The 115,343-nt window shown below is 44.1% G+C and carries 111 protein-coding genes, 3 tRNA genes and 3 pseudogenes (2 of these 117 running past the window's edge); 50 read left to right on the plus strand and 67 right to left on the minus strand.

What is annotated here, in order from left to right; genetic code table 11:
• Positions 1-1,008, plus strand: partial view of a DNA helicase RecQ gene (gene recQ, locus QUE24_RS06185; protein WP_286305741.1) — the final stretch only. The gene continues 1,119 nt to the left of window position 1, outside the view; 1,008 of the gene's 2,127 nt are visible here — the last part of the coding sequence; the start codon falls outside the window, past its left edge; it ends in the stop codon at positions 1,006-1,008.
• Between the two features lie 18 nt (positions 1,009-1,026).
• Here recQ and QUE24_RS06190 read toward each other — a convergent pair whose 3' ends face one another.
• On the minus strand, positions 1,027-1,203 hold the full coding sequence (locus QUE24_RS06190) for a DUF6435 family protein (protein ID WP_286305742.1): 177 nt from the start codon (positions 1,201-1,203) through the stop codon (positions 1,027-1,029).
• Between the two features lie 57 nt (positions 1,204-1,260).
• Positions 1,261-2,039 (minus strand): annotated as a pseudogene (locus tag QUE24_RS06195) (exodeoxyribonuclease III).
• A 133-nt stretch (positions 2,040-2,172) separates the two neighbouring features.
• Here QUE24_RS06195 and rpsT point away from each other — a divergent pair.
• On the plus strand, positions 2,173-2,433 hold the full coding sequence (gene rpsT, locus QUE24_RS06200) for a 30S ribosomal protein S20 (RefSeq protein ID WP_091712336.1): 261 nt from the start codon (positions 2,173-2,175) through the stop codon (positions 2,431-2,433).
• Positions 2,434-2,508: 75 nt separating this feature from the next.
• On the opposite strand, the gene proB is transcribed toward rpsT, so the two are convergent.
• The 4 genes from proB to rplU all read right to left on the minus strand — a co-directional run bounded on the left by proB (position 2,509) and on the right by rplU (position 5,423).
• Positions 2,509-3,639: a glutamate 5-kinase gene (gene proB, locus QUE24_RS06205; RefSeq protein WP_286305743.1), complete on the minus strand. Its 1,131-nt coding sequence runs from the start codon at positions 3,637-3,639 to the stop codon at positions 2,509-2,511.
• A 6-nt stretch (positions 3,640-3,645) separates the two neighbouring features.
• The gene (cgtA, locus tag QUE24_RS06210) at positions 3,646-4,710 is read right to left on the minus strand and encodes an Obg family GTPase CgtA (protein WP_286305744.1); all 1,065 of its coding nucleotides are present in this window, start codon (positions 4,708-4,710) and stop codon (positions 3,646-3,648) included.
• Positions 4,711-4,830: 120 nt separating this feature from the next.
• Entirely contained in the window at positions 4,831-5,088 is a 258-nt protein-coding gene (gene rpmA, locus QUE24_RS06215; protein WP_007144453.1) for a 50S ribosomal protein L27, read from the minus strand.
• A 23-nt stretch (positions 5,089-5,111) separates the two neighbouring features.
• Entirely contained in the window at positions 5,112-5,423 is a 312-nt protein-coding gene (rplU, locus tag QUE24_RS06220; RefSeq protein WP_007144452.1) for a 50S ribosomal protein L21, read from the minus strand.
• A gap of 168 nt (positions 5,424-5,591) precedes the next feature.
• Here rplU and ispB point away from each other — a divergent pair, with 168 nt between their 5' ends.
• The 9 genes from ispB to QUE24_RS06265 all read left to right on the plus strand — a co-directional run bounded on the left by ispB (position 5,592) and on the right by QUE24_RS06265 (position 12,356).
• Positions 5,592-6,560, plus strand: coding sequence for an octaprenyl diphosphate synthase (ispB, locus tag QUE24_RS06225; RefSeq protein ID WP_286305745.1), 969 nt, complete (start codon positions 5,592-5,594; stop codon positions 6,558-6,560).
• 80 nt (positions 6,561-6,640) lie between these two features.
• On the plus strand, positions 6,641-7,000 hold the full coding sequence (locus tag QUE24_RS06230; protein ID WP_286305746.1) for a response regulator: 360 nt from the start codon (positions 6,641-6,643) through the stop codon (positions 6,998-7,000).
• A gap of 17 nt (positions 7,001-7,017) precedes the next feature.
• A complete protein-coding gene (locus QUE24_RS06235) occupies positions 7,018-7,725 on the plus strand; it encodes an HD-GYP domain-containing protein (RefSeq protein WP_286305747.1) in 708 nt (235 codons plus the stop codon).
• Positions 7,726-7,776: 51 nt separating this feature from the next.
• A complete protein-coding gene (locus QUE24_RS06240) occupies positions 7,777-8,079 on the plus strand; it encodes a (2Fe-2S) ferredoxin domain-containing protein (RefSeq protein ID WP_286306078.1) in 303 nt (100 codons plus the stop codon).
• Positions 8,076-8,981, plus strand: a complete 906-nt coding sequence (gene hpnD / locus QUE24_RS06245) for a presqualene diphosphate synthase HpnD (protein ID WP_286305748.1) — start codon at positions 8,076-8,078, stop codon at positions 8,979-8,981. The genes QUE24_RS06240 and hpnD overlap by 4 nt, the downstream gene beginning before the upstream one ends.
• Positions 8,920-10,194, plus strand: a complete 1,275-nt coding sequence (gene hpnE / locus QUE24_RS06250; RefSeq protein WP_286305749.1) for a hydroxysqualene dehydroxylase HpnE — start codon at positions 8,920-8,922, stop codon at positions 10,192-10,194. Before hpnD ends, hpnE begins: the two co-directional genes overlap by 62 nt.
• A 57-nt stretch (positions 10,195-10,251) precedes the next feature.
• Positions 10,252-10,611, plus strand: a complete 360-nt coding sequence (locus QUE24_RS06255; protein ID WP_286305750.1) for a hypothetical protein — start codon at positions 10,252-10,254, stop codon at positions 10,609-10,611.
• Between the two features lie 6 nt (positions 10,612-10,617).
• On the plus strand, positions 10,618-11,325 hold the full coding sequence (locus tag QUE24_RS06260) for an SDR family NAD(P)-dependent oxidoreductase (RefSeq protein WP_286305751.1): 708 nt from the start codon (positions 10,618-10,620) through the stop codon (positions 11,323-11,325).
• 113 nt (positions 11,326-11,438) lie between these two features.
• Positions 11,439-12,356, plus strand: coding sequence for a GGDEF domain-containing protein (locus QUE24_RS06265; RefSeq protein WP_286305752.1), 918 nt, complete (start codon positions 11,439-11,441; stop codon positions 12,354-12,356).
• Between the two features lie 15 nt (positions 12,357-12,371).
• On the opposite strand, the gene rluB is transcribed toward QUE24_RS06265, so the two are convergent.
• From rluB to QUE24_RS06325, 12 genes are all read right to left on the minus strand, one after another.
• Positions 12,372-13,271, minus strand: a complete 900-nt coding sequence (gene rluB / locus QUE24_RS06270) for a 23S rRNA pseudouridine(2605) synthase RluB (protein ID WP_286305753.1) — start codon at positions 13,269-13,271, stop codon at positions 12,372-12,374.
• Between the two features lie 20 nt (positions 13,272-13,291).
• On the minus strand, positions 13,292-14,509 hold the full coding sequence (locus QUE24_RS06275) for a tryptophan--tRNA ligase (protein WP_286305754.1): 1,218 nt from the start codon (positions 14,507-14,509) through the stop codon (positions 13,292-13,294).
• Positions 14,510-14,540: 31 nt separating this feature from the next.
• Entirely contained in the window at positions 14,541-15,218 is a 678-nt protein-coding gene (locus QUE24_RS06280; RefSeq protein WP_286305755.1) for a site-2 protease family protein, read from the minus strand.
• Entirely contained in the window at positions 15,211-16,482 is a 1,272-nt protein-coding gene (gene serS, locus QUE24_RS06285; RefSeq protein ID WP_286305756.1) for a serine--tRNA ligase, read from the minus strand. The genes QUE24_RS06280 and serS overlap by 8 nt, the downstream gene beginning before the upstream one ends.
• Before the next feature lie 4 nt (positions 16,483-16,486).
• A complete protein-coding gene (locus QUE24_RS06290; RefSeq protein WP_286305757.1) occupies positions 16,487-16,789 on the minus strand; it encodes a DUF190 domain-containing protein in 303 nt (100 codons plus the stop codon).
• Positions 16,786-17,160: a fluoride efflux transporter CrcB gene (gene crcB / locus QUE24_RS06295; RefSeq protein WP_286305758.1), complete on the minus strand. Its 375-nt coding sequence runs from the start codon at positions 17,158-17,160 to the stop codon at positions 16,786-16,788. The genes QUE24_RS06290 and crcB overlap by 4 nt, the downstream gene beginning before the upstream one ends.
• Positions 17,161-17,305: 145 nt before the next feature.
• Positions 17,306-18,349 carry a class II fructose-bisphosphate aldolase gene (gene fba, locus QUE24_RS06300; RefSeq protein WP_286305759.1) on the minus strand — a complete coding sequence of 348 codons (1,044 nt, stop codon included), beginning with the start codon at positions 18,347-18,349 and terminating at the stop codon, positions 17,306-17,308.
• Positions 18,350-18,387: 38 nt separating this feature from the next.
• Positions 18,388-19,842 (minus strand): pyruvate kinase, encoded by a 1,455-nt coding sequence (pyk, locus tag QUE24_RS06305; RefSeq protein ID WP_286305760.1) that lies wholly within the window; start codon positions 19,840-19,842, stop codon positions 18,388-18,390.
• An 11-nt stretch (positions 19,843-19,853) separates the two neighbouring features.
• Entirely contained in the window at positions 19,854-21,041 is a 1,188-nt protein-coding gene (locus tag QUE24_RS06310) for a phosphoglycerate kinase (RefSeq protein ID WP_286305761.1), read from the minus strand.
• Between the two features lie 131 nt (positions 21,042-21,172).
• The gene (gene gap / locus QUE24_RS06315; protein ID WP_286305762.1) at positions 21,173-22,171 is read right to left on the minus strand and encodes a type I glyceraldehyde-3-phosphate dehydrogenase; all 999 of its coding nucleotides are present in this window, start codon (positions 22,169-22,171) and stop codon (positions 21,173-21,175) included.
• A gap of 152 nt (positions 22,172-22,323) precedes the next feature.
• On the minus strand, positions 22,324-24,312 hold the full coding sequence (gene tkt, locus QUE24_RS06320; RefSeq protein ID WP_286305763.1) for a transketolase: 1,989 nt from the start codon (positions 24,310-24,312) through the stop codon (positions 22,324-22,326).
• Between the two features lie 25 nt (positions 24,313-24,337).
• The gene (locus QUE24_RS06325) at positions 24,338-24,892 is read right to left on the minus strand and encodes a thioredoxin family protein (protein ID WP_286305764.1); all 555 of its coding nucleotides are present in this window, start codon (positions 24,890-24,892) and stop codon (positions 24,338-24,340) included.
• Positions 24,893-25,349: 457 nt separating this feature from the next.
• Between QUE24_RS06325 and mrcB the strand changes: the two genes are divergently transcribed.
• Together mrcB and QUE24_RS06335 are read left to right on the plus strand one after the other, a co-directional pair.
• Positions 25,350-27,611: a penicillin-binding protein 1B gene (mrcB, locus tag QUE24_RS06330; protein ID WP_286305765.1), complete on the plus strand. Its 2,262-nt coding sequence runs from the start codon at positions 25,350-25,352 to the stop codon at positions 27,609-27,611.
• Positions 27,612-27,620: 9 nt separating this feature from the next.
• Positions 27,621-28,175 (plus strand): hypothetical protein, encoded by a 555-nt coding sequence (locus tag QUE24_RS06335; RefSeq protein ID WP_286305766.1) that lies wholly within the window; start codon positions 27,621-27,623, stop codon positions 28,173-28,175.
• Here the strand turns inward: QUE24_RS06335 and QUE24_RS06340 are convergent.
• The 9 genes from QUE24_RS06340 to QUE24_RS06380 form a co-directional block, all read right to left on the minus strand.
• Complete coding sequence (locus QUE24_RS06340; protein WP_286305767.1) at positions 28,172-31,666, minus strand: transporter substrate-binding domain-containing protein; 3,495 nt, start codon at positions 31,664-31,666, stop codon at positions 28,172-28,174. The genes QUE24_RS06335 and QUE24_RS06340 overlap by 4 nt on opposite strands.
• Before the next feature lie 38 nt (positions 31,667-31,704).
• Positions 31,705-32,754 carry an HD domain-containing phosphohydrolase gene (locus QUE24_RS06345; protein ID WP_286305768.1) on the minus strand — a complete coding sequence of 350 codons (1,050 nt, stop codon included), beginning with the start codon at positions 32,752-32,754 and terminating at the stop codon, positions 31,705-31,707.
• Positions 32,755-32,892: 138 nt separating this feature from the next.
• The gene (gene dapB, locus QUE24_RS06350; protein ID WP_286305769.1) at positions 32,893-33,699 is read right to left on the minus strand and encodes a 4-hydroxy-tetrahydrodipicolinate reductase; all 807 of its coding nucleotides are present in this window, start codon (positions 33,697-33,699) and stop codon (positions 32,893-32,895) included.
• A 44-nt stretch (positions 33,700-33,743) separates the two neighbouring features.
• Positions 33,744-34,856 (minus strand): molecular chaperone DnaJ, encoded by a 1,113-nt coding sequence (dnaJ, locus tag QUE24_RS06355; protein ID WP_286305770.1) that lies wholly within the window; start codon positions 34,854-34,856, stop codon positions 33,744-33,746.
• Positions 34,857-34,946: 90 nt separating this feature from the next.
• Positions 34,947-36,869, minus strand: a complete 1,923-nt coding sequence (gene dnaK / locus QUE24_RS06360; protein ID WP_286305771.1) for a molecular chaperone DnaK — start codon at positions 36,867-36,869, stop codon at positions 34,947-34,949.
• A gap of 98 nt (positions 36,870-36,967) precedes the next feature.
• The gene (grpE, locus tag QUE24_RS06365; RefSeq protein WP_286305772.1) at positions 36,968-37,507 is read right to left on the minus strand and encodes a nucleotide exchange factor GrpE; all 540 of its coding nucleotides are present in this window, start codon (positions 37,505-37,507) and stop codon (positions 36,968-36,970) included.
• 804 nt (positions 37,508-38,311) lie between these two features.
• Positions 38,312-39,049, minus strand: coding sequence for a DNA polymerase III subunit epsilon (gene dnaQ / locus QUE24_RS06370; RefSeq protein WP_286305773.1), 738 nt, complete (start codon positions 39,047-39,049; stop codon positions 38,312-38,314).
• Positions 39,050-39,058: 9 nt separating this feature from the next.
• Positions 39,059-39,502, minus strand: coding sequence for a ribonuclease HI (gene rnhA / locus QUE24_RS06375; RefSeq protein WP_286305774.1), 444 nt, complete (start codon positions 39,500-39,502; stop codon positions 39,059-39,061).
• Positions 39,489-40,220, minus strand: a complete 732-nt coding sequence (locus QUE24_RS06380; protein ID WP_286305775.1) for a class I SAM-dependent methyltransferase — start codon at positions 40,218-40,220, stop codon at positions 39,489-39,491. Before QUE24_RS06380 ends, rnhA begins: the two co-directional genes overlap by 14 nt.
• Positions 40,221-40,245: 25 nt before the next feature.
• Between QUE24_RS06380 and gloB the strand changes: the two genes are divergently transcribed.
• Positions 40,246-41,016: a hydroxyacylglutathione hydrolase gene (gene gloB / locus QUE24_RS06385; protein WP_286305776.1), complete on the plus strand. Its 771-nt coding sequence runs from the start codon at positions 40,246-40,248 to the stop codon at positions 41,014-41,016.
• Here gloB and QUE24_RS06390 read toward each other — a convergent pair.
• The 5 genes and pseudogenes from QUE24_RS06390 to QUE24_RS06415 form a co-directional block, all read right to left on the minus strand.
• Positions 41,013-41,837, minus strand: a complete 825-nt coding sequence (locus QUE24_RS06390) for a mechanosensitive ion channel family protein (protein WP_286305777.1) — start codon at positions 41,835-41,837, stop codon at positions 41,013-41,015. The genes gloB and QUE24_RS06390 overlap by 4 nt on opposite strands.
• 1 nt (position 41,838) lies before the next feature.
• Positions 41,839-42,861 carry a quinone-dependent dihydroorotate dehydrogenase gene (locus QUE24_RS06395; RefSeq protein WP_286305778.1) on the minus strand — a complete coding sequence of 341 codons (1,023 nt, stop codon included), beginning with the start codon at positions 42,859-42,861 and terminating at the stop codon, positions 41,839-41,841.
• A pseudogene (locus QUE24_RS06400) lies at positions 42,862-43,661 on the minus strand (DUF2797 domain-containing protein). It abuts the gene before it with no gap.
• 107 nt (positions 43,662-43,768) lie between these two features.
• Positions 43,769-44,623 (minus strand): mechanosensitive ion channel family protein, encoded by an 855-nt coding sequence (locus QUE24_RS06410; protein WP_286305780.1) that lies wholly within the window; start codon positions 44,621-44,623, stop codon positions 43,769-43,771.
• A gap of 18 nt (positions 44,624-44,641) precedes the next feature.
• Complete coding sequence (locus QUE24_RS06415; protein ID WP_286305781.1) at positions 44,642-45,439, minus strand: DUF432 domain-containing protein; 798 nt, start codon at positions 45,437-45,439, stop codon at positions 44,642-44,644.
• A 104-nt stretch (positions 45,440-45,543) separates the two neighbouring features.
• Between QUE24_RS06415 and QUE24_RS06420 the strand changes: the two genes are divergently transcribed.
• The 5 genes from QUE24_RS06420 to QUE24_RS06440 all read left to right on the plus strand — a co-directional run bounded on the left by QUE24_RS06420 (position 45,544) and on the right by QUE24_RS06440 (position 52,104).
• Positions 45,544-45,783 (plus strand): outer membrane protein assembly factor BamD, encoded by a 240-nt coding sequence (locus tag QUE24_RS06420; protein ID WP_286305782.1) that lies wholly within the window; start codon positions 45,544-45,546, stop codon positions 45,781-45,783.
• Positions 45,780-47,099 (plus strand): lytic transglycosylase, encoded by a 1,320-nt coding sequence (locus QUE24_RS06425; protein WP_286305783.1) that lies wholly within the window; start codon positions 45,780-45,782, stop codon positions 47,097-47,099. Before QUE24_RS06420 ends, QUE24_RS06425 begins: the two co-directional genes overlap by 4 nt.
• A gap of 6 nt (positions 47,100-47,105) precedes the next feature.
• Complete coding sequence (trmL, locus tag QUE24_RS06430; RefSeq protein WP_286305784.1) at positions 47,106-47,576, plus strand: tRNA (uridine(34)/cytosine(34)/5-carboxymethylaminomethyluridine(34)-2'-O)-methyltransferase TrmL; 471 nt, start codon at positions 47,106-47,108, stop codon at positions 47,574-47,576.
• A 308-nt stretch (positions 47,577-47,884) separates the two neighbouring features.
• Positions 47,885-49,567: an ABC transporter substrate-binding protein gene (locus tag QUE24_RS06435; protein ID WP_286305785.1), complete on the plus strand. Its 1,683-nt coding sequence runs from the start codon at positions 47,885-47,887 to the stop codon at positions 49,565-49,567.
• 119 nt (positions 49,568-49,686) lie between these two features.
• Entirely contained in the window at positions 49,687-52,104 is a 2,418-nt protein-coding gene (locus tag QUE24_RS06440; protein WP_286305786.1) for a sensor domain-containing protein, read from the plus strand.
• Here the strand turns inward: QUE24_RS06440 and QUE24_RS06445 are convergent.
• Genes QUE24_RS06445 through QUE24_RS06455 form a run of 3 tightly spaced genes read right to left on the minus strand, consistent with a single transcriptional unit; the run spans position 52,101 to position 53,941 of the window.
• The gene (locus QUE24_RS06445; RefSeq protein WP_286305787.1) at positions 52,101-53,048 is read right to left on the minus strand and encodes a YncE family protein; all 948 of its coding nucleotides are present in this window, start codon (positions 53,046-53,048) and stop codon (positions 52,101-52,103) included. The two genes, QUE24_RS06440 and QUE24_RS06445, sit on opposite strands and share 4 nt — an antisense overlap.
• Positions 53,049-53,570 carry an SRPBCC family protein gene (locus tag QUE24_RS06450; protein ID WP_286305788.1) on the minus strand — a complete coding sequence of 174 codons (522 nt, stop codon included), beginning with the start codon at positions 53,568-53,570 and terminating at the stop codon, positions 53,049-53,051. It abuts the gene before it with no gap.
• Positions 53,571-53,617: 47 nt separating this feature from the next.
• Positions 53,618-53,941, minus strand: a complete 324-nt coding sequence (locus QUE24_RS06455) for a hypothetical protein (protein ID WP_286305789.1) — start codon at positions 53,939-53,941, stop codon at positions 53,618-53,620.
• Positions 53,942-54,138: 197 nt separating this feature from the next.
• Here QUE24_RS06455 and QUE24_RS06460 point away from each other — a divergent pair, with 197 nt between their 5' ends.
• From QUE24_RS06460 to QUE24_RS06525, 14 genes are all read left to right on the plus strand, one after another.
• Positions 54,139-55,125, plus strand: a complete 987-nt coding sequence (locus tag QUE24_RS06460; RefSeq protein ID WP_286305790.1) for a sensor histidine kinase — start codon at positions 54,139-54,141, stop codon at positions 55,123-55,125.
• A 9-nt stretch (positions 55,126-55,134) separates the two neighbouring features.
• Positions 55,135-55,779, plus strand: coding sequence for a response regulator transcription factor (locus tag QUE24_RS06465; RefSeq protein ID WP_286305791.1), 645 nt, complete (start codon positions 55,135-55,137; stop codon positions 55,777-55,779).
• Positions 55,780-56,054: 275 nt separating this feature from the next.
• On the plus strand, positions 56,055-57,236 hold the full coding sequence (locus QUE24_RS06470; RefSeq protein WP_286305792.1) for an outer membrane protein assembly factor BamB family protein: 1,182 nt from the start codon (positions 56,055-56,057) through the stop codon (positions 57,234-57,236).
• A 41-nt stretch (positions 57,237-57,277) separates the two neighbouring features.
• Complete coding sequence (locus QUE24_RS06475; RefSeq protein ID WP_286305793.1) at positions 57,278-57,937, plus strand: outer membrane protein assembly factor BamB family protein; 660 nt, start codon at positions 57,278-57,280, stop codon at positions 57,935-57,937.
• Between the two features lie 93 nt (positions 57,938-58,030).
• The gene (gene moxJ / locus QUE24_RS06480; RefSeq protein ID WP_286305794.1) at positions 58,031-58,879 is read left to right on the plus strand and encodes a methanol oxidation system protein MoxJ; all 849 of its coding nucleotides are present in this window, start codon (positions 58,031-58,033) and stop codon (positions 58,877-58,879) included.
• Between the two features lie 45 nt (positions 58,880-58,924).
• Complete coding sequence (gene moxG / locus QUE24_RS06485) at positions 58,925-59,509, plus strand: cytochrome c(L), periplasmic (protein WP_286305795.1); 585 nt, start codon at positions 58,925-58,927, stop codon at positions 59,507-59,509.
• Positions 59,510-59,581: 72 nt separating this feature from the next.
• Positions 59,582-59,854 (plus strand): methanol dehydrogenase, encoded by a 273-nt coding sequence (locus QUE24_RS06490; protein WP_286305796.1) that lies wholly within the window; start codon positions 59,582-59,584, stop codon positions 59,852-59,854.
• A 68-nt stretch (positions 59,855-59,922) separates the two neighbouring features.
• The gene (locus QUE24_RS06495; RefSeq protein WP_286305797.1) at positions 59,923-60,957 is read left to right on the plus strand and encodes an AAA family ATPase; all 1,035 of its coding nucleotides are present in this window, start codon (positions 59,923-59,925) and stop codon (positions 60,955-60,957) included.
• Positions 60,954-61,760, plus strand: a complete 807-nt coding sequence (locus QUE24_RS06500; protein WP_286305798.1) for a DUF58 domain-containing protein — start codon at positions 60,954-60,956, stop codon at positions 61,758-61,760. The genes QUE24_RS06495 and QUE24_RS06500 overlap by 4 nt, the downstream gene beginning before the upstream one ends.
• 8 nt (positions 61,761-61,768) lie before the next feature.
• Positions 61,769-62,710 carry a hypothetical protein gene (locus QUE24_RS06505; protein WP_286305799.1) on the plus strand — a complete coding sequence of 314 codons (942 nt, stop codon included), beginning with the start codon at positions 61,769-61,771 and terminating at the stop codon, positions 62,708-62,710.
• Positions 62,707-63,687, plus strand: coding sequence for a vWA domain-containing protein (locus QUE24_RS06510; RefSeq protein ID WP_286305800.1), 981 nt, complete (start codon positions 62,707-62,709; stop codon positions 63,685-63,687). The genes QUE24_RS06505 and QUE24_RS06510 overlap by 4 nt, the downstream gene beginning before the upstream one ends.
• Positions 63,684-64,253 (plus strand): MxaK protein, encoded by a 570-nt coding sequence (locus QUE24_RS06515; RefSeq protein ID WP_286305801.1) that lies wholly within the window; start codon positions 63,684-63,686, stop codon positions 64,251-64,253. Before QUE24_RS06510 ends, QUE24_RS06515 begins: the two co-directional genes overlap by 4 nt.
• A 9-nt stretch (positions 64,254-64,262) precedes the next feature.
• Positions 64,263-64,436, plus strand: a complete 174-nt coding sequence (locus tag QUE24_RS06520) for a hypothetical protein (protein ID WP_286305802.1) — start codon at positions 64,263-64,265, stop codon at positions 64,434-64,436.
• A gap of 11 nt (positions 64,437-64,447) precedes the next feature.
• A complete protein-coding gene (locus tag QUE24_RS06525; protein ID WP_286305803.1) occupies positions 64,448-65,218 on the plus strand; it encodes a VWA domain-containing protein in 771 nt (256 codons plus the stop codon).
• A 338-nt stretch (positions 65,219-65,556) separates the two neighbouring features.
• On the opposite strand, the gene QUE24_RS06530 is transcribed toward QUE24_RS06525, so the two are convergent.
• From QUE24_RS06530 to QUE24_RS06575, 10 genes are all read right to left on the minus strand, one after another.
• Positions 65,557-65,633, minus strand: a tRNA-Met gene (locus QUE24_RS06530).
• Between the two features lie 58 nt (positions 65,634-65,691).
• Positions 65,692-66,741, minus strand: coding sequence for a phospholipase A (locus QUE24_RS06535; RefSeq protein WP_286305804.1), 1,050 nt, complete (start codon positions 66,739-66,741; stop codon positions 65,692-65,694).
• A gap of 51 nt (positions 66,742-66,792) precedes the next feature.
• On the minus strand, positions 66,793-67,884 hold the full coding sequence (ychF, locus tag QUE24_RS06540) for a redox-regulated ATPase YchF (protein WP_286305805.1): 1,092 nt from the start codon (positions 67,882-67,884) through the stop codon (positions 66,793-66,795).
• An 8-nt stretch (positions 67,885-67,892) separates the two neighbouring features.
• Positions 67,893-68,465 (minus strand): aminoacyl-tRNA hydrolase, encoded by a 573-nt coding sequence (gene pth / locus QUE24_RS06545; RefSeq protein WP_286305806.1) that lies wholly within the window; start codon positions 68,463-68,465, stop codon positions 67,893-67,895.
• 7 nt (positions 68,466-68,472) lie between these two features.
• Complete coding sequence (locus QUE24_RS06550; protein WP_286305807.1) at positions 68,473-69,144, minus strand: 50S ribosomal protein L25/general stress protein Ctc; 672 nt, start codon at positions 69,142-69,144, stop codon at positions 68,473-68,475.
• Positions 69,145-69,251: 107 nt separating this feature from the next.
• The gene (locus QUE24_RS06555; protein ID WP_286306080.1) at positions 69,252-70,187 is read right to left on the minus strand and encodes a ribose-phosphate diphosphokinase; all 936 of its coding nucleotides are present in this window, start codon (positions 70,185-70,187) and stop codon (positions 69,252-69,254) included.
• Positions 70,188-70,277: 90 nt separating this feature from the next.
• Positions 70,278-70,352: transfer RNA gene (locus tag QUE24_RS06560), tRNA-Gln, on the minus strand.
• A 41-nt stretch (positions 70,353-70,393) separates the two neighbouring features.
• The gene (ispE, locus tag QUE24_RS06565) at positions 70,394-71,233 is read right to left on the minus strand and encodes a 4-(cytidine 5'-diphospho)-2-C-methyl-D-erythritol kinase (protein ID WP_286305808.1); all 840 of its coding nucleotides are present in this window, start codon (positions 71,231-71,233) and stop codon (positions 70,394-70,396) included.
• Entirely contained in the window at positions 71,230-71,829 is a 600-nt protein-coding gene (gene lolB / locus QUE24_RS06570) for a lipoprotein insertase outer membrane protein LolB (protein WP_286305809.1), read from the minus strand. The genes ispE and lolB overlap by 4 nt, the downstream gene beginning before the upstream one ends.
• Positions 71,826-73,703: a tetratricopeptide repeat protein gene (locus tag QUE24_RS06575; protein WP_286305810.1), complete on the minus strand. Its 1,878-nt coding sequence runs from the start codon at positions 73,701-73,703 to the stop codon at positions 71,826-71,828. Before QUE24_RS06575 ends, lolB begins: the two co-directional genes overlap by 4 nt.
• Positions 73,704-73,725: 22 nt before the next feature.
• On the opposite strand from QUE24_RS06575, the gene hemA reads away from it, so the two are divergent.
• Together hemA and prfA are read left to right on the plus strand one after the other, a co-directional pair.
• Positions 73,726-74,985: a glutamyl-tRNA reductase gene (gene hemA / locus QUE24_RS06580; protein WP_286305811.1), complete on the plus strand. Its 1,260-nt coding sequence runs from the start codon at positions 73,726-73,728 to the stop codon at positions 74,983-74,985.
• On the plus strand, positions 74,982-76,070 hold the full coding sequence (prfA, locus tag QUE24_RS06585) for a peptide chain release factor 1 (RefSeq protein WP_286305812.1): 1,089 nt from the start codon (positions 74,982-74,984) through the stop codon (positions 76,068-76,070). The genes hemA and prfA overlap by 4 nt, the downstream gene beginning before the upstream one ends.
• Here the strand turns inward: prfA and hemF are convergent.
• From hemF to purD, 3 genes are all read right to left on the minus strand, one after another.
• Complete coding sequence (gene hemF, locus QUE24_RS06590) at positions 76,067-76,975, minus strand: oxygen-dependent coproporphyrinogen oxidase (protein ID WP_286305813.1); 909 nt, start codon at positions 76,973-76,975, stop codon at positions 76,067-76,069. The genes prfA and hemF overlap by 4 nt on opposite strands.
• The gene (tsaC, locus tag QUE24_RS06595) at positions 76,972-77,523 is read right to left on the minus strand and encodes an L-threonylcarbamoyladenylate synthase type 1 TsaC (RefSeq protein ID WP_286305814.1); all 552 of its coding nucleotides are present in this window, start codon (positions 77,521-77,523) and stop codon (positions 76,972-76,974) included. Before tsaC ends, hemF begins: the two co-directional genes overlap by 4 nt.
• Positions 77,524-77,624: 101 nt before the next feature.
• Complete coding sequence (gene purD, locus QUE24_RS06600) at positions 77,625-78,911, minus strand: phosphoribosylamine--glycine ligase (protein WP_286305815.1); 1,287 nt, start codon at positions 78,909-78,911, stop codon at positions 77,625-77,627.
• 223 nt (positions 78,912-79,134) lie between these two features.
• Between purD and hemN the strand changes: the two genes are divergently transcribed.
• The 4 genes from hemN to QUE24_RS06620 all read left to right on the plus strand — a co-directional run bounded on the left by hemN (position 79,135) and on the right by QUE24_RS06620 (position 83,962).
• Positions 79,135-80,514 carry an oxygen-independent coproporphyrinogen III oxidase gene (hemN, locus tag QUE24_RS06605; RefSeq protein ID WP_286305816.1) on the plus strand — a complete coding sequence of 460 codons (1,380 nt, stop codon included), beginning with the start codon at positions 79,135-79,137 and terminating at the stop codon, positions 80,512-80,514.
• 5 nt (positions 80,515-80,519) lie between these two features.
• Positions 80,520-82,253 carry a chloride channel protein gene (locus QUE24_RS06610; RefSeq protein ID WP_286305817.1) on the plus strand — a complete coding sequence of 578 codons (1,734 nt, stop codon included), beginning with the start codon at positions 80,520-80,522 and terminating at the stop codon, positions 82,251-82,253.
• A gap of 52 nt (positions 82,254-82,305) precedes the next feature.
• Positions 82,306-82,393, plus strand: a tRNA-Leu gene (locus QUE24_RS06615).
• Positions 82,394-82,546: 153 nt separating this feature from the next.
• Positions 82,547-83,962 (plus strand): hypothetical protein, encoded by a 1,416-nt coding sequence (locus QUE24_RS06620; RefSeq protein WP_286305818.1) that lies wholly within the window; start codon positions 82,547-82,549, stop codon positions 83,960-83,962.
• Between the two features lie 132 nt (positions 83,963-84,094).
• On the opposite strand, the gene QUE24_RS06625 is transcribed toward QUE24_RS06620, so the two are convergent.
• Positions 84,095-84,865, minus strand: a complete 771-nt coding sequence (locus QUE24_RS06625) for an outer membrane protein (protein WP_286305819.1) — start codon at positions 84,863-84,865, stop codon at positions 84,095-84,097.
• Positions 84,866-85,117: 252 nt separating this feature from the next.
• On the opposite strand from QUE24_RS06625, the gene QUE24_RS06630 reads away from it, so the two are divergent.
• Together QUE24_RS06630 and QUE24_RS06635 are read left to right on the plus strand one after the other, a co-directional pair.
• On the plus strand, positions 85,118-85,879 hold the full coding sequence (locus QUE24_RS06630; protein ID WP_286305820.1) for a protein adenylyltransferase SelO family protein: 762 nt from the start codon (positions 85,118-85,120) through the stop codon (positions 85,877-85,879).
• Positions 85,876-86,871, plus strand: a complete 996-nt coding sequence (locus QUE24_RS06635; protein WP_286305821.1) for a protein adenylyltransferase SelO family protein — start codon at positions 85,876-85,878, stop codon at positions 86,869-86,871. Before QUE24_RS06630 ends, QUE24_RS06635 begins: the two co-directional genes overlap by 4 nt.
• Positions 86,872-86,980: 109 nt before the next feature.
• On the opposite strand, the gene QUE24_RS06640 is transcribed toward QUE24_RS06635, so the two are convergent.
• The 18 genes from QUE24_RS06640 to QUE24_RS06725 form a co-directional block, all read right to left on the minus strand.
• Positions 86,981-88,072, minus strand: a complete 1,092-nt coding sequence (locus tag QUE24_RS06640) for an HNH endonuclease (RefSeq protein WP_286305822.1) — start codon at positions 88,070-88,072, stop codon at positions 86,981-86,983.
• Positions 88,073-88,078: 6 nt separating this feature from the next.
• Entirely contained in the window at positions 88,079-88,519 is a 441-nt protein-coding gene (locus QUE24_RS06645; protein ID WP_286305823.1) for a hypothetical protein, read from the minus strand.
• Positions 88,520-88,576: 57 nt separating this feature from the next.
• The gene (locus tag QUE24_RS06650; RefSeq protein WP_286305824.1) at positions 88,577-89,659 is read right to left on the minus strand and encodes a restriction system-associated AAA family ATPase; all 1,083 of its coding nucleotides are present in this window, start codon (positions 89,657-89,659) and stop codon (positions 88,577-88,579) included.
• Positions 89,557-89,907 carry a hypothetical protein gene (locus QUE24_RS06655; RefSeq protein ID WP_286305825.1) on the minus strand — a complete coding sequence of 117 codons (351 nt, stop codon included), beginning with the start codon at positions 89,905-89,907 and terminating at the stop codon, positions 89,557-89,559. Before QUE24_RS06655 ends, QUE24_RS06650 begins: the two co-directional genes overlap by 103 nt.
• On the minus strand, positions 89,904-90,485 hold the full coding sequence (locus QUE24_RS06660; protein ID WP_286305826.1) for a restriction endonuclease subunit S: 582 nt from the start codon (positions 90,483-90,485) through the stop codon (positions 89,904-89,906). The genes QUE24_RS06655 and QUE24_RS06660 overlap by 4 nt, the downstream gene beginning before the upstream one ends.
• A 238-nt stretch (positions 90,486-90,723) precedes the next feature.
• Entirely contained in the window at positions 90,724-91,431 is a 708-nt protein-coding gene (locus tag QUE24_RS06665) for a restriction endonuclease subunit S (protein ID WP_286305827.1), read from the minus strand.
• Positions 91,428-92,939: an HsdM family class I SAM-dependent methyltransferase gene (locus QUE24_RS06670; protein WP_286305828.1), complete on the minus strand. Its 1,512-nt coding sequence runs from the start codon at positions 92,937-92,939 to the stop codon at positions 91,428-91,430. Before QUE24_RS06670 ends, QUE24_RS06665 begins: the two co-directional genes overlap by 4 nt.
• Positions 92,882-93,145: a type I restriction-modification system subunit M N-terminal domain-containing protein gene (locus QUE24_RS06675; RefSeq protein ID WP_286305829.1), complete on the minus strand. Its 264-nt coding sequence runs from the start codon at positions 93,143-93,145 to the stop codon at positions 92,882-92,884. Before QUE24_RS06675 ends, QUE24_RS06670 begins: the two co-directional genes overlap by 58 nt.
• A 10-nt stretch (positions 93,146-93,155) precedes the next feature.
• A complete protein-coding gene (locus QUE24_RS06680; protein WP_286305830.1) occupies positions 93,156-94,169 on the minus strand; it encodes a virulence RhuM family protein/type II toxin-antitoxin system death-on-curing family toxin in 1,014 nt (337 codons plus the stop codon).
• A gap of 16 nt (positions 94,170-94,185) precedes the next feature.
• A complete protein-coding gene (locus QUE24_RS06685; RefSeq protein WP_286305831.1) occupies positions 94,186-96,573 on the minus strand; it encodes a type I restriction endonuclease subunit R in 2,388 nt (795 codons plus the stop codon).
• Between the two features lie 76 nt (positions 96,574-96,649).
• Entirely contained in the window at positions 96,650-96,985 is a 336-nt protein-coding gene (locus QUE24_RS06690; protein WP_286305832.1) for a type I restriction endonuclease, read from the minus strand.
• 190 nt (positions 96,986-97,175) lie between these two features.
• Entirely contained in the window at positions 97,176-98,078 is a 903-nt protein-coding gene (locus tag QUE24_RS06695; protein ID WP_286305833.1) for a DUF5655 domain-containing protein, read from the minus strand.
• Positions 98,079-98,239: 161 nt separating this feature from the next.
• Complete coding sequence (locus QUE24_RS06700) at positions 98,240-98,500, minus strand: hypothetical protein (protein WP_286305834.1); 261 nt, start codon at positions 98,498-98,500, stop codon at positions 98,240-98,242.
• A 174-nt stretch (positions 98,501-98,674) separates the two neighbouring features.
• Positions 98,675-99,837 (minus strand): IS3 family transposase gene (locus QUE24_RS06705; RefSeq protein ID WP_286304156.1). Its coding sequence is split into 2 segments (ribosomal slippage): positions 98,675-99,582 and positions 99,582-99,837, totalling 1,164 coding nucleotides; the frame shifts between segments, so codons are not numbered across the junction.
• A 48-nt stretch (positions 99,838-99,885) separates the two neighbouring features.
• Positions 99,886-100,065 (minus strand): hypothetical protein, encoded by a 180-nt coding sequence (locus QUE24_RS06710; protein WP_286305835.1) that lies wholly within the window; start codon positions 100,063-100,065, stop codon positions 99,886-99,888.
• Between the two features lie 527 nt (positions 100,066-100,592).
• On the minus strand, positions 100,593-101,102 hold the full coding sequence (locus tag QUE24_RS06715; protein ID WP_286305836.1) for a hypothetical protein: 510 nt from the start codon (positions 101,100-101,102) through the stop codon (positions 100,593-100,595).
• 94 nt (positions 101,103-101,196) lie between these two features.
• The gene (locus QUE24_RS06720; protein WP_286305837.1) at positions 101,197-101,940 is read right to left on the minus strand and encodes a hypothetical protein; all 744 of its coding nucleotides are present in this window, start codon (positions 101,938-101,940) and stop codon (positions 101,197-101,199) included.
• A gap of 598 nt (positions 101,941-102,538) precedes the next feature.
• Positions 102,539-102,856, minus strand: a complete 318-nt coding sequence (locus QUE24_RS06725; RefSeq protein WP_007144355.1) for an HPF/RaiA family ribosome-associated protein — start codon at positions 102,854-102,856, stop codon at positions 102,539-102,541.
• 215 nt (positions 102,857-103,071) lie between these two features.
• On the opposite strand from QUE24_RS06725, the gene QUE24_RS06730 reads away from it, so the two are divergent.
• The 9 genes and pseudogenes from QUE24_RS06730 to QUE24_RS06770 all read left to right on the plus strand — a co-directional run.
• On the plus strand, positions 103,072-104,388 hold the full coding sequence (locus QUE24_RS06730; RefSeq protein ID WP_286305838.1) for a PQQ-dependent sugar dehydrogenase: 1,317 nt from the start codon (positions 103,072-103,074) through the stop codon (positions 104,386-104,388).
• Positions 104,389-104,724: 336 nt separating this feature from the next.
• Complete coding sequence (locus QUE24_RS06735; protein WP_286305839.1) at positions 104,725-106,011, plus strand: efflux RND transporter periplasmic adaptor subunit; 1,287 nt, start codon at positions 104,725-104,727, stop codon at positions 106,009-106,011.
• Positions 106,012-106,013: 2 nt separating this feature from the next.
• Positions 106,014-109,152: pseudogene (locus tag QUE24_RS06740) on the plus strand (efflux RND transporter permease subunit).
• Positions 109,153-109,348: 196 nt separating this feature from the next.
• Positions 109,349-109,984, plus strand: coding sequence for a hypothetical protein (locus QUE24_RS06745; RefSeq protein WP_286305840.1), 636 nt, complete (start codon positions 109,349-109,351; stop codon positions 109,982-109,984).
• A complete protein-coding gene (locus tag QUE24_RS06750) occupies positions 109,974-111,209 on the plus strand; it encodes a hypothetical protein (protein WP_286305841.1) in 1,236 nt (411 codons plus the stop codon). Before QUE24_RS06745 ends, QUE24_RS06750 begins: the two co-directional genes overlap by 11 nt.
• An 8-nt stretch (positions 111,210-111,217) precedes the next feature.
• Entirely contained in the window at positions 111,218-112,663 is a 1,446-nt protein-coding gene (locus tag QUE24_RS06755; RefSeq protein ID WP_286305842.1) for a tetratricopeptide repeat protein, read from the plus strand.
• Positions 112,650-114,656, plus strand: a complete 2,007-nt coding sequence (locus QUE24_RS06760) for a PEGA domain-containing protein (protein WP_286305843.1) — start codon at positions 112,650-112,652, stop codon at positions 114,654-114,656. Before QUE24_RS06755 ends, QUE24_RS06760 begins: the two co-directional genes overlap by 14 nt.
• A gap of 1 nt (position 114,657) precedes the next feature.
• Positions 114,658-114,798, plus strand: coding sequence for a hypothetical protein (locus QUE24_RS06765; RefSeq protein ID WP_286305844.1), 141 nt, complete (start codon positions 114,658-114,660; stop codon positions 114,796-114,798).
• Positions 114,799-114,801: 3 nt separating this feature from the next.
• Positions 114,802-115,343 carry the 5' portion of a MotA/TolQ/ExbB proton channel family protein gene (locus QUE24_RS06770; RefSeq protein ID WP_286305845.1) on the plus strand. Its footprint extends 235 nt past the window's final position, so the window shows 542 of its 777 coding nt (coding positions 1-542); it begins with the start codon at positions 114,802-114,804; its stop codon lies beyond the right edge, outside the window.

Raw genomic sequence — 115,343 nt, forward strand, 5'->3', positions numbered from 1 at the left:
CTCATCACTTGCCGTCGTCAGGCCATACTGGCCTATTTTGATGAAGAAGCCCCTGAAAAATGCGGCCAATGCGATAACTGCCAAACGCCGCCAGAAAGCTTTGATGCGACAGAAATAGCACAGAAAGCCCTATCCTGCGTTTACCGCACTGAGCAGCGTTTTGGGGTGAATTATTTAATCGATGTGTTACTGGGTAGTGACGATGATCGTATCAAACATAATCAGCATGATAAGTTGAGCACTTATGGCATCGGCACTGAACTGAATGCGACGCAATGGCGAGGCATTTTCCGGCAGTTAATTGCCACAGGTTATCTCGATATTGATATTCAACGTTATGGCGCATTACGACTGACAGAAAAATGTCGGCCCGTATTACGCGGCGAGCAAACATTAAAATTAAGAAAACAGTCTCCAAAAAAATCTACGGCTAAAGCCAGTAAAAGACAAACCGCTGTTCGCCCACAAGACGAGCGTCTATGGGAAGCCTTGCGTCAATTACGTTCTGATATAGCCAAACAGCATGGTGTGCCACCTTATGTTATTTTTCATGATGCGACATTATTGGAAATGTGTCGTTACCGGCCTGCAGATATGGCGGCAATGCAACGGATTTCCGGAGTGGGCGAGCAGAAACTCAATCATTATGGTCATGCGTTTTTAGAGCTGATTCAACAGCATCCCTTATCAGAATTACTTAATAACGGCTTGAGTGACACCATTAATGACACGCTGTTATTACTTGAAAAGGGACATGGCATAGATAACATTGCTAAACAGCGCAATTTGAAACTCAGCACGGTATACAGCCATCTAGCTGAAGGCATCAACGCCGGCTTGCTGGATGTGAAAGACGTATTAGATCTGGAAGATGCCGAGCTCAACACAATTGTGCTCACCATTGAATCTTTAGGCGATGAGTCGCAGAGCCTCAAAGCGATTTATCAGGCGCTGGATGAAGCTTATGATTATGGTGTAATTCGTTGCGTGCTTGCCTCAATGTATTAGAGCACACATAGACTAAGTTCAGGCTTTATCAGACTGCACTTGTTGTAACTGCTTCAATATTGCCTCAGATTCCTGTGTCAGCGAGGCAAACAGTCGTATATCACCGTTACGCTGAGCAGTTAATGCCTGTTCACGCTTTTGCGCTAGTTGCTTTTTTAACTTTTTCTCTGGATCGGACTTAAATAATGACCACATACATAACTCTCTGATGAATAAATAAGTCAGAGAGGTATGTCGCGATAAAGTTCGTTTTTATTTTGCCAGCTCGTAGTCGTAATCAATAATAAGTGGTGCATGATCTGAAAATGACTCGTCTCGATAGATTTCAGTTGCTTTAACTTTGCCTTTCATACTTGGCGTTAAGATATGGTAATCAATGCGCCATCCGACGTTGTTCGCTCTGGCCTGACCACGGTTTGACCACCAAGTATATTGGTGTTCTTCCTGAGGTAACTCACGGAAGGCATCAATAAAGCCCATGTCATCAAACAACTTGTCTAGCCAGGCTCGTTCTTCAGGCAGGAAGCCTGAATTTTTCAAATTGCCTTTCCAGTTACGAATATCTTCATTTTTATGTGCAATATTCCAATCGCCGCAGATTAAGACATCGCGACCGGAATCTTTCATTTCCTGCATTTTTATTTCGAAAAAATCCATGCAGCGATACTTAACCAATTGACGCTCTTCTTTTGATGATCCTGAGGGCATATACAGTGAAATGACGCTCAAATTACCAAAACGCGCTTCGATATAACGACCTTCTGCATCAAACTCCTCATTGCCCATACCAACAATGACTTCATCGGGCTCTGCTTTGCAATACAATGCCACACCGCTGTAGCCCTTTTTTCAGCATCATGGTAATAACAGTGATATCCTTGCGGCCTGAAAATATCATCTTCGAGTTGATGAACTTGGGCTTTGGTTTCCTGAATACAGACAACATCTGCGTTTTGTTTAGGCAACCAGTCAAAAAAACCTTTACGGGCGGCGGCTCGAATACCGTTCACATTGGCTGTGATTATGCGCATGGGTCATCCTATTGAAAAATAATCACATAATACCATTTACAAATCAGATTAAAATCGGGATAATGTCGGGCTCATCTGTAAATACAGATAGCTAGGTTTAGCTACAGATAAATGAATTTTTAGGAGAAGCACTTTGGCAAATTCGGCACAAGCAAGAAAACGCGCGCGTCAAGCAGAAGTACACCGTCAGCGTAACGCCAGCCAACGTTCAGCGATGCGTACAACGATTAAAGCACTGAGAAAAGCAATCGCAGCTGGTGATAAAGAACAAGCTGTTGCTGCTTTCAAAGTTGCAGCGCCTGCATTAGATCGTATGGCGGGTAAAGGCATTATTCACAAGAATACTGCTGCTCGTGGTAAAAGCCGCTTGAACAACGCTGTTCGCGCAATGTAATTTAAAGTTTCGACTTTATAAAAAAACCGACTTTACGTCGGTTTTTTTATGTCTGCAATTTTGTTTTTTTATTGATTAGCTGGTTAATACCAGATTATCACGGTGAATTAATTCTGGTTCGCCAACATAGCCCAGAATAGATTCAATTTCAGTGCTGGGTTTGCCTTTAATCAGACGCGCTTCGTCAGCATTATAATTGGCTAAGCCTCTGGCGATTTCTTTACCATTCACATCACGACAAATCACCAGTTCACCGCGGGTAAACTGGCCTTCCACATGGGTTACGCCAACCGGTAACAAGCTTCTTCCCTGCTCTCTTAACACAGCCACAGCACCATCATCGAGTACCAATTGCCCTTTAGCAATTAAGTGTCCCACCAACCACTGTTGGCGCGCTGTAATCGGTTTATTGTCAGGCCACAGTAATGTGCCTACGCCGTTTCCCGCGGCCAGATGGCGAAGATTGTCAGGATGTTTACCGGATAAGATAACGGTGTAAGCACCTGAACGTGCTGCACGACGTGCAGCTAATAGTTTAGTGGTCATACCACCGCGACCAAGCTCACCTTTGCTATCACCGGCCATTTGATCAAGTGCCGCATTGCTGGCAGCTGATGCGGCAATCATGCGAGCATTCGGATTTGTGCGGGGGTCAGAATCAAACAAGCCATCTTGATCTGTCAAAATAACTAATACATCGGCTTCAACAAGATTGGCCGTCATAGCAGCTAAGGTATCGTTATCTCCGAAGCGGATTTCTTCTGTGGCAATGGTATCGTTCTCATTCACCACGGGCAGAATATCGAGTTCGAGCAGCGTTTGCAGTGCACTTCGTGCATTAAGATGGCGACCACGATCTGATAAGTCAGAGTGAGTCAGTAAGATTTGGGCCGTATGGATACCGTGCTTGCCACATTCTGTGGCATAGGCGTTGACCAACTCCATCTGACCAACACTGGCAGCCGCTTGCAGACGATGAATTTCATGTGGACGTCTTTTCCAGCCCAACTTCTGCATGCCTGCAGCCACAGAGCCAGATGTGACTAGCACGACTTCTTTACCTTGGCGACGCAATTCGGCTATTTCCGCGCTTAACCAACGGATACGATCCGTATCCAAACCTTCACCAATACGGGTCAATAAAGCACTGCCAATTTTGATAACCCAGCGCTTAGTGTTCAATAATTGCTGATGCGGCTCTGTCACTGAAGTTTATTCCTGAACATCATCCTGTGAACTATCTGCACTTTTGTCTTTTTCACTGGCACGAGACTCTTCCAGATAATTCATGACATCGTTGACGAGGGCATCACACCCTTCACCACTCTGACCACTAATGTAGAACACTTTACCTTTCCATTGCAGTCGGTCCAGCACTTCTTGACATAAATCTTCGCGAATATCTTCTGGGACTAGGTCCATTTTATTCAGAACCAACCACTGGTCCTGACTACCTAAAGCTTCACTGTAGTTTTCCAGTTCACGATTAATAATCTGTACACTTTCTACCGGATCCTGTTTCACATCAACTGGCGCCATATCAACAAGATGTAAAAGTAAACGTGTGCGCGTTAAGTGTTTCAGAAACTGAATCCCCAAACCCGCGCCTTCTGCCGCACCTTCGACCAAGCCAGGAATATCGGCAATCACAAAACTGCGCACGTCTTTTAAGGTAACCACACCTAAATTCGGATAAAGTGTGGTGAAAGGATAGTTTGCGACTTTAGGTTGCGCAGCTGACACCTGACTAATAAAGGTTGATTTACCCGCATTGGGTAATCCCAACAGTCCGACATCAGCGAGCAGCTTCATCTCCAGCCGCAATGTACGTTCTTCCCCGGGAGTACCATCACTGGTTTGACGTGGGGCTCGGTTAATACTGGATTTATAGCGCGCATTACCCAGACCATGCCAACCACCTTTTGCGACGAGTAACTTATCACCGTCCTTAGTTAAGTCGCCAATGAGTTCATCGGTATCATCATCCCAAGCTTCAGTACCAATAGGCACTTTGATAACCAAGTCTTCACCGCGTGCACCACTACACAGACGACCACGACCATGCTCACCACGCTGCGCTCTAAAGTTACGTTGATAACGAAAATCAATCAGCGTGTTGACCTGAGAATCTGCCAATAGGTAGACATCACCACCATCGCCGCCATCACCACCGTCAGGACCGCCAAAAGGAATGAATTTCTCACGGCGAAAACTCAAACAGCCGTTACCACCGCCACCGGCACTGATTTTAATTTTCGCTTCATCCACAAATTTCATTGTCGCTTCCCGACCTTAATCTTATGTTCTTTCTGGTCATAAAACGTATATGCCAGAAACAAAAAACCCCGCATCAGCGGGGCTTTGTGCTGTTTGCCCCATACGGGCTAACAAATATTCTTAGTCAGCAACAACACTGACGAAAGTACGGTTTTGAGGACCTTTGGTCTCAAATAATACTTTACCTTCAGCTGTTGCAAATAAAGTATGGTCTTTACCGATACCTACGTTACGACCTGCATGGTAACGCGTACCACGCTGACGTACTAAAATGTTACCACCAGACACTAATTCACCACCGTAGCGTTTTACACCAAGGCGTTTAGACTCTGAATCACGTCCGTTACGAGTACTACCACCAGCTTTCTTATGAGCCATTTCTTAAACCTCTTTTCCGATTCTTAGGCTGAGATGCCTGTGATTTCGATTTCAGTATATGCTTGACGGTGACCCATCTGTTTTTGATGGTGCTTACGACGTTTGAATTTGACGATTTTCACTTTATCGCCACGGCCGTTAGCTGCCACTTTTGCAGTCACTTTTGCACCGTCCAGGTAAGGCGCACCAACTTTGATGTCTTCACCTTCGCCAACTAACAGAACTTTATCAAGCTCAACCGTATCACCGGCTTCAGCAGTCAATTTTTCAATGCGGAGCTTTTCGCCCTCTTTAACTCGGTATTGTTTACCGCCAGTCGCGACAATAGCGTACATCGCTGTCTCCAAAGTATAATAGTGTTAATGCGGGTTACCCCACAAAAGACCGGCAATTGTATCTCCTTTCTTCAAGGAGATCAAATTCATATTGAAATATTTGCGCAGTATTCTCGCTCATGAGAAAGTACGCGTTTAAATTACACATTATAGGCAGATTACGGTTCCGTGGATATCCAATCCATCTATTCTTTAATTCAAGATGACATGAAAGCTGTAGACGAGTTGATCCAACAACGCTTACAGTCAGATGTTGCTCTCATTAACCAACTTGGCTTTTATATTATCAATAGTGGCGGTAAAAGGCTTCGCCCCGCCATCGCTATATTATCCGCCAGAGCATGTGGCTATGAAGGTAGCCAACACATTAATCTTGCCACCATTATCGAATTCATTCACACCGCCACCTTATTACATGATGACGTCGTGGATAATTCTGATATGCGTCGCGGCCAGGAGACAGCGAACTCTCTGTGGGGAAATGAAGCCAGTGTATTGGTCGGTGACTTTCTCTACACTCGATCCTTTGAAATGATGGTCGAAATTGAATCAATGCGATTGATGCAAATTCTCTCTCATACGACGAATGTCATTGCTGAAGGCGAGGTACTGCAACTATTAAATTGTCACGATGCAGATACTACCGAAGCACGGTATCTTGAGGTTATCCATCATAAAACCGCGAAATTATTCGAGGCTGCTGGCCAGTTAGGTGCAGTCATCTCTGGCTCTGAGCCCCATATTGAAACCGCAATGGCCAATTACGCCATGCACTTGGGCAGCGCCTTCCAATTAGTGGATGACTTACTGGATTACAGCCAATCCAGCGAGACTATTGGTAAAAATATCGGCGATGATCTTGCAGAAGGCAAACCCACTTTACCACTGATATACGCCATGCAGCATGGCAATGCAGAGCAAGCAGCCATTATTCGAGAAGCGATAGAAAATGGGCAACGGGATAGAATCACTGAAATCATCCAGATCATTCAAGAAACCGGCGCCATTGACTACACAGCGAAGGCAGCAGAACAGGAAGTTAAGCAAGCTAAAGATTCACTCGACCTGCTTGTAGATAGTGAATATAAACAAGCACTATTATCGTTAGCTGACTTTTCAGTACAGCGCGATTACTAAATGCATTTAATGTCATCGATATGCTAACAAGAGCAGACCATAATCCATCCCGCTCGCATAGCTAGAGGTATTAGCAGCATATGATCTCAAACAGTGACATTTTAAATGCCAGAATTCTTATTGTTGATGACCAGCTCGTCAACATTAAATTACTGGAGAAGATGCTGCATCAGGCTGGTTTCACTTCTCTTTTTTCTACGACACGAGGTGCGGAAGTAGAACAGCGTTATTTTGAATACGAAATCGATCTCATCCTACTGGATATTCGCATGCCGGATATGGATGGTTTTCAGGTAATGCAAACACTACAAACAGCGATTCAGAACGATTACCTGCCAGTTCTCGTTATTACTGCAGAACTTACTCAGGAAATCAGAAAAAATCGCTCTGTTCCGGTGCCAAAGATTTCATCACCAAACCCTTTGATCAAACTGAAGTGATCCAACGTATCAGAAACATGCTGGAAGTCCGCTTGTTACACAAACAGGTAAAGACGCAGAATGAAACACTTGAACAACAGGTCAGACACAGGACACAACAGCTAGAACAAAGTCGTCTTGAAATTATTAAACGCTTAGGCAGGGCTGCAGAATATAAAGACAATGAAACCGGCAATCACATATTGCGTATGAGCCATTTTGCGCAAATGCTAGCGCTTGCTACAGGTTTAGATGAGAGTTTTGCCGCTGATATACTGACTGCGGCGCCAATGCATGATATTGGAAAAATCGGTATTCCAGACCATATTCTCCTTAAACCTGGAAAGTTAGATGGTGACGAGTGGGAAGTGATGAAAACACACGTCAGGATTGGGGCTGATCTATTAGCTGATACGAATGTGCCGCTACTCAAACTGGCCAGCAATATTGCACTGACTCATCATGAAAAATGGGACGGTTCAGGTTACCCACAGGGTTTAAAAGGCAAGGATATTCCCATTGAAGGCCGCATCTGTTCCATATCGGATGTTTTTGATGCGTTGACGTCTGAGCGTCCATACAAGAAAGCCTGGCCAATTGAAAAAGCCGTCGATTATCTCATTGAACAAAAAGGTCGACATTTTGATCCAGAGTTAGTGACACACTTTCTTACGATCATCGAACAAGTCCTTCATTACCGTGCCCGCTTCCCTGATCATGTCGCAGAAACATCCGATATGGCTTAATTTCACTTAAATGCTTTTTAGTTGCTGAAAGGTTCGCTATCCTTAATGACTATGGCTCAAATATATAAATATCACTTATTCTTCTGTACTCATCAGCGAGACGATGGCAGTGCTAATTGCGGAGAACATGGTTCACAGTCGCTTCGTGATTACGCAAAACAACGTGTGAAAGAACTAAAAATAAAGAAAGTCCGGGTGAATAATGCAGGATGTCTAAATCGATGCAAGCTGGGACCTATGCTAGTTATCTATCCTGAAGGGACTTGGTATCACTTTGAAACTGAAGCAGATATTGATGAAATCATTGAGTCCCACTTGTTAAACAACACGATTGTGGAACGCCTGGTTAAATGACGCCGGATCAATACTGTCGCGACAAAGCAGCAAAAAGTGGCTCAAGCTTTTATTACAGCTTTATGTTCTTACCGCCACAACGACGCCAGGCCATCACTGCGTTATACGCTTTTTGTCGAGAGGTCGATGATGCTGTTGATGAAATAGCGGATCCAGAAGTCGCGGCACAAACCTTAGCTTGGTGGCGAACGGAAGTAGAGAATATATTCAACAAAACAGCCACACATCCAGTTGGTAAAGCCTTAGAAGAAGCACTTCAGCATTTCGAGCTGCATCAAGAATATTTCCTTGAAATTATTGATGGCATGGAAATGGACTTATACCAACACAGATATGAGGCATTTAAACATCTTGCGTTGTATTGTCATCGTGTTGCCAGTGTTGTCGGGTTACTTGCTGCAGAGATTTTTGGTTATCAACACCGCCAGACGCTTAAATATGCAGAAAAACTGGGGTTGGCTTTTCAGTTAACCAATATTATTCGTGATGTTCGTGAAGATGCTGAGCGTGGCCGTATCTATTTACCTCAAGAGGATATGGACCAATTTGGTGTTAAAGCAGATGACATCCTGGCACTTAAGCAAACACCAGAACTAACCGCTCTTCTGGCCTTTGAAACGGATCGTGCCCGTACTTTTTATCAAGAAGCAAAAGGCTTGTTACCTCCTGAAGATCGTTACGCTCAGCGCACCGGACTCATTATGTCTGCTATCTATGAAGCGACACTTGATGAAATAGAAAAAGACCAGTTTCGCGTGATGAAACAGCGCGTCTCTTTAACGCCCTTAAAAAAACTCTGGTTAGCCTGGCGTACATCCAGAGCAGAAAAAAACATCAACAATGACCACCATAATTGTTGGCGGCGGCTGGAGTGGACTTGCTGCTGCTGTGCGTTTACTTGAACGAGGTGAGTCGGTCCATCTAATCGAGTCGGCAAAGCAGTTGGGAGGGCGCGCGCGCAATGTTTCCTGGAATGAGCAAACCATTGATAACGGCCAGCACCTGCTGATTGGTGCCTATCAGCAGACTTTAAAATTATTGCAGGACATAGGTGCCGAAGAATCTGAGCTGTTTCAACGCCTTCCTTTAAATGTATCAATACGCCACCCTTATTTTGCTGATTTAACCTTGACTGATACCCGGTATCTCCCCTGGCCACTCTCACTGATAATAAAAACTTGGCAACTCAATGGCTTTCCTGTTTTTGTGCAACTATCTCGGCTTATGTTTAAGGCTCGTTTGCAAAAGAAACTAGACGATATTCCTGTCTTAACCTGGCTAAAAAAAGAAAAACAAAGCGAGCGACTCATTAAGCAATTATGGGAACCACTATGTCTCGCGACCATGAACACACCTGTTTCAGAAGCATCTACTCATCTTTTTGCTAACGTTTTATTAGACACCTTCAAAAAACGTGAATATGCTGACTTTCTCATTCCCAAAGTCCCTCTTGGAGACAGTTTACCTGCCTATGCTGAACGCTATATTCAGCAAAAAGGCGGAGAAATTTCTTTACAAAAACGTATCAAATCCATTCTGATAGAAGAGAATAAAGCGATGGGTGTTGTCACAGCCGATGATATGCACCTAAAAGCTGACAATATTATTGTCGCGACAGGATCTCACACGACACAACGTCTGATGGGTAAATATTGGTCATCCCCTCAACCAAGATTTTACCCAATTATTACCGTCTATTTGCAATATACGCCTGACACAAAACTGTCCCGTCCACTATTGGGTTTAAGCGGTACTTTAGGGCAATGGGTATTTGATCGGGGTAATGGTCTACTTGCAATTGTCATCAGTGGGCCAGGCAAGCATCTTGAGTCAACGAATGATGAGCTTATCGATCGCTTACACGATGAATTTTGCCAAGCTGACTTAGTCATTACCTCAGCATTGATTGATGGTTATGTTATCCGTGAAAAACGAGCTACCTTCAGCAGTTACGTTGATGTCAGCTCAGATCGGCCACATACACAATCCTCAGTAAATGGATTGTATTTAGCCGGTGATATTATTCATAACCTGTATCCTGCTACACTAGAGGGTGCGGTGATTAATGGTGAGAAAGCCGCCGAATTGATAATGACAATCAACACGGTTCGCTAAGCGATTAATCACTTGCTATACTTTATGGCTCAATATTTATAACAATAAGGGAATGCTATGCTGAAACAGATTAAATTACTTTTAATTGCGTTATTTTTAGGTACATTTATCGTTGCTTGCGGCGATGACAACACTGCCCAAACAGAATCTAACGATGCCTCTACCCCTTCATCTGCTGAAATGAGCAGTGATGATACAACGGACACAGCCGGTACAGTGACTGATGAAACTGACACCATTGCTGGTATGACCAAAGAAGAAGCCATTGCAAAATGGGGTGAACCCGATGTTACCCAGACACACAAAATCGACTCATTGACGGTTGATCACCTTGAATGGCATAAAAAAGATGGTATTACAGCAGTACAATTCCACAACGATGTTGCACAATTCAGCCAATTCGTACCAGCTGAATAAATCTTAATGCAATTACATACTGAGGATGGCCAATTGGCTCAGCAAATTATTCTTATCACCGGTGCCGCTCAAGGCATCGGTGCCTCAGTAGCAAAAGCCTGCGCAAACGCAGGTGCTACAGTCATCCTACTGGACAAACAGGTTCCACAACTTGAGAGTGTTTATGATGAGATTGTGGAACAAACGGGTATCACTCCAGCCATCTACCCTCTTGATCTCAAGGGAGCAACAGTGGATGACTATAAACAGTTAGCCAAAACTATCTCTGATAACTTTGGCAGATTAGATGCATTAGTGCACTGCGCCGCTACCTTGGGACAGTTAGCGCCTGTTATCAATCAAGATGCTAAAACATGGGCTGAAACCCTGCATATCAACCTGACAGCCGCCTATTTACTTACCCAGGCTTGTCTTCCTCTGCTCAAGCAGCAAAATAGCCAGCTGATTTTCACTACAGATATTCACAAGCATACTGCTTACTGGGGCGCTTACGGTATCAGTAAAGCTGCGATAGAAGCCTTTGCGGCTCAACTGCAAGACGAGCTTGAAGCTGAAGGCAAAGTCAGCGTCAGCACCATTGATCCTGGTGAAGTGAGAACGAGCTTATTTGCACGGGCTTATCCGGCACGCAATCCTGAAGGCTTGAAATCACCTGATGAGATAGTCGATTTATACTTATCCAAACTCATGACAGAAGCAGAACACGCCAGTTAACTTAGCGTCAAAGCTTCGACGCGAATAACGTAACATACTGATTTAATTATATTAATAATTGTTGGCACACTTATAGCTGGTTATATTTATAACTTGAATAAGGATGTGCTCCCATGGAACACGTATCAACAACAAATCAACAAAGACTAAGCCTTGTTGAAGGCTTAAAGCCAAAACAAGATATAGCACAGACAAAAACAGCAGAACAAGTTCATCAACAGCTGCCTTATATACTACAAACCAGTCTTATCCTTGAAGATATGCTTGGATTATTTCAACGCGAAGTTGATGCCGTTTTCCCTGAGTGCAGTTTCCATTATCAAAACAGTAGCATGAAAGTGCAGATTGATTCCGCACAGAAATTTCATCATCGTTGCCACTACAAACTTGAAATGAATGGGGATTACCTGGGTGACATCACCTTCACTCAGCGTAAAAAGTTTTCTGATGCTGACATCCATTTCCTGGAAGACTTACTCAGCTTATTGGTTCACCCTCTCAAAAACTGTTTGCTTTATAAAAAAGCGTTAGCTGCAGCATTGTTAGATGATCTGACAAACTTAGGGAATCGTGCAGCTTATGAGAAAAACTTACAACGAGAAGTAGAAAGAACAAAACGCCATGACACGCCTCTGTCACTTATCGTGATCGATATCGATAATTTCAAATCTATCAATGATAAATTTGGTCACTCATCTGGTGACAAGGCACTAAAAATACTTGCTGATATGATTAATCATTCACTCCGTAGTAGTGATATGGCATTCAGATTTGGTGGTGAAGAGTTTGTTTTATTACTGCCTGAAACCAATATTCATGATGCAGAAATTGTGGCAGAGAGAGTACGTGAATCTGTCTCTCAAATACTGTCACATGATGGAAAAAACAGCTTTAGCTTTACGGTGAGTTTAGGTGTAGCCCAGCTCCACACGAATGAAGAGGGCTACCACTTGTTTGAGCGCGCTGATATGGCCCTCTATGAAGCCAAACACACGGGCAAAAATGTGACCGTATGCGCCAGACAACCGTAAGTAACTATAAACTGACTAATGTCCTCTGATACGTGGTCTTCTCTTTGGAGCAGCCTCTTCCGCATCACGCTTTTGTTCAGCTTTATTTGTACTAAACTCTTTTCTCGGGCGCGTTTTTTTAGCTCGTTCTTGCTTTGCCGCCGGCTGTTTACGTCCAGAGGTGGCTTTGCTAACAGGCTTCATCCCTGCTTGCTCATAGAGATAATCTAAATCTGAGCCTTCAAGCTTAGTCCAGTGCCCCATACGCAGGTTATTAGGAATAATGATAGGTCCATAACGCACCCGCATCAGACGACTGACTTGTACCCCTTGGCTTTCCCATAAACGACGCACTTCACGGTTACGACCTTCCTGAATAACCACGTGATACCACTTATTGGCACCTTCGCCACCAGACTCCTGAATATCAGCAAACTTAGCTTCACCGTCCTCAAGCATAACGCCGTCACGCAGCGCCTGCATCATGTCTGATGTGACTTCACCCAAGACACGTACCGCATACTCACGATCCATTTCATGGGAAGGATGCATCAAACGATTCGCCAGCTCACCATCAGTGGTCAGAATAATTAGGCCGCTGGTATTTAAATCGAGTCGCCCAACACTCACCCAACGACCCTGCTCCGGAATAGGCAGCGACTGAAAGATCGTACGGCGACCTTCAGGGTCCTTACGCGTGCATACTTCACCAACAGGCTTGTTATAAAGAATGACCTGCTTAGCAGGCTCTTGCCACAAGCGTTTCGGCGAAAGCGGTTTATTATCGAGTTTTAAACGATCACCTTCACTAATCTGATCACCTAAACTTGCAAGCTCACCATTTCGAGTGACGCGCCCTTCCTTAATCCAGGTTTCAACCTGTCGACGAGAGCCATAACCCGCTCTTGCTAATACTTTTTGAATACGTTCAGCCATAAAACCGCGTCAGCAACCTTTTATTTATAATTTAAACCCATTGATGAACGGACTTCCGCCAAGGTTTCCTGCGCCACTTCACGGGCAGCAGCATTACCATCATCAATAATACGGCGGACATCCTCTGGGTGTTGACTTAAATCCAACGCCCGTTCACGGATGGGTCTCAGTTCGGCACTCACAGCATCAATCAGTGGACCTTTACAGTCCAGACACCCGATACTTGCACTGCGACAACCTTCTTGTACCCATTGTTTTTGATCTTCTGAAGCGTAAACCTCATGCAGCTGCCATACAGGACAGCGCTCAGGTTCACCGGGATCAGTTCGACGGACACGATTGGTATCCGTTGGCATACGTTTAATTTTCTCGGCAAGACTATCATCAGGCTCGCGCAGCGAAATCGTATTACCATAGGACTTGGACATTTTCTGTCCATCCAATCCCGGCATTTTGGATGCCGGTGTTAATAACGCTTTTGGTTCTGGCAAGATAACTTTACCTGCCCCTTCCAGATAACCAAACAAGCGTTCCATATCACCCAAAGCCAGGTTTTGCTGATTTTTCAACAACTCACGTGCCGTGGCTAATGCGTCCGCGTCACCCTGTTCTTGATAAGACTTACGCAAGTTATTGTACAACTTTGCGTTTTTCTTACCCATTTTTTTGATCGCCGCTTCTGCTTTTTCTTCAAAATCTTTTTCACGACCATAAAGATGATTAAAACGACGAGCGACTTCACGTGTTAACTCAACATGGGCTACCTGATCTTCACCGACAGGTACTTGTCCTGCACGATAAATGAGAATGTCAGCACTTTGTAATAAGGGATAGCCTAAGAAACCATATGTTGATAGATCTTTTTCTTTTAACTTTTCTTGTTGATCCTTATAGGTCGGTACACGCTCCAACCATGACAGTGGCGTCATCATCGACAATAACAAGTGTAATTCCGCATGCTCGGGGACTTTTGACTGTAAAAAAAGCGATGCTGTTGATGGCTCAATGCCAGCGGCTAACCAGTCGATCACCATTTCCCAGACACTATTTTCGATAATGCTGCTGTCTTCGTAATGTGTTGTCAGCGCATGCCAGTCTGCAACAAAGAAAAAGCAGTCAAATTCGTGCTGTAATTTAATCCAGTTTTTCAGAACGCCATGATAGTGCCCTAAATGCAGTTGTCCTGTGGGACGCATGCCTGAAACAATGCGACGGGACTGTATTGCAACCGTATCCAAAATGTTCTCCTGATAAGCCTTAATTAGCTAACTATAAAATACTGAATATTTGAGCTGGTAAACCAAACACCATCACCAGCAAATTGAGCATTGCACTGACCAATGGCCATAAAATCAAACTTAAAATACCGAAATAAAGTAGTCCCAACAAAATAAAGAAACCATAAGGTTCTATTCTGCTGAATTTATAAGCCACCGGCCCTGGTAACCAACTCGATAACACACGGCTACCATCGAGGGGTGGAATAGGCAGTAAATTAAGCATCATTAACATTGTATTGATTAATACGCCTGCCACGCCCATAAACATCATTGGCTGCCCCAGACTGATATCAGCATGGATTAACATTAATCCTAGCTTGGCAACGATGGCCCATATCACCGCCATAATAAAATTAGCAGCGGGACCTGCTGCAGCCACCCAAGCCATATCGCGCTTGGGCTGATGCAGATTCTGATAGCTCACCGGTACGGGTTTTGCCCAGCCAAACACAAAGCCACCGAGCAGCAATAATAAGCCGGGAACCAGCACAGTACCGATAGGATCAATATGTTTGAATGGGTTGAGTGTGAGCCTTCCCAACATTTGTGCTGTTCTGTCACCTAATTTTAGTGCTACCCAGCCATGTGCAACTTCATGAACCGTGATGGCAAATAATACAGGTATCGCCCAGATAATGATTTTCTGGACCAGACTAAACTCAAACACGAATACTGTCCTGACCGCCCATATATGCACGTAATGCCTCAGGAATGAGGACAGAACCATCCGCTTGTTGATGATTTTCCATCAACGCCAGCAGAGTTCGACCAACGGCCAGACCTGAACCATTTAACGTGTGAACCAACTCAGGTTTACCTGTCGCAGGGTTGCGCCAGCGAGCTTGTAAACGACGTGCCTGGAAATCACCAAAATTACTACAAGATGAAATCTCTCGGTACGTCTGTTGACTTGGCAACCAGACTTCCAGATCATAAGTTTTTGTTGAAGAAAATCCTAAGTCACCCGTGCACAGATTCACCTTGCGATAAGGTAAATCTAATAGCTGCAATACTTTCTCAGCATGTGCAGTTAATTCTTCATGTGCAGCTGCTGAATCCTCTGGGCGAACGATTTGTACCAACTCAACTTTTTCAAACTGATGCTGACGAATTAACCCGCGCACATCACGACCGTATGAACCGGCCTCACTTCTGAAACAGGGTGTGTGAGCAACAAATTTCAATGGTAGAGAAGCATCTTCAGAAATGCTGTCACGAACAATATTAGTGACAGGCACTTCAGCTGTGGGAATAAGATAAAACTCACCATCATTCACTTTGAACAGATCTTCTTCAAATTTAGGTAACTGCCCCGTTCCTCTTAAAGAGTCTGCATTGACCAAGTAAGGCACATAGGTTTCAGTGTAACCATGCTGCTCACTATGTAGATCCAGCATAAATTGCGTTAAAGCACGTTGTAACTTAGCTAAAGGCCCTGATAAAGTCACAAAACGGGCAGCACTAATTTTTGCTGCGGTATCAAAGTCCATGCCTAAAGTTGCACCCAGATCAACATGATCTTTTGGTTCAAAATCAAACTGACGTGGCTCTCCCCAACGCAAGACTTCCTGATTTTCACTCTCATCTTGACCGGCAGGCACATCAGCTTGTGGAATATTAGGTATTCCCATGGCGATCTGTTCTAACTGCGCCAATACTTCATTCAATCGTGATTCAGACGCTTTATGGCGATCACCTAAATCTTCGATCTCTTTAAGTAATGGCGAGATATCTTCACCCGCGGCCTTGGCTTTACCAATATTTTTAGAACGACTGTTTCGTTCAGTTTGTAACTCCTGAGCTTCAAGTTGGGCCTGTTTTCGTTCTTCTTCGAGTTTTGCTAACAGGGCAACATCTAAATCAAAGCCTCGACGGGCTAATTGCTCAGCCACCTGTTCAGTTTCATTTCTTAATAACTTAGGATCTAACATTCTTTTATTTTCCAGATTGTGCCGTCCAGCTCACAATATGATCTGGCTTAACCATACTTTCTAGCTGTGTGATAATTTTTTCTACTTTTTGTGGGGAATCAAAAAACTCGACCACTAAGGGTAACTCGGGTGATAAATCCAATAACGACGCTTTATGCAATTGATGTTCAGCACCCAATCCAGCAATCCCGCGAAACACGGTAAAACCTTTAATATCTGAGTTTTCCAATAACTTTATAACGCTATCGCCATGATCGCGTCCTTCAGCCAGGTACACTCGCACCATCGTGACATCTATCCGACTCATAACTGTCTCCCCAAGCTCAATCCTACCCATGTCGCCATCAGGCAGAGTAAAACGCTAAGAAGTACATTTAGCATCGCCTTGGTCACATCGCCGGCTTCAAGCAGAGCCATGGTTTCCATTGAAAATGTCGAAAACGTTGTAAAAGCACCAAGTAACCCAATTAAAATGGCAGAACGCCATTCCGTCATGCCTAACTCTCTCTCGATAAAGATAATGAAGAGAAGCCCCATCAGTAGAGAACCGAGCACATTAACAGCCAACGTGCCATATGGAAAGTCCCGGCCTAAAATACGATAGACACCATTGGAAACAACAAACCTCAGTACGGCACCCACTGCACCACCTGCGGCAATAGCAATTATTTGATGCACGAACAACATTCCCTACCCAAAAACAGGTAGTTTACCGTATTCTGGCCTAAGGCTCGCAACTGATTGTTTAATGAGGAAAATAGCATTCAATCTTATGCCTGTCATAGCGAATGCAAATCACTGACAAACAAACTGTTATCAAGCATTAGCCGTATCTTTCAACCATTTTGCCTAAGGAAACAGGCACAATTTTGCTAGCATGACCTGCGCTGCCAAACGCCTGATAACGCGCTTCACAAATTGTTTGCATAGCTTGAGTAGCTGCTTTAAAGAATTTTCTTGGATCAAATTCAGCTTTATTGTGTTCATCAGTGAGAAACTGACGAATGGATCCCGTTGATGCCATACGCAAATCGGTATCGATATTCACCTTACGCACGCCATATTGAATACCTTCAACAATTTCTTCCACTGGCACACCATAGGTTTGGCCAATATCACCACCGTGTGTATTAATGATTTTCAGCCAATCTTGCGGCACAGAGCTTGAACCATGCATCACAAAATGCGTATCAGGTAATTTTTGTTGCAATGTTTTTAAGTGGCTAATGGCGAGCACGTCGCCTGTCGGTGGTTGTGTAAATTTATAAGCACCATGACTGGTGCCAATAGCCACAGCTAAAGCATCTACCTGAGTGACTTTGACGAATTCCACTGCCTCTTCAGGATCCGTCAGTAATTGACTGTGGTCTAAGGCTGAATCAGCACCATGACCATCTTCTTCGCCCATCATGCCTGTTTCCAGCGAGCCTAGACAGCCCAATTCCCCCTCAACAGACACACCACAAGCGTGGGCAATATCGACCACCGTTTTTGTTACCTGACTGTTGTATTCAAAGTCTGAAGGCGTTTTCATGTCCTCACGTAAAGAGCCATCCATCATCACAGAGGTAAAACCTGACTGAATCGAGCGAATACAAATATCCGGATTGGCCCCATGATCCTGATGCAGAACGATAGGAATATGAGGATAGGCTTCAACTGCTGCGAGTACCAAGTGACGTAAAAATGGCTCACCGGCATATTTTCTGGCGCCAGCACTGGCTTGCATGATCACCGGACTATCTACCTTGTCAGCCGCTTGCATGATGGCATGTACTTGCTCCATATTACTGACATTAAATGCGGGAACAGCAAAATCATGTTCAGCTGCATAGTCTAATAATTGTCGCAACGTAATCAGGGCCATAAAGCCTCCTGTAAAGAAAAATTTATTTTGAGGTGAGCTTAGTCTATCTGTCTGGGTTCAGCCATATCTCCCACCCTGACAATTTTCATGGCATTGGTGCTGCCCTGAATTTCAAGATCACCTTTGGTTATGATGACAATATCCCCCTCAGCAACGACACCCCGGCGCACAAGTTCATTAATCATCTCTTTATTCATCCGTGCATGGTCGTGATGTTCTACATCAAATTCCAACGGATATACACCTCGATATAAGGTGACTTTTCGTGCCGTTTTTTCGTGAGGCGTCAGGGCAAAGATGGGGATGCCTGAACTAATTCTGGACATCCATAATGTGGTCGCTCCTGAGTCTGTCAACGCCGCGATCGCTTTGACATCAAGATGATTTGCAGTATACATCGCAGCCATCGCGATGGCTTCATCCATGCGTTCAAAGTGTGAGTCTATCCGGTGTCGTGATACCCGTATCTCACGCTCCAGTTCAGCTTGAAGACAGACACGGTCAACCGCTGCTATGGTTTTGATCGGGTTTTTACCTACAGCGGTTTCTCCGGATAGCATCACGGCATCCGTGCCATCCAGTACGGCATTAGCCACATCAAAGACTTCTGCCCTGGTCGGAATCGGATTGGTGATCATGGATTCCATCATTTGTGTGGCAGTGATGGTCAGGCAGTTTTTCTTACGAGCCAGACCGATGATACGTTTCTGAATAGGCGGTAATGCGGCATCGCCCATCTCCACCCCCAGATCACCGCGCGCCACCATAATCGCATCCGTCGCCGCAATAATTTCGTCAATCGCCTCAACGGCTTCGGCACGTTCGATTTTTGCCACGATGGCACCATAGCCGCCTGCATCACGTAACAATTGTCTGGCCTGATGAATATCATCAGCTGAGCGAGGGAAAGACACGGCAAGGTAATCCGCCTGCATACTGGCAGCAGTCTTTATGTCTTGTTTATCTTTATCTGTTAAGGCTTTTGCAGAAAGGCCGCCACCAAGACGGTTGATACCCTTGTTATTGGAGAGAACGCCACCAAAACTCACTGTTGTATGAATTTTATGTGCATCGACCGTATCCACTCGTAACACGATTCTACCGTCATCTAACAGCAAGGTATCTTTCGCTTTGACGTCTCGTGGTAGCGCTTTGTAGTCGATACCGACTTGTTGTTCGTTTCCATCCTCTTTGCCAAGCTGGGCATCCAGAATGAAAGGTGCTCCCTCCTCCAGTACTACCGACCCTTGCTTGAATCGAGAAATACGAATTTTAGGCCCCTGCAGATCAGCCAGAATACCGACTTGTTTATTCTGCAAACGGGCACGCTCTCTGACAAGCTCAGCAAGTGCAAGGTGTGTGTCAGACTCACCATGAGAAAAGTTGAGCCTGACCACATTCATTCCGGCTGCGATCATCGCATCCAGTACTTGAGGGCTTTGTGTGGCCGGCCCTAAAGTCGCAACAATTTTTGTTCGTCTTATGGCCGTCACATGAAACTCCTTTATGATTGTGCGGCGCGCTGCTCCAGAATATCAACAGCAGGTAACTTCTTGCCTTCAAGAAACTCTAGAAATGCACCGCCACCGGTTGAAATATAAGAAATATCGTCACAAATTTTATATTTAGACACTGCCGCTAATGTATCACCACCACCAGCAATAGAAAATGCATCAGACTCAGCGATGGCCATCGCGACTTCTTTTGTACCTTCACCAAACTGATTAAATTCAAATACACCCACAGGACCGTTCCAAACAATGGTACCGGCATTTTTTAAAATTTCTGTTAAAGCAGCGGCAGATTTTGGACCAATATCAAAAATCATGTCATCAGCCACAATATCAGCCACTTTTTTGGTTTCAGCTTCTGCATTCTCAGCAAAGTGCTTTCCACATACGACATCAACAGGGACCGGAATATCCCCGCCACGATTTTGGGCTTCTGCGCGTAATTTTTTACAGGTATCAATCAAATCTTCTTCATAAAGTGAATTACCCACTTGATAACCTTCGGCTGCAATAAAGGTGTTGGCTATCCCGCCGCCGACGATAAGCTGATCCACTTTTTTTGATAATGATTCTAGAACGGTTAATTTTGTTGATACTTTTGAGCCACCCACAATGGCGACAAGTGGTCTTGCTGGATTATCTAATGCCTTAGCCAGTGCCTCCAATTCTGTTGCCAGTAGTGGACCAGCACAAGCAATGGGCGCATACTTCGCCACACCATGAGTCGAAGCCTGAGCACGATGGGCGGTGCCAAACGCGTCCATCACAAACACATCACATAACTTCGCCATGCGACGAGATAAGGCTTCATCATTCGCCTTTTCACCCTTATTAAATCGCACATTTTCGCAAAGTACGACTTCACCCGCTTCAACAGGAATGAACTCGGGTTCCAACCAGTTTTGTTCAAGTCGCACCGGGCGATCTAATAAAGCAGATAAATAATTGGCTACCGGCGCCAATGAGTATTGATGTTCGTATTCACCTTCAGTGGGTCTGCCAAGGTGTGACATGATCATGACTTTTGCACCTGCTTTTAATGCCATTTCGATAGTAGGCAATGAAGCATGAATTCGGGTGCCATCAGCAACCACACCTTTTTTCAGTGGCACATTGAGATCCTGGCGAATCAGTACACGCTTACCCGCCAAATCCAGATCAGCCATCTTGATTACAGACATGATGATTTTCCTCGTGAATAATTAAAATTGTGACTTTCATCACAAAGTATAACGTTCTAGAACAGTTTGACCATAAAAAAAGGCTTTCTGGATTCAGAAAGCCTTCGTTTTTTTATTGGAAAAAGAATGAATTAACGACCGACGTATTGAACAAGACGCATCATATTGCAAGTATAACCATATTCATTGTCATACCATGCAACCACTTTTACGAAGGTCTTGTCCAGTGCGATACCCGCACCCGCATCAAAGTTAGAAGGCGCAGTATGACCACGGAAGTCTGTTGATACTACGCTTTCATCTGTATAACCGAGTACATCTTTTAATTCAGCGTCTGAGGCTGCTTTCATCGCTGTGCAGATATCGTCGTAGCTTGCGTCTTTTTCCAGTTCAACCGTCAAATCCACAACAGAGACGTCTGACGTGGGCACACGGAAAGCCATACCCGTTAATTTGCCATTCAAATCAGGTAGAACTTTACCGACCGCTTTCGCAGCACCAGTTGATGATGGGATGATATTTTCTAAAATGCCACGACCACCACGCCAATCTTTCATTGATGGGCCATCGACTGTTTTTTGAGTCGCTGTCGCCGCGTGGACGGTGGTCATCAAGCCGCGCTTAATACCAAAGCTATCGTGTAATACTTTGGCAACAGGCGCTAGGGCATTGGTTGTACAGGATGCGGCAGACACAATTGACTGACCGTCATAATCTTTGTGATTAACCCCGAAAACAAACATCGGGGTGTGATCTTTTGATGGCGCAGACTGCACTACTTTTTTAGCACCCGCCTCAATATGTGCCTGACAACTTTCTTCAGTCAGGAAAAAACCTGTACATTCGATGATTAGATCAGCGCCGACTTCATCCCATTTTAAGTCTGCTGGGTTACGTTCGGCAGTAATGCGAATAGTTTTACCATTGACCACCAGGTTGCCGTCTCTGACTTCGACTTCACCATGGAAGCGACCATGTACAGAATCATATTTGAGCATGTAGGCCAGATACTCTGGATCTAACAAATCATTGATAGCGACCACTTCAATATCTGTAAAATCTTTGATGGCTGCACGAAACGCCATGCGACCAATACGGCCAAAACCGTTTATACCGACTCTAATCGTCATGCTTAGTCCCCTATCACTATATCCGTCTGTCTAAGAACTGAAATCTCAGTTTGAAATTTCACTTATTAGACTTTCGAGCTTTAGAGAGAGAAAACCAGTGAGCAGATGCCCACTGGTTCAATCTCTTTACTTCATTTCTAAACCAGTAATAATTACAGTACTGATTTAACTGTCTTAACGACATTTTCAACGGTGAAGCCGAAGTGTTTCATCAACACACCACCTGGCGCAGATTCACCAAATGTGTCGATACCAACAACACCACCTTCCAGGCCAACATACTTGCGCCAGAAGTCAGTCACACCCGCTTCAACAGATACACGTTTAACACCTGGTGTTAATACGCTGTCTTTGTAAGCTTGGTCTTGACGATCAAACACGTTAGTTGAAGGCATAGAAACAACGCGTGCTTTCACACCGTCAGCTTTCAGTTCTTCTTGTGCTTTAACCGCTAAGTCAACTTCAGAACCTGTCGCGATAATGATGACATCCGCTGCGCCGCCTTCTGCTTCAGACAGAACATAAGCACCTTTACGGATACCTTCAAAGTCAGCTGTGTCGTGTTTACGACCAGGAATACCTTGACGGCTTAATACTAAGCTTGAAGGACCATCTTTACGTTCAACCGCAGCAACCCAAGCAACAGCCACTTCAGTTTCATCAGAAGGACGCCATACATCCATGTTAGGAATGTAACGCAGACCTGCTGTGTTTTCGATTGGTTGGTGAGTAGGACCGTCTTCACCCTGACCGATAGAGTCATGAGTTAAAATAGCGATTGTGCGTTGTTTCATCAATGCCGCCATACGCAGTGCAGACTTAGCATAGTCAGAGAACATGTGGAACGTACCACCGTAAGGCAGTAAACCACCGTGCAGTGCCATACCATTCATGATGGCATACATACCAAACTCACGAACACCGTATGAAATGTAGTTACCTGACTCTTTACCAGAAACATGTTTGAAGCTTGAACAGCTTGTCAGATTAGAACCTGTTAAGTCAGCAGAACCACCGATAAATTCTGGTAATTCAGGTGCTAAAGCAGTGATAACGTTTTGTGATGCTTTACGTGAAGCAACGCTTTCTGCTTTATCGTTGAAATCAGCGATCATTTTATCTGTGAATTGTTTCCAGTCAGCGGGTAATTCACCTGCCATGCGGCGTTTAAATTCAGCAGCTAATTCTGGGTATTCAGCAGCATAAGCGTCGAATTTTTTGTTCCATTCAGCTTCCGCAGCATCACCTTTCGCTTTCGCATCCCAACCCGCATAAACGTCTTCAGGAATAACAAAAGGTTCGTAGTCCCAACCTAACTCTTTACGAGTTAATGCAACTTCTTCTTCACCTAATGCCGCACCATGACAATCATGGCTAGCAGATTTGTTTGGTGAACCGAAACCAATGATGGTTTTACAGCAAATCAATGACGGTTTGTCAGTCACTTTTTTCGCTGCTTCAATAGCTGCATTGATTGCATCAGAGTCGTGACCATCTACTGATTGAACGTGCCAGCCGTAAGCTTCGAAACGTTTAACAGTGTCATCTGTGTACCAGCCATCAATGTGACCGTCGATAGAGATGTTGTTGTCATCCCAGAATGCGATCAGATTACCCAGACCCCATGTACCAGCAAGAGCACATGCTTCATGAGAAACACCTTCCATTAAACAACCATCGCCCATGAAGACATAAGTGTGGTGGTTAACGATGTCATGACCTGGCTTGTTGAATTGATCAGCCATCAGTTTTTCAGCCATCGCAAAACCAACACCGTTGGTGATACCTTGACCTAATGGACCTGTTGTTGTTTCAACACCTGGTGCATAACCATACTCTGGGTGACCTGCACATTGTGAATGTAATTGACGGAATGTTTTGAGTGAATCCATTGGCAAGTCATAACCTGACAAATGCAACAATGAATAAATCAACATTGAACCGTGACCATTAGATAGGATGAAACGGTCACGATCAGCCCAATTTGGGTTATTTGGGTTGTGTTTTAAATGGTCATTCCATAACACTTCGGCAATATCTGCCATACCCATAGGCGCACCGGGGTGACCCGAGTTTGCCTTTTGTACTGCATCCATGCTGAGCGCACGGATTGCATTAGCTAAATGTCTACGTGTAGCCATTATCTACATTCTCCTATTAAAAAAATTAAGCTGCCCGCCATTTGATCGAGCAACCCATACTAGGTATTTGATTTTCTGGGCCGTGGCCTGTTTCTGCCACTTGTTTCATTGCTTCAAACAAATCTCGTCTGACATCAGATGCTGCGGCTTCTTTTCTACTGGCATCCAAACGACCGCGATATTGTAGTTGCAAATCACTGTTATAACCAAAAAAATCGGGTGTGCAGACTGCACCATAAGCCTGGGCAACCTGTTGTGTTTCGTCGTACAGATATGGAAATGAGAACGCTTGCTGTATCGCAAGCTGTTTCATATTGTCGAACGCGTCTTCAGGGTACTCGTTCACATCATTAGACATAATCGCGACAGAATTGATACCTAATGCTTTCAACTCATTCGTATCACGTACCAATCTATCTATTACCGCTTTTACATAAGGGCAATGGTTACAAATGAACATAACTAACAATCCATTTTCACCACGACAGTCTTCTAATGTCCAGATTTTACCGTCTGTTCCTGGCAGAGAAAAATCCACAGCAGGCAAACCAAATTCACAGACTGGTGTCTCTAAAGCCATAAACGCTCACTACAGTTATACTTTATGTCGTTTAAGATGAAAAACGACGCATGAAACTCTTTTGGAGTTCTGCATATTACCAGACAATTTACATAATGCGAAATGAAGCTGTCAGCGATTTTTAGCCTTGCCCTTTGCGATGATCTGTAAAAAAAGTAATGACTTAGATGAGGCACCGATGAAATTCCTCTCAGCCAATCGCAGCAGAAATAGAACAATTTCTGGCACTGCGCGGTTTCTTTGATCGCCTCAAGCTGAACATCGCATATTAAGGTGAACTGTTATCACTTCATGCCAACATCATGTTTTAATGTATTTATTGAATTACTACCTTTAATCAGGTTCATTTCCTAGCTGAGAATTTCATGGCTCAAAAAAAGCGCCCTCTAAAAAGCGTACCCGCTCAAAAAAATCACCACGTAGAAAAAAACAAACGGGGTTTATCAGCCGCTCAAGTTTGCTGAAAATTGCTTTTACTCTACTGGTTCTACTTGGATTATTAACCCTATTCCTTGATGTTCAGATTCGTAGTCAGTTTGAAGGCAAGCGCTGGGCTGTTCCTGCCAAGGTATATGCTCGCCCATTAGAGTTGTATGCTGGGGCTCCGCTCTCACTCTCCGACCTGAAAATTGAATTAAAAGGGTTAGGGTATCAATTTCGTTCAAAAGCCGCACAGCCTGGCCAGGCCGCCTTCTCCTCATCGAAGGCCATCATCGCCACTCGTGGCTTTCGTTTTAGCGATGGCATGGAGCCGGCAAGAAAACTCATTCTCGACTTTAATGCTGAAGGTGTAACACGCCTAAGAGATTATCAAGGTCAGGATGTGCCACTGGTTCGCCTTGAACCTGTTCTGATAGGAGGCATCTACCCACTTAATAATGAAGACCGGGATCTTATTCAGTTAAAAGATGCCCCTCCGATGTTGAGCGAAGCTTTAATCGCTATCGAAGACAGAGATTTTTACCAGCATCATGGCATCTCCCCCAAAGGCATAGCCCGAGCTATGGTTGCCAATATTAAGGCTGGTAGTTTTGTTCAGGGCGGTAGTACCCTGACTCAACAGCTTATTAAGAACTTCTATCTCACCTCTGACCGTAGTCTGGTTAGAAAGCTACTCGAAATTCCGATGGCTTTATTGTTAGAGCTGCACTACGACAAAGATGACATTTTGGAAGCCTATCTGAATGAAGTCTATCTGGGACAAGATGGCGCACGAGCCATTCATGGTTTTGGTTTGGGTGCACATTACTTTTTCGCACAACCGCTACAAGAGTTAAAACTGCATCAGTTAGCATTACTTGCCGGCCTAGTGAAGGGGCCTTCTTATTACGACCCAAGACGCCACCCTGAGCGGGCAAAGAATCGACGCAATCTGGTGCTAAAAGTGTTATATGAGCAAGATAAAATTACACAACAACAATATCAGCAAGCGAGAAACGCCAACCTTGATGTTGTCGAGAAAGGTACACTTTTAAAAGAAGCGTATCCAGCCTTTTTGGACTTAGTGAAAAGACAGTTACGTCGTGATTATCGTGATGAAGATCTGAACTCAGAAGGGCTACGGGTCTATACCAGCCTGGATCCGATCACTCAACGTCATGCTGAGTCATCTTTAAAATCCACCATTGCGAGTCTGCAACAACACCATGGCTCTAAATTAAAATCGCTACAGGGCAGTATGGTAGTGACAGACCCACAAACGGGTGAAGTCCTAGCGGTCATCGGTGACAAAAATACACGTTATAAAGGCTTTAATCGCGCATTGGACTCTGTACGCCCCATCGGCTCGTTGGTAAAACCTGCCGTGTATTTAACAGCCTTAGAACAAGGTAAAACACTGGCCAGTATGGTGGATGATTCAAGCTTCACTCTGACACTTCCCAATGGTCAAACATGGAAACCACAAAACTTCAGCAAACAATCCCATGAGGATGTTTTACTGATTGATGCCTTAGCCCACTCTTACAACATAGCTACCGTTCGCCTTGGAATGGAAGCAGGTTTGGATGAGGTCATTAATACGTTGAACCGATTAGGCATTAAACGTCAGCTCGATGCCTACCCCTCGCTCTTATTAGGTGCTCAGGGCTTATCTCCGCTTGAAGTCGCGACAATGTATCAAACCATTGCTGCCAATGGTTTTCAGACCCCTGCCCGAGCTATTCGCACGGTCACAGACAGTCAAGGTGAAGCGCTATCCAGCTATCCATTCCAACTGCGTCAGACTATCGATGCAGATGATGTTTATCTGATTCAAACAGCCATGCAAGAAGTCACTCACAGTGGCACGGCTGCCAGCATTTACTCCAGCTTACCCAGTCATATCAATACTGCCGGTAAGACGGGCACAACCGATGATCAACGAGATAGCTGGTTTGCGGGTTTCAGCAATAATCGTCTCGCCGTGGTATGGCTTGGTCAGGATGATAATTCCCCCTTACCATTCACCGGTTCAGGCGGAGCGTTGCGTGTCTGGAAAAACTTTATGAGGAGTCAGCCTCTGGAATCGTTTGAGGCACCATTGCCTGACGATATAAAATGGCTCTGGATAGACACACAAACGGGCTTTTTATCCGCTCAAGAATGTGAACATTCCCGACAACTGCCTTTCATCTCGGGAACAGAGCCTGTCGAGATGTCTGAATGTGTCACTCAGCCAGGACAGCAATCTAATCCGGTGACTCGGTCACTGGACTGGATTAAAGATTGGTTTCAATAAGGGTTAACAATGACAAATTCTGCTTTACGCTTTTTCATGACGGGTTTGATGTTAAGTATGCTTGCGGCATGTTCGACGACACCTTACCAGCCATCTCAACCACCCGTGGATGATCGAAGCAGCGAACCGACGCTGCCACAGCCGCCGGAAACACCTACTTACCCGCCAGTAGAGGATGTCACTCCTGAACAGCCAAGATCTGCTCAGCCAGCACCATCCCCCCAGGTACAAACACCGATAAAACAAAGTCCTGCTGTCGTGGCGTTACTGGATAAAGCGGAACAAGCGAGAGTAAGTGGTGACTTACGGGGCGCACAAAACAACTTGCAGCGTGCGCAACGTATAGCACCGCGGGATCCTAAAGTGTATTACTCACTCGCTCAGACACATATGAGTCTGGAAGATTATGACCTTGCAGAACAGGTCGCGCTTAAAGGTGTCTCCTTATCATCTGGTAATAATGTACTGCTTAAGCGTTTCTGGCAGTTACTGACCGAAATAAGACTCAGAGCAGGAGATGTCTCGGGTGCCGAAGTGGCGAAACTCAGAGCACAGAAATATTAAGCAGACTGGCTAAGTTGCTGATAAAGAGAAGGGTAGTCTGTCAACAGTTCGGTCATGCCCTCAATGTCAAAGACTTCCACTTTTTCTAGAAGCTGTTGCGCGTAATGAGCTAATGGCGTGAATGTTTCTTTCTCTGCGATTTGCTTCAGATCAGCAGCAAAACGTTTAATTTCACTCATATTGTTGCTTTCATTGACCATTTTCCAAATCGGCATTTTGCTCTCCATAAAGCTAAGGATCACTGGTAATACGGCCATTTCATGATCGGACAATGTCAGGCCGCGAGTCTCTTCAGATCCGTCAGGTATCGAAGCTTCATGTTCTAAAAATTCTGCCAGCTTGCTGTAAAGTTCAGACTTTTTGACCGGCTTACGGATATGGTCATCAAAATGCTCTGATTTAAGACGTTCGAAGTCATCTTTCATTACAGATGCTGTCAGGGCGATGATCGGGATATTGAATTCCGCTTTAATTTTCTCTGCCGCCTGATACCCATCCATCACAGGCATACGCAGATCCATCAGAATCAAATCAATACCTTGGGCTTTTACGGCTGCAACGGCCTCTTTACCATTTTCAGCTTCTACAATCTCTAGCGCAGAAGAGGAAAAGCTTTCCGTGACCAAACGACGGTTATCTTCAATATCATCCACCACAAGAATAGTTGCAGGTGAAAACACAGGCAGTGAAGATGCCGAGTACTGCTTCAAGCTTGAATCAGCCGCAATTGATGCGACGACAACGTTATTCAGATGCACCGTAAAAGTAGACCCCTTACCTACTTCACTTTTCACTGTGAGAGCTCCACCCATTAGTTTAATCAGACGACTACAAATGGATAAACCGAGACCCGTTCCGCCAAATTTTGCATTGTCCTGGCCAGGCGTTTGATGAAAGTCTTCAAATATTCGATCTAACTGATCCTCAGGTATGCCTAAACCAGTATCTTCAATATCAATTCGTAATTTTAGATGACTACCCACAGCGCTCTCGACACTTGCCCGCATCGTTATTCGACCTGACTGAGTAAATTTAACCGCATTTCCCAGTAAGTTGAGTAATACCTGACGCAGACGAACCACATCCAGCATCAGACTATGAGGAATGTCTGAATCGACTTCCAGAATCAGTTCAACACCTTTATTCCGTAATGGCACACTGAATATATGCGATAACTCTTCAAACAAGACATGTGGGTTGGTGGCAGCATATTGTATGTCGAGTTTTCCGGCTTCGATTTTGGATAAATCCAAAATGTCATTAATTAATAACATTAAATCATTGCCAGCCGACTGAATCGTTTTTACATAGGATTTCAACTTATTGTCTTTAACCTGCTCATAGAGCAACTCAGTAAAGCCAATAATGGCATTCATCGGCGTCCGGATTTCATGGCTCATATTGGCAAGAAACTCAGATTTTGTACGGTTAGCCACTTCCGCTTTTTCCTTCGCCTCGACGAGTTGAGCCTCCATCTCGATCCGATCCGTCATATCTACAGCGATACCTAATAACGCCTCCTGCCCCTGGTATTTGATGGGCATAATAGATACCATCATCGAGCGTTCTTCACCGTCCATTTTTTTGAATTCGACGATCTTTTGATCCACAAACCCTTGGGTTTTTATCTCATTAAGTACTTCTTCACGTTGTTTCGGGTTCGAATAAAAACTCAGAATATTAAACTGAGGTAATTCATCCAGCTGCATGTTGTAGTCTAATAATGCCTGAGGGTTAGCGGTGATGATCTGACCGTCAAAATGTGTCACGGCAATCTGTAAGGGCATATGATCAATCAAGGTTTTTGTTTGTGCTTCGGCAGCCTCACGTAAGCGGACTTGAGCGGCTAGTTTTCTATTCCAGAATAAAATCCAAGCCACCACAACTAAAAACAAGATCACAATTTTCAACATCAAACTGTAATCGACAATCGCCGCATATTTATCTTTCCCCCACTCATCAAGTATGCGTTGCTTATCTGCGAGTGAGATAGCATTAAAGGCCCGGTTAAAAAGGCTAACCATCGGTTGATAAGCCTCGCTAAAACCAAATGCCAATGAGGTTTTGAAGCCGGTTTCCCCTACTATGCGTATGTTGTTGATACTCATTTCGGCAATGTGATAACTGGCCTGAGCCAGTGTGGCTATTAATGCATCTACTTTTCCAGTAGACACGGCAGTCAAACCCTCTTGAATCGACATGACTTCAATAAAGTTGATATCTGGATACTGACTACGAATATTATCTACATAGCCATATTCATGAATCACGGCAATTTTTTTCTTTTTTATTGACGAGATATTTTCGACATAAACATTATCATCACGCATGACAATGACTATTGGACTGTTTAAATATGGCCTGGTAAAGGTCAGAAACTGACCCAGTGTTGAATCACTGGTTTCTGAAATCATATCGACCTTACCTGCTTTAATAAGCTCAATTGACTCTGCCCAAGTGGAAGTAGGCACGTACTCAATAGTGATGCCCAGTTTGTTTTCTATCAGTTGCAAATACTCAGCAACAATACCGATATAATTTCCATCTTTATCAAAGGCTTCATATGGTAACCAGTTAGGGTCACCGGTTAAGCGAATTGTTTTATGCTCGTTTAACCAGAATTGTTCACTCGGTGACAAAATAATATTCTTCGATACGGCCTCATCGGTAATATTTCGTTTAAACCATTTATCATCGATACTACGTTTCTGTACTGCTGATATCGCAAGTAAAGCTTTATCAATAATGGATGACAACATCGGCTCTGATTTTTGCGTAGCCATGTAGAGATTCTCACTCCCTAAATAGCGTGTCGACTGTAATGGTTCGATATTCAAAATAGCTTTGTTATCAAGTTTGTAGCTCAAAACAGCATAAGTGTCGTATAACAGTTCGGCGTCGCCATTCACAACTAAGTGAATAGCCTCATCTGATGAGCCGGTTTCAATGATATTAAGTTTGGGGAAATAGCGTTTGATCGTACTAATCCTGGAGTCATCTTTTGGTAAAGCCACTCGCAATCCATCCAGCGAGTTTTTATTGTCGAGTTTAATGTCATTACGAATAAAAAAATATTCAACAGCCTCATGATACGGACTGGAGAATGTCATATAAGCCATTTTTTCCTGCGTCATAAATACTGCAGGTAATAAATCAATCTCTCCATCAACAAACTGTTTTAGATGATCACGCCAAGAGCCTTCCGTTTCATAGGTAAATTTTAAGCCTGTTAATGAAGAAACGATGTTGAGATAGTCCCTGGCAATACCGATATATTGGTTATTCTCATTCACAAAATCATAAGGTGGCCATTCACTTCCGGCCCCCACAATAATTTCAGGATGGGTGTCTATCCAGGCAATTTCTTCTTTCGTTAATAGCACAGGTGATTGGTACTGAGCTCGGACTGTTTCCGCGGCGGATTGGACAGTTGGACTATAGAAGATGAGGATTGAATTCAGTAACAGAATGAACGTTGTGATTAATGTCATTCTTGTGGTTACTAAAGGATAATTCATCTTATAAGCATCTATTTAACAATGTCAGCAAACTGATCGAGGTGGCTTATCATCAAGTCGACTAACTCAGGATCAAAGTGATAACCGCGCTGTTCCTGGATGAAAGCAACCGCATCATCAACTGTCCAAGCTGTTTTATAGCAACGTTGATGAGTCAAGGCATCAAATACATCCGCCAGAGCAACAATTCGCCCATAGATGTGTATGTCAGATCCTTTTAAACCACGGGGATAACCGCTCCCATCCCATTTTTCATGATGCTGATAGGCAATAATCGCGGCTGATTTAATTAATTTTCGTTTGGAACCTGATAATAATTTATACGCGTTTGTCGTATGCGATTTCATCACCTCAAATTCTTCTGGCGTATATTTTCCTGGCTTGTGAAGAATCTCATGAGGGACTGTCATCTTGCCGATATCATGCATGGGTGAGGCATGGTAAAGAGTATCGGCATCAGTATCGTTTAATGTGGGATGCAGTTTGGCCAAGAGTGCAGAAATCTCAGCCACTCGCCTAATGTGTTTACCTGTTTCATCTGATGTGGATTCCATCAATTCAGTTAGAAACCAGATGAGTTCTTTTTGGCTATTTTCTAACTCAGATAATAAGCGCGCCTGTGCAAAACGGGATTTTGTTTCCAGATCAATATTTTGCTGCTCAAGCCATTTTTTTGTCTGATATAACTGGACATGCGTTCTAACACGAGCAAGGAGTTCGGCGGCATGAAAAGGCTTGGTCACATAATCGACCCCACCGACTTTAAAAGCTCTGGCTATAGAATCCACATCCGCTTTTGCGGTGAGAAAAATTATTGGAATGTCTTTGAGTTGAGTTTGGCTTTTTATACGCTGACAGGTTTCATAGCCATCTAAGCCAGGCATCATGATGTCGAGCAGAATCAGATCAAACGCAGCATCATCGTTTTGCAGAATTGACAGTGCTTTTTCACCACTATTGGCAAAGGAAAACTCATAGCTGTCTTCCCTCAGTAAGCTCATAGCGACCTGAATATTGTCAGGGACGTCGTCAACTATAAGAATCTGAGCATGTGGTGCCATCAATCCAACCTATTAAAAAGTTGGTTCGATTATATAAGCAAGTTGAAAGAAAAGTACAATACCCTGCATCAAGCAGGGTATTAGAAAATAAATTCAGCTACTACATCGGGCAAGTGACAGCAGCATGAATAAGTGATGTTATGACAAGCCCAAGACATCCTGCATATCAAACAAACCATTTTGTTTTTGCATTAACCAGCTTGATGCCCGCATGGCACCGAAAGCAAACGTCATACGACTTGAGGCTTTGTGAGTGATTTCAACCCGCTCACCTTCTGCCGCAAACATAACGGTGTGATCACCAACAATATCGCCAGCACGTACTGTCGCAAAACCGATGGTATCTCTGTCACGCTCACCTGTGCGGCCTTCACGACCATATACCGCACATGTTTTCAAATCACGGCCTAAGGCATCAGCCACCACTTCGCCCATACGCAATGCCGTTCCAGACGGTGCATCTACCTTATGGCGATGGTGGGCTTCCACTATTTCGATATCAACGTCATCCCCCAATACCCGGGCAGCCATATCTAATAGTTTTAATGATAAGTTCACCCCAACACTCATATTCGGCGCCAGGATAGTGGCAACTTGTTTAGCCGCATCGTCGATGGCTTGTTTTTGGTCTGCATCAAACCCCGTTGTGCCGATAACAGGTCGACATTGATTAGCCACACAAAACGGCAATAAAGCCATGGTCACTTCGGGCAAAGTGAAATCAATAATGATGTCGGAGTCTTTTGTGGCCTGCTCAATATCCGAGCTAATCGCAATACCTAACTTGCCAACGCCTGCGACTTCACCTGCATCGGCCCCAATTAATGATGAATCGGCACGATCGATCGCTGCACTGAGTGCTAAGCCCTCAGTCTGCTCTACAGCCTGAATCAGACAACGCCCCATTCTGCCGGCAGCGCCATTTATCGCAATCTTAGTTGCCATATTTATTCCTTTTTCATTTCACCTAGTGATGACAGCGCATCATCTTATTCAAAAAAACGTTTTACCGCATCCAACCAGGAGCTGTGTTTCGGGTTATGCTTTTCACCACCGCCTTGCAGATCGCCCTCAAACTCTTGCAGTAACTCTTTTTGTTTCTTTGATAATTTCACCGGTGTTTCGATGATAACACGACATAAAAGATCACCGGTTGCGCCGCCACGAACTGACTGCACACCTTTACCTTTAAGTCGGAATTGTTGTCCGGTTTGTGTGCCCTCTGGGATCTTAAGATTAGCCTTACCTTCCAGCGTGGGTACTTCCACTTCACCACCCAACGCAGCAGTGACAAAACTTAAAGGTACATCGCAGAATAAATTCGTGCCATCACGGGTAAACACGTCATGACGATTTACCGATACTTCCACGTAAAGATCACCAGCAGGTGCACCATGGGTGCCCGCTTCACCTTCACCTGAGAGTCGAATTCGGTCGCCGGTATCAACACCAGCAGGCACTTTGACCTGTAAGGTTTTCTCTTCTTGAACCAGCCCTTCACCATGACAATCCGGACAAGGCTCTTTGATCATCTTACCGGTACCACGACAATGTGGGCAGGTTTGCTGCATGGTAAAGAAACCTTGCTGAATTCGAACCTGACCATGCCCACCACAGGTAGTACACGTGACGGGTTGTGTCCCTTTCTTCGCACCAGAACCATCACAGGTGTTACATTCAACATTGACTGGTATGCGAATAGTCGCCGTGGTTCCCGCCACAGCATCTTCCAATGACAAATCAAGTCGATATCTTAAATCAGCACCACGATAGGCTTGTTGCCGGCCGCCACCTCCACCGCCAAAGATATCATTGAATACATCACCAAAAATATCGCTGAAGCCGCCACTGCTTCTAAAGCCTCCGCCCATGGATTGGTCGACACCTTCATGACCAAACTGGTCGTAAGCAGCACGCTTCTGGCTGTCAGAGAGAATTTCGTAGGCTTCTTTGGCTTCCTTAAACTTGGACTCAGCTTCAGCATCATCAGGATTTCTGTCCGGATGATATTTCATCGCCATGCGACGGTAGGCTTTTTTAATTTCAGCTTCAGTCGCCGTGCGTGATAATTCTAAAACTTCGTAATAGTCTTTTTTGGCCATTATTCTTTTTCCCAACTACCTAAAACGACAAAACAGGCGCCGGAGATTCCTGACGCCTGTTTGCCATGCTCAACATAATCTTGTTAAAGATTATTTTTTCTTGTCGTCGTCGACTTCTTCAAACTCTGCGTCGACAACATCATCACCGGCTTTCGCATCATCAGCTTGACCCTCATCAGCAGCACCAGCTTCCGCGTTTTCAGCATAAGCACGCTCTGCCAGTTTGCCAGCGACTTCACTTAAAGCGGTTGTTTTCGCTTCAATGTCGTCTTTGTCTTCGCCTTTGATGGCTTCTTGTAAAGCGGCAATCGCTGATTCGATTTTTTCTTTTTCGTCAGCCTCAACTTTATCACCTAAATCTTTAAGTGATTTTTCTGTGCCGTGAATCAATGCATCAGCTTGGTTACGTACAGTGACAAGCTCATGGAATTTACGATCTTCATCCGCATGCGCTTCTGCATCTTTCACCATTTTCTCAACTTCTTCATCTGATAAACCACTAGAGGCTTTAATCACGATAGATTGTTTTTTGCCTGTGGCTTTATCCGCTGCTGATACGTTAAGAATACCGTTAGCATCAATATCAAATGTCACTTCGATTTGTGGTGTACCACGTGGTGCTGGAGGAATGTCCGCCAGGTCAAAACGGCCCAGTGATTTATTCGCTGATGCCATTTCACGCTCACCTTGAAGCACATGAATGGTCACTGCAGGCTGATTGTCTTCTGCCGTTGAGAACACTTGATTCGCTTTAGTAGGAATCGTGGTGTTTTTCTCAACCAGTTTGGTCATCACGCCACCCATGGTTTCGATACCCAGGCTCAGTGGTGTAACGTCAAGTAATAATACGTCTTTGACATCACCAGAAAGTACAGCCGCTTGGATAGCCGCACCCACTGCTACCGCTTCATCAGGATTCACATCACGGCGCGGCTCCTTACCGAACATGTCTTTAACCGCTTCCTGTACTTTAGGCATACGGGTTTGACCACCGACCAAAATCACATCGCTGATTTCAGACGTTGATAAGCCAGCATCTTTCAGTGCCATTTTACATGGCTCCATGCTGCGTGAAATCAGGTCTTCAACCAGTGATTCCAGCTTGGCACGGGTTAAACGCATTTCCATGTGTTTAGGACCTGATGCATCAGCAGTGATGTAAGGCAGGTTGATATCTGTTTGTTGGCTTGAAGATAACTCGATCTTCGCTTTTTCAGCCGCATCTTTCAGACGTTGCAGAGCCAGTGGATCTTTTGCCAGATCAACACCTTGGTCTTTTTTGAACTCTGCAACTAAATAATCAATGATGCGTTGGTCAAAGTCTTCACCACCCAAGAATGTATCACCATTAGTCGCTAATACTTCAAACTGGTGTTCGCCTTCAATATCCGCTATCTCGATGATTGATACGTCGAATGTACCACCACCTAAGTCATAGACAACCACGGTAGAGTCACCGCGTTTTTTATCCATACCGTAAGCCAAGGCTGCAGCGGTTGGTTCGTTGATGATACGTTTCACTTCAAGACCGGCAATTTTACCTGCGTCTTTGGTCGCCTGACGTTGTGAGTCGTTAAAATAGGCAGGTACAGTGACAACAGCTTCAGTCACTTCTTCACCTAAAAACTCTTCAGCTGTTTTCTTCATTTTCATCAAAACACGAGCTGAAATTTCAGGTGGCGCCATTTTTTTGTCATTCACAGAAACCCAGGCATCGCCATTGTCTGCTTCAACAATTTTGTATGGCACCATGTCGATATCACGCTGAACGACATCTTCTTTAAATTTACGGCCGATCAGACGCTTAATACCGTAAAGTGTGTTGTTAGGGTTAGTAACTGCTTGACGCTTCGCAGACTGACCTACCAATACTTCATCATCTTTTGTGAAAGCGATGATTGATGGCGTAGTGCGATCGCCTTCGCTGTTTTCGATAACGCGCGCTTTACCATCTTCCATCACTGCGACACAGGAATTTGTTGTTCCTAAGTCAATACCAATAATTTTTCCCATTTTTATACTCCATCAATCTTATTCTTGCTGACTATTTATGCAGCCTTCGGGTATGTAATTGGGGGGCAAAATTTAAATTTCAAGCCCCGAACCTATTTTTATTGAGAGACCACAACCATTGCAGGTCGAAGTAAACGGCCGTTAAAGCTATAACCTTTCTGCATCACGCTAATGACATGGTTGGCTTCAATGCCATCGGCGGGTTGCATAGACACAGCCTGGTGTAATTCAGGGTCAAACGGTTGGCCCACGGGATCAACCTGTTCCAAACCAAGCTTGCCAATATTGTCGAGTAACATTTTCATCGTCATACTCATGCCATCACGTACAGCCTCTAAAGTAGCTGATTCTGACTTGGCGGCATTCAGGCCAAGCTCAAGGCTGTCACAAATAGGTAAAAGCTCATTCACAAACTTATCTAGAGCATGTTTGTGGGCGTTTTCCAGGTCTCGTGCATGACGACGACGAACGTTTTCCAGATCAGCGCGAGCCAATAACACTTGATTCCAGTTTTCTTCGGCTTGTTGTTGTGCTTCTTCCAGTAACTGTTCAGTCGTTTTTTCAGTTTCTGCTGATGCCTCAGTATCAGCTTGCTCATTTGCTTCTACATCTGGCTTTTCGATTTCTTCGTTGCTCATGATTGAATCATTCCGGTTTGCTAATCACAGACCGTCAATCTGGGGGTGAAAATTTTGATTTCAAGGAAAACTTTGGAATTTATTGATTTTTTGTGATTCTACTTGTATTCAAAGCGTTATCTGATTATTAGAGCTTCAAAGTTTCGGGCTAAGCCCGAGTTCATTTATTCTGCTTGTCCAAATATAAACGCACGCCTCAATGACAACGTATAAAAAAACAAACCATCATCAATACACAGAGATTTATCTTCAGAGTTATCAGTCATTAGTTTCGCCTTGATGGCGAGTCAGGGAAATGCTTGCCCATTTCCCTAACAACCCTAGGGCACCCCACCGTGCTGGCCTGCGGCTCCACTCGTCATAACATTGATTCAGGCGGTCGGCTAAAACTCGCTACGCTCACAAATTTGTCTGGAACAAATTTGGACGCCGGAGGCGCCCAAAGGGGAGTGGCATGGATGCCACGAATCAAACACTAGCCTCCCTCAGACCTGAATAAATGTCACTCCTCGCCAGCACAAATGGGGAAAGAGAGAATTTTTTCTTCCCGTCTATTGCCGCTAAAAATTGGCTTCATTTTATGGGTTAAGTGGACACGTGTTTGAGCGTAGCGAGTTGGTGTCCACGCCATAAAATGCAGTGAATTTTTAGCGACGAGGCAATATCGGGGGCCCTTTTGTTTGGTTCGTTTATTTTGGGCAAGCAAAATAAATGAACGCCCCGCGGCAGCTTCGATACTTTAATTCAACGAGCGTGTTGGGTTTCGTTCCTCAACCCAACCTACAACCCTAAAAGTCTTAAAGACTATGATTCTCTCAACCAAACACACTCCCCACCACTACTTTTCTGCACTTTCTCTAGCATTGCTTCATGCGCAGCAAGTTCTTCTTCAGAGGCACGGATAACTCTGAGTTTTCTTGGCGGAACGGCTGTAAGCATTTCTTCTGTCTCATTCTCTGATGATGTTTTGGGCTCCACTTCCTCAGCCGCCAACAGCATGGCAACCTGCCCACCGGTCATGGCCAAATAAACGTCTGCTAAGATCTCAGCATCCAGTAAGGCTCCGTGTAACTCACGGTTTGAGTTATCCACGTCATAACGTTTACATAGGGCGTCGAGATTATTTTTCTGGCCTGGATATTTGTCTCTGGCCATTTTTAAGGTGTCTAATACACTGCACAAGGTATTGACCCTGCGCTTTTCACCTTTGAGCTTTTTCAGTTCGTGATCAATAAAGCCAACATCGAACGGGGCGTTATGAATGATGAGTTCAGCGCCATCAATGAATTGTAAGAAGTCTTCAGCAACATCTTCAAAACTGGGTTTGTCGGCTAAAAATTCATTGGTAATGCCGTGGACTTCAATTGCACCGGCATCAATTTCACGATGTGGATTGATATATTGGTGAAATGTTTGCCCTGTCAGGCGACGATTCACCATTTCCACACAGCCAATCTCAATAATCCGATGATCTTCAGCAGTGCTGATACCGGTAGTTTCGGTATCCAGAATCACTTGTCGTTTAACAACATTTTCTGTCATGACGTCCTCTTATTTCTTGGCGGCTATGTGTTCTCTGGCGGCAACAGCTAATTGATCCGCACGCTCGTTTTCAATATGTCCCTGATGGCCTCGGACCCATTCCCATTTTACCTGATGAGGGGCTACGGCCTTGTCGAGTCGTTGCCACAGTTCGACATTCTTCACCGGTTTCTTTGCTGCTGTCTTCCAGTTTTTGGCTTTCCAACCCGCTAGCCATTCCGTCATGCCTTTAATGACATATTGTGAATCCGTGGTGATGGTGACCTGACATGGACGCTTTAACGCTTCAAGACCAGCGATGACGGCCATCATTTCCATCTGATTATTGGTGGTGTTTTTTTCAGCACCGGATAGCTCTTTTTCCTGCCCCTTTGCACGTAATATGACGCCCCAGCCACCCGGGCCAGGATTGCCACTGCAGGCACCATCTGTAAATAACTCAACGTGGTCCATCGGTTCCTTCTCTTGTTATCGGTTTGTTCACTAAACCGGCTGACGGAAATAAGTTCGGTTGACGCCAGCGTTGTTTAAGCGGATTGAGCGGGATGGTTCTCTTGCATGCCACCACTATCGTCACACCACCAAAACACGGCCATAGTCGTTTGCCCCATCGTTCCAAAAAACGACATCTGTTTAGCCAACTGGTCCGACTGAAAGGAGGCCTGAACATCACCTTATGATGTTCGACCACCTCAAAATTTAATAATGCTAACCAATCCCGAATTCGGGTTTGAGTAAAAAAATGACCATGCCACGGCGCATTATCCTGCCAGGAAAATAATCGTCTCAGCCCCCATAAGCTCCAAGGGCTGAAGCTGCATAATATTAATTTCCCATCGGCAGCCAACACGCGCTCAGTTTCTCGTAGCACTTGATGCGGGTCATGTGCATATTCCAATACATGCAAAAGCAATAAATTATCTATACTGTGTGACTTAAGCGGCAAAGACTCAGCACTGGCATTTAAGTCTCCTGAAGGACCCACAATGCTGGTTTTGATAATACGGTTTGAAGGTGGAAATAAAGAATAATGTCCACCTAATTGCACATAAAAATAACCCACCAGCGGGTGATTAAGTGAAGTCAAAACCGCCTGTTCCTGCTGTATGACCAACTCACCCAGTGGACTATGCCACCATTGATTCAATCGCCGTTGTTTGTTCTCATTCATAGTCTGAGCCCATTAAGGAGAAATCATGCTGAAGGTGCACCGAATTCCCGCATTTGATGACAATTATATCTGGCTAATCCAGGCGCAAGGCACAAATAAAGCAATTGTGGTTGATCCTGGTGATGCAACTCCCGTTCTGAACACATTAAAATCCCACGATCTGGAACTGATTGCCATCTTCATCACACATCACCATGCCGATCATACTGCAGGCATTGCTGAGTTAACAAAAGCCGCGGCTCTTCCGGTTTATGGTCCGCTAAATGAGACCATTAAAGGGGTAACTCACCCGCAATCAGGCAGAGAACCCATCGCTGTTGATCCCGACTTTCCTATCTTCACTGTGCTGAATACACCAGGCCACACGCCTGGCCACATCAGCTATTTAGCCGAAGGCAAGCTGTTTTGTGGTGATACATTGTTTGCTGCAGGATGCGGACGATTATTGGGTGGTACCGCAGAACAATTGCATGCCTCACTGAATCTATTGGCAAGCTTACCTCCCACAACAACCATCTATTGCGCTCATGAATACACACTAGCTAACCTACGTTTTGCTAAAACAGTAGAGCCAGAAAATAAACAACTGCAGCAACGCTTTGAACAAACTGTAACAATGCGTCAGAAAAAACAGGCCACTGTACCTTCATTAATGCAGGATGAGCTGGCAACCAACCCGTTTCTTCGTTGTGATGTAGACAGAATAAAAAAGGCGACCGAAAAATTTTCCGGTCACCCTCTTCCAGATAGCCAAGCTGTCTTTAGCTCATTAAGAGCATGGAAAGACGAGTTTTAAGCAGCTTTATCGTCTTGTTCTTTATCAAGGTTATTAAAATGGATGTCCATTTGTGGGTAAGGAATGGAGATACCATTTTCATCGAACGCGAGTTTTATGGTTTCAATTAATTCCGAACGTACTGGCCAGTAATCAGCAGCTGCCACCCATGGACGGACATCAAAATTCACACTGCTATCACCTAATTCTGATACCCGAATAACAGGGGCAGGATCGGCCATCACTTTCTCATGCCCGGTCACGATATCGGTCAGTAATTGTTTGGCTTTGAGCAGATCATCGTCATAACCAATACCAAAGACCATATCGATACGTCGGGTGTCTTTGGCTGAATAGTTGGTAATAGTATCGTCATAAATTAGACCATTCGGCACGATAACTTCACGGTTATCACCTGTTTTCATAATTGTGTTAAAAATCGTAATTGACTCAATCACACCTGCGGTACCACCCGCTTCAACAAAATCACCAATTTTGAAAGGTCTGAATAAAATCAGCATCACGCCGGCAGCAAAGTTTTGTAATGAATCTTTCAAAGCCAGGCCAACAGCTAAACCGGCCGCACCCAGCACGGCGATCATCGAGGTGGTATCCACACCCAATTGATCGAGCGCTGCTATCAATACAAATAACAATAAAATGGCATTGGCAATGGTACTGAAGAAATTAATCAGAATAGGGTCAAGGTTTGCTCTTACCATTAATTTGCGTGACATCTTCACCAGCCACTTGACCACGATTCGACCGACAAAAACAATGATCGCGGCATAGAGAATATTGATAAGCCAAAATACGACTATGCTTCCCGTTGCAGTTTCCATGTTAGTTCCTCTTTGATATGGATTGAATTACTTCACGAATTAACTTGGGGCCAAGGTAAATAAGGCCACTATAAATTTGTACTAGTGATGCACCTGCATCCAACTTGGCTAACGCCTGTTCAGCAGACATGATTCCACCCGCGGCGATGATAGGCAAGTCATCATCCAATGCTTCTCTGAAAAGTTTGACTATCTCTGTTGATTTTTCATATACAGGCGCGCCACTTAAACCACCTGCTTCTTCCGCATTATCGAGTCCGGCCACAGCATCACGATCCATCGTTGTATTGGTCGCAATAACAGCATCGATTTTATGTTTATTGAATGCTTCAGCTAGCTGTGAAACTTCATCTGTCGTCAGATCCGGCGCAACTTTCACTGCCATCGGTACATATTTTCCATGCTGCTGTGCAAGCTCTGACTGCGCCTTTTTTAACTCAGCTAATAATGTATCCAAGGACTCGCCAAACTGAAGTGTGCGTAAACCCGGAGTATTGGGGGAAGAAATATTGATAGTGACATAATCAGCATGTGGATAGACCTTATTCAGTCCTATCAGGTAATCATCTACGGCCTTTTCAACTGGCGTATCAAAATTTTTGCCAATATTTATGCCGATTAAGGTGTTGGTATCCGCCGCTTGAACTTGCTCAATAAGATGATCAACGCCCAGATTATTAAAGCCCATGCGATTAATGATGCCTTGAGCTTCTGGAATACGGAATAATCGCGGTTTCGGGTTGCCTGGCTGTGGTCTGGGTGTCACTGTACCGATTTCAACAAATCCAAACCCCAGAGCGGACATGGCTTCAATGTGATCACCATTTTTATCAAGCCCCGCGGCCAGTCCAACTGCATTGGGAAAGGTCAGTCCCATCACCCGTACGGGTTTCATGTGTATGTTTCGTGTCATCAGCCACGACAGTCCGCTCATTTCCAAGCAATCAAGTCCCACTAATCCTAGGTGATGCGCTTTTTCAGCATCCAGACGAAACATCAGGTCTCTCATCATGCGATAAATCATTTATACCTCCACTTCGATTTGATAACCGCTGAACTTGCGGAGATTGATAACACCCTTATCCAAAATCAGATACTGGCCTTTAATGCCTTCCAGTCGTCCTTCAACATGTGCTGTTTTGTCAAAATTAAACGAACTGACTTTATTGGGATAGGTGTTCACTGGGTATTCAATTGTCTGCACATTCTCGGCCGTTAAAACCTGAATGGCAGATTCACCAAACTGCTGTTGTAACTCAGATACCTCACTTTCACACAGGGCTAAGAGTCGATCTCTTTCAGCTGCCAGATCAAGTGGTTCAGCCTCACCTTTCAACATTTTCCGCCAATCTGTCCGGTCAGAGACATGCTGTTTAAACATCACCTCAACCAGGCCCGATTGATAGCGACTTTTCACCCGAAAAATCGGCACAGCTTGAGTCGCACCCTGATCAATCCAACGTGTCGGAATTTGATTAATACGGGTGATACCCACTTTTAGCCCCGAACTATTGGCGAGATAAACAATATGATCCTGCATACATACCGCTTCACCCCACTCAGGCTCGCGGCACGTGCCTTGTTCATAGTGGCAAAGCTCTGGCTTCATAAAACACAGATCACACTGTGCTAGCTTTTGTGAACAGGGAAAACAAAAACCACCACTGAAGCTTTTTTCGTTAAACGATTACAAGCCTGACAGTGAATCTCCCCTTGATAATGTAATGAAATCGGCTGTCCAATGATTTGGTTCAGAGGCAACAATTGCTCATCGAGCCTCATAGCGTAGTTAGCTTTTGTATTATCAGTCAGACTGACCTGCATTTTGGACAATTGTCCACTAAGCTTTGTCACTGAGTTTCCCTTTAATCTGAAGTTTTTTTCTAGGCATCTTATCGCAGATAGGCACCCGCCAACAGGTTCGCTATATCTTAATCTTTGTTCTCTGGTTTTGAGTCAGCATCAGAAACCAGGCGAATCGGAAATGGTTCGGTCACGGAGCCGGTATATAAGGAGCGGTGTGGGAAAGGAATTTCTATTGACTCAGCATCAAACGCTTCTTTAATTTCTTCATGGATACTGTTTTTTAGCTCGATAAAACTTTCTCGTTTCACCCATACCGAAAACTGCATATTCAGCGAAGAATCACCAAAACCAAGAAACACAAACTTCGGTTTAGGCTCATCAAGACATAAGGGATTTGCCTCTGCCACTTTTTCCAGCACTTTTCTGACAGCTTTAATATCTTCTTTTAAAGCCACGGCGATGCTTAAATCAATCCGTCTGATGGGAAAACGCGTCAGCGTCGTGACTTCAGATTTAATCAGTGTTTCATTAGGTATTCGTACAAACAAATTATCAAATGTGCGAAGTTTTACTGACAACAGATCTATGGACAGCACTTCTCCTGTAGTCTCTCCCACCTTGATGAGATCACCAACAGAAAAAGGTCGTTCAGCGACTAAAAATAATCCGCTGATGATATTCGATGCTGATGTTTGTGAAGCAAACCCTATGGCGACTGACAATACACCAGCAGCGCCAATCAGTACCCCCAAATTAAAGCCGATGGCATTCAGCCCCATGACAACAAATACCAACAGAATCAAATATGAGGCCACGCGAGCCATTAAAAGCTGTTGGTGCGTATCAAAACGATTTTTACTCCACTGACGTACAGCCCGGCTGGCCATCTTTGCCAAAATAAGACCGACGATAAAATAAATCAGGGCTTCAAATACAGACATAAACCATGCTGCATCGATATTGTTAATCCATTCTGTCATTCTTACTCGCCTGAGTTCTTAACCAAATAAAGCTGAAATAGCTTTGGTAATTTTACTGCGTCCAATGTCCTCTCTGGCTGCACATACCAGCTCCAGCGCACTCAATGGTAATCCACCACTGATGACGTCATCCAAGCTCAATATGGCATCATCCAGATTTCGTCTAACCAGTGTAATCCGTTGTGTCCAGAACTGTCCCTGCTTATCCACATATAGACTCAAGTTGGGAGCAGGCACACTAATTTTATCGAGTGTTAACATTTGATCCGACTGATTTTGAATGCGTACTTCTATTGCCGCTCTCGCCTTATTATTGGCAATGGGCTTCACATCTAATTGCTCACTGACCTGTGAGGCATAACTTAAAACGCCTTCACGCGTATTCGGGCCAAACCATGAATCACATACCTTCACTGTCGGAATATCTAATAAAGTCTGCTCAGAAGAAGTAGAAGCAATCTTCAACCAGAGCGGAAGACACACAAACAAAGTGACCTCTTGGAACGGCAATAAACTCACAGATACATCAGGCCGACAAACAACAGGGCGATCCGCTAAGGCTGGTTTAATCGCGACCCTTTCGGGGAGTTCTGCAAACACAAAACGATGTTCATGTTTGGGTGGTGATTCAAATGTACTGGTTTCATTTTTTAGCGACGGTTCAATTTGCTCAGTCGTATGCTGCCACTCGTAGCCCAACCACCATTGATGTGGAGCAGAATGCATTTCCAGACACACATCCGCACACCGCATAACCCATTGAGTTTGCTGGGGAAAACCGAAATCACCCCACCACCTATTTTGTCGTCCAACCATGGTAAATAACAACTTATATAAATTATTCGGAGACAGGTCGAAAATCCTTCCTTATAATAGCGCAGATGTTTACTCGAAATATGATAAAAATAGCGCTCGTTTCGGTGATTACCCTACTTGTCGCTTCATGTAGCAGTACACCGGAAAAAGGCGCGGAAGCGTCAACGACTCCGTCAGTTACTTATTCTAAGGCAAAACAAAAACTGAAACATACGCCTTGGGAACAAGCCTACAACGAATCCTTAGACGACACTGAAAACCCACTCTCCTCAGAAAATCCCCCCATCACCCTCCCCCTCAAGCACCCACTGACGTCTGGGATCGCATTCGCGATGGCTTCGTGATTTCTGATTACAAAACCTTAGAACCAGATACCGAGCGTCAACTTCGCTGGTTCATTGATCATCAGGACTATGTCGGCCGAGTGGTAGAACGAGCCAGACCTTATCTCTATCACATTGTTGAAGAAGTCAACAAACGCAACATGCCTATGGAGGTTGCGTTGTTACCTGTCGTGGAAAGCGGTTTTAAGCCGATGGCTTACTCACCTAGTCATGCATCCGGTTTATGGCAGTTTATCCCCGGTACCGGACAGGTTTACGGCTTGGAACAAAATTGGTGGTATGACGGCAGACGTGATGTTGTTAAGTCAACACAGGCCGCCCTCAATTATCTTGAAAAACTGCATAATGATTTCGGTGACTGGCAGCTTGCTCTCGCAGCCTATAACTGCGGTGAAGGTACCGTTGGCCGCGCTATTAAGAAGAATCAGGAACAAGGTAAGCCGACTGATTTCTGGTCACTGGATCTACCAAGAGAAACCTCGGCCTATGTACCTCGCTTAATGGCCGTCAGCCATATGGTGAAATATCCTGAACGCTATGAGCTAGAACTTAGCCCAATCGATAACAAGCCTTTCTTTGGGCAAGTTAATGTTGGCTCACAAATCGATCTAGCCATGGCAGCCAAGCTGGCTGGTATCACTGAAAAACAAATGCATCAACTCAATCCAGCATTTAATCGCTGGGCAACCGCCCCACATGGCGATCATAAGTTAGTACTGCCGCTGGAAAAAATCCCCACATTTAAGGCAGCTCTGGCTAAAACACCAGCATCACAGCGTGTGCAATGGGCTCGCCATGAAATCAAACGCGGTGAATCACTCAGTGTCATTGCCAGCAACTATGACACAACTGTTGAAGTGATTAAACAAGCCAACAAGCTGGGTAGCACACAAATTAGGGCAGGCAAAAACTTACTTATCCCAGTGGCATCGCATGATGTCAGCCAGCTAGCGTTGAAAAAAGCACAACGGAATCTGTCAGCAGCTAAAACCAAAAAAACGACTTACATTGTTAAAGCCGGTGACACTTGGTGGGATATCGCACGGAAAAACAATACCGATGTGCAATCTCTGACTAAACAGAATAAAAAGTCCGCCAGAGATATTCTGCATGCAGGTCAAAAACTCGTTATCACTACAACTGCTGAAGATATTAGAAAGTCAGTTAACTATACCATCAAAAATGGCGACTCTCTCTGGGCAATATCACGCAAGTTCAATGTCAGTGTGGCTGATGTGAAAGAGTGGAATGGTTTAAGTGATCGTTCAACATTACAGCCTGGCCAGAATTTGAAACTGTATATAGACGAAACCTGATTCACAGTGCTGCACGTTGCTCTCTACGAGCCCGAGATTCCACCCAACACGGGCAATATTATTCGTTTATGCGCCAACGCTGGCGCCAGTCTTCACCTGATAGAACCACTTGGTTTTGTGATTGATGATAAACGTTTACGGCGTGCCGGTCTGGATTATCATGAATTTGCTCATGTCACCGTCCATAAAAACTTTGATGAATTCATAGCATGGAGCGACAGCAGACGAATTTTTGCCTGCACCACAAAAGCGACACAACATCACCATCAAGTCAGCTACATCGATGAAGACATTTTGTTATTTGGTCCTGAGTCGCGCGGCTTACCTGATAATGTTTTGAATCAAGTACAAGACAGTCAGAAAATACGCATTCCAATGCTTCCTGATAGCCGAAGTTTGAACCTGTCTAATGCGACGGCCATCATCTTATACCAGGCATGGGAACAGCTCGACTTTGCCGGAGCAAAACGGTTCTGATCATTGGCCATAAATGTGTTCAAAACCTGAGCCAGTTCAATGTCCTATTTTCGCATCTACTCTATGATTCACCCTTTTACGGATAGGTGAGTATCATGCTTGTTTAGTGCTAATAGCGCTAAGCTTGTTTGGCTCAGTTGGGTTATTATTCACCATTCAATAAAACTTCAGTTATGTGTTATGCGCTATGGAAGGTAAATAACCATGATGTATCAATCATTTTTTTTATGTACTTCACCTAACCTCACCACGGATTTAGATTGCTACCAATGACAGGCTATCAATTTTTTTGTGCATGCATTCTTAGTTTGCTACTGAGCTTTTCAGTCACAATTCATGCCCAAGTTACTCAGACAGACGATGACCTGGCGTTAGAAAAAGTAAGCTTGCAACTGAAATGGAAATATCAATTTCAGTTTGCTGGTTATATTGCTGCCGTAGAAAAAGGCTTTTATAAAGAACAAGGTTTGGACGTTGAGCTACGACCTCGTCAGTCTGAGTTAAACGTCGTTGATGAAGTCGTCAATGACAAAGCTGATTATGGCATCGGTGGTATCGGTATTTTGTCTCAATATGCGAATGGTTCTCCAATAAAAGCATTAGCTGCTATCTTTCAGCATGATGCTTTAGTCTTTATGAGCCAAGCCGAGTCCGGCATTGTCAGCCCATATGAAATGGTGGGTAAACGCGTCATGTTTGATGGTACCAGCGGTAACGATGCCATCTTGAGGACCTTATTGAATGATGCCGGCATTCAACTCAAAGATATCAATATTATCCCTCAACAAATGAGTATAAACAGTCTGCTTAATGATGAAGTCGATGTCATTTCAGGCTATATCACCGATCAGCCCTATGCGTTTTTACAGAAAAAGTTTCCCATCAACATCATCAATCCGCGTAACTACGGGTTTGATTTCTATGGTGATATTTTATTTACCAGCGATGATGAGCTGAAAAACTACCCTGGCCGTGCACAACGCATGCTCAAAGCATCACTGAAAGGCTGGCAGTATGCGCTTGAGCACAGTGAGGAAATGATTCATATCATCAAAGAAAAATACGGTGCAGAGCAGAGTCTATCTCGACTACGGTTTGAAGCAAGAGAAACAAAGAAGTTGATCTTACCTGAATTAATCCCCCTCGGAAGCATCGAAACACCTCGCCTTAAACGCATTGCTGATATTTATACTCAACTGGGTGTTACGCCCGCACTTTCTGAAAAGGCGCTCAACCACTTCATACACCAACCTAGTACAACCTTATCACTGACAGAAGCGGAACAAGCCTGGTTGCAGGCACATCCGGTGATTAAAGTCGGTGTAGATAAAAACTTCGCTCCTTACGAGTGGGTGAATGATGATGGTGAATATGTCGGTATTGCAGCTGAATATATTAACCTGCTTGAAGAAAGACTCGGCGTTAGATTTGACATCATTTCCGACCATAGCTGGGATGAGTTGATGACTATGGCTCAGCAAAATGAACTTGACATGTTGGCATGCTTAAATGAGACGCCAGAGCGAGAACAATACCTCAACTTTACCGATCCTTATATTCAAAATCCCGTCGTCATCATTAACACAGATATCAACGGTTATGTTGGCGCACTGAAAAACCTGGCAGGTAAAACGGTTGCCATTGAAAAAGGTAATTTCAGTAATACCTTATTGAGTGATGACTACCCAGAAATTACCTTACTGTTTACCGACACGCCCAGACAGGCATTGGAAAAAGTGGCTCGGGGTGAGGCTGATGCTTATATTGGTGATGCAGCCTATGCCAACTATCAAATTAAAAACAATGATCTGATAAACCTTCAATTTGCTGGACAAACACAAGCACGTGCCGTCTACCGGATGGGTGTCGTCGAAAACCAACCTGAGTTATTGAGTATCATCAATAAAGTGCTGGGACAGCTCTCTGAAAAAGAAAAAAAGAAATTGAATCACAATGGCTGGGCATCAAAGTCACTCCCGGCCCTCAATTAAAAACATTAATACAATTCGGCGTTGGTATCCTGCTGTTATTCTTATTATTTGGCTACTGGATTCATCGTCTGCGACAGTCCCGCCGTGCTCTTCAGGAAAGTGAAAGTCGGTTAAGTGATGTGCTCAATACCTCACCTGTGCCAGAAATTATTATTGATAATCAAGGTAAGGTGACTTATATCAATCAGGCCTTTATTCAGTCATTTGGTTTTACTCAGACTGATATCCCGACATTGGATGATTGGTTATTGAGGACCTTTCCTAAACAAGAAACACGTGAACGTTTTATTCAGCAGGCCAACATTTCCACACACAAGCAATACGTATCTTTCAACTTCGAATCTATCGAAACAGACCTAGTTTGTATGGATGGTCAACGCCGGGCTGTTATTGCTAACGCACGAAAAGTCAGTAGTGATGCCATCCCTGATACATTGATTATTCTCTACGATATTACAGAACGTAAACGTGCTGAAGAAAAACTCAAACTGTCAGGACGGGTATTTACCCAGGCGCATGAAGGTATATTAATCACCGACGCTGATGGATTAATAGTCGACGTTAACCCGGCGTTTTCAGAGATCACAGGCTACAGCCGCGAAGATGTTCTACATCAGAATCCATCAATATTACGTTCAGATAAACATGATGCTTTGTATTTTGAAGAGATGTGGCAAGAGCTTCGTCATCAAGGTCACTGGCAAGGAGAAATCTGGAACAAGCGCAAAGATGGTCAGATCTATGCTGAACTATTAACGATATCAACATTAGTCGATGATTTTGGCGAAACGTTGCATTATCTCGGCATGTTTTCAGACATCACCCAGAGCAAAGAGCAACAACATGCACTGGAAATGATGGCGCATTATGATGTGTTAACTCAACTGCCTAACCGCACCCTATTTGCTGACAGGTTCAAACAGGCAATTGCACACAGCAATCGTAATAACAGTTTATTAGCTGTTGTTTTTCTGGATTTGGATGGTTTCAAACCGGTCAATGATACCTATGGTCATGAAGCAGGTGACCAGTTACTGATTGAGGTCTCAGCCCGTATCCAGTCATGTATCAGACAAGACGATACCGCCTCGCGTCTTGGTGGCGATGAGTTCGCCTTATTGTTGAACGACGTAAGCAGCGCTGATCACTGTGAAACGCTCATCAACCGTATAAGAAATGCCATCGAGCTCCCTTACATCATCGATGACAACAGTATCAGCTGTAGCGCCAGTATTGGTGTAACATTATACCCTCTCGATGATGCCGATGCTGACACCTTATTGCGTCATGCCGATCAGGCCATGTATCAAGCCAAAGTCTCAGGTCGTCAGCGTCATCATATGTTTGATATGCAGCAAGACGAGCAAATTTCCGAAAAGCAGAATCAATTTAAATCAATCGAAGATGCGCTTATATCCGATCAGCTGGTCTTGTTCTATCAGCCAAAAGTGAATATGCGTACAGGTGAAATTATTGGTGCTGAGGCATTGATTCGCTGGCAGCATCCTGAGCAAGGTTTAATCATGCCGGGGGCATTTTTGCCTGCTACGGAAGGTAGCCCATTGGAAATTAATATCGGCAACTGGGTAATTGAACACGCTATCAAGCAACTTGATGACTGGATTCAACGTGGCTGGTCGCTTGAAATGAGTATTAATATTTCATCACGACACTTGCAATGGAATGGCTTTTTTGACCATCTGGATCGTGTGCTTGCCAGGTATCCGAATGTGCCCTCTTATATGATCCAGTTAGAGATTTTGGAAAGCAGTGTTTTGACAGACATCAACAATATCTCCTCAATTATTAAGACCTGTCGTCATACCCTAGGCCTCAAAATTTCCTTGGATGATTTTGGTACTGGTTATTCCTCTTTAACACATCTACGTCATCTGCCTGTCGACACCGTTAAAATCGATCAGAGTTTTGTCCGTGATCTCATTGATGACCCCAATGACTACACCATCATTGATGGTGTTATCGGCCTCACAGATGCCTTCCATCACCAAGTCATTGCTGAAGGAGTAGAGACAACGGAGCATGGCTTGATGTTACTAGCCATGGGCTGTGATTTGGCTCAAGGATATGGCATTGCCTATCCCATGTCAGCGGATGACTGTAATCAATGGATTAGCACTTATCAGCCGAATGTACGCTGGATAGATTTGGCCGAGAGAAAACTTGACGCTGAACAAACACTACTTGAGTTGATGGATTTGCAAATAAATTATTGGCTTAATCGGGTTGTCAGCAATCTGCAATCGACCTCAGACAAAATTGAGCACTGGCCTTTAATGAACCATAAAAAGTGTCACTTTGGTCTATGGCTGGAACAAGCTAAGAAACAGAACCTGTTTGATAAAGTCTGGATAGAATCAATGAAACTGGCTTATACCGAGCTCTATCACAATGCAAACAGCCTCAAATACCAGTTTCAGGAAAACCAGCACCGCGTCAACGATACTGGTATTACTGAATTAAAATCTCATTTTGGAATCATTCAATCACTCTTGAATGCAAAAAAACAAAGTCATTAATCACCGATAAAACGACCAAGACTTCTTGGGCCGTCAGGCATCGGCAAATGTTGGACGACTTGCTGTTGTTTAATATCAATCACCGATAAGGTATTGCTGAACCAATTCGTTACATAGGCATACTGGCTGTCATCTGAAAAAGCGACTGTTTCCGGCATTTCGCCTACTTTGATTTTTGTGACCATTTCTAATGTTTCAGTATCAAACACCCAAACATCATTCGTACCTTGGTTAGCCACAAATAACCACTGGTTATCCGGTGTGACCGCAACACCATATGGCGCAGTGCCTGCTTTCAGCGTTTTCACCACCTCATAGCTCTCACCATCAATGACTGTGATGGTATTATCCTGGATGGCTGTGACAAATATCTGTTTGCTATCAGGACTCACAGCGACGGCATAAGGCGCTTTTCCAGTCTTCACCTCAGCATATTGGCGCGGCGTATCAGCATCAAGGACCGTTAAAGTATCACTATTGCGGTTAGCCACAAAGATACGTCGAGTTGCATTATCTAGTGCTAAACCAGCAGGATTCTTACCCACTGACAAGAGATCAACCACTAGCTTCGTTTCAGGATTAATGACCACAACAGCATTACGATGCCAGTCTGAAACAAATACCTGATGCTTATCAGAAGGGTCGACCGCAATGGCAAAAGGTTGCCCACCCGTATTAATTTCAGCTAACTTCTTGTTATCTTTGGTATCGATCATTGTCACCAACCCTTGCTCAGGGTGCGTGACAAATAATTCATGCCGCTTATTATCCAATGAAACACCTACAGGTCCGGTAGTGACATCTACCGTGGCTGTTATTTTTTGTGTATCAATATCTAAAACGGTAATTTTATTGGCAGCCTGACTACTGATATAAGCATGTTGAGCTGCTAGTGGCATGGCCACTAGCAATAAACTCAATGAGAGACCTAAACGCAGCCTCACTTATTTCTTTCCTTCAAGAGATTCTTTTAAGCTGCCCATACCGGTTTTAGCAAAGGCTTCCATGGCTTTAACTGCCGATTCATCATTGTACTGTTCAGGTGGGAAGTTACCTGTGTCAGCACGATAGAAACGCCCCTTCCAGCTCATTTCAGTACCTTTATCCGCTTCCGTGAGTTCAATGCTGACGGTATAAAAGCTGACTGGAAATGCTTCGATATTCTCCTCCAGCAAGCGATAACTCATATAATGTTTAGCATCATCTTTTTCATCTAGGCTATCAGTAATTTCACCTTTGCCTTTTATCTTAAGTACTCGTGTTCCTTCTTCAGGTGATGTGACTGACTCAACCATGGGGTGCCAATCTGCTATGGCGTTAAAGTCTGACACTTTCTTCCAAACTGTCTCAACCGGTGCATCGATCACCATTTTTTCATCAATTTTCTGCGGTGTTGGCCCATGAGCGAGAGCAAGACTAGTGACGAATAATTGACTTGCCATGAAGGCGGTTGCCCATAATTTCATTAAAAATTCCTCTTTAAAATTGAAGTGCTGACTTGTAATGTAGAACGTTATTTCGGATCGCGGTTGGTATGACCAAGTGTCTCAACATGACCGTTTACAATGCCGAATTGGGTATAACGATAAATTTTGTCTGAGTGAGCCTGCTGCACGAGATCGTGATAAATCCAAAACTCGATCTTGCCGCTGGAGTTTTCTCTTTTAGAAATAGAATCAGGTTCACCTAACTCCGCTTTGATAAATTCTGGGGTTTTACCTGTGAAGTGTTTGAGGAAGGCCATTTCCTCGTAAGGTTTTTGCAGGGTAGCATCAGCAGCATGGCTGATACCTGGAATAAAAAGTAGTAAAGACAGGAGTAATGGCAAGAGTTTCATGTTCTTCCTCAAAGTGAATAGAAAACTCGACCATCCTACTGAGCATTGTGCCAATACCGTTAGAGACATGTCCTCGTATTTCAGCAGGACCTTTTCATCTATGTCTGCGTGATTTGCTCCCCATCGTATATCTGCCTATGGGTTAATCTATTTCAGTCCTTCATAATTTTGCTTTTAATTGTTAATGAACTCGAAATATGGATGGCCTGCAGCGACAGCTCGACCGCACCAGTGACAATGAGCAACCCAAACGTATCAGACATGACATTGTCTGGGTTACAGCACTCTCTTTGGCTACTTACCTTCTGGCCTCATATTTCGATTTGGCTGAGCGCTATATCAACTGGACAGCATTAGGCGAGTTATATCAACTTGATGAGATAATTTTTGTGTTGTTGGTTTTCTGTGCCGGGCTCATCTGGTTCAGTAAACGGCGAATATCTGAATTATCACAAGCATTGAGACATAACTTGGCCATGCAGGCTGAGCTTACGCATAACAATAAAAAAATCCGACAGCTGCTTAACGAAAAACAGTCACTGGTACAACGAATCACGTTGGTTAGAGAGTCTGAACGTGATCACTTAGCCTCTGAACTTCATGACATCTTTGGTCAACATCTTGCTGCAATGGATGCCAACCTGACTGTCGCTCTAAACCAGACAAACAACTCAAATCTTACATCCATTCTCGAGTCCGTGATGGACAGCACCACGGTATTACGCTCTATTACACGCAATAAGCTACGCCACCTCAAGCCACCCAGCCTCGATAGCATTGGTCTTAAAGGTGCTATTCGTGAACTGTTATCAGAATGGAGACAATCCTTTTCTGGCACTGACAACATCTCTTTGAATGTACATGATGATGAGCTCCCTAAACCTATTGCTTTGACCTTATATCGAGCTCTGCAGGAAGGGTTGAGTAATATTAGTCGACATGCCAATGCAGAAAATGTGTTTATTTACTTACACCAGTTTCGTGAACCTGAGCATATGTGTATTCAGCTTAGACTGGAAGATGACGGGCTAGGTATGGATACAAACATAGAGAACCAATCCGGACTTGGGCTTGTAAGTATTCGAGAACGTTGCGAAGCATTAAGTGGCGAGTTTTATATATCAACACGTCAACCACAGGGAACCACGTTAACTATTACGCTTCCTTATGACCCCATTGTTTGAGTAATTATTATGTCTAAAACTACTATCTTACTAATTGATGACCATGCCATTTTGCGTGATGGTTACCAGCATTTATTAAATTCATCAGGATTTCATGTGATTGATCAGGCCAGTAACTCTGAAGAGGGCTACCGTCTTTATGTGACACATAAGCCTGATGTCTGCATTATCGATATCAGTATGCCTGGCGCCGGTGGCCTCGAATGTATCAGGCGTATTATCGCACGAGACCCACAAGCTAAAATTCTTGTCTGCACAATGCATGATGACTCAACTCTGGCTATGCGGGCAATGGATATGGGCGCACGAGGCTATATCACGAAATCCTGTCCTTCTTCTGTGTTAATTGAGGCAGTAAAAACCATTGCAAACCGTGGTCATTATCTCAGTACCGAGATTGCTCGCTCCATCGCCATGGAAAAGTTGATTCATGCTGATCAAAAAGTACACTCCTTATCGCACCAGGAATTTGCTGTATTTCGTATGGTCGCTGAGGGCAAAAGTATCAATGAAATGGCAGATAACCTGGCCTTGGCACCCAAAACCGTATCCAACTACAAAACAAATATGATGCGAAAACTAGGCACCAATAATTTAGCTGAGATTATTTTTCTGGCTCAAAAAACGGGGTTGATTACTACACCGCCTAATTAAAATTTGGCTAGTGAAAAAGTTCATAAACTTTCTTCACATCACTCCCTGAGAAAGCAACAAAATATTTATAAACCATTGTTAAATATAATTATTCATAAATAGCATCAAAGCCTCACCGCCGAATTAAGGATAACTTCCCTGACCCTTTTAGGTGTCGCTCTCTATCCCCTATCACAGCAAAGATAAGAAGATGAGCTTTGTGCTCAGCCGTGCTTTTTTTACAGCTGATACACAAAGTCAGCATTGACTGACTCTCAAAACAAATAGGAGGATATATGAGAGAAATGCATCATAGCCGGTGGTCAAAAATCGGTACTGCGCTTGCTGTCTCATCCGCACTCGGATTGATGTCAAGCATGTCAGTTGCAAATGATAAGTTAGTAGAACTGTCAAAAAGCAATGAAAACTGGGTAATGCAAGGGAAAGACTTCTCAGGCACCCACTACAGTACTGCCAAACAAATTAATAAAGATAACGTTAAAAAACTACGTCCATCATGGTCATTCTCAACAGGTGTACTCAACGGTCACGAAGGTGCGCCGCTTGTTGTAGATGGCACAATGTTCATTCATACACCATTCCCAAATAACACCTTTGCTATCGATCTGGATGAACCAGGTGTGATCAAATGGGAACACAAACCAAAACAAGATCCTGCAGCTCGTGCTGTGGCATGTTGTGACGTTGTAAACCGTGGTTTAGCTTACTGGCCAGGTGATGACAAAGCACCAGCCATGATCGTTAAGAGCTTACTGGATGGTCACGTTGTCGCGTTAAATGCTGAAACAGGTGAAGAATACTGGAAAGTAGAAAACGGTGACATCAGCGTAGGCCAAACAGAAACTGCAGCACCATTCGTTGCTAAAGACCTGGTTATCCAAGGTTCTTCTGGTGCGGAATTAGGTGTTCGTGGTTATGTCACTGCTTACGATATTCATACTGGTGAAATGGTATGGCGTTGGTATGCGACTGGTCCTGACGCAGATGTGGGTCTGGATAAAGACTTCAACAAACATAACCCTCATTATGGTCAAAAAGGTCTAGGTACATCTACCTGGGAAGATAACGCATGGAAAATCGGTGGTGGTACTAACTGGGGTTGGTACGCTTATGATCCAGATTTAGACATGTTCTATTATGGTTCAGGTAACCCTGCTCCATGGAACGAAACTATGCGTCCAGGTGATAACAAATGGACAATGACTATTTGGGGTCGTGATCTGGAAACGGGTTTAGCTAAATTCGGTTACCAAAAAACACCTCATGATGAGTGGGATTACGCCGGCGTTAACGTCATGATGCTCTCTGAGCAAAAAGACAAAAACGGCAAAATGCGTAAACTGCTGACTCACCCTGATCGTAACGGTATCGTCTACACACTGGATCGTGAAACGGGTGACTTAGTCTCTGCCAACAAAATGGATGACACGGCCAACTGGGTGAAAAAGTTGACCTAGAAACAGGTCTACCAATTCGTGACCCTGAATATGGCACACGCATGGGACACCGTTCACGTGATGTATGTCCTTCAGCGATGGGCTTCCATAATCAGGGTTTCGATTCTTATGATCCTAAACGCGAACTGTTCTACTTAGGTATTAACCACCTATGTATGGATTGGGAACCATTCATGCTTCCATACCGTGCAGGTCAGTTCTTCGTTGGTGCCAACGTATGGACATACCCTGGTCCTAAAGGTGATCGTCAAAACGGTATCGGTTCAGGCCAAGTTAAAGCCTACAACGCGATTACTGGTGACTTCGCTTGGGAAAAAATGGAGAAATTCTCTGTTTGGGGCGGCACAATGGCGACCGAAGGTGGACTGGTATTCTACGGAACACTGGATGGCTTTATCAAAGCGCGTGATGCTGACAACGGTAAGTTGTTGTGGAAATTTAAACTTCCATCAGGCGCAATTGGTCACCCAATGACATACACCCATGAAGGTACACAATACGTTGCTATCAACTATGGTGTAGGTGGTTGGCCTGCGGTTGGTCTTGTGTTTGACCTGAATGACCCATCAGCTGGTTTAGGTGCAGTAGGTGCCTTTAAAGAACTGGCGAAAAACACTCAAATGGGTGGTGGTGTCATGGTCTTCGCACTTGATGGTAAGAGCCCATATGACGATGTGAGCTTAGGTGAATACGGCATGTAAGCAAAGGCTTACTCGTCAAATAACTTAAGACTTATTTCGTTAGAAACCTGGCCAGCAACCAGTTGGTTGCTGGCCTCCATCAAAGAGACCAACATGATGAAACGAAGCGTGAAAAAAGCCAAATCAGGTCGTATGTTACCTTCATTTTTGGCACTCATATTAGGCAGTGGCTTAGCCTTTAATGCACAAGCCAATACCAGCACCCTTAAAGTGTGTGCGGCCAGTGATGAATTGCCCTACTCAAATAAGCAGCAGGAAGGCTTTGAGAATGAACTGGCAAAAATTCTAGCGGATACCATGGATCGGGAACTAGAGTTCGTCTGGTCCGATAGAGCAGCCATTTTTCTTGTGACAGAAAAGCTGCTTAAAAATCAATGTGATGTTGTCATGGGCGTAGACAAAGGTGATCCTCGTGTCGCGACCAGTGACCCATACTACAAGTCTGGCTATGCCTTTATTTATCCAGCAGACAAAGGTTTGGATATTGAAAACTGGCAAAGCCCAGCATTAAAAGATATGTCTAAATTTGCCATCGTTCCAGGCAGCCCTTCCGAAGTGATGCTGCGTGAAATTGATAAGTATGAAGGCAACTTTAACTACACCATGTCCCTAATCGGTTTTAAGTCACGCCGTAACCAGTATGTACGTTACGCACCCGATTTACTGATATCAGAAGTGGTGTCAGGTAAAGCCGATATTGCTCACATCTGGGCACCAGAAGCCGCCCGTTATGTGAAATCAGCCTCGGTTCCACTAAAGATGGTGGTATCTGAAGAAATTGCACCGACCCACGACGGAGAAGGTGTAAGACAACAGTTTGAACAAGCTATCGCCGTACGCAGTGACGATAAAGAACTGTTGAAAGAAATCAATACAGCCCTGCATAAAGCTGATCCTAAGATCAAAGCCGTATTGAAAGATGAAGGCATCCCACTCTTATAACTCTAATAAAAATACTTTTTGTTACTACAGGAAATTTTTTAAATCATGACTAACAAAACATTTTTGCCAAAGAAGATTCGAGGAATCGCTTTACTTACTGTCTCGGTACTCTCCGTGGCAATGATTCCTGTCGCTCAATCTCAATTGGTTTTCAGAAATACAGTCACAGGTGATGTCCTGGACTTATCTTTTGGCAAGAAAGGTGAAAAGACAGAAGCTGTTGAGCATTTTCTTAATACAGGTGAAAACCTCTACAACACAGATGAAGAAGCCATCAAGTCTGGTGAAAGCTTATTTATGACTGCATGTTCAGGCTGTCATGGACATCATGCTGAAGGCAAATTAGGTCCAGCATTAGGTGATGATTATTACACCTACCCTAAAAATGCTCATGATAAAGGCTTGTTTGAAACCATTTATGGCGGTGCCCGCAGCATGATGGGACCGCAATATAACAACCTCACTAAAGATGAAATCTTACACATCATGGCCTGGGTAAGAAGTGTTTACTGGGGTTCTGCAGATAAAGCTGAGTGGTTAACTGAAGAGCAGAAAGCTAACTTTGAACCAGCAGAAGTGCCAGAAGACTTCAAAGAAGCTATGGATAACTTTAATAAAACTCATCATTAATTAATGGGTGGCATGTTGTCATAGTGGCAGCATGCCAATTCATTATGTCGTCGCAAAAATAAGGAGAGAAATATGAAACTAAAAACAATCGCTGTGACTTGTTCAGCCCTGATGATGTTATCAGGCGCCAGTGCAGTTATGGCTTATGATGGTACTAAATGTAAAGCACCTGGCGATTGCTGGGAAGCTAAGCCTGGATTCCCAGATAAAATCAAAGGTTCTAAGTACGATCCTAAACACAGTGAAAAAGAACTGAACAAACAAGATGCTGCGTTAAAAGCTATGGAAAAACGCAATGCTGAACGTGTTGAACAGTTCAAAAAAACAGGTAAATGGGTTTATTAATCCGTTACTGAAGCAGACCGGCCTTATTCTTGGGCCGGTCTTTTCTTTTTCTTCCATGTGAAACCACTATGAACCAGCTATCAAATACATCAACGATAGCGATGTCAGATTGGCATGCGCTTATTCGTCAGATGGAAACCAGCATCAATAACACGATTCTCGGTCAGGAACACATTGTCAGATTAATGACCATTGCCACCCTGTCCAGAGGGCATATCCTGCTTGAAGGTGATGTCGGTGTCGGTAAAACGACCTTATTGAAAACGGTAGCCGAATGTCTGGGTGGTAACTTTGAACGGATTGAAGGCACCATCGATCTGATGCCGCACGATCTCGTTTACTACACCTATATTGCCGAAAATGGTAAACCAGGCGTGAGTTCAGGACCGGTTCTGAAACATGGCGATGAACTCTCTATCTTCTTTTTCAATGAGATTAACCGAGCACGGCCACAAGTCCACTCTTTATTATTAAGAATCATGGCTGAACGCAGCGTGCATGCATTTAACCAAACACACTATTTCCCTCATTTGCAGGTGTTTGCTGACCGTAATCGTATTGAAAAAGATGAAACCTTTGAGCTGCCTGCAGCGGCACGTGACCGTTTTATGATGGAACTGCATGTCGAGCAGCCAAAGTCAGAAACACAACTGAAAGATCTGATGTTCAATCCTCGTTTTCATGATGCTGACAAACTGGTTGACTCTGCTGATAAAGCAGTCGTACCGTTTCAGCAGTTGAATGATATTGCGGTTGCCATTCAAGAGCATGTTCACACCAGTGAAAAAGTGCAGGACTATGGCTATCATCTTTGCCGCGCTCTGCGTGAACCGGCTGAATATGGCATTCAAATCACCGATGTGGATACCAACAATATGATCCGTGGTGGTATGGGACCACGCGGTATTAGTTATCTGGCTCGTGGAGCCAAAGTTAATGCTTGGCTGAATGGGCGTGATGCGCTTTTGCCAGAAGATTTCCATATGATCATCCGGCAGATAGCCAAACATCGATTATTCCTGAACCCTGTCTATGACTATAACCGTGATGATATTGTTGAATCACTTATCACGGCAGCGTTGAATACCATTCAATCGCCATGAATCAAACCTTTGATTACAAAACCACTGGCTTGATCAGTGGCTTGATGCTGGGCTCTCATAAAAGCCGGCAGCGTGGTACAGGATCGGATTTCTATAAGAAATCATTATTTTTAGATGAACCAGATACGTCACGTTTGGATTTAAATGCCAGCCTGACTGATCCGTTTGAGTCCCTGCATGTCAAAAGTTACCGACAACGCAGCAAAATCGATGTGATATTACTTATCGATGGCTCATCCTCGATGCTTTATGGCGAGAAAGCGACCTTAATGCATCACGTGTATGAGAGCACCAAAGCCTCTGTCGAGGCCGCTAATGACCGTTTTTCATGTTATCTGCTCAAAGAAAAACTGATTAAGCTGGGTGATGCGGATGCTCTGACCACAGAATTAACTAACCTCCAGCCCGAGTCTAATCAGGCTGAAGCCACTCAACAAGTTTTTCCGATCTTGCCTGGCAAGCCGGCACTGGTATTTTTAGTCTCTGATTTTCACTGGCCGGAAACACAATTGCAGTCATTGCTGACTGTATTGTCAGCCCATTTGGTGGTGCCTATGGTGTTATGGCAATCCAAAGAATTTCTCGACTTTCCATTATGGCGATTTGTCGAGTTGACTGATCTTGAAACAGGAGCCAGTTCTCTAGTATTTATCACCCGCGATCAAAAACAAAAAATTCAGCAGCAATATGACGATCGTAAAACCTATCTCACACAACAGTTTCGTCGATTTAATCAACATCCCTTTTGGTTGATTGATCACTATGATGCCAGACAAATGAGTCGATACTTTTCGATGCAGTAGGAACCATTATGAAGTTTTTTAACACCATTTCACTGCTTTTAGGCTTATTTCTGCTTTCTGCTATCTGCTCTGCAAAGCCTCATATTCCAGGCCAACTTATCAAAATGGATCAAGGACGAAGTTACGGCTTGGTGGTTGGCGATATCATTGAACATCAATATCTGATCGCTATCGATACAGCGTATTCTCTGTCACCCTCATCTCTTCCCGTTGAGGGTGAATTAACCTACTGGCTTGATTTGAATAGCGTCGATATGACCTCCGATCAACGGGGAGCAAAAAAGCTCTATCATCTTACCCTTCGCTATCAAACTTTTTACGCGCCACTTGATGTCCGTAAACTACTTATTCCTGAACAACAGTTAGTATTCACTGACAATTCAAATCAACGGTTTGAAATATCACTACCCGAATGGTACTTCACTATGTCGCCAATAAAAGAAGTTGTTTCAAGTGGTGTGGGTAATGATGATGGTAGTCATGGTTTTATGAAGCCCGATATCGCCCCCAGAACGCATTCACTTTCACGCTATCAATCGCCCATCATCATTTATGCCAGTTTATCTGTGATAGCTTTGCTTATCTGGGCAGCGCTCGCAGGGTTATTACCCAAGTTGAGTACTTCACCTTTTCACAAGGCTAAGCGTCAAATCAAACGCATCAAACGCCAAAAAAATATAACGTCTGAACAGGTGCAACAGGGCATGCAAGCCATGCATGATGCGTTGAATACGCGGGCCAAACAGACCTTGTTTGCCTCACAAATTGATGACTTTATTCATCGACACCCACAATTTAATGAAAGTCGTGGGCAAATTGAAGATTTCTTTCAGCAATCAAGAAGCGTTTTTTTCTTTGATAAAGAAGCTAAACCCACTATCTTGATGGATTGTATCCGTCTATGCGACAGACTCGCGGCCGCTGATAAAGTCGTGCAGAGTAACTCATGAATCTTGCTTTTCATCTGCCCTGGCTGCTGGTTTTATTGCCACTCAGCTTATTACCTTTTTTTAACAGTTTGTTTGACCGGCATGCGACGCCCAGCAGACAGCTGATCAAGCTGAATCCACTCACTATCTGGCTAAATCGCTTAATAAAGCTCTCTGCCGCTTTTGCTATAGCGTCAGTCATTATTGGACTTGCGGGTTTACAAAGCCTAGAGCAAACGGTGACACGAACAGGAAAAGGGGCACATATTGTGTTTGTGCTGGATCGAAGTGCCAGCATGAATGAGACCTTTGGTGGTCAGACACCTGATGAAAATGAGCAGTCAAAAGCTCAGGCTGCCAGACGTTTATTATCGGAATTTGTTAATCGTCGTCCACATGATTTGTTTGGGGTAGCCGGTTTTAGTACACAGCCTTTTTATATCAGCCCATTAACTGAACATAAAAGCGCGATTCAGGCCGCAATCAATAGTCTGGAAACACCTGGATTAGCGTTTACCAACGTCGCTAAGGGCCTTGGAATGGGGCTAAGCTACTTTAAAGACCAACCCCATACTGGCTCTCGCGTGATTGTCTTAGTCTCTGATGGGGCGGCAACGTTAGATCATCGAGCCCAGAAAACCCTAAGGGAATGGTTTGAACGTTATCGAGTCAGCTTGTATTGGTTCTTTTTACGTACAGAAAACGGACAAGGCATCTTTACCGAGCCAAAATCACATCGTGATGATAATCCCAGAGTCATGCCTGAACGCCATTTACATAAGTTTTTCAATACGTTATCTGTGTCCTATCACGCATATGAAGTCGATACCGCCGAATCACTTCAGGCTGCCATTGCAGAGCTGGATGAATTGGAAAGTTTACCTTTGATTTATCAGGAAAAACTACCAAAACAAAGTCTGGCAGCTTGGTGTTATGGCTTTGCCTTATTTTTTGTATTACTTCTCGTTGCAGTGAAATTTTTGGAGAAACGCTCATGATGTTGCGTCGTCGTTATATACAACATCTTATGCTGGTCATTAGTTTAATTTTTCTCAGTTTACTGAGTCTGCAAATATTGGAAAGACAGCATCAAAAAGAGATTAACGAGGCCATACAACTTTTACAGTCTCCTCGCTTGGTAGAGATGAATGAAATTGATCTGACAGAGCCTGAATTACAGTTTGCCTATGCCCATCATTTGCAACAGCGAGGCATGTTTGAAGACGCGGTTGATGCCTATGGTAAAGCCGAACGTATGAGCTCTCCTGCCATGCTGAAACTGGTTTATTACAATATGGGGAATCTCTATCTAGAGCAGGCGATTGAGACAGCAGAGAAGATGGGAATTGATCGTGCCACAGCACTGGCCGATGTTGCTAAAGATCTCTATAAATCAGCATTAAAAAATGATCCTGAGTTCTGGGCAGCAAAATACAACTATGAAGCAGCGCAGCGACTTTCTCGTGATTTACCTCTTGGTGATTTACAAGAGTCAGGTGAAGCACAAGAAAGCTCCGAAGAATTATGGTCAGCCATGCCTGGCTTCCCCCTAGGTTTGCCTTAGGTTGTTGTTATGAAGCGCTTATATGCATTGATAGCCTCTGCAATATTATTGCTTATCGCTATTGTTCTGCCGCCCTTGCCCTTCACCGTGAAAAGCTATGACTTTGTGTTTGTGCTTGATATCACGCGTAGCATGAATGTGCAGGATTATTCCGATAAACAGGGGGCGCTATCAGTCGCTTAGAAAAAGCCAAAGTGGCCATGCTTCAGGCTGCCAGAAGTTTGCCATGTGGCTCAAAAGTAGGCTTAGCTGTGTTCACCGAACGTGTTCCTGCGCTGCTCTATTCACCTATCGAAGTCTGTAATGATTATCCGGTACTTGAGGCAAGTATTGATGCACTTGACTGGCGTATGGCATGGGTCGCTGACAGCAATATCGGACAAGCCCTATATAACACTCGTGAGCTGATGATGAATGACGTTCTTGCAGGAAGTAAGCTGGTGTTTTTCACCGATGGTCATGAAGCACCACCCGTGAATCCACGCTATGCCCCCGATTTCAGTTACCTGGATACCGAAGAGCAAAAAGAAAATTGGAAAGCCGGCATCATCATTGGTGTTGGCGAACTTGGCTTGAGTAAAATTCCGAAATTTGATGAAGACGGTGTGCAGATTGGCTTCTATACCGCTGAAGATGTACCTCATGCCTCTCGCTTTGGTTTGCCAGAAGACCCAAGTAAAGTAGAAGGATATATCCCTCGTAATGGCCCTTGGGGAACAGCCAAAGTGGTCGGTACTGAACACATGTCCAGCCTCAAACAAGACTATTTAATGGACCTGGCTCAGCAAAATCACATGCTTTATCATCATCTGGAAAACAATGCCGCGCTGGCTAAAGCCCTGCAAAAAAATGACTTTGCTTATGAAGCCAAACAACCCACTCAGTTCAACAATATAGCAGCCGCCCTGGCCTTATTCCTGCTTCTGTATTGCTATCAACCTTTCAGAAAGAAATGGGCTGTATAATTTAACTAAGCTACCAAAGCTCCAGTCTTAAAGTTAAGTATATTCAGCCAAAATTCAAACTGTCTCGCTGCTTATTCTTAATTTTTGTATTCTGTTTCGTCTGCCCTAATAAATCTATACATGGCTAACGTAGATCCGATCAGAAGCGCCTGTAGGGTTGAGTCGCACGAGGAATTCATCTCCCCTATTAGACAATAGGGGCCCAGCAGCCAATTTCTTTTTTTATGTTGCTAGAGTCAAGCAAGAAACTCAGAAAGTGAAGAGCTGAAAGCAAGTGCTAGAAAACAAAACTTTAGACGAAAAAAAACCGGAGTAGAACTCCGGCTTTTTTGAATCTTTGGTGGCTATACCTAGATTCGAACTAGGGACCCCATCATTATGAGTGATGTGCTCTAACCAGCTGAGCTATATAGCCATATGAAGCGCGAAATAATACGATATAAATGCTTAAGTTTCAAGTGAAAATATCATATTTATAACCAGTCACTCAGCTGGATACCAAAACCAATGCTATTGGAGTGTGCGTCATAGTCAATCAGGCTTTCACCATAGCCATTAAACCATTGCACATAACCCTTTACGCGGTCGGTAAGCGGGAAACTCCAGCCCAATTGAACGGCACCATAGTTATCATCAAAATTGAGGTTATTCCGCAGCAAAATATCAAAGCTGTGGTTATCCATTTTATATACAGCGCCAAATTCAAAGTTACCCATATATTCTTCGATATCAGGATTGTCATCATCACTACTGCTATCCGGAATACGCCACCATGGTTTGAATGAGTAATACCAGTCATTGTGCTCAAACACAAAGTCGGTATAGACCCGGTTCCAGCTGCGTGACAATGTACCTGCCTGACCGTTTGACTGGTGCACAACACCCGTCCGAATAAGCGAGTTTTTTATACCGAATAATTCATAATTTGTTTTAAACGATAGCCAGGCTTCTGGTTCATGATCTGATTCACGGAAAGGCGATGAGCTGTTTTTATTAAACTGTTGCCAGAATGAGCGATTGGTATAGGCCACATAGGCATCTGCCCGACCATTGAATAGGTCATAGGCAACAGGTAGTTTCAAACTGATTTGAAACTTGGTTTCCCAGGGTTGTAAGTGAATATTGTCACCCGGATAAGCGGTTTCAAAAGGCGCTTCATTCGGCGACGCCATATTATTACTTAAAATAATGTAATTTGGCTTGTGGGGTAATAATACAAACGGATTTTTGGCTTCTTTCTTTTCCAAAAACAAACGGCGAGTGATCGCAGACTTATCTTCTGTCTCTACACCCGATTCTGTCACTTTGATATCCATAGGCTCAGGTTTAGGTGAGGCTTCTTCGAGTGCTTGTTGAGTGATACTTGATTCACAAAACTGTCTGATATCGCCAACCGGCATGCTATCGTCAGCAGTAGCTAATTGGGTGAGCAAGCATTGATTTAACTTATCATCGGCAATGACCATGGGCATATAGCCAACAGTCAGCATTGATAAAAGAAACGAGAGTGATGCCGTCTTCATGGCTTGCCTTTAAAAAGTGAACAACAATTCACGACATCATAGCTCAGAACGCTAAACGTTGAAGCGGAAATGCATGACATCACCGTCTTTGATGACATACTCTTTCCCTTCCAGACGCCATTTACCTGCATCTTTAGCGCCTTGCTCTCCGTTGAATTGCACAAAGTCATCATAACTAATAACTTCAGCACGGATAAAACCTTTCTGGAAGTCAGTATGAATAACGCCAGCGCCTTCTGGTGCTGTCGCGCCCACTTTCACTGTCCAGGCACGAACTTCTTTTACACCCGCAGTAAAATATGTATGCAAACCAAGCAATTCATATCCGGCACGGATGACACGATTCAGGCCAGGCTCGTCTTGTCCGATCTCACTTAAGAACTCGACTTTTTCATCGTCTTCCAGTCCAGCAATTTCTGACTCAATCGCCGCACAGATAACCACTACATTGGCGCTTTCTTGTTCTGCCAATTGTTTCACCGCATCCAATGCCGGATTATTTTCAAACCCATCTTCAGAGACGTTAGCGATATACATGGTCGGTTTGATCGTCAGCAGGTGTAAGTCACGAATCAAGGCTAGTTGATCTTTATCCAAGCCCATAGCGCGGACAGGTTTACCACCATCTAACTCCTCACGCATTTGTGTGAGTAACTCTAATCTTGCTTTCGCCGTTTTATCGCCACTTTTTGCGTCACGTGTGGTTTTAGTGATGGCTTTCTCAACACTTTCTAAATCAGCCAAGGCTAATTCCGTGTTAATTACTTCGATATCATCCAGTGGTGAGACTTTGCCAGATACATGGACGATATTGTCATCTTCAAAACAACGTACCACGTGGGCAATCGCATCCGTTTCACGGATATTGGCGAGGAATTTATTACCTAAACCTTCACCTTTTGAAGCACCAGCAACTAAGCCAGCAATATCAACGAATTCCATGGTGGTTGGCAAAACCCGTTCAGGACTGACAATCGCAGCCAGCTTATCCATTCGAGGGTCAGGGACTGGGACGATGCCAACATTCGGTTCAATGGTACAAAAAGGATAGTTCTGCGCATCGATACCGGCTTCAGTCAATGCATTAAACAAGGTTGATTTGCCAACATTAGGTAAACCGACGATACCGCACTTAAATCCCATGAGAAATCCTATTGTGAATGTAGCCAGTTCATAGCCTTATCCATATTTCCGGATAACACCTCTGGCAAAATACGTAAAACATTATCGATGGCTTGCTCGATCTGTTGACGATCGGTCGGAGAAGGTTTGCTGAGTACATAATCAGAAACCAGTTTGCTATGTCCAGGATGCCCTATCCCCAAACGACAGCGCAGGAATTGCTTGCCACCCGTCTGAGCAATAATATCTCTGAGCCCGTTGTGTCCGCCATGGCCACCATCACGTTTTAATTTAACGGTGCCGGGCGCCAAATCTAATTCATCGTGTATGACGAGAACATTCTCTAATGGAATTTTGAAAAAATTGGCTAATGGCGCGACAGACTGACCGCTTCTATTCATAAATGTCAGCGGTTTTAGCAAATACACTTTATGACCATCCAGAGAGCATTGAACCAGCTCCCCGTGATATCGGTTTTGAACAGTAAAGTTCACACCGAGATCACGAGCAAGCTGGTCCAATAGCCAGAACCCGACATTATGTCGGGTTCCTTCATACTGGGAGCCGGGGTTACCTAAACCGGCGATGATCCAGCTCCCCATCTAAAGATTACTCTTCAGTTGCTTCTTCATCACCTTCTGCGTCTTCAGCTTCATCATCCACTGTATGTACGCGAGGCATATGAATGTTAACGACTGCTTGGTCATAAGCAGAACGTTCACCTTCTTCAAGGTGCTCTTCCTGACCATGCGACAGTGCAGTTAAGCTCACACCTTTAGGCAGGGCGATTTCTGATAAGTGAATCGCTTCATCTAATTCCAGCTTGCTGATATCCACTTCGATGTACTCAGGCAGATCAGCTGGTAAACAAGCAATTTCAACCTCAGTCATGACGTGAGAAACCACACCACCGGCTTTTACGCCTGCTGCTTTTTCTTCACCGATAAAGTGAAGAGGTACAGTCATTGTCATTTCATGTTTCGCATCAACACGCAGGAAGTCAGCGTGAATGATTTTGTTGTCATTGGCAGGGTGACGTTGCAGGTCTTTTAATACAACTTGCTCTTTTTTCTTGCCAATGTTCAGCGTCAGAATGTGTGCATAAAATGCTTCTTCAGCTAAATGACGAATGAATTGGTTATGATCTAAAGCGATCGAAACTGGCTCTTTTTCAGCGCCATAAACAACAGCTGGTACTTTACCCGCATGACGAAGGCGGCGGCTCGCACCTTTCCCCTCATCAGTACGCGCTTCAGCTTGTACTTCAAATAAGTTTTCCATTTTTTTCTCCAAAAACAATGGACTTTTGCCCATCAAAAATGCCGCTATTCAAGCGGCGTAAGCCTCCCCGCGACCAGGTTCGGCACGTAGAAGTCAGCCGAAGCTGACTAATCCATATACAAGGAGCTAACAGACTCCTCGTTACTAATTCTGTACATCGCTTCTGCCAGCATCTCAGCGATGCTTAACACGCGAATTTTTTCACATTCCTGTGCATGTGGTTGCAACGGAATGGTATCGGTCACGACCAGTTCATCGAGTACCGAATTGCTGATATTTTTTATAGCAGGGCCCGATAAAACAGGATGTGTGGAATAGGCAACCACGCGAGTAGCGCCATGTTCTTTCAATGCTGCAGAGGCCGCGCATAATGTTCCAGCCGTATCCACCATGTCATCAATTAACACGCAGACACGTCCATCGACATCACCAATAATATTCATGACTTTGGCTTCATTAGCACGCGGACGACGTTTGTCGATGATAGCTAACTCAACACCAAGATGTTTTGCTAAGGCACGCGCTCTAACCACACCACCCACATCAGGTGAAACCACGACTAAGTCCTGGTATTTGTGTTTCCAGATATCACCCAGTAAGACAGGTGAAGCGTAGACATTATCAACAGGACAATCAAAAAAGCCCTGGATTTGGTCGGCGTGTAAATCGACAGTTAAGACTCGGTCAGCTCCTACGCCAGTCAGCATATTCGCCACGACTTTTGCCGTGATAGCAACACGTGCTGAGCGAGGACGGCGATCTTGTCGAGAATAACCAAAATAAGGCACAACCAAGGTAATACGCTTTGCTGATGCACGACGAATAGCGTCGGTCATCACCATCAGTTCCATCAAATGGTCATTGGTTGGCATACAGGTAGGTTGAACGATAAAGACGTCTTTACCACGTACGTTATCAAGGATTTCAACCATGATTTCGCCATCACTGAATTTTTCCACGGTGGCTTTACCAAGGGAAATATTGAGGAAATTGGCGATGCTTTGAGCCAGCTTACGATTGGCATTACCAGTAAATACCATCATGCGGCTGTCGGCTGTTCGTTGTTGTAACTGGAGAAGTCGGTTTTGTGTCACGGTAGAGGCGCCGAGTTTTCTATCAAAAAAACAAAAGAGTGGCTGGGGTACCAGGATTCGAACCTGGGAATGCTGGGATCAAAACCCAGTGCCTTACCGCTTGGCGATACCCCAACTGACAAAACTCATTCTATCATCTTGCTGTCACATCTGGCTTATTTTTCTGCCAGTGTTCTTGCAGTGAGTGGCGACTGATTACAGCCTTTTGCCACAAAACCCTGCCAGTGTGAAGGCAATTTATCTATCACGTCTTGTGCTTGTTGCTGACTTTGAAAATCAGCGAAAACACATGCTCCTGTACCAGTCATTCTTGGAGGCGCGTATTGTGCCAACCATTCTAGTGCATTTGCAACTGCTGGATAGTGTTTGACGACTACCGCTTCGCAGACGTTTCTGCCTTCCCCAGAAAGGAAGCGCGGTATTGTGATAGGTTCGCAGTCCCGTGTCAATTCCACTGATGAAAATATTTCTGCCGTAGACACATGACAATCTGGAAAAATCACCGCAAACCAAGGTTCTACCAGGGATATTGGCGTTAAGTCTTCACCGACACCTTCAGCCCAGGCAGCATGTCCCGCGATAAAAATAGGTACATCGGCCCCTAAATTGAGTCCAATTTGCGCTAATTTTTGCTGTGATAAACCACACTTCCAAAGTTGATTGAGCGCGACTAAGGTGGTTGCCGCATTAGAACTTCCGCCACCCAATCCACCACCCATTGGCAATCGTTTGGTGATGGAAATATCCACACCCTGCTCACTATCTGTAAAAGGCTTGAGTAACTTTGCAGCTTTGACAATCAGATTATCTTCGTCTGCTACTTCATCAAAAGTTGTTTTGAGATTTACTTGCCCAGAACGGTTGATATCAAAAAACAAACTATCGCCATAGTCCAGAAACTGAAAAGCGGTCTGGAGGTTATGGTAACCGTCCTCTCTTCGTCCGGTGATGTGCAAAAATAAGTTTAATTTTGCCGGCGCTGGCCATGCTTTCACTCAGGTCGACTCCAATCAGCAATGATTAATCTAATATTCAAATCCGGGTGTTTGATAAAAATTTTGGCCGGCACAACCATGCCATCAAAAGGTACATAACGCAGATATTCAATCTGCCAACCGGCTTGCTGTAAGGTTTTTAAGCGTCCGTTTTCATCCAGCTCATACTCATCAACCGCCACCTCTTGATATGGCACACCTCTCACCCAGTCCCGTAATGCACTGACAGGTAACAGCCAGCCTAAGGTTTTGGCTAATAACTGCTCGGGCGTTTGTGCGGAATATTGCTCACCATCATCCAGCGTCAATGTGACTTGTTCGTCATCCCCAACTAACTCCGCCCCGCCTTGAGAGAAAGGACCGGAAAGTTTGATATCGAAATCTTCACCTTGTTGTTGCCAGCTAATGCCTGCATTCCAGCCTTCACGCCCCTGTGTGATGGCAGTACGGCCTCTAAAACGCCAGTCTTTCAGTGAGGCTATTTCTGTCTGCTGCATTTGCCATCGTTGCTCTGGCGACTCTGTCGTTTTAGGTTGCCATAATGGCGCGCAGGCAGTGAGTAATAGACTCAGTCCGGCTAACCAAACTAATCTCATTGGCCAAACCTGCGCATCGTTTCAATCAGAAGTTTATTGTCAGGATCCTGCAATAAACCTTTATCCCAGATGTCTTTGGCTTCTCTTTTTTTACCACGTTGCCACAGCACTTCACCTAGATGCGCAATAAACTCAGGGTCAGGATTAGCTTCAGTGGCTTCTCGCAGATATTTTTCTGCTTTCGCTAAGTCACCTAGTCGGTAATAAACCCAGCCCAAGCTATCCAAGTAAAAAGGATCACCTGGTTTCAGTTCTAAAGCACGTTGAATCAACTTTAATGCTTCCTGATGACGATCCGTACGATCGGTTAAGGTATAACCCAACGCGTTTAATGCTTGAGAATTATTGGGATCATTGGCCAGAATTTGTTTTAGATCAGCTTCCAACACATCTAACTTATCCAGCGACTCAGCAATCATGGCCCGACTATATAAAGCGTCTTCATTTTTCGGGTAGTGCTTGATGGCTTTTGTTAATAAGTCAAAAGCCTCCTGCTTCATATCATGATCGCGCAATAAGCTGGCTTCGAATAAATAGTATTGCAGTGCTTTATTCGGTAACTGTTTTCTCAACTGGGCCAGATGCTCACGTGCTTTTTCAATATCATCCCGCCCTAATAATAGGTTGATGTAATGTGTCTGCGCCAAATCAAAACGGCTACTTTGCACAGGTACAGAGGCAAACCAGACCAGCGCAGCATCCACATTGGCATTTAACTCTTCAGCAATGCCCATGAAATAAGCGGCTTGATTCGTCGGGTCGCCGAGTTGCAGTAAATCACTGAAATATGACTTTGCTTTTTCGCCATCTTTCTCTTCCAGCGCGAGCAATCCAAGCGCAAACAACACATCACGGTTTTCAGGATTATCTGCCTGAATCGATTCGAAGATAGTGCGTGCTTTATCCAGTTGACCGTCATCACCTAATAATTTGCCATAGGTAAAACGTAGTTCATCACTGGCATCTTCTTTTGCTGCAGGTTTAGCCAGCAGTTTGATACCGTCTTTGGTTTGTCCTAAACGCTGTAAGGTGTCGGCTTTCAGTACAAGATAACTTTCATTATCAGGGTCAGTTTTTAACAAAGGATCAATTTCAGCCAATGTAATCGGATACTGCTGATAGAAAAAAGCTAAACGTGCATAGGCGTAATGCGCATCTGGATGGCCTTGTTGATAAAGGTCTAACTTCTGCAGCGAGGCAAGCGCTTCTTCAGGTGGCGCTACTTCCGCCAAGCTCTCTGTCGCTCTGACTAGATACACTTTTTGATTTTCCGGCGCGAGTGACAGTGCTTTATTGATGGCCTGAACTGCGCCGTCATAATCTTTCTGCATCATCAGAAATGGCGCGCGCATCATATAAACATCAGCATTGTTAGGATCGACTTCCAACCAGCGATCTAATGCATGACTAATTCTTTCTTCGTTTCTGGATAAGGTGGCGACTTGTGCACTTCTGCTCGCCAGTTTTGGTGACTTGACCATATCCGCAGCACGTTCATAAAGCTCAACCGCCGCACCCACTTCACCACGCTGTCCCGCCACTTCCGCAGTAAGGATGTAGTACATCAGTTCAGGTGACATTGGCATAGTCACTTCCGGCTTTTTCTTCTCTTTTACTTCGGGAGCAGCCTTAACAACTTTTTGCGTCTCATCAACTGTGGCTTGAGTTTGCTGTGCGGGGGTTGCAGCACAGGCAGTCATAAGAGAGGTAAGTCCGATCAGAGCAAAATATTTAGTACGTTGCCCTACATTCATCATGAATGATTTCGTTGAATCCATATTAAAACGACCTGAACGTTTGATTTTGATAGAATGGCGAATTGTTTTCACTAAATAACAGACGATTGTAATAATGGCTGTAAAGTTTAACAGCATTTAATAACGACTTTTTCTTAATATGCATCTTGTCACCTATGGCATCAACCACAATACTGCTCCGGTTCATATCCGTGAGCTTTTTGCGTTTGATGCGAGCATGCTTCCAGCAGCTTTATCCAATTTACATGAAGATGATTCCATACTTGAAGTCGTTATTCTGTCGACCTGCAATCGTACTGAAATCTATTGTTGTATCGATGGAGAGTCTGACAACCAGATCCTCGCTTGGTTGCATGACTATCATCAACAGGAAGAGGGTGCCATCACCCCATACCTTTATCATTACCAACAAGCCGATGCGATTAGACACCTGATGCGAGTCGCCTGTGGATTAGATTCCATGGTGCTGGGCGAACCACAAATACTTGGTCAATTAAAAGATGCTTACAGCCAATCACTCAATGCCAACACTCTGGGCAAATCATTAGGTCGTTTATTCCAACACGCGTTTGCTGTCGCTAAACAAGTCCGAACCGATACCGCTATAGGTAACAGCCCGGTCTCGGTTGCCTTTGCGGCAGTCAGTCTGGCCAAACAAATTTTCAGTGAACTGGCTGACTCCACTGCTTTATTAATAGGTGCAGGTGAGACCATCGAGCTGGTCGCGCGTCATCTTTACGATAACGGTATCAAACGCATCATCATTGCAAACCGTACGATTGAACGCGCGCACAATCTCGCCACACAGGTGGATGGATATGCGATTAGTCTGAGTGAACTTCCTGCACATCTGGCTGAAGCGGATATTGTGGTGAGCTCCACGGCCAGCCAGCTACCTATTCTGGGTAAAGGGGCTGTAGAAAGGGCCTTAAAAGTCCGTAAACGTAAACCCATCTTCATGGTCGATATCGCCGTACCACGGGATATTGAAGCGGAAGTGGGATTATTAGATGATATCTATCTTTATTGTGTGGATGATTTAAAAGAAATCATTGAAGAGAATTTACAGTCTCGTCGTGATGCAGCCTTACAGGCGGAAGAAATTATCGACACACAAGTGGATCATTTTCAGGCATGGCTAAGAACACAAGATGCCGTCCCTGTAATTAGAGCCATACGTGACAATGCTGAAGAGATAAGTAAGCATTCACTAGAAAGAGCAATAAAACAACTTGAGCAAGGCATGCCTGCTGAACAGGCCATGACTGAACTCGCTCGTACACTGACCAATCGCTTACTGCATGAACCGAGTCGCCAACTCCGTCATTCCGGATTTGATGAAGAAGGACAGTTACTCAATGCAGCGCGGCGTCTGTTTAATATCAAGGATCCCAAGTGAAAGATTCGATCAAACATAAACTAGAATCCCTCGTTGATCGTCATGAAGAAATTAGTGGTCTGCTCGCTGATCCTGACACCATGGCCGATCAAAATAAATTCCGGTCACTGTCACAGGAATATGCGCAATTAGAGCCTGTTGTCAGCAACTTTAATGCTTATCGCCGCACAATCGACGCATTGGAAGATGCCAAGCTGATGCTGGATGAAGACGATGCTGAAATGCGCGAAATGGCAAAAGACGAAATCAATACGGCAGAAGAGAAGCTCGAAGAACTCGAACTCACTCTGCAAAAGTTATTACTGCCTAAAGATCCAAATGATCAACGCAACATCTATCTGGAAATTCGTGCCGGAACGGGTGGTGATGAAGCAGCCATTTTCTCTGGCGATTTATTCCGCATGTACACAAAATATGCTGAATCTCGTCGCTGGAAAGTTGAAGTCATTAATGCTCAAGAAGGCGAGCACGGCGGCTATAAGGAAGTCATCTGTCGCATTGTCGGTGAAGGCGCGTATTCACGTCTGAAGTTCGAATCAGGTGCTCACCGTGTGCAACGGGTTCCGGAAACCGAATCACAAGGCCGTATTCACACCTCGGCTTGTACTGTCGCTATTCTCCCAGAAGCCGATGAGATTGATGAAGTCGATATCAATCCAGCGGATTTAAAAGTCGATACTTACCGCTCTCAGGGTGCCGGTGGTCAGCACGTTAACACCACGGACTCTGCGGTACGTATCACGCACATTCCAACCGGTATCGTCGTCGAATGTCAGGAAGAGCGTTCACAGCATAAAAACCGGGCTAAAGCGATGTCTGTTTTACAAGCACGCATCATGGCTGCGCAGGTAGAAAAACAAGCGGCTGAAGAAGCACAAACACGTAAATCACTGGTGGGTTCAGGTGACCGAAGTGAACGGATTCGTACTTATAATTATCCTCAGGGACGTGTGACTGATCACCGCATCAACTTAACCTTATACAAACTGGTTGAAATCATGGAAGGTGAACTGGAACAAGTCATTGAACCACTGATCAACGAATATCAGGCGGATCAGCTCGCGGCCTTATCCGGCGAGTCTTAAATCCAATCGCGCGGCGGCAGAAAGTCCGTGTATAAACGGGCTTCTGCTGATCCGGCTTCCGGAATCCAGTGATAACGCCACTTCACCAGTGGTGGTAGCGACATCAAAATCGATTCAGTACGGCCACCCGACTGCAATCCAAATAATGTACCGCGGTCATACACCAGATTAAACTCGACATAACGACCACGACGATAAAGTTGAAAATCGCGTTCGCGCTCACCAAATTCTGTGTCTTTTCGTTTTTGCACAATGGGTGCGTAAGCTTTGATATAGCTGTCACCAACCGATTGTATAAATGCAAAGCAGCGATCAAAGCCCCACTCATTCAAATCATCAAAAAACAAACCACCGACGCCACGGCACTCATCACGATGTTTCAGGTAAAAATACTCATCACACCATGATTTAAAGCGTGCATAAACATCATCACCAAATGGATCACACGCGGCTTTAGCCGTGGTATGCCAGTGAATCACATCCTCTTCATTGCCGTAATAAGGTGTTAAATCATAGCCACCACCAAACCACCAAATAGGCTCTTCGCCTTCTTTTTCTGCGATAAAAAAGCGGACATTCGCATGTGATGTCGACACATAAGGATTATGTGGGTGAATCACCAGCGACACGCCCATTGCTCGAAAGCTTCGACCCGCTAACTCTGGACGGCTGGCCGTGGCTGAAGCCGGTAAATTATCACCACTGACTTCAGAAAAATTGACGCCACCCTGCTCAAACACCGTACCATTGCTTAAAACTCGTGTGCGACCACCACCGCCCGTTTCACGTTTCCAGTCATCAATTTCAAACGTGGCTTCACCATCTATTAATTCAAGTTCTTTGCATATACTTTCTTGTAGACGAAGTAGATACTCACGAACGGCATTAATATCGGGTGTACTCATCGTAAAATTTCTCCTGTTCGTGCGTCTCTGATTTGGCTTGGTTTTTTGGCGCCACCCAAGCTGCCGGGTAAAACATAATCCAACTCAGGTATCTGCCAACGCACCTGATGCACATTCATCGCTGGTCGTAATCCGTTTATATTGGCACTGGTCGAGACTATCGCCCCACCAAAAGCCTCACATAAAGCGCGCGTTTGTGGATGCGCTGTGACACGCACGGCAATGGTGTCATGCAATCCTGTCAGTAACATCGACACTTCTTCACGAACAGGCAATAACCAGGTGACCGGACCGGGCCAGGTTTTATTCAACTCAGCTAACACTGAAGCTTCAACGGGCTGAATAAAATCTTGTAACTGATTAAAATCAGAAGCAATCAGAATAAGACCTTTATGCCAGGGGCGCTGTTTCAGCTCTAACAACCGTAATAAGGCTTCTTCATCCCAAGGGTCGCACCCCACACCAAACACAGCCTCTGTCGGGTAGCCGATAACGCCACCTGCATTCAGTGTTTTTACCGCTTCTCGTAATCGCCAAGTATTTGTCATGTTCTCGCCTCTAGTCAGACCACATTGATTGCATACCCTGATTTCACTCAATAAAAAGGGGTTAACCAGTAACCCCTTTTTTACATTCTCAAACCGTCAGTTTAGCCTTGCTCACGTGCCACAGCGCGATAAGCGATATCAGTACGGAAATACGCATCATCCCACTTAATATGACTCAATGCGTCATACGCTGATTTTTGCGCTTCAGCCACAGTATTGCCCAGTGCCGTGACACATAACACGCGACCGCCAGCCGTGACGACATTATCACCCTGACTCGCTGTACCTGCATGGAAGACTTTACTGCCATTTTGTTCGGCGTCTGCAATACCCGTAATCACATCACCTTTACGGTAACTATCTGGATAGCCGCCAGCCGCCATTACCACACCAATGGCCGCACGCGAATCCCACTCAGCTTCGACTTCGTTTAAACGCTTGTCTAATGCCGCTTCACATAATGTGACTAGGTCCGACTGTAAACGCATCAAAATCGGCTGAGTTTCTGGATCACCAAAACGGCAGTTATATTCAACTACGCGTGGCGCGCCTGCTTGATCAATCATCAGCCCCGCATATAAAAAGCCAGTATAAGGGCGACCATCAGCCGCCATGCCTTTCACAGTTGGCTCAATCACTTCCGCCATAATGCGTGCAAAGACCTCATCAGTGACCACAGGTGCAGGAGAATAAGCGCCCATCCCACCCGTGTTAGGTCCTTTATCGCCATTGTCGCGAGCTTTGTGATCTTGTGATGTTGCCAATGGCAGAATGTGTTCGCCATCCACCATCACGATGAAACTGGCTTCTTCGCCTGTCATAAATTCTTCAATAACCACACGGCTACCGGCGTCACCAAAGGCATTGCCAGACAGCATATCTTCAACCGCTGAAATCGCTTCGGCTTCGGTCATCGCCACAATCACGCCTTTGCCTGCTGCTAAACCATCGGCTTTAACAACAATGGGTGCGCCCTGCTCTTGAATATAAGCTTTGGCTTCATCCACTTGCGTAAATACTTGATATGCCGCGGTTGGAATCTGGTGACGAGCGAGGAAATCTTTAGTGAAGCTTTTTGAGGCTTCTAATTCTGCCGCTGCTTTTGATGGACCAAAACAACGTAAACCGGCAGCTTCAAAGGCATCAACCACACCCATGGTTAATGGCACTTCCGGCCCCACCACGGTTAAATCAATCGCGTTGTCCTGAGCAAACTTCACCAGCCCGGCGATATCTTCGACTTTGATATCCACATTGCTGATATTGCTTTCACTGGCGGTGCCGGGATTACCCGGTGCCACAAAAACCTGAGAACACTTTGGAGATTGATTCAGTTTCCAGGCGAGAGCATGTTCGCGCCCACCGCTACCGATGACTAATACTTTCATAGATGATTGCCGGAGATGCTAAAAAAGAGGCTAATAATACCGTAGATAACGGCTTTTCCAAACCACCAAAATGGATGATTTATAAAGGCAAAGCGATTCTTTTTCTCAAGCAATCCGTCAGCAGCCAGTGCTAGCTTTGATCCAGGTCAAGATCTGTTCGGATAATAAAACAGCTTAAATCCTCGCTGGTTATACTTTGCGCACATTATTTAGGAATAAAACCATGACTGATGCGATTGAATTTAATGAAGGATTAATCCGCCGTTACGACAAAGCCGGCCCGCGTTATACCTCCTACCCGACTGCTGTCGAATTTCATCATGGTTTTACGGTCGACACATACGCTCAACATATTGCTTTATCTAATCAGCGTGGCGGCCCGCTTTCGCTATATTTCCATGTGCCGTTCTGCGATACCGTTTGTTTCTATTGCGCCTGCAATAAAATCATCACCAAAAACCGCCAGCATGCTCAGCCTTACTTAGAAAACCTGTATGAAGAAATACGTATGCAGGCTGAATTGTTCGACTCAAACCGAGTAGTTGAACAACTGCACTGGGGCGGTGGCACGCCAACATTTTTAACGCATCAGCAAATGCGTGAATTGATGGCGCAGACACGTAAACACTTCACCTTAGCGGATGATGACAAAGGTGAGTTTTCGATTGAAATCGATCCACGTGAAGCTGATGACGCCACCATAAAACTATTAAGAGAGCTTGGCTTTAACCGCATCAGCCTCGGTTTGCAGGACTTCAACCCTAAGGTGCAGAAAGCCGTTAACCGTATTCAAACCGAAGAACAAACATTCTCAATTTTAGACGCTGCCCGTCGAGAAGGTTTCCGCAGTATCAGCCTGGATCTGATCTATGGCCTGCCCCATCAAACTGTAGAAAGCTTCAGCGAAACGTTAGATAAAGTGATTGCTGCCAGTCCTGATCGTTTGTCCGTGTTCAACTACGCTCACATGCCTGATCTATTTAAAACACAACGGCAAATTGCTACGGCTGACATTCCACTACCACAGGTGAAATTACAGATTCTGCACCGCACCATCGATAAACTGACCGCGGCAGGTTATGTATATATAGGCATGGATCACTTTGCCAAACCAGACGATGAGCTCACCCTAGCTCAACAAAACAAACAGCTGTATCGCAACTTCCAGGGTTACTCGACTCGTGCTGAGTGTGATCTGATTGGCTTCGGCGTCACGTCCATTGGCAAAGTTGGTGATGCCTATGTGCAAAATGTGAAAACGCTGCCGGAATATGATGAAGCGATTAAGGCGGGCAAATTGCCGGTATTACGTGGTGTTGAGCTGGATGACGATGATAAATGTCGTCGCGACATCATCACTCGTCTTATCTGTGATTTTGCTCTGGATATTCCCGCTATCGAAAAAGCTTACAACCTCAACTTCAACGAGTATTTTGCTGACGCCATTGAAGACCTAGAACAATTTGCCCAAGACGGCCTGTTGCAGTATAAATGGGACTCTATAGAAGTCTTACCCGCCGGCCGCTTGTTAATTCGTAATATCTGCATGGTGTTTGATAAATACAGTCAACAAGCAAGGCAGCGATTTTCCAAAGTTATATAGGGCACATGCTGGAAAAACTCCGACAGTACTTCATCTTTGGTCGATTGGGCGTCAAGCTGTATGTGCTTGCTGTCATTACCGGATTACTGTCGAGTCTCGCCATTATTCTGCTGCGCCTGACCATTGATTTTGGTCAAATGGCCCTGTTCCCCTCTGGCGAAGTGGAAAGTTACGACTCATTACCCTGGTACTGGTTACTGGCACTCCCCATTATCGGCAGCCTGCTAATTGGGCTGTTATTTCGCGGACTGGATGCAGAGCAACGTAACACTGGTATTTTGCATGTTATCGAGCGGCTCTCCTCCTATGAAGGCCGGCTTCCGTGGCAAAATGCCGTCCGGCAATTTATAGGTACCAGTATCGCCATCATCACCGGCCACTCTGTCGGTCGTGAAGGACCAGGTGTGCATCTGGGTGCTGCCAGCGGCAGTTTGCTTGCAAGCGGGTTAGAGCTCCCAAACAACAGTGTGCGTATTCTGGTTGCTTCTGGCTCTGCCGCCGCCATAGCAGCCTCCTTTAATACGCCCATCGCTGGTGTGATCTTCGCGATGGAAGTCATCATGATGGAATACCACATTGCCAGTTTTATTCCAGTCATTCTGGCAGCGGTAACCGGTGCAGTGGTCTGTCGGCTCACCTTTGGAGATGATACGGTTTTCGTTAACCTCGCCTCCGAAATGCAATCCTTATGGGAGCTGCCCTACATCATTTTTCTCGGCATCATCATTGGTTTTTTAGCCACCTTATCTCTAAAAAGCCTGCAATTGTTTTCCGGCACCTTTAGTAAACATCCTGCTTGGTTACGTCCAACCTATGCCGGTATTTTAATGGGTGTGTTTGGCATGGCCGTGCCTGAAGTGATGGGCATGGGCTACGGCATTATTGGCAGTATCTCCGCTAATGAAATCGCGATTGGCAGCCTGGTCATCATCCTTGTACTGAAACTAGTGCTGTCCTCTGCTTGCGTGGGTTTTGGTATCCCCGCGGGAATGGTCGGCCCCACCATGGTCGTCGGTGCCTGTGCCGGTGCGATTCTGGGTTATATCGGTAATTTAGTCTTACCGGAATATGCCTCTTCTATGACCTTTTATGCCGTTATCGGTATGTGTGCGATGATGTCTGCCACACTCAAAGCTCCACTTGCGGCTTTAATGGCGATGTTGGAATTAACCGGTAATCCGGAAATCATCCTGCCGGGGATGCTCGCTATCGTTTTCTCCAGTTTGATTATTCACGATTACTTCAAGCTTGATGCCTTATTTGTCAGCATTCTTCGCTATCGTGGCCTCGACTTTCAAAATGACCCTATCTCACAAGCATTACGTAAGATCAGTGTGGGCGCGGCCATGCAACGTAACTTTGTCACGTTAAATCAAACCATCAGCGCCCAAATGGCCATGCAAACCTTAAAAAACAGCCCCGAATGGATCATTATTACCCGCGATCGCATTCCGGTAGTAATGATGCCTGCCAGTGATCTGGCCAGAGCTGTCAGCGTCAAAGACATGGGTGAAAATACCGAAATCGACTTAATGCAAATTCCCGGCACACGTCGAGATGTACACAAAATTTCCTTACATACCAGTTTGTTCGAAGCACACCGGGCCCTGAATGAACATCATGTAGAAGCGCTTTACGTCAGCCGTCAGAACGCACCAATGATTGAACGAATCTACGGCATTCTGACTCGTGAAATGATCGAAGCCCACTACCAATTACCTAAATCTGTAACAAAATAGTAAAAAGGGTAGTGAACAAATCGAAAATCTTCGTTATAATGTGCGGCTTGTTGCCCAGGTGGTGAAATTGGTAGACACAAGGGACTTAAAATCCCTCGCCCTAATCCGGCGTGCCGGTTCGATTCCGGCCCTGGGTACCATACGAATACGAAAGCCTCGATACTGCAAAGTCTCGGGGCTTTTTTATTTGTGCTGTAACAGCAGAATGTTTAGCTAGTACCGAGTGTTGTTGCAATGACTTATTGCTTATACGCTTGTTCGTACCTTGGCTGGCCATAAGGAACGCGCCTTCAATGACTGCATCATTCACTAAAACACGCTGGCTTTTCTTGCTCCTGTCCGCCCTACTTACTGTTGCTCAACCTTCAGCTGAAGCAGGTTTGATCTCTGGCTTGTCAAAATTAGGGAAAAGCATAGATGCACCGGACAGCCCCCATGGCTCGTCCTTTCGGTTTGCTGATGAGTTAGCTCATTATCCAGAAGGCGGCGTTGCCGAAATTAGTTTTAACCATAGTCAAAATCAATGGCTAGCAAAAACACCCGATGGCAAAAGTGTGCCCGTTCATCAATTCACTGAAACCGCGGCAGATACAAACAAACAAGCCACCTTATTACTGTCTGAAAGTCATCTCCCTTATTCACTGGATGCCTTTAATAAACTCCCCTCGGACGTAGCCATCAAGATTAAATCTCGACAAGGCAAAACCTATTCACTCACCACCAGCCCAACAACCAAACTCATTGATAAACACATCAGCATTAACATTAGCGATATCAGCGCATTAAAAACGGCCATGTGGCAGTTACAACGCCCCATCTCTTCGTCAAATATGCGGTTGATTCAACTGGCTGATAATCCTGAGGTTACGCTACCTAAACAAAATTACGGTTCAAAAATACCGTTGGATAAAGTCGGCACAAACCAGTTGCTGAACGCACTCAAAACAATGCGTCAGCAAACCTTTGTTATTTCAGCCAAAGTAGAAAATGGCTTTTTGATACATGGCAAAGAAAAAATCGCTGTGAAAGATTTGGAAAAGGTCGCAGCTGATAGAGATATCAGCCTGATTATTCTGGGTTCGGACAAACCGAAAAAGACCTTACAAACATTGGCTAAGGACTGGCAAAAAAAGAAAGATGATGGCAGTTTAAACTCATACACAACCGGCGATTTTTACAATGCCTTTGCTGCTAAAAATTCGTCGGCTCCAATACCTGTTGATATTGATACCTCTGGGAAGTTACGCACCGCACTGCATTTTGATCACCGCGCACCAACTAAAGCAGCCGTCGAAAAGCAAAGCAGTAGCCTCGAGCTCGCCTCAATGCCACTGAATTTTTTAGCAAAATCGGCCATGCTACTTCAGCCTAATGAAGCACGTGCAAAAGAACTGGATGATCGTATACACCCACTCATTCCGTCATGGGTTCATCTTTCTTTAATCGCTTCATTAGCGATTGGCCTGGTCGCCTACAAGACATCCTGGTTCTTATACCTCAAACTCTGGGCCTCACCACACCGAGTCAATTACCCAACTTGGTATGCATTCACCATTCGTTATCTGCTGCATCGACTGAGCTTTGTTCTAATTTATCTGCCATTGCTCGGCATCTTTAGTCCGATCTATATATTGATAAGCTGGATTTACAAAATTATTCACTTTTTGCTGATTCGTCCCGCTTCTTGGATTTTAAGCAAATTCAGTTAGGGAAAAGTCAAAGCATGGATAGGACTCAACTTGATTAATCAACAATCAACTCTATTGATTTTAAATGAGCTGAACAGACGTATTTCCCGAGATAGCATCCCTTTTAACCAGTTTTATTCCCAATACCAAATGTCAATATTGATATTGCAGACCGAGCAATACTTCGTGGGCTTTTAAATCGAAGTCTATGTCTCCTACATTGAAGGTAGGGCCGCCAGCTGTATAAGAGTTTGAAGCGCGTGCTTCGCCCATATCAAGATAACGATAAGACAGATCGAGTTTCAAATGGTCGGTAATGGAGTAAAGGACACCAGCACCAATTTGCCAGGCAAAATCATTGTGGGTATCACCGAATAGGGTACCTGCATTCGTAAACTTCATGTCTTCGGTTTTATTTCGTGCCCAGCCAATGCCGCCCTGCAGGTAAGGGGAAAATGCGCCAGTATCCAAACCGGCTGCGCGAAATGGGTCGACATAGATGTTAAGGATCGTCGACCAGTTCGAAGTTTGAAACGCGCCGTCATCAATTTCGTTAATGGCTTTGTTCGGAATGCCATCCGCATCAAGATAAGTCCCGACCTCTGTCATTTTATCGCGGTATGACACCGTAATATCTGCCCGTATAAAGTCGTTTAGTTTGGCGCCTACGCCGATTTGATAGCGTTCGCCGCTATCACGATCCATATCCAAAGTATCGTACTCGCTAGGGTCAAGAAAGCGGACATCATCATCAATCGTGGTGGAATACCCCAGATCTACACGCAGATAGGGTGAAAACATCCATCCATCATCCGCATACGCAGGACTATTTAGCCCGATAATGCTCAAAAGGCTAATGAAGCTAATCCAAGAAATCTGCCGAGGATTAGGCATTTTTGCTGATATCCAGTTCCGTGAAAACATTTATGCTGCTCCCTAATTAAGTAAATAATTTTAAATATTTATATCAGGTCTTCCCTTCGGAAGATATCGTGAATGACTATTTGTTTTCTATTGAAGCATATCAAGTAAGTTATCTGTCCCAAACATTGAGTAAGCTGTTTTCAAAATTCCTTTCAAAAATGCAAGAATGGTTATTATCGCTGAATAAGGATAGTGCCCCATTCATTTTGTGTGGGGATTATCGCAATACCAAAGCCATCAGGAATATCAATAATGAAACTCTCCTCCGAGAATATGACTTCAGAAGTCTCGACACTCAACGACCTGGCAAAACTGACGAGCTATTCGCTCATGGACTCTCTTAACCGTGATCCAGACGCGACGGTAAATGGCGAAGATCACTCTCCAAGACAAGTTTTCTCGGGGCATTATGTACCGGTAAAACCCACACCCATCGAAAACCCCGTTTATGTGACGCACAGTAAAACCTTTTTCGATGAACTGGGTTTCGCAGACAGCCTGGCGACCTCGGAAGACTTCATTCGACTGTTTTCCGGCGATCTCACTTATGTTCCAGAGCCTATTCGCCAAGTCGGTTGGGCGTCTGGGTACGCCCTATCTATCTACGGTACGGAATACACACAACAGTGTCCGTTCCAAACCGGTAATGGCTACGGCGATGGTCGAGCCATTTCCATATTAGAAGCCGTTATCAAAGGCCAACGCTGGGAAATGCAATTAAAAGGTGGTGGTCGAACACCCTACTGCCGGGGTGCGGATGGTCGGGCTGTTTTACGCTCCAGCATCAGAGAATTTCTTGCTCAAGAACACATGCACGCACTCGGTGTGCCCACATCACGTTCATTAAGTTTGTATGCCTCGACAACCGAGCGAGTCAGACGCCCCTGGTATTCGGAGGGTTCAACGGCAGCTGAACCGAATATTATTATCAATGAACCCGTTGCCATCTCAACGCGCGTCGCCCCTCCTTTATTCGGGTGGGTCAACTTGAGCTATTTGCTCGTCGTGTTGTGAATCATGCACATGAAAATGCCATGGATGAGCTGGAAAAGATCGTCTTGCACGTGATCGATCGAGAATATGCTGACGTTATCGATAACAGCCTGAACATCGAAACCAAAGTCATTTCACTTGCCAAGGCGTTTCGTGAACGCCTCACCTCGCTTATCGCTAACTGGATACGTGTCGGTTATTGCCAAGGTAATTTCAACAGTGATAACTGCGCGGTCGGCGGCTTTACGCTGGACTACGGTCCTTTTGGCTTCTGTGAAGCGTTTGATCCTGTATACCAGCCATGGATTGGTGGCGGACGTCATTTCTCATTCTTTAACCAACCCGCCGCAGCAGCGCGTAACTTCGCTATGTTTTGTAAAGCATTACAGCCTTTGCTTAAGGGCGATCAACATTACCTATCAGAGCTTGAAGAGGTTCAACACGGTTTTGCTGACGTCATACAAACGCAATTGGAAAAGATGTGGGCAGCTAAACTCGGGCTTGAGCATTATAACGAGGCATTATTCAGCGAGCTCATCAGCCTGATGACACTCACAACCGTCGATTACACCATTTTCTTTCGTGAACTCTCAGCGTTGCCTGACAACATCGGGCCACTGAAGAAAAGCTTTTATGGTGAACTCAATGCTTCTGAGTATGGCACTAAGTCGGCAAACTCAAACACTCAGGATCTTGAGCAACACTGGTCAGCATGGCTTGATAAATGGCACTCGCTGCTAGACATAAGTGACAAAAACCCTACTCGTTCACGTGAAGCAATTTCCAGCCAGATGAAACAGATTAATCCGAAATATATTTTGCGAGAGTGGCAGCTCGTTGCTGCTTATAAACAAGCTGCCGAATGTGAATACACACTCCTTCGTGAATTACAGGATGTGATGACACAGCCCTACGCCGAACAATCAAAAGACATTGAGGAAAAATACTATCGGCTGATGCCAACAGAGCTGAGTGATATCGGTGGGGTATCACACTATAGTTGTTCGTCGTGATTTGGAGTCAAAGGATCTGACAATATTGAATAACTCTTGTTTAATGACTTTTTAGGAATACGAAGTTGGGGTAGGGATCACATATAAACTCAGATAGAACTTAGAATCATTAATCAAAAAGTTTGGCATCACGACAACCTGCTAAAAAAGCCTTTTTTAGAAAACGCTTATCAACGTATGGATCAAGGTCACTATCAAGCTCGATTGTTTCAACGTAATGTTGCCTAGACATTTTTAGCTTATCTGCTCGTTCAAAAACCTCTGTTAGCCATGCCTTGCCGGAACCTGTTGAGCAACATTCAGCTTTATAACGATCAGCAATCCCATACAAGTCATTCCATGTTTTCAACTCATCAGCAACCACATCGGGACCTAACATCAGTTCAATATCATCACGCTCGAGGTTTTCCCAATCAGCTTGTTTTACTGTGACTTGCAACTCAATTGAGTTCTGATTATCACGAAACGGATAAAAAACTTTTCTCGGTATATTCAAAGGGTCTTTGGTATCTATATGAGGATCCTTCGCTAACTTGTAACTACTATTGCAGTGATGACAGGCAGGAACTAGATTGTAAAAGTTAATGCTATTGAATGGATATTTATCTTTTGGAAAATAATGATCATAAGCCTCTCGCTTATTTTCATATCTATTTAACATGCCTGATAATCCACAAAATGGACACACATCACGATGATTTAAGGTAACAAATTTGTGGTTATGATCATCGATAACACCAATTTTTGATTTAACTGACGCTAACTTCAAAAAATCCGCTGAATACAAATTTTTGTAAAAACGTTTTAACTCAGTAACTAATCCAGGGAAATGTTCTTCTGGAAACGCCTGCTTTATTACCTCATAAGTTCCAGGCTGACATTGATCGCCATGCTCGCATAGTCGCTGAATATCATTATTCAGAGCAAACCAATCTTTAAACTGCTGTTTTTGTTCCTGATTTAAACCTTTGAATTTTTCAAATAGAGCATGCAATGGTTTGAGAAAATTATCTGCTCCAGAAACTTCTTGGGTATCCAACTCTGTGATCATATTTAACAAGTCGGGTTCCGCAGCAAACAGTGTCTCAACAACATAATTCATTCCCGGAACAGCTTCACACCACACTTCGTCAAAAATAAATCGTACAAATTCCTGCATTCGATCCATTGGGTGAGCTAAAAACTGATAAGGAAATAACACTAGCCCCTACTCCTTGGCTTGTTCCATGATAGTTTTCATTAACAACAGTTTTTCAACTGAGTCACCGAGACGATGATCTATCCGTTTTAGTAAATCATCAATATCAACACCACCCGCTTTAAATTCTTCTCTAAATTGATTCAGTAATGTTTCTGCATAGCCACCAATCGTTTCCTGCTTATCAAATGTCTCCATGGTGATTTTGTTAATTGAGGCACCCAATGTGTTGTATTCAGGATGCGTAATGCTGACTTCGTTTGTATTGGGATCCTTCTTGAAAAGAAGCACCTTGTTACTTTCACTATCTGATATCAAAAATGGCGTATGCGTGGTAATCAACATTTCATGTGTAGAATGCTGCTCTTTCTGTTCCGGAAAACAGGCTCGTAAACGACTGATAAAGTTCGAGCGCCATGCTGGGTTAAAGTGTGTTTCAGGCTCATCCAATAAAAATAGACTATTCGTGTCTTTAAATAATAAACATAAACCAAGGCTGTGAATAAGTTAATGTTCACCATCCGACAAATTTTTTAGCATGATGGGCTGCTTAATGCCTTGTTTGTTAAACCTGAAAAACTTAAAGCGCATTATGCGTTCATCGCTTGCCAATACAGGCACGGTTTCGCTGACATAGTGGCTATCAGATTGATATAGATCGGCTTTCAGTTCTTCACTCACCGGATATAAGTTTAAAGTTAGTAAGACTTGAAAAGCCTGAAATAAGTCGATCGGGGATTTATTTACCCCAAAGCTAAAGTTTTCAGCAAACGCTTTTTTGGTTTTATCGTTAACGCAATAATCCAGATATAACGTATCCGTCGTTTCATCCAGAAAATAACTGGTAGCACAACGTTTTAATCGATTTACAGTGGGATCAAAACGTTCAGCGGAATTCTTGTCCGCTTCCAATAAGTCCAATAAATTCAAAGTATAAACATCAAACTCATCATCAACTGTCACGGCGGGATGATCTAGACCAAATACTTCAGCTTGTTGAGCCGTGATTTCTATCGAACGCTTAAGGATAATGCGAAATTCTTGCAGCTCCCCCAAGCCCAAATCTTGCTGAAATAGCTTTAATGATTCAGCTTCACCATACAGCAGATTACATAACAAAATTGCTTGGCTAAAAGAACTATCCATATAGGTCATACGTGTCTCTGGTTTTCCAGAGTATGGTAACTGTTCCTCAAGGCTGTACCAGTATTCATCAAACTGGATAAAACGCATTTTGAAAAAAGGCAGACTGAGAATCTCATTTTCACCTGATGAATAACCCAATACATACGCTGGCAACAAAAAGTCGCGCTCCTTATCCCCAGCCAAACCTTGTTGATTGTTTAGTCTCTTTAAATCTTGCTCATCAAGATCAAATCCAGCATAGTTTTTCCAGAAAATTTGTGGTGTTCCATCAAGCGATTTTCGAACCGACACCTCGGCAAATAAAGGGCTTGTTTGAGAACGTAAATCATCAGATACCTTAATCAGATATTCGAGCTCATAGGCATTAAGTGTATCTTCACCCCCATTACTGCTTTCATCACTATTGAGGGCGACATCCCCATCATCAATAAACGTATCTGGCAAAAATTGTCTGCTGCGTACGCGTAATATTTCAAGTTGAAAAAAATAACAGCTAGTGCTTCCAGTAAGTTAGACTTACCACTGCCATTCGGGCCTGCACAGACAAATGGGGCAAAGCCTTTATAGGCAAATTTGGGCTGCTCCGAGAACTCATCTTGTAAGGCCCAGTCTGTGCGAAAACGATACTCAAATCCTGCCTGCAAACTTCGGAAGCCATTAGGGTCAGTAATTTTTAAGCGGACTAACTTCACGCTTTAGCCACCTGCAGTTGAATACGCTTTTCATCTTCCAGATATTTTTGCTCAAACCGACCGCTACGGAGTTCTCCGAATATCCACTCTTTTAGATGGTCATAGTCATCAACCGTAACCTGCCTTTCAGGAAAGTCTTCTGACTCGAACAGCGAGTATTCTAGGGTTTTAGATTTAATTTCACTCCAGAACTGATCTAGTGTCTTTGCAATATTAGTTTTATCTGCAATATATTCTTTAAACAAACTTTTTAATATGCTTCGCCTTCCCTCAACTGATGCCATCTGCTCAAAACTATAAACACCTAAGGCTTCATCGCTCTCAGTAACAACATCAATTTCAATATTGGATTCAATTTCTTCAAAATCCGGAAGGGAAATAGCACTTAAATCCAACTCACCTTTAAACGCTTTTTGGCTAAGTGAGGCATACAGCGTTTCCAAGTCATCCAAACTTTGTTGGTAGTACGATTTAATGCTTTCGACTTTTTCAACGACTGTGGCAAATTGGTTTTGAATTTCAATCGGAGGTACTGGTAACAAAACACCCTTAAGATTAGCCTTTGATATGTTCGGCATTGAGCCTGCAGCGCCGCCAGCTAAAGATTGAATTTTTTTCTTTGAGAGTTAGATATGAGCAATTTCCACAAGAAAATTGGATTAACCTCATTTTTGTCATTTAACACAAACCTAAAAATCAAATCTGGCATTAACAATTTAGGCCGCGTCTCAAATACATAGGCGCAAGCAGCTACAAGTTCATAGGTATTTTTTCGACTAAAAATTAGGTCACCAGCCTTGACTTCATATTCTTCGTTCAGCGGTGTTTGACTCGGTAAGGCCTTATTTTCGTTCCCTTTAAAAGTACAACTTGTAACCGCACCAAGTTTGAGAACCCCCATTCGTTCTCACCGGCTTCACGAGCTTCACATTTAGGGCTTTTTCCACTTTCAATATTTTTTAGAAGTTTCTCAAAAGGCTTCTTACCCCACCCTTTCTCATTACGAACAGGATCACCAAACATCTCCAAAAACACGCTTTTAACTAATTCATCAAGTTGATGCAGATATTGCTTGCGTTCGACAATTAAGTCATCTACCTTGTCAAGTAAGCTAACAATACGTTTTTGGTCATCGAGTGCCACTATTGGTATTGAACATTGCTTCACTTCTGTAAAATGATCAGCATAACCTCGACTTTTAATTTTAAGTCCTGAAAGAAAATAAAAAAGATACTTGTGATCAATCTGTGTTTTTTCTTTTGCTTCAAGAATTTTAACGTTTGGACCTGGGACGAAAGGTTGATCTACATATTTAGCTCGGCGGGTATGCCCTCCATATAGAACCAAACTTGGAGAAGGATTGATTACCAAGTCATCTCTGTTTGTCCACCCTTCTATATATTGAGCACCCTGTCCAATTACGGGGTAATTTCCTTCATTAAGATATTCAGACTTTGGTAAACCACGGGAACCAACTCCTCGAAATTTAATGGCATCACTAAATGATTCGAGTTCCGTACTCATCCAATCATCTCCTTTAATTCCAGCAGTTTTTTTAATATTCCACCTTTCACATTAGCCAAATCATATTCATTAGCCTCACCTACTTCAGCTTGAATCAGTCGATCTAAAATCACACTGGCCGCTTCGTATTTCACCTCTTCAAATACATCTGTTTTATATCGTGCTAATTGAAGGTCATAAGAATCTTCAGCTGCAATCTCAGCACGTGGCACCATAAAGCATTTATGCTCATCGTTGATGGCGCGGTCTTCACAGTCCGTTTCTGGGTTACGGGCATGATATTTAGCTACGATATCCTGCAAGTCACCAAAACCTTCCTGCTTAGTACGTTTATCGTCCAATGAATAACCATCAGACTGCATTTCATAAAACCAGGTGTATTCAGTAGCAGGCTTAGTGACTTTATCTTGTGCATCCCAGACTTTAGTGAATATCAAAATCGCGGTGCTGACCCCCGCATAGGGCTTGAATACCCCACTGGGTATGGTGATCACGGCTTTTAAATCGCAGCGGTCAACTAGTAACTGACGAATATATTTAAACGCTTTGCCACTGCCAAACAACACGCCTTGTGGAATGATCACACCGGCGGTACCACCTTTTATTAGCAGGTGATATATATTTTCCAAAAACAGCAATTCGGATTTGGTGGTACCGGATTGAAAACGCTCGTTAATATCGCCTTTGTCGATATTACCGGTAAAAGGCGGATTCGCCATGATGATGTTGTACTGTCCCTCTTCATCAAAGCTTTTGCTTAAGGTGTCTTTATAATCAATTTGTGGCTCGTCAATACCGTGCATCATCAGGTTCATTAAGCCCAACCGCACCATAGTGCCATCAATATCAAAACCGAATAAAGACGCATCGAGAATGGCCTGTGCTTCTGGTGTCAGTGTTGAAGCAACCGAAGTACGGACAAAGCCATCTTCATCTGGCTTGAGATCTTTAGTCCCTGCATTGATAGCCAATTGAGTAACAATATATTGGTAGGCACCCAATAAAAACCCAGAGGTACCACAAGCTGGATCCGCTATTTTATGACCCAGTTTCGGCTGCACCAGATCAGCCATGAGCTTGATGATATGGCGAGGGGTACGGAACTGACCATTTTTACCAGCGCTGGCTATTTCAGAAAGCAAAAACTCATAGACATCCCCTTGGATATCCTGAAAGTTTTGCCCTTTTTCTGCATCTTTTTCCATAATGAGAAATATCTCATCAATGGTTTTGATTGCCTCCACCAGCAAAGAAGGTTTGGGAATAATAAATACGGCATTACGCATATGATGCGTAAAGTTAGACTCGGTGCCATTTAAGTCTTTTAGAAATGGAAAGACTTTGAGCTGTACATGTGTAAGCATCTCTTCGGCTGGTTTGTGCTTGAATTCACTCCAACGCAAGTCTTTTCGGTCAATGCCGTGCTTTTCTTCATCTTGCTGCTGAATTTTTAACTTTTCATGCTCTGATGCATCAACTGGTATGGTTGTCCGATGCTCAGGTGGCACCCATTTATCTGCAAATTTTGATTGATAGCTTTCTCCCGACCATTCAGCATCTGCAAGCTTTTTTGATCCAGTTCATCCAAGCGTTTCATGAACAGCAAATAGGTGATTTGCTCAATGGCCGTGAGAGGATTTGAAATACCACCGGCCCAGAATTTATTCCAGAGCTGATCGATTTTGCTTTTAAGTTCGGGGTTATTTTGTAACATGTTTCTCTCGTTATACTTCTGCTTCGTCGGGATGTTTCAGCAAAATAAAATGCTCAACCAAACGAATCATCAGTTCTTTTTGTTCGGGCAGACTTTCAGCTACCAATAAAGCCAGTGCCACCAGGGTGTTGTCATTAATCAGTTGTTCAACTGGTTTTGCCAGTAGGTGCTGGTTGATTCGCAAATACCATAAAAACAAAAATGAACCAGTGCGTTTGTTGCCATCTGCCAAGGGGTGATTTTTAATCACTAAATACAATAAATTGGCGGCCCGACTGGCTGTATTGGGATAAAACAGCTCGTCACCGAAACCTTGTTCAATCGTGGCGATGGCAGATGCTAAACCATCCCCCCGCAATTGACCAAATAATTGCGTGGCCTCACCCTTGGTAATGAGTTCCTGCTTTAACTGATAAATGGCTTTGAGTGCATCATCAAAAACAAGTGCTTGCATGCCTGTTTGTGTTGACGTTTGTTCATCCAGACTTTGTTCATCATAGCCCTGTAACAAACTCCAACTGCGAGCATAGTCACTGATAACCGATAAAATGGCCGCACCTTCATCATTCACTAATTGTTGATTGGCCAGTGTACGCGAAAGTAGTTTGATGGCTTGTTCAAATTCTACGCCGCGCTCAGCTAGACGACGTTGGTTAAGCGTATAACCTTCGACCAGGTGTTGTTTTAATGTATTGGTTGCCCAGATACGAAACTGCGTCGCACGTTTGGAGTTAATGCGATAACCCACTGACAGGATGGCATCTAAACTATAAATTTTTCGTTTACGACCAACCTGTCTTGTGCCTTCTTTTTGAACTTGTAAGGAATCCTTACAAGTTGCCGCTTCCTGCAACTCACCTTCTTCAAAAATATTTTTTAGATGCATCGTGATATTTTGTGGTTTCACATCAAACAACATGGCAATCTGTGCCTGCGTCAACCACAGCGTTTCAGCATCCTGAGTGACTTCAAGTTGAATCGAGCCATCCTGAGATTGGTAGAGTTGAATTTGTTGCGTCGTCATTTGATTTATTTCCTTATTACGCTGCCAGTTGTTCCGTTAACTGCAGAATGTCATTTATCTCAGTGGGGCTAAATACACCACGTATGCCTTGGGGATGAATAACGGTGAATGGCGTATTGATGAGATCTTTTTTCTCGATTTTTTCACGTTCGATGATCACCTCTTTCAGCAAGGCCAGAAAGTCTAGTTGGCGTGTCGTTAAATTCGTATGTTGCTGTATGAAAAGTTCAAAAGCATCCGAAACCGTTTCGGGAAAACTTTTTAATAACTCCAACCCCAAAATATGGCGAATAAACTGTATAAATTGCGCTTTTTTGTTTTTATAAACTTGGCGTAGTAGCGCTTCCGTTATGTGTGGATGTTCTGCATGTAAGATATCAGCGAGGTCATTTGCTTCATCATCACCAATCGGTTGACCCGCCTGGAGCTTTTGCAAAATGGGGTTACTGTTGGTGAGCTCCCGGATAAGCTCTTCAACCATTTCTCGGTAGCGAGAGACGCTTACCGCCTCATGTTGAGGTCCGAACTCAACCATCTCTTTATTGATAACTTTATCTGTCAGGTTAAGGTGTACCTGTGACTTACCTTTATTATCAGGTTCACGGAACTTCATCAGAGGCGCTAGTTTCGCCACTAGATTATCCAGTCCATCTTCATCGAGATTAGCCCAAAAATAATTGCTTTGAGCACTTCGTATTAACGATTCTTCTAATTTTACAAAAGGCACTGTGAGCGGTAATTCGCTGATGAGTTCAATAATGCCAGTTTTTAATGTTTCCGCTTTGTCTTTCTCTCCAGACAAATCAGCTAATGAGTATTCAAGCAGATCACGCTCAAAACGCATGGCTTTAAAATCAGCATCTGACAGAGTACGAAATAGTGGCTTAATCTCAGTCCGTAAAAATTCCAGCTTTTGATGGGTAACGTTAATCCAGAAATTGGGTTCATTCACTATCGCTAGTGATGATGCAGCCTCTTTGATAGCAACAGAATTTTTTGGCAAACCTACAATCTGTTGCTGCAATTTTGCTATCTCGCGTTGTGCTAAATCTTGTTGACCTAACTCAATTGCTTTTTCAATTTTATCAATACGTAAGCCAACCAGTTTAACCGGAAGGGGTAACTGTACTTTGAGCTCTTTGCCTTTTGGTTCAAGTTTGAAATAGTCGAAGTTATCCCAGCAATCGATAATCAGGAAAATATCTTTTTTAGTACACCACGGCTTTATTTTTTTGGGTTCAAGCAGACGTGTTCCCCGACCAATCATTTGCCAGAATTTAGTGTATGAATAAACAGGTTTCGCAAAAACCAGATTAACCAGTTCACGAACGTCTATACCAGTGTCCAGCATATCGACACTAATCGCCACACGGGGCATATCATTATTAGTGAATTGATCGAGTAAACCACCCTTTCCGTATACTCTTGGATCATCTGATACCAAAACTTTAGCTAGTTCACCATGGTATTCAGGGTAGAGTCTGTCAAAGATAGTTTCTATTCGACGAGCATGAGCTTTTGATGAGCAAAAGAAGATTGTTTTGCCTGGCAAAACACCGTTGGAATCTTTTATACACTCATCCATGAACTCTTTAACAATCAGTGTATTGGTACCTTCGTTGATAACCTGTTTTTCTAACTGCGTACCTTCAAAATTGATCTCTTCAATCTCTTTACCCTCGAGTATCAATTTTTTCTGATCTTCGAGCGAAATAGTGCGCTTACTGATACCTTCCATCTGGAATTTAGTCTGAATTTTCATTACCTGAAAATTACATAAATAAGGCGGTACATTATTCACCGCCTCATCATAGGTATAGGCGAAGGTGGGTAAGCCATCCTCACAATGGAAAAGTTCGAAAGTATTATGATCAATAATGTCAGTGGGTGTGGCAGTTAGCCCCAACACAAGCGCATTGAAATAATTAAGAATTTCACCAAATGTGTTGTAAATAGATCGGTGACTTTCATCAACTACAATTACATCAAAAAAGTGTGGTGATAATGTCGTAATGGGATCACGAATAATGTTGAGCATTGAAGGATAGGTCGATACGTAAATTCGCCTATCTTTCGCAATGAGTTTTTCCCCCACATTCGGCCAACGTGGTTCATTTGGTAAATGTTCTTTAAACGCTGCCAAAGCTTGCTCACGCAGAGCAATTCGATCAACCAGAAACAAAACACGTTCAGCATAACCCGCACGCATTAATGAATCGACAAAGGCAATACACGTTCTGGTCTTACCTGTACCGGTTGCCATTACCAAGAGGAAGTCGCGTTTTTTCGCCTCGATGGCTTCCAATACAGAACGGATTGCACGAATTTGATAATCCCGACCCGCAATATCTTTGTTAATAAACTCTTGGGTTAACGGTTTTTTATTTCGACGAATATATTGCAACCGTTCCAGATCTGCCCGGCTTGGAAAACCGATGACTTTGCGAGGTGGGTAGTTTTCTAGATCCCAGAAGAATGTTTCATGACCATTTGTGTAATAACAAAAAGGAGTTCACCTCCCAACTGTTTCTGAATGTTGTAACAGTATTGCTTTGCTTGTTCCCGGCCGATGGCCGCATCTTTGCTGGTTTTTTTGCTTCAACAACCGCTAATGGCTTGCCATCTTTGCCCAACAAGACATAGTCACTAAACTGATGCCCTTCATATTTTGTTCGTGCTTCACGAACTCCTTCCGAAAGTTCCATCGTGATATCAAACTCTTCCACAACATGTGTGGGATCTTTTACATTCCAACCCGCGGCTTCTAATTGTTGGTCGATAAGTTCAGTGCGAGTTTGGGCTTCCGTTCTTGACATTACTTAATGCCCCTTTTCAAAAATCACTCATGAGAAACCAAAATTCCACTGCGTTATTAGTTGTTTTGTTTCTAAGGGATAAAATCATCTAACACATCGCTATTATCTTATCTGCAAAAGGCTTTATAGTTGGTGGAAAGATTTTTCAGTATCTACTTAAAATAAAAACTTTTCTTTTATAAACAGACACCTATAAAACCTGCTTTACAAGACTAAGAATGTATTCGATATTAGAATCATCAACGACCTGTATTTCATAATCTCCCGTTCCAAAATGTCCAATATTTGAAACGTTTTTGGCTATGCCCTTTTCATCTTTTAAGGTTCCAAACTTTGCGCCAATGTAGATTTTGAGCTTATCTTTCTGCAGAGCAAAACAAGCTACATTCTTATCCTTTTTTAAAGCTATATAGACTTTTTTTGGCTCTACTTCGATACCAGATGAAAGACTTTGAATTGAATCCCTAAATTGCTCATACAATTCATATATTTCTTCACTAGATTTCTCGCGATGATCTTCTTCGGTATAAACTTTTATCTCAGCAACTACCTGCTGATACTCTTCTTTACGTGTTACAGGTTTCACACTCTCTGCAGATGAACTTTTCTTAATTTCTTTTATTGAGACAGTATCATTCGTGTAACGAGTGACCTCCCATAGCTCTATGGCGATGTCTTTGAAATTAGTCGCCAATATTTGATTATCTGTGAATGAGGGCGAAACAAACACAACTCTTGATTGACTCCAATCTACATCTCCTCTTTTGAGGTTTTTGTTTAACTTTTCGTTGTACTCAATAATGAAGTCTGCTTTATTCTCGAGCATCAGGCTGAGATATGAAAATCCCTGATCAATCACACTGATATTTTTGCTCCTTTTATATTCAATAATGATAAAGGCTTTGGACTGTTCATCATAAGCCAGGCTATCTATCCGCTTATTCTTTATTGTGAATTCGCTTCTGACTAGCGTCAGCCCCATAACGGCGTCTAAATTAAGTTCAAATAGCGTCTGAATCTCTTTTTCTAACTTGAATGGTTTCTCTTTAATAACTTCAAGCTGATTATTCTTTCCAAATTTATATATAGCCATCTTTGTCACAATTTCCCTATAAAACGGCTAAGTTCGCCGAAATAATGCTTTAAACACGATTGCTTTATAAACGAATATAATTAGCAATGTTTTATATTTCCACTATTACATAAAATTCATCACAGCACTCACTAAGTCCGCCTTATGTAATAGGGCAAAATTTATTCATAACTAAAAGTTTCAAACACTTTATCTGTTGTCTCATTAGAGGGGTTTAAAGCCTTGTTGGTAGAATTTTTTAGTTCTTCCCATTTCTCAGCACTATAGTTTGCTGTTGAATCAATTACTGAACTGACACTATTAGACGCCGAGTCTTTGACTTGAGTTAGTATCTGTTGTGACTCTTCCTTAGCTTTGATAAGACATTCTTGATATCCGAATTGAATTTCAGTTTTGTAGAGAATGTTGTATTCATCTTGCAAATCTTTTTGTTCATCACAATATTCACCGGCTTCTACAACTGTAAACGTGCCAGCAACAACAAGAGCAGCAAAGGGGACAGCAGAAGTTAGAGCACCTGAAACACCTCTTGTTGTTCGTTTGAGAAATCTCTTGGTTGTTTTTACTTTTTTCTTTTTATGTTCAGCCTGTAGTGGTCAACTAATTCCGGACACAGGATTAGACAGATATTCCGCCTTTGCAGGTGGTAATCCATCATTAAATTGATGTGGTCGCTGCCAGTTGTAATAGTCCATCAAGTAGTAACTCACATCACGCATTGCTTCGTTCAGTCCTCTATAACCGAGCCTTGGCAACCATTCAGACTTCAAGCTACGAAATAACCGTTCCATTGGAGCGTTATCCCAACAATTACCACGACGACTCATGCTTTGCGTCATTCGATAGCGCCATAAACGCTGCCGATATTTCCGTGAGCCGTATTGGCTGCCCTGGTCACTATGGAACAAAACATTTTGTGGCCTCCCTCGTGACTCAAAGGCCATGTCCAAGGCTTTAACGGCCAAGTCTGCATCAGGCCTTGCCGACGTTGCCCAACCGATAACACGGCGACTATATAAGTCCAATATCGCAGCAAGGTAATGCCAGCGACTGCCAGTCCAGATATAGGTGATGTCACCACACCACACTTGATTGACTTTCTCTGGTTCAAACGCTCTATTCAATACATTCGGTATATCAGGTCTCTCAACGGTGGCTTGCTTATAGGCATGCGGTCCCGGTTGTTTACATATCAATCCCAACTCGTTCATCAGGCGAGTGACTTTAAAGCGGCCAATCTTGATGGACTCATCCCGTAACATGTCGACTAGTGTCCGGCTGCCCGCACTGCTGCGACTTTTGGTGAACAGCTCATTCACCTTAGCCCGCAATTGTAGCCGTGCTATATCAGGCTGTTTGAGGCGTTGCTGCCGGTCATAAAAGCTACTCAGGCCCACATCAAACAACGCGCAAATCAACGTCACGGTGCCATGCTCTCTTAACTGGTCTATCAGCGTGTAGAGCCGAGTTCGTCCGACATCAAGAGAGCGGTAGCCTTTTTTAATATGAACTTCTCTTGCTCCAGCCGTTTGATCCGAGCTTCAAGTTCTTTAATCCGTTGTTGCTCGGGCGTGAGCGCTTTAGATGCCGGTGTGACGCCGCCACGCTCGGCTTCCAACTGCTTCACCCAGCGACGCATCGCTGACGCACCCACGTCCAATGCTCGGCAGGCTTCTGGGATACTGTAATTTTGATCAACAACCAAGCTGGCTGCTTCAAGCTTGAATTCTGGGGTAAAACTTCTTCTTTGTTTTGTCATTGAACACCTCTGTGGAGGTCATAGTACCTCCTAAAATGGTGTCCGGGATCAGTAAACCACTACAGCCTTCATTTTTTCAACAATTTGTTGGGACTCCCTAAGTTGGCTTAATTCTTTTGCTGAAGTTGTAACCAATCCAAACGTCCCTAGAACTGTATTTAGAAACAATGAACCAATGAAAATAAGCACTGAAGCAGTTGCAGTCATCGTTAAAAAGATTTTTTTCATCACATTCCCTTTATCTATGCTCCATTTATTAGCTCATAAGATGAACTAAACTGAGTGACCAATTTATATTTCAAATATTGAAAATAAAAGATTTTAATTTCAGATGCTAAAACTTTATGTCAGTAATCGTTCAAACCCAACAATAAAAAAATGAAACAAGAAATCAAGAAGAATCAAGGGACCGTAAATTCTTCAATAGCAAACCTTCCTAATCTATCTCACCTGTTAGTCTATAACTCGTACTCCGTCCACCACCTGGGTTTTGTATAAAGAGTTGTCGCGTAACTATGATATTTAGGGTCAGTGTAAAAATAGCTTATTCACTGCACTTTATGCGGTGATTAATCCTCTTATTCACCGCAAACAGATATATAAAGTCCTATTCACTAAGGTTCTGCACATCAAACTGTACAGTTTGGGGTTGTCTGAGATTAGCCCTGAAATATTCGTGCAGTGAAGGTCAGTGATGGTGTATACCGTTTAGTGATCTTCATATGTGGGCTATTCAATAGTTCATTTTGCTAAATTTATTCAGCTAAGACTTTGAGTTGCCTATAAGCTGCACAGGCTTTATCTCTCTGAGAGATATGTTGCCGACTTTGAGATTGCCGAGCTTGTAAGGTCAGCATTGAACAAGCTTGTTGTGCATCCAACAGTTCAGCTTGTTTTGCCGTAGGCATAGATATTTGTGCAATCGTGGGCTCGTAACTAACAGCGGCTGAGCAATACATATTTTCCAATTTTTTATGTTTCCAGTGCTCACGTTTGTTATTGGTAAGATGTGAGCAGGTTTCAATAAAAAATGATTTAGCGGCAACCGTACACTCGGAGTATTCTGATACCAACTCATGCTTTGTTATGGCACAAACCGAATCGTGTTTAACTTTCCAGAATTGGTACTGATAGTCGACATTGTAATCTTGATATTTTACAACTTGAGTTTGTAGATCTGAGCCCATTACATCGGAAACATGTGACTGCATACCACCCGAGATAGTGCTGAGAAAAACCGAAAATGCGATGCTGATTGACTCCATGTGCTTTCCTTATTCCGTGTCAATTTTTCATTAAATTTACTTGAAAAAAAGCAGAGCGTTTGATGTTCCTCACTATTTCACCAACAGCAATCAATTATTTAGCGTCAAATACAACACTTGTCGCGACACATTTCCTACCTTCTATTTTTACGTGAACCGTTGCTTCTTTATTCATATACGCAGGCCCTTTCATTTGTGAAGCAAGAGGTGGGGATATCGTCAACGTCTTGTCACAGCGTTCAAATAGACTTTTCTGTGTGATATCCCCCGCGTTTAGCTGACGCATAATCATGCTTGAAGGGTGCAAACGAGCCACAAGGACTTTTATCGTGCCCTCAAATTGATAGGCATTATCCTCAGTTGCTTTGCTTTGGCTTGCCTGTTCTCGCTCGTTTTTGCTTGCCAGTACTTTATAGTCAGTAAATTTGCACCATCTGGCAGAACCACCACTGCTGGTGAGTTTAACTAGCTGACCATTTAATAACTTTAGCTTCGAGCCTGCGTGTTGCTCAAAAAATAACTTAGCCTCTTTGGCTGAAAAATTCTTATCAAGAAAATAGGCTCGGCAGTTTGCTGTCCCCGCGTCTTCCTTCTTGAGAAAAGTCAATTGAATAGGTAAGGGGCGTTTGACGTTGAACACGCCTAAACTGAGGGGGTGATCGACTTTCATGCGATAACTCTGCTCTGCAACGAACTCATGAGCAGCCCATGTTTTTTCATCCTTAAGGATCCCCTCAATATCTCCTATGCTTTCTCTAGAGAGAGTTGGTTTTGTGCCTCCTGCAAAGGCAGAAAAACTGAGAATAACTGACACAAATAAGAACATCATCTTGAACATCTATTACTCCATGTATATTGGTTGTAGCTTAGGTAAGCAAAGTAAAGTTGCTTAGATTGGATTATCTTTCACGGCTTAAATTTGTGGCTGGATGACAGCCGTTTTTTATAAGACCGGTTTTTTTGATCAATTGGGAATTGGATACTTTCTGAGTAGAGGCCATGATTATGGCAAGGTATCCGTTCCGAATGGTGTTTGAGTCCTTTTTGTAAACAACTCACTACTTTTTAGTAGCTGTAAGAAGTTGTTTATCTTGGTTAAATATTCCATAGTTTGTCACGCTAAGCAACGTTCAATTGTGATGAGCGTTATATTAAGGTTTCATAGACCAGATATTATCGTTCGGTCTTTTCGTAAAAATGACAGCTATCTTTTTACAGTGAATGTATAAATTTGTGATCAGTGATCGCTCTTAAATCACTTTTTTGACGATTTAATTCTTATATCCAATTGCAGTAAAACTTGCCCTGAATGAAGTAATGCCTTTTGTATGGCAGATAAATAGATATTCGCTCATTAAAGGCCCTTGGGAATCAAAATCAAAAAGGCCAAACAACTTACGCTGTTTGGCCTTTTTTTATTGATAGAAAATAATTAATCAGTGTGATTTCATGCGTTCAATCGTGGTGGTGAGTACACGTTTGATTTTATCGGTCGCTCCGGTAAACGCTTGTTTAACAGAGGCGGCGTCATGGGTGACCACATTAGGTTGATGACCTTCTATGCGAGCTTCAATCAGGCAGCGAATATCATCGGCTCCGCCTCGGTTTTCACTGTTTTGATCGCTTAGGTGGACTTCGATACGAGTGACGTGCTCGTCGAAGCGTTTAAGAGCGTGTTGTAATTCCTCACGAATCGAATCAGTGAGCGTATCGTCACCTGGAATATGACGATCGGTATTTACCTGAATTTGCATGTTATCTCCTTGAAAGGTGAATAAACCGCTTTTTATGACAATGTGAATTATTAAAGAATTCCATGGTCATTTTTTATATGGCGTTCATATTGACCTATTTCAAGCAACCCCCTTTAACCCAAAGCAAGTCATGGGTAAGGGCAATATTGTTAGACTCAAATATTTATTCTTCCAAAATCTAGTTAAGTTATCGTTTTCACTCAAAGGAGGACACGATGCAGCACCTTTATAAGTACAGCGCCGCGATCAGTATTATGGCCATCAGTCTCACTGGCTGTGGTGATACCTCAAAAATTGCTTCACAAGCTGATGTCGGGCCAAATCCCGTCCTGGTCGCGCCAGAATCATCGCTTATTCCTACATTAAATATTGCCCCCGCAGAAGGGTGGCCGATTGATGAAAAACCCACTGTTGCTGAAGGGCTGATGGTGAACCGGTTTGCTGTGGATTTAGATCATCCCCGCTGGTTGTATGTCTTACCCAACGGCGATGTTTTGGTGGCTGAGTCAAATGCACCGAAGAGCGAAAGCTCAGATTGGAGCTTTAAATCCTGGATTAAAGGCATGGTATTAGAAGATGCAGGTGCAGCTGTACCTAGTGCTGATCGCATTACCTTACTTCGTGATGAAGATAACGATGGCGTCGCTGAAACACGGCATGTGTTTTTAGAGAATCTGCATTCACCCTTTGGGATGGAGCTCATCGGCGATGATTTTTATGTCGCCAATGCTGATGAGATTGTGCGATTCCCCTATGAAGAAGGACAAACTCAAATCACGGCTAAACCAGAGCATGTGACAGATTTACCAGGTGGCCCCATTAACCATCACTGGACCAAAAATATTATTGCCAATGAAGATGGCACCAAGCTGTATGCCACCGTGGGTTCCAACAGTAATATTGGTGAAAACGGCATGGAAGCAGAAGAAAACCGTGCCGCCATTTTAGAAGTGGATTTGCAAACGGGTGAGAAACGCTTATTTGCCTCCGGTTTACGTAATCCAAATGGACTGGACTGGCAGCCACAAACTGGTGAACTTTGGACAACGGTCAACGAACGTGACGAAATTGGCAGTGATCTGGTGCCGGACTATATGACCTCAGTTAAAGAGGGTGCTTTCTATGGCTGGCCTTATAGTTATTATGGACAACATGTCGATACCCGAGTGCAACCACAACGGCCTGAGTTAGTAGAAAAAGCCATCAAACCCGATTATGCATTGGGCGCACATACGGCCTCATTGGGCTTGACGTTTTATGAAGCGGATTTACTGGCTGACAAATATCAGAATGGCGCGTTTATTGGACAACATGGCTCCTGGAACAGAAAACCGTTAAGTGGCTATAAAGTCATTTTTGTGCCATTTAAAAATGGTAAGCCTGATGGCCTGCCTCAAGAAATCTTGACGGAGTTCGTCAATGAAGATGGTGACGCAAGAGGACGTCCGGTCGGTGTGGTCGTGGATAAAATGGGCGGATTATTGGTAGCCGATGATGTCGGTAATACCATCTGGCGAGTTAGTCCAGAATAGTCGTTAAGACACATTCAGCAGACTGAAAGAGCAGATTTAGCAGCATCAATATGGTGCTGCTAAACGCTTTTTGTGTGCGACAAAAAAATGACCAAGCATGAGGGTTACCCCTAAAAAAGTATCTTTTGAGACGCACAGTGATCGATGAATCATCGTTCTCTCGATTCAACCGCTCAGCGATTTTTTTGAAACGTTAGGAAAATACGGCTATGGTCGATGTGTACTCAAGAAAAGTGGCGTTTTTAGACACAAACCCACTATCAACCAATAGCCTCTTCAATAAAGAAGTGAAGACAAAATAAGCCATGCCGATAGGATGCTATAACAGTGAATATTATGCCTTTGTTTATTATATTTTTTGCCCTTACTCTGTCTCTATCAGCCTGTGATGGACAAGGTGAGGACAAGAAAAACGAAGGTGCAGCAAAACAGGGCGCGAAGAGTCAGCAAGCTGTAGATGTCGGGTTCATTGAGATTAAACTTATCCCCGTTAATCGTAGTGATGAGCTACCCGGACGCGTGGTGTCCTATCAGGTTGCTGAAATCCGGCCACAAGTCAGTGGCATCATTCAGTCGCGATTGTTTAAAGAAGGGTCATTCGTAGAAGAGGGGCAGCAACTTTATCAGATAGATCCTGCTCGTTATGAAGCAGACTATAAAATGGCCATGGCTAATTTGCAGGATGCCAAAGCACGTGAAAAAAACGCAGAACTGCTAGTAAACCGCTATAAGTTGCTCATCCCATCCAATGCCGTGAGTCATCGAGAGTATGACGATGCACTTGCCAGTCATGAACAGGCAAAAGCGGCTGTCAGCCTGGCAGAAGCGGAAGTGAAAAATGCAAAAATCAACCTGGATTACACGCGCGTTTATGCCCCAATAAGCGGCTATATTAGTCCATCAAGTATTACAAAAGGCGCGCTTGTGACATCGCAACAAGAAATGCCGCTTGCCACGGTACGTCAACTTAATCCCGTTTACGTTGATTTGTCACAATCCGTAGAAGAAGTACGTGATTTGCAAGAACGTCTCTCGGCCTTACGCCTCAATAAAGCCTCCAAAGCCGAGTACGAAGTCTCACTATATATTGGTAACTCAAAACAACTTTATCCACACAAGGGCACGCTAGATGCCACGGATTTCTCTGTCGGTATGCAGACGGGCGCTATACGTTTGCGATCTGTGTTCGAAAATCCAAATACGATTCTTTTGCCAGGCATGTTTGTCTGGGCCTCCGTTGAGGAGCTTGGGCGTACCAAAGCGATCGTGATTCCACAAAAAAGCGTCATCATTGGTGCTGAGGGTAAAAAGAGTGTGTGGTTAATTGATGCTGACAATAAAGCGAGCAAGCATCCGGTTGAAATTGGGACGGCTTATGGCAACAACTGGATTGTGCTCAATGGCCTCGAAACTGGCGATCGTCTGATTGTAGAAGGAACGATGATGCTACGGCCCGGTGCCACTGTGAAGCCTCAACAAATGGAAGCCGAGTTGAGTGACATAAGTCCTGATATAGCGCCTGATTCATCCGAAAACGCCTCATCCTCAGCGACTAATGAACATACTCCATCAGACAAAGCGGCTCAGAAAGAGGGTCAGCAGAACATGAGCGAGGATCGCTAGACATGCTCTCACGCTTTTTTATAGACCGCCCTATCTTCACCTGGGTAATTGCCTTTTTCATCATCGGCTTTGGTTTGTTTTCGCTCTTTGAATTGCCGGTTGAACAATATCCCAGCATCGCACCGCCGAAAGTGTCCATATCCGCTACCTATCCTGGCGCATCAGCTGAAACACTTGAAAACACAGTGACACAGGTGATTGAGCAAAACCTGACAGGTATCGATAACCTTCGTTATATTCAGTCGCAAAGCTCTTCCTCTGGCCGAGCCACCATTACACTGACTTTTGAGCCTGGCACCGACACCGATATCGCTCAGGTACAAACTCAAAATAAAGTCTCACAGTCCTTATCTTCCTTGCCAACGATTGTTCAGCAGTTGGGCGTGCCTGTTGAAAAAGCAGGCAATAGTAACGCGTTGATTATTGGGTTTTACGCCAAAGACGGTTCAATGGACCGGAATGATATCTCAGACTTTTTGGTATCCAATATTGAAGAACCGCTAAGTCGTGTTGATGGTGTCGGAAAAATTCAAACCTTTGGTGCCGAACATGCCATGCGGATCTGGCTCGACCCGCGGAGTATGAATAATTTTAATATCACTGCATCAGATGTGATTAATGCTATTCAAGAACAAAATGTGCAACTGGCGACAGGTGAGATAGGCGGCACGCCACAGGCAAAAGAACAGCAGATTAATGCCACCATTACCGTGCAGTCTCTGCTTTCTACACCAGCCGAGTTTGAGTCCATTTTATTAACAGTGCTTGAAGATGGCTCGCAGGTCACTTTGGGAGATGTCGCTCGGGTCGAAATAGGGGCTGAAGACTACAATATTATTGGTCGTTGGAATCGACAACCGGCATCGGGTATCGCTATTGAACTGGCTTCCGGAGCCAATGTGCTGACGACCATTGAGAACGTCAAAGAACGCGTTAAAGACTTCGAGAGCATCATTCCGCCTGGCCTTGAGGTGGTGTACCCCATTGATGTATCAACATTTATTAAGTCGTCTATTTTTAATGTGGTGATGACCCTCTTCATGGCCATCGGTTTGGTCATTCTGGTCATTTTCATTTTCTTACAAAATATCCGGGCAACATTTATTCCGGCAATTGCTATTCCTATTGTGTTGCTTGGCACATTTGGGGTGATATTGACGCTCGGTTATTCAATCAATGTACTCACCCTGTTTGCTCTTGTGCTTGCCATCGGCATGTTGGTGGATGATGCGATAGTCGTCACCGAAAATGTGGAGACAAAATTAGAGCAAGATCCGGATCGCGATCCTAAAGAAGCCACTCGTGCCGCGATGAAGGAAATTTCTGGCGCGCTTGTTGGCACCACGGTGGTTATCTGGGCAGTATTTTTACCGATGAGTTTTTTGAGGGCTCGGTCGGGGTGATTTATCGTCAATTTTCCATCACGATTTCTGTCGCCATGGCGATATCACTGTTTATCGCCTTGACCTTATCCCCCTCTCTTTGTGGCGAGATTTTGAAATCAAGAAAAAGCCAAAAAGAGAAGGGATTCTTTGGTTTATTTAATCGTGGCTTTACGAATCTTCGCCATGGCCATAAAACACTGCTGGACGGTCTGCTTGAGAATAAAGTTGTCTTACCGGCTGTGTTTCTTATTCTCATCGTGATCACCGCCATCACGCTCATGCGTATTCCCTCATCATTTCTCCCGGATGAAGATCAAGGCCGTATATTTACTTTGTTAACCGGACCACCCAGCTCTTCACTGGTGCAAACCGTCGAAAAGGTGAAAAAAATAGAAGATTTCTATCTGGATGATGCGGGTGATGCGGTTGACGGCCTTTTTACAGCTGCCGGTTTTAGCTTTTCAGGTCAGGGACAAAATGTCGGGCTCGCCTTTGTCAAAATGAAGAACTGGGATGAACGCGGTGAAGAAAATAATGTATTCAACATTAAGGACCGGGCAGCGCAGGCTTTGTCACAAGTTCGTGACGCTATGATCTTTCCTATCGCCCCCCGGCCATAAGTGCGTTGGGTAATTCCGGTGGTTTTGAGTTTCAGCTTGTTAACCGTGCCGGCCTTGATCATCAACAGCTTGTTGATGCCACCAATCAGTTTTTAGCGCTCGCCAATCAGAGTCCGCTTTTAACCCAGGTCCGTTTTAATGGCTTAAATGACAGTCCGCAATACGATCTCAAGATCGATCACATTAAAACACGTGCACTCGGTGTTCCATTAAACACGGTCAACCAGACACTAAGCTCTGCATTAGGCGGCACTTACGTTAATGATTTTTTAGAAAATGGACGTATAAAACGCGTTTATGTTCAAGCTGATATCCCCTTCCGTATGCTGCCCGAAGATATCGATGACTGGTTCGTTCGCAATAATAATGGCGATATGGTGCAACTGGTGGAAATTGCCTCGGGTGAATGGACTTATGGTTCGCCCAAATTGACACGCTTTAATGGTGCAGCTTCAAGAGAAATACAAGGCTCGACAACACCCGGTGTGAGTTCAGGCGACGCATTACAGGAAGTATTAAAACTGGCAGAAAAACTGCCTGAAGGACTGGATGTGGCCTGGACAGGTTTGTCTTATGAAGAAAAACAGGCGGGGACGAATACCCTTTTTCTTTATATCGTGTCGGCATTAGCCGTGTTTTTCATCCTCGCAGCACTTTATGAAAGCTGGGCTATTCCCGTCGCTATTATGCTAACCGTACCACTGGGCATTTTTGGAGCTGTCGTCGCAACCTGGCTCACAGGACAAGCGAATGATGTGTATTTTCAGGTTGGTCTGTTAATTACGATAGGCCTTGCTGCTAAAAATGCGATTTTGATTGTTGAGTTTGCAAAAAATAATTTCGAAGAAGGACAAACGGCTTTTGATGCCGCTTATTCAGCAGCACAGCAGCGTTTTAGACCTATTTTAATGACCTCGCTCACTTTTATTCTCGGTGTACTGCCATTAGCATTCGCATCCGGGCCAGGGTCAGGCGCACAAAACGCTATTTCTGTCAGCGTGCTTGGTGGCATATTTACGACGACACTCTTTGTCGTTTTCTTTGCACCGTTCCTCTTTATTTGGGTCTATCGTCTTTTTAAAAAGGAAGTTGTGAAAGAGCATCAGACTTCAAATCAGGATGAGAAAAATGCATAGGGCCTGTTCTGAACAGATATGTTGAGATTCATCTTATTGACTAAAAATAGCCGTGCAGAAGTCAGTCGAAGTATGTTTTATGTCACTTTGTTGTTAGCTATACCGCAAACTAAGGAAAGATCGGTGCTTTTTGCTGTCTTATCGTTTTAAGATAGCTATCATTAATCAGTGAATATCTCGGGAGCCTTTTTCAACGATGAGAAAAAAGTCTAGCTCACTTACTCTATTGCTCACACTGATATCCGGTGCGCTGGCTTATACCGGCTTGAGTCAGGCAGATGAATCCGCCAATAATGGTCCGGATTGTGAGAATGTCAGTATCGATTATCTGGATGATCCCTCGCTGACCCGGGCTGAAAAGCTGGCGCGCATGGAGCAAGCGCTGAGTGATTCTCTGCATCGCTTTGAATTATGCAATATGGCCATCTCTGCTAATTCATCATCAACCAATAGTGGCAATGGATCTGGCTCTGGTTCAGGTACTGACGGTGGTGGCGATTCAGGAAACGGTAACGCAGCAGGCGGTGCCAGTGGCACGGAATCTGTTGCCAGTGACACTATGCAGGGCACAGAACAAGCCCCATCAACCGATACAACGGCTGCCACCGCAGCAAATTCACAAGAATCTACAGAATCAGGTTCTGGTGATATATCCGCCTCAGGTAATATCGCTAAGAATGGTAAGATTCCGGAAGATATTCCGCCCGCGGATAATGATGATGCGATCGCAGCACAAATTCGTGTCGCCGCTGAAGCTGAAACCGATCCAGAGATACGCAAAAAGCTCTGGGATGAATACAGAAAATATAAGGGTATGAACGTTGAACATTGATCGTTTTAGAAAGCCATCCAAGTTTCTTGTCTACCTGCTGGTGATGCTGCATGTGCTCACGGGGTGTGCCACTACCTCCGGCTCAGGTGTCGATGTTGGACCGCGTTCGTCTTCCAGCTTTAGTGAAGATATGTCAAAAACAGCCTACACCGGCCCGAAAATGGATGTGGTGATTCCTGTTTTCTCGCCGGGCCTTTCTGGCAAGGCAGCCAATTATGAAGAAGAAGGTGTATGGCCGGAACTGCGTCGAGCAGAAGCCAACCGTTTTGCCTATAAACTCAAAAAAGCCTTAGATGATACTGGCAAGTTCGGCGCTGTCAGGGTCACGCCAGATAAAACCGCTTCTGGTGATTTATATGTATTAGGCAGTATTGTTGAGTCAAACGGTCTGGAAGTAGAATTTGATATGCAAGTGGTTGATGCCAGCGGCAAAGAGTGGCTGGACGACAATATCGATTACGAAGTGGGCGATGGTTTTTATAAAAACCCCAGAAATACCGATAAAGACCCGTATGATCCCGCGTTTAATCAAGCAGCAAACGATATTGTTAAAGCCTTACTAAAACAAAAACCATCAGATTTAAGCACGGTAAAACATATTGCCGACTTACGCTTTGGCGCCAGCTTTAACGATAAAGCCTTTGATGACTATCTCGACACCAGCTCCACCCCTATCAAATTAACGGGTTTACCTAGCGAGTCCGACCCACTCTATGAACGTGTGAAAGCGATTCGCGTTAAAGAACAGTTATTTGTGGATAATCTACAACCTAACTATGCCGCTTTTTCACAAAAAATGAATGACAGTTATCTGACTTGGCAAAAAGCCAGCGCGACAGAACTAAAACTGCAGCAGGAAGCACAGAATGAAAGTCTGATGAAGATTATTGGAGGTGCGTTGTTGATTGCAGCAGCGGTAGCCGTCGGCTCCAATGGCAATCGTAATAACAATACCTTAGGCAGAGATATGGTCACCATTGCTGGCGGTGTTGGCGGTGCAGTATTGATCACCAGTGGCATTACCTCTCGCGGAGAGGCCAAGTTTCATCAAGATGCTATAAACGAACTGGGCCAGTCGTTGGATTTGGAAATGTCGCCTCAGGTGATTGAGTTTGAAAACCAAAGCACCAAACTGACCGGTAATATGGAGCAGCAGTTCCAACAATGGCGCGCCTTCATGGCTCGCATGTATGAGCTTGAATCGACACCCGATAAAGCGCTTTAATATTCGTCATGATCAACGAAGAAATACGCAGAGCCAAGCAGGCGAAACAACAGCGCCTGCTCATTGGCATCATTATTGTTCTTTCGCTCATTGTCGTGACGGGGCTCGTGCTATTCAGCCTCAATAACGTTCGATTTAACAGCAACCCTTCTGCTGAAGAGCCAACACCAGACAAACAAGCCACACCACAAAAAATCGAAGAACCTAAAAACGAAGAAGACATCGCCGCATTACGCCAAGCCTATCTGGATGCCTTTTCTTTTTATGAAAATACCTTAAAACCGCAACTGGAGAAAATTGATATCGACAGCTGGGATAAGACACTGGCCGAGACCTTAAAAAGCCAGGAACAAACTGCTGTGGATACCTTCGGTGCTGGTCAATATGCCAAAGCCAAGCAAGCGATCGATACGCTAACGCAAACCGCCGAGAAGACACTGACTGACAGTGAGGCTGCTTTTGAACAAGCCATGCAGAAAGCACAAGCGGCGTATGACAATTATGATTATCAACCAGCCCGTCTGGCGATAGATGATGTACTTATTCACAAAGCTGATTCAACAGAGGCCAAGGCGCTAGAACAGAAAATAGAAAAGATCCCACAGATTGTAGAGCTGAATGAAGCGATTCGTGTTGCCAGAAATGAAAATAATCCAAGTAAAGAGCTATCTCTGATTGAGGATTTACTGAAAATCGAGCCGGATCGGGAAGAGATGAAACAGCGGGCTAATGTTCTGCGTACGCAACTGGCCGAGTCACGGTATAACCAGGCCATATCTCAAGCCTATAAAGCGATTGAGCAACGGCAAGCTGGAAACGCCAGACAAGCCCTGAAACAAGCACAACAAATTTATTCCAATCGTCCTGAAAATAAAGAAGTCAGCGCAGCACTGGCAACACTGGAATCACAGCTTCGCTTTGAAGAACATGTTGCCGCTGCTGATAAGGCACAAAATGCCGATAACTGGGAAGTCACTAAACAGGAATTAAGTGCCGCCCTAAAAGAACGCCCAGCCAATAAAGACCTGATTGATCGTTTAAACCAGGCCAAACGGATTGTGGAAATCGACCAAAATATTCAGAGCTTGTTACAAAATCCTTATCGTCTTAACAATCCCGCAGTCAAAGCCACGGCTGATATCAATGTCATCCAAGCAGAATCTTTTAGTGCTCAAAGCCCGTCTCTGGCAAAAGCAGCTCAACAGTTGAAGTCCACCATCAATGCCGTGAATACTCCGGTGAACGTGAATGTCATTTCCGATGGAAAAACCTTTGTCTCTGTGAGGGGTGTGGGTAAAGTCGGTGAAACTACCGGCAAAACGATTCAGCTCAAGCCCGGCACCTACTCCTTTGAAGGCAAGCGTGAAGGGTATCGCTCCAAGTTGATTGAAGTGAGCATTCCGCTTAACCGTAGCGATGTCCAGGTCATCGTGATTGCAGATGAGCGAATTTAACCAGGCAATTGAGGCTGCAAAACGCCAACAACGCCGAATGCTGTTGTGGCTGGGTTTGGGTTTTATTGTGGTCGCCTGTTTTGTTGCTGCAGCGTTAATCGCTTCCCGAGCTACACCAATTCAGGTGCTGCCTGAAACTATCAACCAGGATGCCCAGATTAATGTCAGTCGTGGCCTTGCCCTGATAATTGATCATCATTTATACAGCCTGTCAGATTCAGCGGAAGTAGAAGCCTCAGCGCCAGGTTATCAAACGGCCAAACAGCGTATTTCAGAATCCAGCTTTGGCAAAGTGACACAAATCACGCTTGAGCCGCTGCCAGCCCAAGTCGTTTTGAAAACCTCTCTCGAAGATAATAAAACCAGTTGGTACATCGACAAGAAGCTCACCGCCATCAGCAATACCCTTGAGACATCATTGGAACGAGGTGATTACAGCATCACAGCCAGTCATCCTTACTTTGAGCCTATTAGTGAAAATTACGCACTGAAACCGGGTGATGTCGTTGAAAAGACCTTGAGTATGACGCCCATCTCGGGTGAGTTATCGCTAAGCACTCAGCCAGCGGGGGCAGCAGTGAGCATAGATGGAGAAGAAGTCGGACAAGCGCCTATGTCGACATCACTGCCCGGCGGACGATATTCATTGCAAATCCACAAAGCAGGTTTTGAGACCATCACGGATTCTATCGATATCACACAAACAGCTAAACAGGTCAGCAGACAGTATCGACTGCAAGCAGAACGCGCCCGAGTGAATGTCAGCGTATCGCCTGTGGGTGGCACCTTAACAGTGAATGGTATTGATACGCCTGTTGCTGATGTCATCAAAATCGAGGCCAATCAGGACGCCGTATTGAAGTATAAAAAATCCGGCTATTTTTCACAGTCACAACGCGTCAATCTTAAGCAAGGTGAAAGCACTGACCTTAATTTCGAGCTGAAAAAAGAAATGGGCAAAGTCGTGATTGAGTCGACGCCTCAAGCGTCAGTCACGATTAGTGGCAAAGCCATCGGACAAACACCCTTAAACTTAACGCTGGATGCCTTGCCACAGACGATTCGTTTCGATTTGGCAGGCTATCGCTCTGAGACTCGCACCATCACGCCTACAGCAAAATCCACCAGCAGTGTCTCGGTGAATTTACTAACTGAGAAACAAGCTCGTCTGCAAGAAGCGCCGAGAAGCTATAAAACCTATGCCGGTGATGAAATGCAGTTATTCACAGCCAATGACACCATCATCATGGGTGCAGAGCGCAGTGAAGCCGGGCAACGAGCCAATGAGTTTATCCGTAAAGTCACAATTAACCGCCCGTTTTATGCGGGTGTGCACGAAGTCAGCAATCAATCGTATGCACAGTTTGATAAAAGCCATAGCGGTGGCCCCAACTTGCCCGCCACCTCTGTCAGCTGGCTAGAGGCAGTACGTTATGCCAACTGGTTAAGTCAGGCAGAAGATTTAACGCCAGTGTATAAAATCAACGGCAATTCCGTTACTCACATTAACGATCAAGCCGATGGTTATCGTTTGTTGACCGAGGCTGAGTGGGAATGGTTAGCCCGAAAAGCAGGCCGGTCTGCTCAAACAGTCTTCGTTTGGGGCAATGACAAAACGATACCACCTAAAGCCGCCAATATTGCTGATGAGTCTGCAAAAGGATCGGTGACGCATTATGTACCGCGCTATAACGATGGTTATGCAGGTGTGGCGCCAGTAAAGTCGATGAAACGAGAGTTATCAGGCCTGTTTGATATGGGCGGTAACGTCAGTGAATGGACACATGACAGCTACTCACTTACTGTACCCAAACAAGGGCGTACTTATTCACAAACACTGGATACTACACTCGTTGATGAGCATGTCGTTAAAGGTGCTAATTGGCGCTCAGGCACACTCACAGAATTAAGAGCGTCATATCGCGATGGCGCAAGCCAGCCCAGAGATGATATCGGTTTCCGACTGGGTCGCTTTGTTTACGGAGGTCAATAATATGGCACAACTTAAAAAATGGCTGCTGATAGCGTTATCCGTTGTGGTCTTTGTCCTGGCAATCACCATGGTGAAAAATGTCTATGCCGGCAAACCCATTATTAGCCTGAACTCCCCTGTTTCCTTTCCCGTGGATATTTAAACCATGAAAGATATGCTGAAAAGTTTCGCGGCATTGCTGATTTCTATCGTTGTCGTGCATTTGTTTTACATTGGTTATGTTCGACCTGAAGCAGCACAGCTGATTGAGTTTGCTGTGAGTCAGGGACAAACCGCACCCCGCGATATAGCAGTGATCATCAAAGACTACGAGCAGGAAATCTGTTTTATTCTGATGCTGTGGGGCTGTTATCTGATTCTCAGTGCTTATCGTAATATTCTCAAAACTAAGTATTTATTCAGTGTGGATCTGATTAAAGACGCCGATTCACAAGCAGATACTGATGCAAAACATAATCTGGATGTGAATGCGATTATTGATCGCTTGGACACTGAAATTCCCGCCGACTGCATGCAATCACCATTGGTGCGAACATTACGCTCTTCTCTATGGCGCTATAGCTCTACCAATAATGTGCAGAACCTGTCGGATGCCATTGAAAGTAACCTTGAAGCCTTGGCTGTTAAACAGGACTCTGAAAACACCATGATCCGTTATCTGATCTGGGCGATTCCATCGATTGGGTT

Origin of the sequence: Methylophaga marina (assembly GCF_030296755.1) — a bacterium.
Taxonomy (GTDB): Bacteria; Pseudomonadota; Gammaproteobacteria; order Nitrosococcales; family Methylophagaceae; genus Methylophaga; species Methylophaga marina.

Coding starts and splice junctions, on each gene's coding strand:
- QUE24_RS06190 (WP_286305742.1), bottom strand. CDS start 1,203: ATGTGGTCATTATTTAAGTCCGATCCAGAGAAAAAGTTAAAAAAGCAA.
- cgtA (WP_286305744.1), bottom strand. CDS start 4,710: ATGAAATTTGTGGATGAAGCGAAAATTAAAATCAGTGCCGGTGGCGGT.
- rpmA (WP_007144453.1), bottom strand. CDS start 5,088: ATGGCTCATAAGAAAGCTGGTGGTAGTACTCGTAACGGACGTGATTCA.
- rplU (WP_007144452.1), bottom strand. CDS start 5,423: ATGTACGCTATTGTCGCGACTGGCGGTAAACAATACCGAGTTAAAGAG.
- QUE24_RS06230 (WP_286305746.1), top strand. CDS start 6,641: ATGATCTCAAACAGTGACATTTTAAATGCCAGAATTCTTATTGTTGAT.
- QUE24_RS06235 (WP_286305747.1), top strand. CDS start 7,018: ATGCTGGAAGTCCGCTTGTTACACAAACAGGTAAAGACGCAGAATGAA.
- QUE24_RS06240 (WP_286306078.1), top strand. CDS start 7,777: ATGGCTCAAATATATAAATATCACTTATTCTTCTGTACTCATCAGCGA.
- hpnD (WP_286305748.1), top strand. CDS start 8,076: ATGACGCCGGATCAATACTGTCGCGACAAAGCAGCAAAAAGTGGCTCA.
- hpnE (WP_286305749.1), top strand. CDS start 8,920: ATGACCACCATAATTGTTGGCGGCGGCTGGAGTGGACTTGCTGCTGCT.
- QUE24_RS06255 (WP_286305750.1), top strand. CDS start 10,252: ATGCTGAAACAGATTAAATTACTTTTAATTGCGTTATTTTTAGGTACA.
- QUE24_RS06260 (WP_286305751.1), top strand. CDS start 10,618: ATGCAATTACATACTGAGGATGGCCAATTGGCTCAGCAAATTATTCTT.
- QUE24_RS06265 (WP_286305752.1), top strand. CDS start 11,439: ATGGAACACGTATCAACAACAAATCAACAAAGACTAAGCCTTGTTGAA.
- rluB (WP_286305753.1), bottom strand. CDS start 13,271: ATGGCTGAACGTATTCAAAAAGTATTAGCAAGAGCGGGTTATGGCTCT.
- serS (WP_286305756.1), bottom strand. CDS start 16,482: ATGTTAGATCCTAAGTTATTAAGAAATGAAACTGAACAGGTGGCTGAG.
- QUE24_RS06290 (WP_286305757.1), bottom strand. CDS start 16,789: ATGAGTCGGATAGATGTCACGATGGTGCGAGTGTACCTGGCTGAAGGA.
- fba (WP_286305759.1), bottom strand. CDS start 18,349: ATGGCCCTGATTACGTTGCGACAATTATTAGACTATGCAGCTGAACAT.
- QUE24_RS06310 (WP_286305761.1), bottom strand. CDS start 21,041: ATGTCTGTAATCAAGATGGCTGATCTGGATTTGGCGGGTAAGCGTGTA.
- gap (WP_286305762.1), bottom strand. CDS start 22,171: ATGACGATTAGAGTCGGTATAAACGGTTTTGGCCGTATTGGTCGCATG.
- tkt (WP_286305763.1), bottom strand. CDS start 24,312: ATGGCTACACGTAGACATTTAGCTAATGCAATCCGTGCGCTCAGCATG.
- QUE24_RS06325 (WP_286305764.1), bottom strand. CDS start 24,892: ATGGCTTTAGAGACACCAGTCTGTGAATTTGGTTTGCCTGCTGTGGAT.
- QUE24_RS06335 (WP_286305766.1), top strand. CDS start 27,621: ATGACAAATTCTGCTTTACGCTTTTTCATGACGGGTTTGATGTTAAGT.
- QUE24_RS06340 (WP_286305767.1), bottom strand. CDS start 31,666: ATGACATTAATCACAACGTTCATTCTGTTACTGAATTCAATCCTCATC.
- QUE24_RS06345 (WP_286305768.1), bottom strand. CDS start 32,754: ATGGCACCACATGCTCAGATTCTTATAGTTGACGACGTCCCTGACAAT.
- dapB (WP_286305769.1), bottom strand. CDS start 33,699: ATGGCAACTAAGATTGCGATAAATGGCGCTGCCGGCAGAATGGGGCGT.
- dnaJ (WP_286305770.1), bottom strand. CDS start 34,856: ATGGCCAAAAAAGACTATTACGAAGTTTTAGAATTATCACGCACGGCG.
- dnaK (WP_286305771.1), bottom strand. CDS start 36,869: ATGGGAAAAATTATTGGTATTGACTTAGGAACAACAAATTCCTGTGTC.
- grpE (WP_286305772.1), bottom strand. CDS start 37,507: ATGAGCAACGAAGAAATCGAAAAGCCAGATGTAGAAGCAAATGAGCAA.
- dnaQ (WP_286305773.1), bottom strand. CDS start 39,049: ATGACAGAAAATGTTGTTAAACGACAAGTGATTCTGGATACCGAAACT.
- rnhA (WP_286305774.1), bottom strand. CDS start 39,502: ATGGACCACGTTGAGTTATTTACAGATGGTGCCTGCAGTGGCAATCCT.
- QUE24_RS06380 (WP_286305775.1), bottom strand. CDS start 40,220: ATGAATGAGAACAAACAACGGCGATTGAATCAATGGTGGCATAGTCCA.
- gloB (WP_286305776.1), top strand. CDS start 40,246: ATGCTGAAGGTGCACCGAATTCCCGCATTTGATGACAATTATATCTGG.
- QUE24_RS06390 (WP_286305777.1), bottom strand. CDS start 41,837: ATGGAAACTGCAACGGGAAGCATAGTCGTATTTTGGCTTATCAATATT.
- QUE24_RS06395 (WP_286305778.1), bottom strand. CDS start 42,861: ATGATTTATCGCATGATGAGAGACCTGATGTTTCGTCTGGATGCTGAA.
- QUE24_RS06410 (WP_286305780.1), bottom strand. CDS start 44,623: ATGACAGAATGGATTAACAATATCGATGCAGCATGGTTTATGTCTGTA.
- QUE24_RS06415 (WP_286305781.1), bottom strand. CDS start 45,439: ATGGTTGGACGACAAAATAGGTGGTGGGGTGATTTCGGTTTTCCCCAG.
- QUE24_RS06450 (WP_286305788.1), bottom strand. CDS start 53,570: ATGAAATTATGGGCAACCGCCTTCATGGCAAGTCAATTATTCGTCACT.
- QUE24_RS06455 (WP_286305789.1), bottom strand. CDS start 53,941: ATGAAACTCTTGCCATTACTCCTGTCTTTACTACTTTTTATTCCAGGT.
- QUE24_RS06460 (WP_286305790.1), top strand. CDS start 54,139: ATGGATGGCCTGCAGCGACAGCTCGACCGCACCAGTGACAATGAGCAA.
- QUE24_RS06465 (WP_286305791.1), top strand. CDS start 55,135: ATGTCTAAAACTACTATCTTACTAATTGATGACCATGCCATTTTGCGT.
- QUE24_RS06470 (WP_286305792.1), top strand. CDS start 56,055: ATGAGAGAAATGCATCATAGCCGGTGGTCAAAAATCGGTACTGCGCTT.
- QUE24_RS06475 (WP_286305793.1), top strand. CDS start 57,278: ATGGGACACCGTTCACGTGATGTATGTCCTTCAGCGATGGGCTTCCAT.
- moxJ (WP_286305794.1), top strand. CDS start 58,031: ATGATGAAACGAAGCGTGAAAAAAGCCAAATCAGGTCGTATGTTACCT.
- moxG (WP_286305795.1), top strand. CDS start 58,925: ATGACTAACAAAACATTTTTGCCAAAGAAGATTCGAGGAATCGCTTTA.
- QUE24_RS06490 (WP_286305796.1), top strand. CDS start 59,582: ATGAAACTAAAAACAATCGCTGTGACTTGTTCAGCCCTGATGATGTTA.
- QUE24_RS06495 (WP_286305797.1), top strand. CDS start 59,923: ATGAACCAGCTATCAAATACATCAACGATAGCGATGTCAGATTGGCAT.
- QUE24_RS06500 (WP_286305798.1), top strand. CDS start 60,954: ATGAATCAAACCTTTGATTACAAAACCACTGGCTTGATCAGTGGCTTG.
- QUE24_RS06505 (WP_286305799.1), top strand. CDS start 61,769: ATGAAGTTTTTTAACACCATTTCACTGCTTTTAGGCTTATTTCTGCTT.
- QUE24_RS06510 (WP_286305800.1), top strand. CDS start 62,707: ATGAATCTTGCTTTTCATCTGCCCTGGCTGCTGGTTTTATTGCCACTC.
- QUE24_RS06515 (WP_286305801.1), top strand. CDS start 63,684: ATGATGTTGCGTCGTCGTTATATACAACATCTTATGCTGGTCATTAGT.
- QUE24_RS06520 (WP_286305802.1), top strand. CDS start 64,263: ATGAAGCGCTTATATGCATTGATAGCCTCTGCAATATTATTGCTTATC.
- QUE24_RS06535 (WP_286305804.1), bottom strand. CDS start 66,741: ATGAAGACGGCATCACTCTCGTTTCTTTTATCAATGCTGACTGTTGGC.
- ychF (WP_286305805.1), bottom strand. CDS start 67,884: ATGGGATTTAAGTGCGGTATCGTCGGTTTACCTAATGTTGGCAAATCA.
- pth (WP_286305806.1), bottom strand. CDS start 68,465: ATGGGGAGCTGGATCATCGCCGGTTTAGGTAACCCCGGCTCCCAGTAT.
- QUE24_RS06550 (WP_286305807.1), bottom strand. CDS start 69,144: ATGGAAAACTTATTTGAAGTACAAGCTGAAGCGCGTACTGATGAGGGG.
- QUE24_RS06555 (WP_286306080.1), bottom strand. CDS start 70,187: ATGATGGTATTTACTGGTAATGCCAATCGTAAGCTGGCTCAAAGCATC.
- lolB (WP_286305809.1), bottom strand. CDS start 71,829: ATGAGATTAGTTTGGTTAGCCGGACTGAGTCTATTACTCACTGCCTGC.
- QUE24_RS06575 (WP_286305810.1), bottom strand. CDS start 73,703: ATGCTGTTAAACTTTACAGCCATTATTACAATCGTCTGTTATTTAGTG.
- hemA (WP_286305811.1), top strand. CDS start 73,726: ATGCATCTTGTCACCTATGGCATCAACCACAATACTGCTCCGGTTCAT.
- hemF (WP_286305813.1), bottom strand. CDS start 76,975: ATGAGTACACCCGATATTAATGCCGTTCGTGAGTATCTACTTCGTCTA.
- tsaC (WP_286305814.1), bottom strand. CDS start 77,523: ATGACAAATACTTGGCGATTACGAGAAGCGGTAAAAACACTGAATGCA.
- purD (WP_286305815.1), bottom strand. CDS start 78,911: ATGAAAGTATTAGTCATCGGTAGCGGTGGGCGCGAACATGCTCTCGCC.
- hemN (WP_286305816.1), top strand. CDS start 79,135: ATGACTGATGCGATTGAATTTAATGAAGGATTAATCCGCCGTTACGAC.
- QUE24_RS06610 (WP_286305817.1), top strand. CDS start 80,520: ATGCTGGAAAAACTCCGACAGTACTTCATCTTTGGTCGATTGGGCGTC.
- QUE24_RS06620 (WP_286305818.1), top strand. CDS start 82,547: ATGACTGCATCATTCACTAAAACACGCTGGCTTTTCTTGCTCCTGTCC.
- QUE24_RS06625 (WP_286305819.1), bottom strand. CDS start 84,865: ATGTTTTCACGGAACTGGATATCAGCAAAAATGCCTAATCCTCGGCAG.
- QUE24_RS06630 (WP_286305820.1), top strand. CDS start 85,118: ATGAAACTCTCCTCCGAGAATATGACTTCAGAAGTCTCGACACTCAAC.
- QUE24_RS06660 (WP_286305826.1), bottom strand. CDS start 90,485: ATGCCGAACATATCAAAGGCTAATCTTAAGGGTGTTTTGTTACCAGTA.
- QUE24_RS06665 (WP_286305827.1), bottom strand. CDS start 91,431: ATGAGTACGGAACTCGAATCATTTAGTGATGCCATTAAATTTCGAGGA.
- QUE24_RS06675 (WP_286305829.1), bottom strand. CDS start 93,145: ATGTTACAAAATAACCCCGAACTTAAAAGCAAAATCGATCAGCTCTGG.
- QUE24_RS06680 (WP_286305830.1), bottom strand. CDS start 94,169: ATGACGACGCAACAAATTCAACTCTACCAATCTCAGGATGGCTCGATT.
- QUE24_RS06690 (WP_286305832.1), bottom strand. CDS start 96,985: ATGTCAAGAACGGAAGCCCAAACTCGCACTGAACTTATCGACCAACAA.
- QUE24_RS06695 (WP_286305833.1), bottom strand. CDS start 98,078: ATGGCTATATATAAATTTGGAAAGAATAATCAGCTTGAAGTTATTAAA.
- QUE24_RS06710 (WP_286305835.1), bottom strand. CDS start 100,065: ATGAAAAAAATCTTTTTAACGATGACTGCAACTGCTTCAGTGCTTATT.
- QUE24_RS06715 (WP_286305836.1), bottom strand. CDS start 101,102: ATGGAGTCAATCAGCATCGCATTTTCGGTTTTTCTCAGCACTATCTCG.
- QUE24_RS06720 (WP_286305837.1), bottom strand. CDS start 101,940: ATGTTCAAGATGATGTTCTTATTTGTGTCAGTTATTCTCAGTTTTTCT.
- QUE24_RS06725 (WP_007144355.1), bottom strand. CDS start 102,856: ATGCAAATTCAGGTAAATACCGATCGTCATATTCCAGGTGACGATACG.
- QUE24_RS06730 (WP_286305838.1), top strand. CDS start 103,072: ATGCAGCACCTTTATAAGTACAGCGCCGCGATCAGTATTATGGCCATC.
- QUE24_RS06735 (WP_286305839.1), top strand. CDS start 104,725: ATGCCTTTGTTTATTATATTTTTTGCCCTTACTCTGTCTCTATCAGCC.
- QUE24_RS06745 (WP_286305840.1), top strand. CDS start 109,349: ATGAGAAAAAAGTCTAGCTCACTTACTCTATTGCTCACACTGATATCC.
- QUE24_RS06755 (WP_286305842.1), top strand. CDS start 111,218: ATGATCAACGAAGAAATACGCAGAGCCAAGCAGGCGAAACAACAGCGC.
- QUE24_RS06760 (WP_286305843.1), top strand. CDS start 112,650: ATGAGCGAATTTAACCAGGCAATTGAGGCTGCAAAACGCCAACAACGC.
- QUE24_RS06765 (WP_286305844.1), top strand. CDS start 114,658: ATGGCACAACTTAAAAAATGGCTGCTGATAGCGTTATCCGTTGTGGTC.